The organism is Streptomyces sp. NPDC023481, assembly GCF_055560195.1.
The window spans coordinates 57179-168057 of the sequence record NZ_JBVHJE010000010.1 but is presented as its reverse complement, the minus strand read 5'-3'; the positions used below and the strand labels follow the sequence as shown (position 1 = coordinate 168057).

Here is a 110879-nt window from a genome sequence, read left to right as displayed (position 1 = left end):
GGCCGTGGGCATCGCCGGCACCGCCGGCCTGGCCGTGGAGATGGTCAAGCTCTTCCAGTTGGAGCTGGAGCACTTCGAGAAGGTCGAGGGTGCCCAGCTGTCCCTGGAGGGCAAGGCGAACCGGCTGTCGACGATGATCCGCTCCAACCTGGGCATGGCCATGCAGGGCCTGGCTGTCGTGCCGCTGTTCGCGGGGTACGACGTGGACCGTGACAAGGGCCGGATCTTCTCGTACGACGTGACGGGCGGCCGTTCCGAGGAGCACAACTTCGCGGCGACGGGTTCCGGCTCGATCTTCGCGCGGGGTGCGATGAAGAAGCTGTTCCGTGACGACCTGACCGAGGAGCAGGCGACCACACTGGTGGTGCAGGCTCTCTACGACGCGGCTGACGACGACTCGGCGACCGGCGGTCCCGATGTCGCCCGCCGGATCTACCCGATCATCACGGTGATCACCGAGGACGGCTTCCGCCGGCTCAGCGAGCAGGAGGCCTCGGAGTTGTCCCGTGCGGTGCTCCAGAGGCGCCTGGAGGAGCCGGACGGCCCCAAGGCCGCCCTGCTCTGAGCGCGGGCCCTGTTCTTACCAAGGTGATCCAGTGACCATGACAGAAAGGGACGGATAACCGGTGTCGACGCCGTTCTATGTCTCACCCCAGCAGGCCATGGCCGACCGGGCGGAGTACGCCCGCAAGGGCATCGCCCGCGGTCGCAGCCTGGTCGTGCTGCAGTATGCCGACGGCATCGTGTTCGTCGGCGAGAACCCGTCCCGTGCGCTGCACAAGTTCAGCGAGATCTACGACCGGATCGGCTTCGCCGCGGCCGGCAAGTACAACGAGTACGAGAACCTGCGCATCGGCGGTGTCCGCTACGCCGACCTGCGCGGCTACACCTACGACCGTGACGATGTCACCGCCCGTGGCCTGGCCAACGTGTACGCGCAGACGCTGGGCACGATCTTCTCCTCGGCGGCCGAGAAGCCATACGAGGTGGAGCTGGTGGTGGCCGAGGTGGGGGAGACCCCCGAGGGCGACCAGATCTATCGGCTGCCGCACGACGGTTCGATCGTGGACGAGCACGGCTCGGTGGCGGTGGGCGGCAACGCCGAGCAGATCAGCAGTTTCCTGGACCAGCGCCATCGCGACGGTATGAGTCTCGCGGAGGCCCTGAAGCTGGCCGTGCAGGCTCTGTCGCGGGACACCAACGGCAGCGAGCGGGAGATTCCCGCCGAGCGCCTGGAGGTGGCGGTGCTGGACCGTACGCGTCCGCAGAAGCGGAAGTTCAAGCGGATCGTCGGTCGTCAGCTGGGCCGTCTGCTGGCGGCGGACGGTGCGAGCACGGAGGCGGAGAGCGCGGAAGGCTCCGAGGACTCCGACGAGGAGTGACCCGCCCCTCGCAGGTGTCGCCGGGTGCCCCGGCCGGATCTCCGGCCGGGGCACCCGGCGTTCACAGGGACGCGCGTGGCGGCGCTGTGGAGCCTCGGACGACGAGTTGGACGGGGATGTCCCCGCCTTCCGGTTCCCGGCCCTCCAGGACGGCCAGCAGGGCCCGCATGCCCCGTTCTCCGAAGAGCTCGGCGTCCAGTCGTACGGTGGTCAGCTCGGGGTCGAGGGCGGTGGCCAGGGCCAGGTCGTCCAGGCCGGTGACGGAGACGTCGTCGGGGACGCGCAGGCCGAGGCGGCGCAGGGCCTTGTAGGCGCCGGCGGCGAGCTTGTCGTCGTCGCAGACGACCGCCGTGGGGCGGGGTCCGGGCGCGGTGAGGGCGGCTTCGGTGGCGGCCAGTGCGCCCTCGATGGAGATGGGGGCGCGGGCCGTGCGGATCTCGGTGCCGGGGACGGCGGCGAGGTGGGCGGCCAGTTCTCGTGCGCGTACGTCGAAGGTCCAGGAGGGCACGTCGGCGGCCAGGTGCAGGATCCGGCGGTGGCCGAGGCCGAGCAGGTGTCGGGCGACCTGGTGGACGCCGTCGGCGATGTCGAGGTTCACGGTGGCGGCGCCGAGGCTGCCGGCGGGGTCGCTGTCGAGCATGACCAGGGGGAGTTGGTCGCCGCGGATGGCGGTGAGGGCGTCGGCGGCCATGGAGGAGGCGAGGACGCCGTCGAGGGCGGCCTGGGCGGAGGCGAAGGGGTCGCGGGCGGGGCCGATGCCTTCGGGGGAAGGGTAGAGGACGACGCCGAAGCCGTGTTCGGCTGCTACGCGTGCGGCGCCGGTGTAGACGCCGGCGAAGAACTCGGTGGTCAGGGCGGGGACGACGAGGAGGACGGTGCGGGTGCGGCCGAGGCGGAGGTTGCGGGCGGCCAGGTTGGGCCGGTAGCCCAGGTCGCGGGCGGCTTCCCGGACGCGTTCGGCGGTGGTCTGGGAGACCCGGCCGCGCCATTTGTCGCCGAGGACGAGGGAGACGGCGGCCTGGGAGACACCGGCTGCCTGGGCGACGTCCCGGCTGGTCGGGCGTGTGCTGCTGCGGGACACCGCTTACTCCCGGTCGTCTGGACGTGCGAACAGCGCACATGGTACGGCCGCGAGGGCGCCGGCCGGCTGTGCCTGCCGCCCCCGGCACGCACGAAAATCACGGTGCGATGGCCGCCGTGGCGTTGGGCCGTCGGCCGACCGGGGTGCCGGTCGGCAGCCGCAGGGCGTGCCCCGCTTCGAGGATCTCCGGGTTCCCCGTGGCCGTGTCCCGCCCTTCCGGGGCTCGCCGGGACGCCTCGGCCCCGGGTCCAGTCGCCGGCGGCCGTCCCCGCCGCCCCGGCCGGCCGGTTTCTTTCCGCGCCCCCGGCGCAGGGGTGGCCGGGCGGGCTATCGGGTCGATGACCTGGTGAGCGGGGTCGTGGACTCGGTCGGCTCCGGGGTGCCCGCATGCCGGTCCGCCTCGATCCGCTTCTGCCCGGTCAGGAGGATGAGGATGCTGACCGCGAGGCCCAGCACGCCGCACGCCGCCGCCCAGCTCGGGCCGCCGTGCTCCAGGACCAGTCCGACGACGGTGGATCCGAGCGCCATACCCGAGGTCATCAGTGTGACGAGCCAGGCGAACGCCTCGGTGGTGGTGCCTGCCGGGGCGAGCTCTCCGACCAGGACGAAGGACACCGTCAGCACCGGCGCGAGGAACAGCCCGGTCAGCAGCATCAGGCAGGACATCAAGGGTGGCGCGGGCACCAGGCACAGGAACGCGTAACCGGGTGCCAGGCCGACGGTCAGCAGCAGGGCCCGCCGTGCGGGCCGCCCGGGCCGGCGGCGTACGGCGCCGTAGGCGAGACCGCCGATCAGGGCTCCGAGGGCGTTGAGAGCCAGGAGGGTCGGGGCGCCCCCGGGCAGTCGGTGATCCTCCGCGTACGCCACGACGACCACATTGAGCGTGCCGAGCGCCACGCCCACGCCGGTGAGGCTGACCAGCAGGACGACGAGGCCTCGGCTGCGCAGCGGGCCGAGCCAGTCAGGATGGCGGGCGGGCGCCCGCCAGACCCGCGCCGGCTCGGCGGTGGCGACCACGAGTGCACCCACGAGTCCCAGCAGCGCGGCGGCCCACAGGGCTTTGGCCGGTGTGGCGACGGAGACACAGCCGGCGACGATCAGCGGCCCGCCCACGAAGATGAGTTCCTGGGAGGCGGAGTCCAGGGCGTAGGCCGACTCCAGTTTCCGGGGGGAGACGACGGTCGGCCACAAGGCCCTCAAACAGGGTTCCAGCGGCGGCGTCGCCGCTCCCGCCACCACGGCTCCGGCGACGACAGCAGCCTGTTGCCCGGGGGCCGCCGCGATCAGGAGGAACCCGCAGCCCGCCAGCGCGGCCGCCGGCAGCAGTACCAGGGGCTGGCCGACGCGGTCGACCAGCCGGCCGAGCAGTGGTCCTCCCGCGGCCGTGGCAAGGGCGTACGCTCCGACGGCCAGTCCGACGAACCAGTACGTCGCGCCTGCGTTGCGCAGTGCCAGGGGGATCGCGACCGCGGCCATCCCGGTCGGCAGCCGTCCCACAAGGGTGCCCACCAGCAGGCGGGTCACGTGCGGGCTTCGCAGGAGATGGGCGTAACTCATCGGGTGCCTGCCCTGGCGAGGCAAACCGGCGTGCCTTCCCGGCCGGGGGTGAGCGGCACCCGAGGGGCTTCGCTGTGGGAAGCCCGGTCGGCACCTGGGCGGGTGGCGGTTCCGGCCGGGCTGAGGATCTTGGTCACTGGACGTCCCTGTCGGCGGAGAGTGGGCGGCGAGGTGTCGGCCGTGCAGTCAGGTTATACGTAACACTTGGCCGGGCGCACCCGGCGTACGCCATGGACGCGATCGCCCGGGAGGCCGCGTTCACCGTCGGTCCGCCGCCGGTGCCGGCCGGCTCGCGAGGGCCCGTCCGGCGGCCGGAGGACCAGCGACGACACGGCTCCGGCGGCCCCCGGCGGCGCGAAACCCCGCGGGGTGCCACCGGCCCGGACCTGCTCCCGCGCGGGGCGCGGTCGTTGCGGCTTCATCGGAACCTGATCCAAATCGTGCTGCCGAACCCCGTTTCAGCTCGGGGGATCGGGCGTAATGTTCCCTCATGGACCGCCGCATTTTCGGGCTGGAGAACGAGTACGGCGTCACGTGCACGTTCAGGGGACAGCGCCGCCTGTCGCCTGACGAGGTGGCGCGGTACCTCTTCCGCCGTGTCGTGTCATGGGGCCGCAGCAGCAACGTCTTTCTGCGAAACGGCGCCCGGCTCTATCTCGACGTGGGCTCACATCCGGAATACGCGACCCCCGAATGTGACAACGTGACCGAACTGGTCACCCACGACAAAGCCGGCGAGCGCATTCTCGAAGGACTCCTGGTGGACGCGGAACGACGCCTGCACGAGGAGGGAATCGCAGGCGACGTCTACCTCTTCAAGAACAACACCGACTCGGCGGGCAACTCCTACGGCTGCCACGAGAACTACCTGGTGGCGCGGCACGGGGAGTTCTCCCGGCTCGCGGACATCCTCATCCCCTTCCTGGTCACCCGGCAGCTGCTGTGCGGCGCCGGCAAGGTGCTGCAGACCCCGCGCGGCGCGGTGTACTGCGTCAGCCAGCGCGCGGAGCACATCTGGGAGGGCGTGTCCTCGGCGACGACGCGTTCCCGGCCCATCATCAACACCCGCGACGAGCCGCACGCGGACGCGGAGCGCTACCGCAGGCTGCACGTCATCGTCGGTGACTCCAACATGTCCGAGACGACGATGCTGCTCAAGGTCGGCGCCACCGACCTGGTGCTGCGCATGATCGAGGCGGGCACCGTGATGCGCGACCTCACCCTGGAGAACCCGATCCGGGCGATCCGCGAGGTGAGCCATGACATCACCGGCCGGCGCAAGGTGCGCCTGGCCAGCGGCCGGGAGGCCTCCGCGCTGGAGGTGCAGCGCGAGTACTTCGACAAGGCCCTGGACTTCTGCGACCGCCGGGGCATCCGCACCGGTACGGTCGCGCAGGTCCTGGAGCTGTGGGGCCGCACCCTGGAGGCGATCGAGAACGAGGAACTGGACCGCATCGGGACCGAGATCGACTGGGTCATGAAGTACAAGCTCATCGAGCGGTACCGGGCCAAGCACAACATGACGATGTCGCACCCGAGGGTCGCCCAGATAGACCTCGCCTACCACGACATCCACCGCCGTCGCGGCCTGTACTACCTGCTGGAGAAGAAGGGCCAAGCGACCCGGATCTGCAACGACTTGAAGATCTTCGAGGGTAAGTCGGTGCCCCCGCAGACCACTCGGGCCCGGTTGCGCGGTGACTTCATCCGGCGGGCGCAGGAGCAGCGCAGGGACTTCACGGTCGACTGGGTGCACCTCAAGCTCAACGACCAGGCGCAGCGCACCGTGTTGTGCAAGGACCCGTTCCGTTCGGTGGACGACCGGGTGGAGAAGCTGATCGCCGGAATGTAGGCCCGGTTCCACGGGCAGGGTGTTCGGGCCCCGATTCGCCGGAACGCCACACGGGCGCCGTACGTTTCCCGTACGGCGCCCTTCTCGGGTCGTAGAGTTGCGCGCACGCCATCCGCAAGATCGACCGATTACGAGGGCTCTTCCGTGCGCCGACGCTCACTCCTCCTGGCCGCCGTACCCGCGGGACTGGTCACAGTCGCCGGATGCGGTGACGACAAGTCCGACACCAGCAAGGCCGGCGCCTCGCCGTCGCCCTCGGCCTCCTCCGTGCCCCCGCCCAAGATCGTGGAGGGGCCGCTGCCGGCGGTCACGGCGGGCACGAAGTTCGGTGAGAAGCCGACCGTGGCCAAGGGGACGGGTGAGCCGTCGAAGAACCTCGCGGTGAAGACGCTGATCGCGGGCAGCGGCCGGGTGATCGCGGAGAACGACTTCGTCCGCGCCGACTACCTGGGCCAGGTCTGGAGCACCGGCAAGGTCTTCGACAACTCCTTCGACCGCAAGCGCCCGCTGGTCATCCAGCTCGCCCAGGGCAGCATCATCGACGGCTGGCGGTATGCGCTGGCGGGCAGGAAGACCGGCAGTCGTGTGGAGATCGCCGTCCCGCCCACCTGGGGCTACGGCAAGCAGGGCAACGCGCAGGCGGGTATCAAGGGCACCGACACCCTGGTCTTCGTCATCGACCTGATCGACTCGTTCAACTCGAAGAGCTCGGCCACGGGGCGGCAGGTCCCGCAGACCGACGCGGCCCTGCCGAAGGTGGGCACCAACACCGACGGCCAGGTGCCCAAGGTGACCGTTCCCAAGGCCGCCCCGCCGAAGAAGCTCGTGTCGCAGTACGTGCTGGAGGGCGACGGCCCCGCGCTGAAGCCGGACCAGACGATCCTGTGCCAGTTCCAGGGCCTGGTCTGGGACGGCGGGAAGACCTTCCAGCGGACCTACGGCTCCGGCCGGCTCAGCCAGTTCGGGCTGGAGCAGATGCAGCAGGCGGTCAAGGGCCTGGCCCAGGGCCTGACCGGGAAGAAGGTCGGCAGCCGGGTCCTGATCGTGGTGCCGCCGGACCTGGGGTACGGGAACAACCCGCCGAGCGGCGGCGTCATCAAGAAGGGGTCCACCCTCGTGTTCACCGTGGACATCCTCGCGGCGATGTGACGCGGGGGGTGCCCGGGGCGGGCGTGAAGCCCGTGGAGATGAAAGACTGTCCGCGTTTCGTGTCGTACACAAGCAGGAGCTTTTGACGTGAGCATCGACAAGCCCGAGATCGACTTCCCGGGCGGCGAGCCTCCGGCGGACCTTGAGATCAAGGACATCTGGGAGGGCGACGGCCCCGTCGCGCAGGCGGGCCAGACCGTCACCGTCCACTACGTGGGCGTGGCCTTCAGCACCGGCGAGGAGTTCGACGCCAGCTGGAACCGCGGCGCTCCGTTCCGCTTCCCGCTGGGCGCCGGCCGGGTCATCCAGGGCTGGGACAAGGGCGTGCAGGGCATGAAGGTCGGCGGCCGCCGCCAGCTGACCATCCCCGCCCACCTCGCCTACGGCAACCAGAGCCCGACCCCGGCGATCAAGCCCGGCGAGACCCTCATCTTCGTGGTGGACCTGCTCGGCGTCTGATCCATTCGTGATCCACTCCTGATCGGCCGGCCGGGTCCGACCGCATCCGATCAGCTGGGGCCCATGCCTGTTCGGGCATGGGCCCTCGGCTTTTGTCACCGCCCCGCGGAGCGGTACGGTCATCGCTCGGAAGCACCATAGGGAGGCGAAGGGCGTCGATGGCCATTGCCAAGGCCGAGCGGCTCATGAACCTCGCGCTGTGTCTGCTCGGCACCCGCCGGCCGCTCAGCAAGCGCGAGCTGCGGGAGTCGATCGAGGCCTATCTGGAAGCGGGCAACGACGACTCCTTCAATCGTATGTTCGAGCGGGACAAGGACGACCTGCGCGAACTGGGCCTGGTGATCGAGACCGTCGAGAGCATGGACGGCGAGGTGGGCTATCTCGCCCGCCGTGACAGCAACCGCCTGCCCCCCATCACCCTGGACGCCGAGGAGGCCGCCGCCCTGGGCCTCGCCGCCAAGGTCTGGCAGCAGGCCCGGCTGGCCGGAGCCGCCAGCGGCGCCCTGCAGAAGCTGCGCGCCGCCGGCCTGCCCGAGGACGTCGACCCGTACGAGGCGCACGGCGCCCTGGAACCGCGCATCCCGGTGCACGAGGCCGCGTTCGAGCCGCTGATGCTGGCCTGCCGCGACCGCCGCCCGGTGGTCTTCGAGTACCGCAAGGCGTCCGCCGCCCGCCCCGAGTCCCGGCACGTCGAGCCGTGGGCGCTGGAGTGCTGGCGGGGCCACTGGTACCTGGCCGGCTTCGACCGCGGCCGGGGTGCCGAGCGCGTCTTCCGGCTCTCCCGGATCACCGGGAAGGTCCGCTCCCGGGGTACGGGCTTCACCGCGCCCGTGCCCGACGTCGTCACCGTGCGCGAGACCGTCGCCGGCTGGGCCGGGGAGATAGCCGACCGCTCGGCGCTGATCCGGCTGCGTTCCGGCGCCGGTTACCCCCTTCGGGCGAAAGCCACCAAGGTCCGGGAACTCGGTGACGGCTGGGACGAGTTGGAGATTCCGTACGGGCACGGCCTGGACGCCTGGCTGGTGGAGTTCGGGCCGGACGTGGTGGTCCTGGAGCCGGCCGAGCTGCGGGCCGACGTGGTGGACCGGCTGCGTGCCGTGGCCAAGGGCTGAGGGGGAACCGTGGCAGTCAAACCGGTCAGGACCGTCAACGCCATCGACCAGACCCGGCGGATGCTCTCCCTGGTGACGTACCTGAGGGAGCGCCCCGGCGCCCGGATCGCCGATGTGGCGCGGGCCTTCGGCATCACCGAGGACGAGCTGGTCGCCGACCTCGACCTGCTGCCCATGTGCGGGACCAGTTTCCGCGGCGGCGACCTGCTGGACATCGACACCGACGGCGAGCGCATCTGGTGGCACAACCCGGCCGCGCTCGGCGAGGAGGCGGCCGAGCCGCTGCGGCTCGCCGCGGACGAGGCCACCGCCCTGCTGGTCGCCGCCCGAGCGGTGTCGACCCTGCCCGGCCTGCGGGAAGGCGACCGGCAGGCCCTGCTGCGGGCCACTGCCAAGGTCGAGGCCGCGGCCGGCGAGGCCGCCGGCGCCAGCTCCCGGCTGTCGGTGACCTTCGAGTCCGAGGGCGGTGTCTTCGCCGACGTCGACCGGGCGATCTCCGAGCGCCGCCGGCTGTGGATCCGCTACTACTCCCCGGCCCGTGACGAGGTCACCGAGCGCGAGATCGACCCCATCCGGCTGGTCAGCGTCGGCCACACCTATGTGGAGGCCTGGTGCCGCCGCTCCGAGGCCCGGCGCACCTTCCGGCTCGACCGGGTCGCCGAGATCAGGATCCTCGACGAGCCCTCGGCGCCGCCCGAGATAGAACTGCGCGACCTGTCCGAGGCGCTGGTCCAGCCGGCCGCCGAGGACCCGGAGGTCGTGGTCGAGGTCGGCCCCGGCGGCCGTTGGGTCGCCGAGTACTACCCGCACGACAGCGCCGACGAGCTGCCCGACGGCGGGCTGCGGATCACCCTGCGCACCCCCGAGCCGGCCTCCCTGCGCCGGCTCGCGCTGCGGCTCGGCGGCGACGGCCGGATCGTCTCTCCGCCGGAGCTGGCCGACAGCGCCCGGTCGGCGGCGGCGGAGGCGCTGGCGGCCTACGAGACGCAGCGGCCGGCGGTCTCCGGGCGGTGAGGCGCGCCCGGGGGAGCGCCGGGGACCGCGTGACCGGCCGCGACGGCGCCGCGGACGCGCGGGGGCGCCTCGTAGGGTTCCCGGCGGCGCGCCCGGCGAACGACCAGAAGAAGGAGCGAGGCCTGTGAGCGAGCGTGCGGGTGAGATGACGGCGGCGACCGCGTTCGCCGGCATGAGAAGAGCCGTCCCGGTGATGTTCAGGGCGGGCTGCCCCGACTGCCGGGGCCGCTTCGAGCTCGCCGCGGGCGCGCTGCGCCTCGCCATCGGCGCGACCAGCCGGACGACGTTCTACTCCTTCACCTGCCCCGACTGCGGCACCGCCGTCCGCAAGCCGGCGGGGGAGCGGATCGTGGAGCTGCTCACCGGCGGCGGGGTGCGGACCCTGCGGCTGCACTCCACGGTGTAGCCGGTCGCGGTGCGGGCCGGCGGACGGTCTAGTCTCGACGTCATGTTCTGGCCGATGTTCGCGGTAGCCATGGGTTTCCTGGGTCTCGCCGTCCTCGGGGTGCTCGCCGTGCGGGTGTTCCTTGAGGCGCGGCGCCTGGGGGAGCAGGTGGCGGACTCCGCGCGCCGTATCAACCGGGCCGCCGAGGATCTGGAGCGGGCGGCGGTGAGCACGGCCCGGGCCGCGGACGCGCTGTGAGCCGCGGCGGGCGGTGCCGGTGAGTGGGGCGGGGCGAGCGCTTTGCGTCACTTCGCCCTGTCATGCTGCCCTGTGGGAAAGGTACGCTGCTGGTCGTGGTGCGGAGAACGAGGCCCGCACCGTGGACCGGGAGTACGCACGGGGATTGCCTCACGTTTACCCCTGAGCGCTACGATCGCTGCCAGCACGACCATCGGACACATGTCCGACTGGCCGGACAGCACCCCACCCAGCCGCCTCGGTGAGAAGGTAAAGACTTATGTTCGGAAGGCTCGGAGCTCCCGAGATCATTCTCATCCTCGTCGTCATCATCCTGCTGTTCGGCGCGAAGAAGCTTCCGGACATGGCCCGCTCGCTCGGCAAGTCCGCGCGCATCCTCAAGAGCGAGGCCAAGGCGATGAAGGAAGAGGGCGGCTCCTCCGCCCAGACGCCCACCCAGGGCGAGCAGCCTCCGGCGCAGCGCACCATCCAGGCGTCCCCCGGCGACGTGACCAGCTCGCGCCCGGTCAACGAGCCGACGGACACCACCCAGCGCTGACGCAGGGCCGGAAAACCCCCGGCCTGCCGCACGAGATGAGGATGTGGGTTGCTCAAGCCTGCCCGCAAGAAGGAGAAGGACCCCGAGGGGCGGATGCCCCTCGCGGACCACCTTCGTGAGCTCCGCAACCGGCTCGCGAAGGCGATGCTGGCCGTCGTCGTCGTGACGGTGGTCGCCGCCTTCTTCTACAACGACATCATCAACTTCCTGACCCAGCCGATCCTCGACTCGGTCGGTTGCGGGAAGAGCTTCGCGGAACTGGCCCACTCGACTGCCAAGTCACAGCCGTGTGCGCAGATCACGATCAACGGCCTGCTCGCCCCCTTCACGCTGGCGCTGCAGGTCTCGCTGATGGCCGGTGTCGTGTTCGCGTCGCCGATCTGGCTCTACCAGCTGTGGGCCTTCGTGGCCCCGGGTCTGCACCGGCACGAGAAGAAGTACGCGTACGGCTTCGTCTTCACGGGCGCCCCCCTGTTCTTCGCCGGTGCCTTCTTCGCGTACAAGGTGCTGCCGACCACCGCGAAGGTGCTGCTCGGCTTCACCCCGGACGGCCGGATCGCCAACCTGCTGCCGCTCGACGACCTGCTCCAGCTGGTCACGCGCATGGTGATCGTCTTCGGTCTGTCCTTCGAGCTGCCGCTGCTGCTGGTCATGCTCAACCTCACCCGGGTGCTGTCCGGCAAGCGCATGCTCGGCTGGTGGCGGGGCATGATCCTGGGCATCACGATCTTCGCCGCCGTGGCCACCCCGAGCACCGACCCGCTGTCGATGCTGGCCCTGGCCGGGCCGATCTGGGTGCTGTACTTCGGCGCGGTCGGCTTCTCGCTGCTCAACGACAAGCGCCGGCGCCGCCGCGCCGCCGAGGGCCCCGACGATGACGAGGCGTCCGAGCTGGACCTCACGCCCGAGGACATCGGGGAGATCGAGCCCGTCCCGGCCGCCCGCGCCCTGCCCGAGCAGGCGCACACGGACCGCGTCAACGGCTACGACGACGTGACCTGACCGTTCCCGGCCCCGCCGGGCGATGCCCCCGTCCCCCAGGGACGGGGGCATCCGTCGTCTCCCCGGAGGCCGGGGATCCGGATAATGATCGTCCTGTTGTCAGCGGCGCCCGGTACGCTCGAACGTACGATGACAGAGGATCTCTCACCGGCCGAGCGGTACGCGGCAGCCCGCAGGCGGGCAGCCGAGCAGGCCACCGCCCTCGCCTCCTTCCGCGAGATGTACGACTTCGGCCTCGACCCCTTCCAGATCGAGGCCTGTCAGGCGCTCGAAGCGGGCAAGGGCGTGCTGGTGGCCGCTCCCACCGGCTCCGGCAAGACGATCGTGGGCGAGTTCGCCGTCCACCTCGCCCTGCGGCAGGGCAAGAAGTGCTTCTACACGACGCCCATCAAGGCGCTGTCGAACCAGAAGTACGCCGATCTGTGCCGGCGCTACGGCACGGAGAAGGTCGGCCTGCTCACCGGCGACAACAGCGTGAACTCCGACGCCCCGGTGGTCGTGATGACCACCGAGGTGCTGCGGAACATGCTGTACGCCGGCTCGCAGACCCTCCTCGGCCTCGGCTACGTGGTCATGGACGAGGTGCACTACCTCTCCGACCGCTTCCGCGGCGCCGTCTGGGAGGAGGTGATCATCCACCTGCCCGAGTCGGTGACCCTGGTCTCGCTGTCCGCCACCGTGTCCAACGCGGAGGAGTTCGGCGACTGGCTGGACACCGTCCGCGGCGACACCGAGGTGATCGTCTCCGAGCACCGGCCCGTCCCGTTGTTCCAGCACGTCCTCGCCGGGCGCCGGATGTACGACCTGTTCGAGGAGGGCGAGGGCCACAAGAAGGCCGTCAACCCCGACCTGGCCCGCCTGGCCCGCATGGAGGCCACCCGGCCGTCGTACCAGGACCGCAGGCGCGGCCGGGCGATGCGCGACGCCGACCGGGAGCGCGAGCGCAGGCAGCGTTCGCGCGTGTGGACCCCGGGCCGGCCGGAGGTCATCGAGCGGCTCGACTCCGAGGGCCTGCTGCCCGCCATCACCTTCATCTTCAGCCGCGCCGCCTGCGAGGCCGCCGTCCAGCAGTGCCTGTACGCGGGCCTCAGGCTCAACGACGAGGAGGCGCGTGAACAGGTCCGCGCCCTGGTCGAGGAGCGCACCGCCTCCATCCCGACCGAGGACCTGCACGTCCTCGGCTACTACGAGTGGCTGGAGGGTCTGGAGCGCGGGATCGCCGCCCACCACGCGGGCATGCTGCCGACCTTCAAGGAGGTCGTCGAGGAGCTGTTCGTCCGCGGCCTGGTCAAGGCCGTGTTCGCCACCGAGACCCTCGCGCTGGGCATCAACATGCCCGCCCGTTCGGTGGTGCTGGAGAAGCTCGTCAAGTGGAACGGCGAGCAGCACGCCGACATCACCCCGGGCGAGTACACGCAGCTGACCGGCCGGGCCGGCCGCCGCGGCATCGACGTCGAGGGCCATGCCGTGGTGCTCTGGCAGCGCGGTATGAGCCCCGAGCACCTCGCCGGTCTCGCGGGCACCCGCACCTATCCGCTGCGCTCCAGCTTCAAGCCGTCGTACAACATGGCGGTCAACCTGGTCGAGCAGTTCGGCCGGCACCGCTCGCGCGAGCTGCTGGAGACGTCCTTCGCGCAGTTCCAGGCCGACAAGTCGGTCGTCGGGATCTCCCGCCAGGTGCAGCGCAACGAGGAGGGCCTGGAGGGCTACAAGGCCTCGATGACCTGCCACCTCGGCGACTTCGAGGAGTACGCGCGGCTGCGCCGGGAGCTGAAGGACCGGGAGACCGAGCTGGCCCGGCAGGGCGCCGCCGAGCGCCGGGCCGAGGCCGCCGTCGCCCTGGAGAAGCTCAAGCCGGGCGACGTCATCCACGTACCGACGGGCAAGTACGCCGGGCTCGCCCTGGTTCTCGACCCGGGACTGCCCGCGGGCCGGACCGGCGGCCACCGGGGCTTCGACCACCACGACGGGCCGCGCCCGCTGGTGCTGACCGCCGAACGGCAGGTCAAGCGGCTGGCGTCGATGGACTTCCCGGTGCCGGTGGAGGCGCTGGACCGGATGCGGATCCCGAAGTCCTTCAATCCGCGCTCCCCGCAGTCCCGCCGGGACCTGGCCTCGGCGCTGCGGACCAAGGCGGGGCACATCCCGCCGGAGCGGGCGCGCAGGAAGCGGTCCCAGGCCGCCGACGACCGCGAGATCGCGCGGCTGCGGACGGCGATCCGCGCGCACCCCTGCCACGGGTGCGACGACCGGGAGGACCACGCCCGCTGGGCCGAGCGCTACCACCGGTTGCTGCGGGACACCTCGCAGCTGGAGCGGCGCATCGAGGGCCGTACCAACACGATCGCGCGGACCTTCGACCGGATCGTGGCCCTGCTGACCGAGCTGGACTATCTGCGCGGCGACGAGGTCACCGAGCACGGCAAGCGGCTCGCGCGGCTGTACGGCGAGCTGGACCTGCTGGCCAGCGAGTGTCTGCGCGAGCGGGTCTGGGAGGGCCTGGCCCCGGCCGAACTCGCCGCCTGCGTCTCCGCGTTGGTGTACGAGGCACGGGTCGGTGACGACGCCATGGCGCCGAAGCTGCCCTCCGGGAAGGCCAAGGCCGCGCTCGGTGAGATGGTCCGGATCTGGGGCCGGCTCGACGGGCTGGAGGAGGACTTCCGGATCAGCCAGACCGAGGGCGTCGGGCAGCGGGAGCCGGATCTCGGGTTCGCCTGGGCCGCGTACATGTGGGCGTCCGGCAAGGGCCTCGACGAGGTGCTGCGGGAGGCGGAGATGCCGGCCGGTGACTTCGTGCGCTGGTGCAAGCAGGTCATCGACGTGCTCGGGCAGATCTCCGCGGCGGCCCATGCGGAGGGCTCGACCGTGGGCAAGGCCGCGCGCAAGGCCGTGGACCAGTTGCTGCGGGGTGTGGTCGCCTACTCGTCCGTCGGCTGACCACGCCCGTCCTCGTCCGGAACGGCGACCGGGGCCGCCAGGGTGCGGCCCCGGTCGCCGTTTCACTCTTCACGGTGAGCAAGTCCCGCACGCCCGCCGTCCGTTACGTCTTGTGTTCGAACAAACGCCCTGCGTGTAAAAGGAGTTGAGGCTACTCCTCCTGCGGGGGCGATTTCAGGTGCTTGCCGAATATGACACGGCGATGATCCGGTCGGACTAAGCTCGCCCGCGACGCACCGAGTTGAGGCAATTCGCGCGTCTGTTCCCCCAATGAGCCGTACGTCCCGATCTCAGAAGGCATCCATGGTGAGTGTTCAGAAGCCTCCCGGTCGCCGCGAACGCCCCTATGCGCGTGTGCTCCTGCCGCCGGCCATAGTGATGGCCGCGGCGGCCGGAGCCGCCGTCGCTCTCGTACCGCCCGCGGCCCGGTTCGCCGTCGGCGCGTGCGGAGCGCTGGCCGTGCTGCTGGTCCTCGCCACCGCCGGGGAGGCCGCCCGCCGCGGCCGCCGGCTCCGCGAGGAGCAGGCCGAACACGCCCGCCACGCGGCCTACCTGGAGCAGCGGATCGCCGCGCACAACGAGCTGATGGAGCGCTTCGCCACCGAGGTCCTGCCCAACGGCTTCTACCGGCTGCGCCGCGGCCAGGTGCTGCGCAACGTCGTACGCGACGTCTTCGACACCGATCCCTACCTGCGTTCCCTGCCGCACGGCTACCGCGAACTGATCCGCATCGCGCTGCGCGGTGCCGACCAGGAGATCTCGATGCGGGACGCCACCGAGCGCTCCTTCGTGAGCGTCGCCCGCCGCGTCCAGGCCATCGTCCACCAACAGGCCGAGGAACTCAGGGAGATGGAGGAGGACCACGGGCGCAACCCCGAGGTCTTCGACGACCTGCTGCGCATCGACCACGGCACCTCGCTGATCGGCCGGCTCGCCGACACCATCTCCGTCCTCGGCGGCGGCCGGCCCGGCCGCCAGTGGCCCCAGCCGGTCTCCCTCTACAGCGTGCTGCGCGGTGCGATGTCGCGCATCCTGGAGTACCGCCGCATCAACCTCGCCTCGATCGTCAACATCAACATCAAGGGCACCTCGGTCGAGCCGGTCATCCACGCCGCCGCCGAACTCTTCGACAACGCCACGCGCTACTCGCCGCCCACCACCAAGGTGCACGTCACCGCCGTCGAGGTGCAGTCGGGCATCGTCATCGAGATCGAGGACTGCGGGGTCAGCCTGAGCGAGGAGTCCCGCGCCCGCATCGAGCGGATGATCGAGGACGCCAAGAACGGCGAGGACGCGCACAACCTCGGCGAGAACCCGCGGCTCGGCCTCGCCGTCGTCGGCCGCCTGTGCAAGCGGTTCGACATGGAGGTCTCGCTGCGCACCTCCGCCTACGGCGGGGTCCGCGCCATCCTCGTCGTCCCGCGCGTCATGACGACCACCGAGCCCGGGGTCGGCGCCGTACAGGCCCACGGCATCGGCGCCGCCGCCGCCCAGATCCCGACCGCGGACGCCGTCGAGGGCCCCAAGCGGCCGCCCAAGAAGCGCCGCCCCACCAGCCCCAAGCTCCCCGCCGGGATCTCCCTGGACGACGTCCCCGAGGTCACCGAGTGGACCGCGGGCGGCCTGCCGCAGCGCCGCAGCCGGATGCGGACCCCGCTCACCCAGCGGTACGCCGAGAAGGCCGAGGTCGAACGCGCCGAACGCGAGGGCCAACCGACGATCTGGTCGCAGAGGAAGCCGGAGCCGGAACCCGATCCCGAGCGGGAGGCCGAGCGCCAGAAGCTCAGGGAGCGGCCGCCGGGCCTGTGGATGGAGGACTTCTGGAACGGCCTGCGCAAGGGCATGCCGCCGGACACCCCCACCCACAAACTGACCGACTTCACACTCCACCCGACCGAGTACCTGCATCTGCTCAACGATTCGGCCGAGCACGCGGAGGGCGTCACCGAGGACGCAGCCGGGGCCGGCGAGGAGGGGGACCTCAAGTGATCCAGCAGCGAGGCAACCTGGACTGGATGCTCAAGCAGCTGAACGACGGCGTGCCGGGCATCGAGATGATCGTGGTCCTCTCCGCCGACGGACTGCGCATCGCCCGCTACGGCGGCGACCCCGACGCCGCCGACCGGGTGGCCGCCGCCTGCGCGGGCGTACAGAGCCTGGCCAGTGCCATCGTCCAGGAGATGCCCGAGGCCGGCGACATGAAGACCGTCGTCTTCGAGATCGACGGCGGCTACTTCTACCTCATGAACGCCGGCCCCGGCGCCTTCCTCGCCGTGCTCTCCGACGTGACCTGCGAGCCGGGGCGGATGAGCGGCATGATGCGTGACCTCGTCGTCCGGATCGGCGCCCACCTCACCAGTCCGCCCCGGCGGGACGGGCAGACCGTATGACCCCTCCACGACGCACGCGGCGCCGGCCGCAGCCCCCCGCCGCCAAGCCGCAGCCGGTTCCCCGGCCGGCACGGCCCGCGCCGCCGGACGCGGGCACCGGCCAGGGGCCGCGCCCGAACCCGGAACGGCTGTACTCCGTCACCGGCTCCGACGACGGCACCCGCGCCGAACTCGACCTGGTCACGCTGATCGTGGCGCGTTCGACGCCACCGGTCCTGGCCACCCCGGAGCAGGCGGCGGTGCTCCGCCTCTGCCAGGCCCCGCTGTCCGTGGCGGAACTCTCGGCCTACCTCAGGCTTCCGTTCAGCACGATGACCGTCCTGCTCACCGAGCTGATCACGGCCGAACTGGTGCACACCCGCGCGCCCGTCGTCCGCCAGGCCGTCCCCGACCGATCACTCCTCGAAGCGGTGATGCATGGACTTCAAAGGCTCTGACACCCTCCCCGGACCACGCACCGAGGACCACCTGCCGCACACGGCGCAGGCCGCGGTGAAGATCGTGATCGCGGGCGGTTTCGGCGTCGGCAAGACCACCATGGTCGGTTCGGTCAGCGACATCAGACCGCTGACCACCGAGGAGACCATGACCCAGGCCGGCATCGGGGTCGACGACGACTACGGCTCCGACTCCAAGACGGCCACCACCGTGGCCATGGACTTCGGCCGGATCGGCATCACCGAGAAGCTGGTGCTCTACCTCTTCGGAACTCCCGGCCAGGAGCGGTTCTGGTTCCTGTGGAACGGCCTGTTCGAAGGCGCGCTCGGCGCGGTCGTGCTGGTCGACACCCGGCGCCTGGAGGTCAGCTTCGATGTCATGGGCCGGCTGGAGGAGGGCGGTGTGCCCTTCGTCGTCGCCGTCAACTCCTTCCCGGACGCCCCCCGTTACCCCATCGAGGAACTGCGCACCGCGCTCGACCTGGGCCCGGACATCCCGATCATCGAGTGCGACGTACGCCGCCGCGCCTCCAGCAAGGACGTGCTGATGACCCTGATGCGCTTCCTGCACTCGCTCGCCCTGTCCGGCGCCCTCACCTGACCGGCAGCCACCCGCCCCCTCCTGCCCCCTTTCGTTCCGGAGCGACCACTGTGACGCCTGAACACCCCGCCCCGACCGGCACGCACGACACCCTCTCCGGCCCGCCGCCGGGCTGCCCCGCGCACGGCCTCGTCCCCGCGGGGCCGCGCCGGCTCTACGGCCCCGAGGCGGAGGACCTCGGCGAGCTGTACGAGCGCCTGCGCGAGGAGCACGGCCCCGTGGCACCCGTGCTCCTCCACGACGACGTCCCCATGTGGGTGGTCCTCGGCCACGCCGAGAACCTGCAACTGGTGCGCCAGGCATCCCAGTTCACCCGCGACAGCCGGATCTGGACCCCGCTGCGCGAGGGCGCGGTCAAGCCCGACCACCCGCTCATGCCGCACATCGCCTGGCAGCCCATCTGCTCCCACGCCGAGGGCGAGGAGCACAAGCGGCTGCGCGGCGCCGTCACCGCGGCCATGGAGACCATCGACCACCGCAGTGTGCGCCGCCACATCGGCCGCTACACCCAGATCCTGGTCAACGGCTTCTGCGAGCGGGGCCGGGCCGACCTGGTCTCCCAGTTCGCCGAGCACCTGCCGATGGCCGTGATGTGCGAGATCCTCGGCATGTCCGAGGAGTACAACGACCGGATGGTGCAGGCCGCCCGGGACGCCCTGAAGGGCACCGAGACCGCCATCCAGAGCCACACCTACGTCATGGAGGCGCTCAGCCGGCTCACCGCCCGGCGGCGCGCCGAGCCCGAGGACGACTTCACCAGCCACCTCATCACCCACCAGGCCGAGCTCACCGACGACGAGGTCCGCGAACACCTGCGGGTCGTGCTCTTCGCGGCCTACGAGGCCACGGCCAACCTCCTCGCCAACGCGCTGCGCATGGTGCTGACCGAGCCGGGGTTCCGCGCCCAGCTCAACGGCGGCCAGATGACGGTGCCGGAGGCGATCGAGCAGTCCCTGTGGGACGAGCCGCCGTTCAGCACCGTCTTCGCCTACTACGCCAAGCAGGACACCGAGCTGGGCGGCCGGCGGATCCGCGAGGGCGACGGGCTGCTCTTCGCGCCCGCCCCGGGCAACGTCGACCCGCGGGTACGGCCCGACCTGTCCGCGAGCATGCAGGGCAACCGCGCGCACCTCGCCTTCGGCGGCGGCCCGCACGAGTGCCCCGGCCAGGACATCGGCCGCGCCATCGCGGACGTCGGCGTCGACGCGCTGCTGACCCGGCTGTCCGACATCCAGCTCGACTGCGCCGAGGAGGACCTGCGCTGGCGGTCGTCCATCGCCTCCCGGCACCTGGTGGCCCTGCCGGTGCGCTTCGAACCGAAGCCGCAGCAGGACGTCGACCTGCCGCCGCAGGCCATGCCCGTCCCGCAGCAGAGGTCCCACTGGAAGGTGGGCACCCTGAGCACCGACCCGGCTCCGCCCGCCGAGCCCCGGCCGGTCGCCGTCCGCCCCGCCCCCGCCGAGCCCCCGGCCCCTGCGGAGACCCCGGCCCCTGCAAAGACCCCGCAGGCCGCCCGCCCCCGAGGTGTCTGGCGCCGGCTGCTGGCCTGGTGGCACGGCGAGTGAGCCCCGTACCCGCCGGGGCCGGGCTCAGGCGGCCCAGGTCTCGTACGACGTCCAGGCCTCGAGTTCGCGCGCGCTGGTGAAGGTGTGGTCCGCGCCCGTGACCGGATCGGTGAACTCCAGTGTCCGGGCCAGCAGTTGGAGCGGACGGTGGAAGGCGCCGGGCGGTTCGGGGGCGGCCACCCCGGGATAGAGCGGGTCGCCGAGGATGGGCACGCCCAGGCTGTTCAGGTGCACCCTCAGCTGGTGCGTCTGACCGGTCGTGGGGTGCAGCCGGTAGCGGCCGAGGCCGGCGCGGTGGCCGGCCAGTTCCACGCGGGTCCGCGCGTTCGGTTCGCCCGGGACCTCCCGGGCGGCCTGCACCCCCCGCTCCTTGACGATCCTGCTGTGCACGGTCCGGGGCAGCGTGAGCGCGGGGTCGTACGGCGCCACCGCCTCGTACTCCTTGCGCACCAGCCGGTCCCGGAACAGCGTCTGGTAGGCGCCGCGCTCCTCGGGCCGTACCGTGAACAGCACCAGCCCTGCGGTGAGCCGGTCCAGGCGGTGGGCCGCCGTCAGCGTCGGGACGCCCAGCTCGCGGCGGAGCCGGGCCAGCGCGGTCTGGGCGACGTGCGAGCCGCGTGGCGTCGTGGCCAGGAAGTGCGGCTTGTCGGCGACCACGATGTGCTCGTCCCGGTACACCACCTCCACCGGGAACGGCACCGGCACCTCGGCGGGCAGCTCGCGGTGGAACCAGACGTACATCCCCGGCCGGTACGGCGCGTCCGGCGCCACGGCCCGTCCGTCGGCCCCGACCACGAGACCCGCGGCGAACATCGACTCGATCATGCCGGGACCGGCCCCCGTCAGCCGCTCCACCAGATGCTCCCGCACGGTGGCCCACGCCCCGCCCGCGGGCAGCCGCAGCCGCACCGGGTCGACCCCTTCGCGCTGGGGGAGCGGGGCGGGCGGGGGCGGTGTACGGCGTCTCATCGGGGTCAAGGGTACGGGGGCACGGTCACCGGGACGCGGGCCGAAATCGGCTGCGCCCGGAGCCGCGCACTCGGCAGGATGTCGACCATGCCGTATCTCACCAGCCCGGTCGTGGCCCCCGGCGCCCTGGCCCGCGCCCCCCAGCCCACCCTGTCCGCCGGCGACGGCCTGGTCCTGCGCCCGTGGCGGGCCGAGGACGCGCCCGCGGTGCACGCCGCCTTCCAGGACCCGGTCCTGCGGCAGTGGCACATAAGGTCCTGCGACTCCGCCGAGGAGGCCGCCGACTGGATCACGCAGTGGCACCAGGGGTGGGCGGACGAGCGGGACGCGCAGTGGGCCGTCGTGACGGAGGCGACGGACGAGCTGCTGGGCCGGGCCGCGCTGCGCGCGATCCGGCTCGGGGACGGCGTCGCCGAGATGGCGTACTGGACGGTGGCGCGGGCGCGGGGCCGGGGTGTCGCCGTGCGCGCCACGACGGCCCTGGCCCACTGGTCCTTCGAGGAGGTGGGCCTGCACCGCCTGGAACTGACCCACGCCACCGCCAACGAGGCGTCCTGCCGGGTCGCCGGCAAGGCCGGGTTCGCCCTGGAGGGCACCAAGCGCAGTGCCCTGAACCACCCGGACGGCTGGCACGACATGCACCTGCACGCGCGCGTGCGCGGCGACTGAGCCGTACGGCACCCCCGGCGCGGGAAAGCGGCGGCACCCGACCCGGGTACCGCCGCTTCCCGCACGACCGCTCAGGCCGCCGCTGCCGCCGTTCTTCGTACGACCGCTCAGGCCGCCGCTGCCGCCGCGCCCTCCTGCTCGGCCTCGATCCGGGCGTTCCACTCCCGCTTGGAGGCCTGCCAGCCGTCCTCGTTGTGGCCCAGGCGCCAGTAGCCGGAGATCGACAGGTCCTCGCGCGGGATCTCCCGCTCGACCCGCAGCAGCCGGCGCAGCTCCTTCACGAAGGCCGCCTCGCCGTGCACGAAGGCGTGTACCCGGCCCGCGGGGAACTCGAGTGCGCGCACGGCCTCCACCAGGGCCTCGCCGACCGGCCGGTCCCCGCGGTGCAGCCAGACCACCGGCACCCTCGTGTCGATCCTCTGCTCCTCCTCGGGCCCGGACACCTCGACGAAGGCGTGCGCGCGGGCGCCGGCGGGCAGCGTCTCCAGGGCGCGGGCGATCGCGGGCAGCGCGCTCTCGTCACCGGCGAGCAGATGCCAGTCGGCCTCCGGGGCGGGCGCGTACGCACCGCCGGGGCCCAGGAACCGCACGGTGTCACCCGGCCGCGCCCGGACGGCCCAGGGTCCGGCCAGGCCCTCGTCGCCGTGGATCACGAAGTCCAGGGTCAGCTCGCGCCGGGCCGGGTCCCAGGCGCGCACGGTGTACGTCCGGGTCACCGGCCAGTGCTCGCGCGGGAACTCGGCGCGGATCCGCTCCAGGTCGAACGGCTCCGGATAGGTGACGCCGTCGGCACCGAACAGCAGCTTCACGTAGTGGTCGGTGCAGGTGTCCGCGGCGAATCCGGCCAGGCCCTCGCCGCCGAGCACCACGCGCTGCATGTGCGGGGTGAGCCGCTCGGTGCGCATCACCTGGGCGGTACGGGGCTTGCGCGGCTTTCGTCCCGGACGCTCTGCCATCACGGCCTCCTGCAAGATTAGTTAGGTTTACCTAAGTTAACATCCCGCTCGGTGAAGGTCACGACGAAGGTCACAACCAAGGCCACGACGCAGGTCATCGCGCGAGCGTCGTCAGCAGCCGCTGCAGCGAGCCGCCGAGACCCCACCGGTGCGCCAGCGCCTCGAGCGCCGCCGGGTCGCGCGGGGCCCGCGGCAGGGCCGTGTCGACGTCCGGCAGCGGCACGTCCCCGGCCACCCGCACCACCTTCGGCGCGACCGCCACGTACGGCCGGGCCTCGGCGAGCCGCTTGCGCTGCGACGGCGTGAGCCTGGCCCGCGGGTCGTCGACCGCCGCCATGATCCCGGCCAGGTCGCCGAACTCGGCGAGCAGCTTGGCGGCTGTCTTCTCGCCGATCCCGGCCACGCCCGGCAGGCCGTCGCTCGGGTCGCCGCGCAGCAGCGCCAGGTCCGCGTACCCCCGCCCGTCGACGCCATACTTCTCGCGCAGCACCGCCGCGTCCGTCAGCTGGAGCGTGCCGACGCCCTTCAGCGGATACAGCACCCGGACCGCCCGCTCGTCGTCCACCAGCTGGTAGAGGTCGCGGTCGCCGGTGACGATGTCGACCGGGCCGGCGGCCCGCGCGGTGAACGTGCCGATCACGTCGTCCGCCTCGTACCCCGCGACGCCGACGCGCGCGATCCCGATCGCGTCCAGCACCTCCTCGATCACCGGCACCTGCGGGGCGAGGGTGTCCGGCACCTCCTCCTCGTCCGGTGCGCCCTCGTGCTCCTCGGCGACCCGGTGCGCCTTGTAGGTGGGAATGAGGTCCACCCGCCACTGCGGGCGCCAGTCCGCGTCCATGCAGGCCACCAGGTGCTCCGGCCGGTGGTCCTTGACCAGCCGGTCGATGAAGTCCAGCAGCCCGCGGACCGCGTTGACGGGCGTGCCGTCCGGTGCCCGCACGGAGTCCGGGACGCCGAAATAGGCGCGGAAGTACAGCGAGGCGGTGTCGAGAAGCATCAGTCGTCCGGTCACCCACGCATCATCGCGCACCCCACCGACAGCGCCCGGTACCGCCCGGCCGCTCCCGCGCTCACCGCACGGATCAGGCCGATCACCCCGCGTCAGAAGCGTTGGCCCGGGCCGGGGTGCGCCGCCCGGCTGGTCGGCGGGTTCATCCTCCGGGGTGACCGGGTCCGGTACCGGTCACCGGGCCCCGATCGCTGGCGTGAACCGACAGGGTGCCCGGTCACGGGGATGTCAGGGATGTGGCGGGAGCGTGAAACGGTTTGCCGAACATGCGTAGGGTGCAGAGAAGTCATCGGAAGAGGTGTGCCCTGCAGCGGGCACTCGGACAGCGGCACCGACGGGTGCACGACGAGTGAGGGAGGGAGCCGGAGCGATGGGCGACCACAAGGAGCAGCAGCCCGTGCGGGTGGGCGCGGCCGTCCGGCGGCGCCGCCGCGCGCTGGAACTGACCCTCGCCGTCGTGGCCGAGCGCAGCGGCCTGTCGGTGCCCTTCCTCAGCCAGGTGGAGAACGACCGGGCCCGCCCGAGCCGTACCTCCCTGGAGAAGCTGGCCGACGCGCTGCGCACCACGGCCGTCGAACTCCTCGCCGCCGGCGACCCGGCCGCCAGCGTGGACGTCGTCCGCGCCGAGCACCTCCCCGACGGCGACTTCGCCCCGCGCACCCGCACCCTGGTGCGCGGCCACCACCAGCTGCACGCCTCCGAGTTCACCGGCGACCACGACGCCGGCCGCGAGTTCCAGCACCGCAACGACGAGCTGATGTACGTCGCCGACGGCGCGGTGGAGATCGAGGCCGAGGGGCGCGCGTACCGGCTCGGCCGCGGCGACACCCTGTACCTGACGGGCGGGGTACGGCACCGGTGGCGGGCCACCGTCCCGGACACCCGGATCATCGTCGTCGCGGTGGCCGAGCACATCGAGGCCTTCCAGGACAGGTCCCGCTGAGCGCCCGGGGCAGGTGCGGGGCATGACCGCCGGCCGTCCGGGGGCCCGCCGCGGCCGGTCGGGCGGTGCCCCGCGCTCCGCCGGGCCGCGGGTCGTCTCCCTGGTCCCGTCCCTCACCGAGGCCGTGGCCGTCACCCTGCCCGGCGCCCTGGTCGGCGCCACCGACTGGTGCACCCACCCGGCGGACCTGGAGGTGACCCGGATCGGCGGCACCAAGAACCCCCGGGTCGAGAGCGTCCTCGCGCTCGGCCCGGACCTGGTCGTCGCCAACGAGGAGGAGAACCGCGCCCCCGACCTCGACGCCCTGCGCGCGGCGGGCGTCGAGGTGCTGGTCACCGAGGTGCGCAGCGTGCCGCAGGCCTTCAGCGAGCTGGACCGGGTGCTCACCGCGTGCGGTGCGCCGGGCCGGCCCGGCTGGCTGGACGCGGCCGAGGCCGCCTGGACGGCGCCGCCCGAGCCGGAGCGGCGCAGGACGGCGGTCGTGCCCGTCTGGCGGCGGCCCTGGATGGTCCTCGGCCGGGACACCTTCGCGGGCGACGTCCTGGCCCGCCTGGGCGTGGACCACGCGTACGCCTCCCACCCCGAGCGCTATCCCCGCATCCCCCTGGACGAGCTGCGGGCGGCCCACCCGGACCTGGTGGTGCTGCCCGACGAGCCGTACCGCTTCACCGCGGACGACGGCCCCGAGGCCTTCCCCGGCCTGCCCTGCGCCCTGGTCAGCGGACGGCACCTGACCTGGTACGGCCCGTCGCTGGCGCAGGCGCCACGGGTGCTGGCCGGGGCGCTGCGAGCAGCTCACCGCTGAGCAGGCCGCGCACGGTGCCCCCGGCCGCCGCGAGCCAGGCGGCCACCAGGACGCCGTACAGGACGACGGCCAGGGCGTCGTACACCGCCAGACCGGTGTGCCGCGCGAGGGCGGCGGCGCCGGAGACACAGGTGCCCACCGGGAAGGTGAACGCCCACCAGGTCATGGCGAAACCCATGCCCCGGCGCCGGGCCCGCACCACGTGCGCGCCGGCCAGCGCCAGCCAGAGCAGCGCGAACCCCATGACCGGCACCCCGTACAGCACGGCGAACACGCCGAGACCGCGGGCGTAGGGGGCCGGTACGACGCCGGGGGCGGCCTCCGCGATCAGGGCGACGGCGGTGGTGGACTGGCCCAGCGGGCCGAGGACCAGGAACAGGGTCGGGGTGAGCGCGAGCGGCAGCGGCCCGGCGGTGAGCACACGGGCGAAGACCAGCGGCAGCATCGTCAGCACGGCCAGCAGGCTGAGCCCGAACAGCGCGAGGCAGGCCAGCAGCAGGGTCTCCCGGGGCTGTCCCGGCGGCAGATGCGGCACCAGCAGCGGGCCGAGCGCGGCCGACACCATGGGCGCGACCAGCGGCAGCAGCCACACCGGGGTGGCCTCGGCGGCCTCGACGCGATGCCGTACGGCCATCAGGTACGGCACGGCCACGGCGGCGCCGAGCCCGACCGCCGTCCCGGTGGTGAACAGCACGGTGTCCAGGGCCACGGCCGCCCGTGTGCCGATCAGTTCCCGGCCGGCCGTCAGGGCGCCGCCGCCCACCGCCAGCAGGGCCATCGACAGGCAGCCGTAGAAGGGGGCCACGGCCGGGTCGAGGAGGTGGGCGCGGGCCTGCTCGCGGTGGCGGCCCCAGTGCAGGGCCCGGGCGGCCAGCAGGGTCACCAGCAGGAGCAGTGAGAGCGTCCAGACGGCCGCGAGGACACCGCGCGGCCCGTGCGCGGACGCGGGCAGTACGGGCAGTGCGACGCCGGCCGAGCCGACGATGGCGGTGCCCATCACGCAGGCGTACCAGTTCGGGCCGAGGTGGCGGAGCCGGTCGGCGCGGGGGAGGGGCAGGGGCTGGGCAACGGTGACCATGTCCCCACGGTCCCGCGGCCGGTCGTCCCCGACCAGGGAGTTCCTCCCTATGAGGGCATAAGCTGGTCTTATGAGCGAGGCGGAGGAACAGCGCGAGCCGGCGGCGACCCTGGCGCACCGGGTGCCGGACCTCGCCGCGCTGGAGCTGCTGCTCGCGGTGGCGCGGCTGGGCAGTCTCGGCGCGGCGGCCCGCGAGGTCGGGATCACCCAGCCCGCCGCGAGCAGCCGGATCCGCTCCATGGAACGGCAGCTGGGCGTCGCCCTGGTCGACCGCTCGCCGCGCGGCTCCCGGCTCACCGACGCCGGCGCCCTGGTCACGGACTGGGCCCGGCGGGTGGTGGAGGCCGCGGCGGCCTTCGACGCGGGCGCGCGGGCGCTGCGGGACCGGCGGGACTCGCGGCTCAGGGTCGCGGCGAGCATGACCATCGCCGAGTACCTGCTGCCCGGCTGGCTCCTCGCGCTGCACGCCGAGCGGCCCGACACGGCCGTCTCGCTGCTCGCGGGCAACTCGACGAAGGTCGCGGAGCTGTTGCTGGCCGGGGAGGCGGACCTCGGCTTCGTGGAGGGACTCAACGTGCCCACGGGGCTGGACTCCGCGGTCATCGCCCACGACCGGCTGATCGTCGTCACCGCGCCGGCCCACCCCTGGGCGCGCCGCCGGCGGCCCGTGACGGCGGCGGAGCTGGCCGCCACCCCGCTCATCCTGCGCGAACGCGGCTCCGGCACCCGGCAGGTCCTCGACGCGGCCCTCGGCGGCCCGGCCCGCCCGCTGATCGAACTGTCCTCCACCACGGCGGTCAAGGCCTCGGCGGTCAGCGGCGCCGGCCCCTCCGTCCTCAGCGAACTCGCGGTGGGCGAGGAACTGTCGATGCGGCGCCTGGTCAGCATCCCGGTCGAGGGCATGACCCTCCACCGGGCCCTGAGAGCGGTCTGGCCCACCGGCCACCGCCCAACGGGCCCCGCCCGGGAACTCCTGTCCCTGACGCGGGGGTGAACCGACGGGGGAGCTGCGCTGCGGGCGGGGGTGCGGTGCCGGGCCGCTGCGGCGGGCTGCGGCTGCGGCCGGGGCGCGCGCAGGTGCCGAGGAAACGCGCCGGAGGGGCCGCCACCTGCGGCAGCCGCCCGCATGACCCCCGCCCCCCCGGCGAAAACCGCTGGTCAAGCTCCGCGGTGGACCGGCAGCATCATGGTCATGACCGTTACCGCCCCGCCCGCCACGGGTGTTCGAGCTCCCTGGGACGTGCTCCCGGCCGTCGTTCGTGATGCCGTCGGCAGCGTGCTCGGGGGGCCCGTGGTGGGGGCCGTCACGCAGCGGGGTGGGTTCTCGCCCGGCGTGGCCGCCCGGGTGCGGACGGCGGGGGGCCGTACCGGGTTCGTCAAGGCGGTCAGTGCCGAGGCGAACCCGCACAGCCCCGGCCTGCACCGCAGGGAGGCGCGGAACGCCGCCGCGCTGCCGGTCACCGTGCCGGCGCCCCGGCTGCTCGGGTCGTACGACGACGGCACCTGGGTGGCGCTGGTCTTCGAGGAGGTGGCGGGACGCCAGCCGCACGTGCCCTGGCGGCCTGCGGAACTGCGCCGGGTGCTCGACGCCGTGACCGTCCTCGCCCGTACCGGCACGCCGTCCCCGGTCGACGCCCCGCCCGTCGCCGAGGAGCTGGCCCGCGACTTCGCCGGCTGGCGCGCGCTGCGCGACGGCGAGGCCGGTGACGTGCGGGCCCCGCTCGGCGACTGGGCCGCCGACCACCTGGCCGAACTCGCCGCGCTGGAGGCCGGCTGGGCCGAGGGCGCGTCCGGGGACACCCTGGCCCACGCCGACCTGCGCGCGGACAACGTTCTGCTCACGGCCGACGGCGTCGTCTTCGTGGACTGGCCGCACGCCCTGCGCGCCGCGCCCTGGTTCGACCTGCTCGTCCTGCTCCCGTGCGTGCGGGCGCAGGGCGGCCCGGACCCGGAGGAGGTGTTCACCACGCACCCCCTCGGCAGGGCGGCCGACCCGGACGCCGTGACCGCGGCGCTGGCCGCCCTCACCGGCTACTTCCTGCGCGGTTCGCTGCGTCCGGCGCCGCCGGGCCTGCCCACCCTGCGGCCCTTCCAGCGCGCGCAGGGCGAGGCCGCCCTGGCCTGGCTCAGGAGGCGGCTGTGACCAGGGCCCGCATCACCCGGGGGTCGTCGCCCATCTCCGGATGCCACTGCACGCCCAGCGCCCACCCCCGGTCGGCCGGCAGTTCGACGGCCTCCACGGTGCCGTCCGCCGCGTAGGCCGACGGGACCAGCCCCTCGCCGAGCCGCTCCACCGCCTGGTGATGGTACGTGGGCACCGCCAGCTCCTCCGGGACGATGCCGGCGTACAGCGTGCCCGGCACCGGCCGCACCGGGTGCGCGCCGAACACGCCGACCAGCTCCGCGTGCCCGTCCAGGTGCTGGACGAGCGTGCCGCCGCAGGCGACGTTCAGCAGCTGCATGCCCCGGCAGATCCCGAGCAGCGGCACCCGCGCGGCCAGCGCCGCCCGGATCAGCGCCAGCTCCCAGGCGTCCCGCTCCGGCGCGGGCGGCCCCGTGCGCGGTGAGCGCTCGGCGCCGTACCGGGCCGGGTCGACGTCCGGGCCACCCGCGATGACCAGCCCGTCCAGCCGGGCCACCGCGGCCTCGGCGTGCTCCGGCGCGTCCGGCGGCAGCAGCGCGGCCAGCCCGCCGGTCCGCTGCACCAGCCGCGGGTAGCCGGCCGCCAGCAGCACCGCGTCCAGCTCCCACACCCCCCAGCGCACGCCGGACTCCAGATACGTGCTCACACCGATCAGCGGCCGTACGGTCATGCTGCCCTCCCTGGCATCGGCACACTGCCCACCCGCAAAGGTGCCCACTCATACCTTTGCAGACGCGGTTCAGGCCAGGAAGCCGCGCAGGAGGGCCGCGGTCCCCGCGCAGTGCTCGCGCATCATCTCCCGCGCCCCCTCCGCGTCCCCGTCCAGCACCGCCTCCACCAGCGCGGTGTGCTGGCGCTGCGAGTGCTCCAGGTTGCGCACCAGCAGCGGGATGCAGTCCAGCAGGTCGTTCACCGTGGCCCGGACCGCCGCGTACCGCGCGGTCAGCGACGGCGAACCGCACAGCTCGGCCAGCGTCAGGTGCAGCAGCGTGTCCGCCCGCCGGTAGTCGGTCAGCGGGGCCTCGTGGGTGCGCTCCAGCGCCTCCCGCAGCCGCCGCGCCTGCTCCCCGGTCAGTCCGTGCGCCGCGCACAGCCCGGCCGCCCCCACCTCCAGCACCTCGCGGAAGCGCAGCACGTCCTCGATGTCGACCCCGGCCACGCGGCGCCGCAGCTCGTCCTCGCCGCCCGCGTCCGCGCGGGGCAGCACGAACGTTCCGCCGTACCGGCCGCGCCGCGCCTGGACCAGACCCTGGTCCTGGAGCACCCTCAGCACCTCGCGCAGCGTCACCCGGCTGATCCCGAGCCGCTCCGCCAGCTCCCGCTCGGCCGGCAGCCGCTCGCCGCCCGGCACCAGACCCAGCCGGACGACCTGGAGGATCTGCTCCAGCGCCTCCTCGAAGCCGTTGCCCGCCCGCACCGGCCGCAGCACCGGAGCGAGCCGGTCCGCCGGCCCCACGGCCCCCCTGTCCCGCGACATCGGCCGTACCCCCTTCCCAACCAATGGTTCTCCGCAATACCTTATGGCTCCCGGCCCGGCCGAAAAAGCGCGATGGCGCCCAAGGAGGCTCTCCCGTGGCAGACCGCACACCCCCGCTCGGCGTCGAGGAACTGCACACCCTCGTCGCGGGCGGTGAGATCGACACTGTCGTCCTGGCCTTCCCCGACATGCAAGGGCGGCTCCAGGGCAAGCGGTTCGCCGCCCGCTTCTTCCTCGACGAGGTGCTGCACCACGGCACCGAGGGCTGCAACTACCTGCTCGCCGTCGACACCGAGATGAACACCGTCGACGGCTACGCGATGTCCTCCTGGGAGCGCGGCTACGGCGACTTCGCCATGCACCCCGACCTGTCCACCCTGCGCCGCATCCCCTGGCACCCCGGCACCGCGCTGCTCGTCGCCGACCTCGCCTGGAACGACGGCTCCCCGGTGGTCGCCGCCCCGCGCCAGATCCTGCGCCGCCAGCTGGAGCGGCTCGCCACGCTCGGCTACACCGCCCAGGTCGGCACCGAGCTGGAGTTCATCGTCTTCAAGGACAGCTACGAGCAAGCCTGGAACGCCGACTACCGCGATCTCACCCCGGCCAACCAGTACAACATCGACTACTCCATCCTCGGCACCGGCCGCATCGAGCCCCTGCTGCGCCGCCTGCGCAACGACATGGCCGGTGCCGGCCTCACCGTCGAGTCCGCCAAGGGCGAGTGCAATCCCGGCCAGCACGAGATCGCCTTCCGGTACGACGAGGCCCTGGTCACCTGCGACCAGCACGCCCTGTACAAGACCGGCGCCAAGGAGATCGCCGCCCAGGAGGGCGTCTCGATCACCTTCATGGCCAAGTACAACGAGCGCGAGGGCAACTCGTGCCACATCCACCTCTCCCTCGCCGACGCCGACGGCACCAACGCCATGGCCGGTCCCGACGGGATGTCCGACGTCATGCGGCACTTCCTCGCCGGTCAGCTCGCCGCCCTGCGCGACTTCTCGCTCCTCTACGCCCCCAACATCAACTCCTACAAGCGGTTCCAGCCCGGCTCCTTCGCGCCCACCGCCGTCGCCTGGGGCCACGACAACCGCACCTGTGCCCTCCGCGTGGTCGGCCACGGGCGCTCGCTGCGCTTCGAGAACCGGCTGCCGGGCGGCGACGTCAACCCCTACCTCGCCGTCGCCGGGCTGGTGGCCGCCGGCCTGCACGGCATCGAGCAGAAACTCGAACTCCCCGAACCCTGCCCCGGCAACGCCTACACGGCCGGTTTCCCGCACGTACCGACCACCCTCCGCGAGGCCGCCGACCTCTGGGCGAACAGCCCCATCGCCAAGGCCGCGTTCGGCGACGAGGTGGTCGCCCACTACCGGAACATGGCGCGCGTCGAGCTGGAGGCCTTCGACGCCGCCGTCACCGACTGGGAGCTGCGCCGCTCCTTCGAACGCCTGTGAGGCCACACGTGTCCCAGCCGAACCCCCAGCCAGACTCCCAGCCGAACCCCCAGCCGTCCTCCGAGCCGTACGCACTCGACGTCCTCAACCCCGCGACGGAGGAGGTCGTCGCGACCGTCCCCGGGGCCGGTGCGCAGGACGTGGACGCCGCCGTCCGCCGTGCCGCACGGGCGCAGCGGGTCTGGGCTGCCCTCGCACCCGCCGACCGGGCCCGGCTGCTGCGCCGCTTCGCCGTCGTCGTCGACGAGCACCGCGAGGAACTGGCCCGGCTGGAGGTCCGGGAGGCCGGCCACACCATCGGCAACGCCCGCTGGGAGGCGGGCAACGTCCGCGACCTGCTGGACTACGCGGCCGGCGGGGTGGAACGGCTCGCGGGCCGACAGATCCCGGTGCCGGGCGGCCTGGACGTCACGTTCCTCGACCCCCTCGGCGTCGTCGGCGTGATCGCCCCCTGGAACTTCCCCCTGCCCATCGCCGCCTGGGGGACGGCACCGGCACTCGCGGCGGGCAACGCCGTCGTCCTCAAGCCCGCCGAGACCACCCCGCTCACCTCCCTGCGGCTGGCCGAACTCGCGCGGGAGGCCGGGCTCCCGGAACACCTCTTCCAGGTCCTGCCGGGGCGCGGTGACATCGCGGGCGACTCGCTCGTACGGCACCCCGGCGTCGCCAAGATCGTCTTCACCGGTTCCACCGCCGTCGGGCAGCGCGTCATGGCCCTCTGCGCCGACCTGGTCAAACCCGTCACCCTCGAACTCGGCGGCAAGAGCCCCAACGTCGTCTTCGCCGACGCCGACCTGACGGCCGCCCTCGACCCCTTCTCCTTCCTGGACAACTCCGGCCAGGACTGCTGCGCCCGCACCCGGATCCTGGTCCAGGAGACCGTGCTGGACGAGGCCCGCGCCGTCCTCGCCGACGCCCTGGCCGCAGTCGTCGTGGGCGACCCGGCGGACGAGAAGACCCGGATGGGCCCGCTGATCAGCCGCCGGCAGCTGGACCGCGTGCGGTCCTACGTCCCCGACGACGCCCCCGCCCTGCGCGGCAGCGCCCCCGACGGCCCCGGCTTCTGGTTCCCGCCGACCGTCCTCACCGGGGAGCGGCCCGGCAGCCGGGCGGCCACGGAGGAGATCTTCGGCCCGGTCGCCGTCCTGCTCCCCTTCACCGACGAGGAGGACGCGGTCCGCCTCGCCAACGACACCCCCTACGGCCTCTCCGGCTCCATCTGGACCCGGGACGTGGGCCGCGCCCTGCGCGTGTCCCGGGCCGTCCGCGCGGGCAACCTGTCCGTCAACTCCCACTCCAGCGTCCGCTACTCGACCCCGTTCGGCGGCTTCAAGCAGTCCGGCCTCGGCCGCGAACTCGGCCCCGACGCCCTGACCGCCTTCACCGAGACCAAGAACGTCTTCATCAGTACGGAGGGCCCCGCACAGTGACCGCAGAACCTGTTTGCCGCCGTCTCGCCGGCCGTACCGCCGTCGTCACCGGAGCCGGCAGCGGCATCGGACTCGCCACCGTCCGCCGGCTCGCCTCCGAGGGCGCCCACGTCGTCTGCGCGGACGTCGACGAGGCCCGCGGCAAGGCCGCAGCCGACGAGGTCGGCGGGCTCTTCGTGAAGACCGACGTCACCGACCCCGAGCAGGTCGAGGCGCTGTTCAAGACGGCGTACGACACCTACGGCAGCGTCGACATCGCCTTCAACAACGCCGGCATCTCCCCGCCCGACGACGACTCCATCCTGGAGACCGGCCTGGAGGCCTGGAAACGCGTCCAGGACGTCAACCTCACCTCCGTCTACCTGTGTTGCAAGGCCGCCATCCCCTACATGCGCCGACAGGGCAAGGGCTCCATCATCAACACCGCGTCCTTCGTGGCCCGGATGGGCGCGGCCACCTCCCAGATCTCGTACACGGCGTCCAAGGGCGGAGTCCTCGCCATGTCCCGGGAGCTGGGCGTGCAGTTCGCCCGGGAGGGCATCCGCGTCAACGCCCTGTGCCCCGGCCCGGTCAACACGCCTCTGCTGCAGGAGCTGTTCGCGAAGGACCCCGAGCGGGCCGCGCGCCGCCTGGTGCACATCCCCGTCGGCCGGTTCGCCGAGGCCGAGGAGATCGCCGCCGCCGTCGCCTTCCTGGCCAGCGACGACTCCACCTTCGTCAACGCCACCGACTTCCTGGTGGACGGCGGCCTCACCGGCGCGTACGTCACGCCCCTGTAGGCCCGCGTCACAGGAAGGTGTGGCCCTCACCCCGATAGGTGGGCACGGTCGCCGTGACCGTGTCCCCCTCGACCAGGTGCAGCGCCTCGAACCGCTCGCACAGCTCGCCCGCCTTGGCGTGCCGGAACCACACCTTGTCGCCGACGAGCAGGTCGTCGGCGGGCGAGCCGAGCAGCGGGGTCTGCACCTCGCCGGGGCCCTCCTGCGGGTCGTACCGCAGCCCCTCCGGCAGGTACGGCACCGGCAGCCGGTCCGGGCCGGCCGCGCCCGAGGCCGGGTAGCCGCCGCCGAGCACGGTGACGACCCCGACACCCGGGCGCCGTACGACGGGCTGGGCGAAGAGGGCGGCCGGACGGCCGGTGAAGGACGTGTAGTTGTCGAAGAGCCGGGGCACGTACAGCCCCGAGCCGGCCGCGATCTCGGTCACCGCGTCCTCGGCGGCGGTGTGCTGCACGCTGCCGGTGCCGCCGCCGTTGACGAACTCCAGGTCCGGGGCGACCGCCCGCACCGCCCGCACCACGGCGGCCCGCCGCTCGGCCAGCTCCCGCCGGGCGGCGGCCTGCATCAACCGGACCGCCCGCGAGCGCAGCGGCCGCCCGGCCACCGCGTCCCCGACACCGGCGACGTGCCCCTCGTACGCCATGATCCCCACCAGCCGGAAACCCGGCCGCCGGACCACCGCCCTGGCCAGCTCGGCGAGTTGGGCGGGGGTACGCAGCGGGGAGCGCAGCGCGCCGACCCGTACCCGGCCGCCGAGCAGCCGCAGCGAGGTGTCCAACTCCAGGCACACGCGCACCTGTTCGCGCCCGCCGTCGCGGGAGGCGTCGATGAGGTCGAGCTGCGCCGGGTCGTCGATCATCACGGTGACGGCACCGGCCGGCTTCGGATCGGCGGCCAGCTCCGCGAAACCGGCGCGGTCGGCGGACGGGTAGGCCAGCAGGATGTCCTCGAACCCCGACCGGGCGAGCCACAGCGACTCGGCGAGGGTGAACGACATGATCCCCTGGAAGCCGTCCCTGGCCAGGACCCGTTCCAGCAGGGCCCGGCAGCGGACCGACTTGCTGGCGACCCGCACGGGCTTGCCCGCGGCGCGGCGGACCAGGTCGTCCGCGTTGGCGTCGAAGGCGTCCAGGTCCACGATCGCGAGGGGGGCGTCGAGTTGGGCGGTGGCCCGGTCGTAACGGGCCCTGTCGGCGGCGCGCGCAGTCATGCCGGAAGCCTGCCAGACAGGATTACCGCAGGGTAGAGGGACGTTCCGGGCAGATGCCCCGGCTCCGTGGACCGGTTCCGTCCCGGCCCCCGACAACCCGTAGAGTGACGCGCACGTACGGCACGCACGTGAACCGGGATGCCGGTCCGGCCGTACGGGTATGCGTGCCCGGGAGGAACGGTGCCCCGGGCGCGGCCGGCCAGCGTGACGGCCCGCGTACGAGCAGACGACCCGGGCACGAGGAAACGGGGGGTGCATGAGCCCACAACCACGACCCACCCCCACCTCGGCCTCCGGCGCCGGCACGGGTTCCCATACGGGCGGCGTGGATTCCGCGGGTCGGGGTGACGGTGTCGGACCCGGCGGCGACACGGGTTTCGCCTGGGGGAGCGACCGGGGCGACGCCGGGCGTGGCGGTGAGGCCGGCTCCGCCCACGACAGCGGTGGCGCCGGTCCGGCCGACCCCCTCGCCCGGTCGGGGGCGTCGAGCACGGGTTCCGGTGCGGCGCTCCGGCGGCCGTCGGTGCCCTCGGGCGACGACCTCGACGAGGAGCCCTCGGTGTTCGCCCCGCGCGGTGGACGACCGCAGGCCGCCCCGACCGCGCGTGCGCACCGGCCGCGTCCCTCGGCCGTACCCGAGGCCGCCGATCCCGTGAACCCACCCCCGCCGCCCGCCTCGGCCCGGTTCCCCGACGCGCCCCCGAGCACCGGGCGGGCGGCCCGCCGACCCGGCGGTACGCGCCCGCTTCCGGGGGCCGACAAGGCAGCTCCCGGGGCCTCGGCCGACCAAGGACCGTCGGGGGCCGGCGCCGGGGCGCCGGCCCGGCCGCGCGCCGGCAAGGCGTCCGCGCGGCAGGGTGCCCCGGCCGAAACCCCGGCGGAGACGACGGCCCGGCTGCGCCCGGTCCGCTCGGCGGCCCCGGCGTTCCCGCCCCAGTCCTCCCCAGCGCAGCGCACCTCGGCTCCGGGCCCCCGCCACCCGGCTCCCACACACCCCGCCCCCGGGCACCCGGCGTCGAAGCCCCCCGCTTCCGTGCGCCCCGCCCCCGGGCACCCGGCGTCCAAGCCCTCCACCGCGCCCGCGGCCCCTCCCGGCCCGCAGACCAGTCACTTTCCCGAAGGACGTGGTGCGGGCTGGAGCCCGATGGGAGCGGCCCCCGATCCGGCGTACTCCTGGGACGGGGGTACCGCCGGGCGACCCCCCGTGCCGTTCGCCGAACCCGTCACCCGGCCCCCGCGGGCGCGATCCCGGGGTGTCGCCGTCGCCGTGTGCCTCGTGCTCGGGATCGGGCTGGTCGGTGGTGCCGTGACCGGGAGTTGGCTCACCGGGGGAGGCGGGCCGGAGGGGGCCGTGAACGCGTTCGGTACCGCGCGGGCGCTGTGGCACAGCGTGCCCGTGGACGACCTGTTCCCGCCCACCGTGGCGGGCACCGGCGCCGGACCCGGCGGAGCCGACCGCACCTGGACCCGTATCGCCGTGGCCCCCGACGGCGGCTGCGCCCACGCCTTCGACCCGTTGCTGTACAAGGCCCTCGCCCCGGTCGGCTGTCAGCGGCTGCTGCGGGCCACCTACACCGACGCCACCCAGACCTACGTCACCACCGTCGGCCTGCTGTTCACCAAGGCCGACCCGGCCGCCATGTCCGCGCTCGCCGCCCGCTTCCGCGACGAACACCTGGACCAGCGCACCGACCTGATGCCCCGACCGTACGCCGCCGCGGGCACCGCCGCCGCCGCGTTCGGCGACCGGCAGCGGGCCTCCTGGACCCTCTCCGTACTGCCCGACGCGCCCGTCGTCGCCTACGCCGTGTCCGGCTGGGCCGACGGCCGTACCGTCGACGCCCCCCAGCCCGCCGCGGACGCCGTCCGGGCCGGCGCCACCACCGATCCGGCGCAGGCCGGCCTCGGCAACGAGGCCCAGGGCCTGGCCGACCGCGTCGAACGACACCTGCGCAAGACCGTCGGCACGGCCACGGAGAAGCCCGCATGAAGCCGGTCCCCTCGGCGGCGGTGAGCCTGCTGCTCGCCGGCTCCCTCGCCGTGCTGCCGGCCGCCACCGCGTACGCCGACGGCATCCGCGCCCAGCAGTGGGGCCTGTCCGCCCTCCACCTGGACGAGGTCTGGCGGACCACCAAGGGCCGCGGGGTCACCGTCGCCGTCCTGGACACCGGCGTCGAGGCCGACCACCCGGACCTCGCCGGCAACGTCCTGCCCGCCAAGGACATGATCGGCTTCGGCGCCGGGCCCGGCGACCGCACCTGGGCCCGGCACGGCACCGCCATGGCCGGGATCATCGCCGGACACGGCCACGGCACCGGCGGCACCGAGGGCGTCATGGGTGTCGCCCCGGAGGCGCGGATCCTGCCCGTCCGGGTGATCCTGGAGGACGGCGACCCCGCCCGCGCCAAGGCCCGTACCACCCGGGGCAACGCCCTCGCCGACGGCATCCGCTGGGCCGCCGACCACGGCGCCGACGTCATCAACCTCTCCCTCGGCGACGACTCCGACTCCGCGCACCCCGAGCCCAGCGAGGACGAGGCGGTGCAGTACGCCCTGAAGAAGGGCGTGGTCGTCGTCGCCTCCGCGGGCAACGGCGGCGACAAGGGCGACCACGTCTCCTACCCGGCCGCCTACCCGGGCGTCATCGCCGCGACCGCCGTCGACAAGTACGGCACCCGCGCCGCCTTCTCCACCCGCCGCTGGTACGCCGCCGTCAGCGCGCCCGGCGTCGACGTCGTCATCGCCGACCCGGACCACAAGTACTACGCCGGCTGGGGCACGAGCGCGGCCTCCGCCTTCGTCTCCGGCGCGGCCGCCCTGATCAGGTCGGCCCATCCCGACCTGGCCCCGGCCCAGATCAAGAAGCTGCTGGAGGACACCGCGCGGGACGCCCCGGTGGGCGGCCGGGACGACTCCCGGGGCTTCGGCATGATCGACCCGGCGGCCGCCCTGAAAGCCGCCGCCCGCCTGAAGCCGCGCGGGCTGCGCCCCGCGTCGTACGGCCGGGAGTACTTCGGCGCCGGCCCGGACACCCCCGGGGTCGGGAGCGGCCCCGCCGACTGGGCGGCCCCGCTCGCCGGCGGCGCGGGCGGGGTCCTCCTGGTGGCCGGGGTGGTCCTGTGGCGCGGCCGTCGGCGCTCGACCTGACCCCGCAGGCTCCCCGAACACCTTCCTGGAGCCGCACCAGTCGGTCCGCCGCGGTGGTCCGCGTCAGTCCGGAGCACCGCTCGCCACCTCCGGCCCGGCGGTCGACCGGGGCGCACTTCCGGGCGGGACCCCGCCGCGGGTTCCACCGATGCCCCCGTCGCGGGCCCTGACCGAGGAACCGGCCGAGTGTCCGCCGCCGACGACACGGCTGGGCTCCCCGAGCACGCCCGCGCCGTCTCCGTGGAAGCGGCGCCGCCGCCCGTTCCGGCCCCGCACGAGCCCGGCCGCCTGCCCCCTATAGGCTCGGTGACCGTGGCGAACAAGAACATTCCCGATCCCGGCTTCTCCGACGACGACGGCTCCGCCGACCCCGGGCTGAGCGCCGCGCTCGCCGCCTGGGCCGAGGACCGCACCGCTGTCGGACCGGTCCTCGAGGCGCTCAGGGGTGCCCGGCTGCTGGTCCCCGTCGTCGCCGTGCTCGGCGAGGTGGAGGAGGACGAGAAGGGGCTGCGCCGCGAGAAGACCAGCGACATGGCCGTACCCACCCTGAAGGCCGGCGGCCGTACCGCGCTGCCCGCCTTCACCTCCACCGACTCCCTGGCCCGCTGGGACCCGGCCGCCCGGCCCGTCGCCGTACCCCTGCACCAGGCGCTCCAGGCCGCCGCGCACGAGAACGCCGACACGGTCGTGCTCGACCTCGCCGGACCGGTGCCGTTCGAGCTGGCCGGCCCGGCGCTGCTCGCCCTCGCCGAGGGCCGCACCAGCACCGACCCGCTCGCCGACCCCGCCGTGGTCGCGGCCGTCCGTACGGCGGTGGCGGCGGAACCCGCCGTCCTGCGCGCCCACCTCGGGCCCGGACGGGCCGACGGGACCCTCGCCCTCGTCCTCGACCCGGCCGCGCAGCCCGCCGACGCCGCCCGCGCGGTCGCCGAGCGGCTCGCCGCCGACGAGACACTGAGGGCCCGCCTGGTGCGCGGCCTCGACCTGGCACTGCTGCCGGCCGGGACCACGCCTCCGGGCGAGCCCCTGTACCTCAAGGAACAAGTGGGACCGGGTCAGCCGTAGACGGGCCCGGTGTACTTCTCGCCCGGGCCCTGGCCCGGCTCGTCCGGGACGACGGACGCCTCGCGGAAGGCCAGCTGGAGCGACTTCAGGCCGTCGCGCAGCGGGGCCGCGTGGAAGGAGCTGATCTCGGTCGCGCTGGCGTCCAGCAGACCGGCGAGGCCGGTGATGAGCTTGCGGGCCTCGTCCAGGTCCTTGTACTTCTCGCCCTCCTCGCTCAGCCCGAGCTTCACGGCGGCGGCGCTCATCAGGTTGACGGCGACCGTCACGATCACCTCGACGGCGGGGACCTCGGCGATGTCCCGGGTCATCGCGTCGAAGTCGGGAGCCTCGGCGGACTCGGCAGGGGTGTCACTCATGCCCCACACCATAGGTGGTCGCGCCCGGCGCCCCTCAATTAGCCCTTGTCAAGCGATCCTGCTAATCTGAAGGACGACCGGCCGGGACGTTTGTGCCCGGCCCACAAGTGGAGGCTCCGATCTCCCACCCGACCATCCTCCGGGACGGCGGGTCACCCGGTCAGGCGGCCACCATCGTTCCGTACGGACGATGGAGTCGCCCGAAAGCGCGCCCCGCGGCATCGCGGCGGTGCTCCGGTAGTGCTTGGAGCCCCGCCTGTGATCGTCCGGGGCATTTTTTGTGCTTCGGCGCGGTTAGGTCTAACGAAAAGAGACGTTACGCGGCTGTCCGCCAGACCGCCGTGTGGTGCTACCGAGGAGGATCCATCAGCGCCGAGCCCCGCATCAACGACCGGATTCGCGTTCCCGAGGTGCGACTTGTCGGTCCCAGTGGCGAGCAGGTGGGCATCGTCCCGCTCGCTAAGGCACTGGAGCTTGCGCAGGAGTACGACCTGGACCTGGTCGAGGTCGCGGCGAACGCCCGTCCGCCCGTGTGCAAGCTCATGGACTACGGGAAGTTCAAGTACGAGTCGGCCATGAAGGCCCGTGAGGCGCGCAAGAACCAGGCGCACACGGTCATCAAGGAGATGAAGCTCCGGCCGAAGATCGACCCGCACGACTATGACACCAAGAAGGGTCACGTCGTCCGGTTCCTCAAGCAGGGCGACAAGGTCAAGATCACGATCATGTTCCGTGGCCGTGAGCAGTCGCGCCCCGAGCTGGGCTACCGACTGCTGCAGCGACTCGCGGAGGACGTCCAGGACCTCGGTTTCGTGGAGTCGAACCCGAAGCAGGACGGCCGAAACATGATCATGGTCCTCGGTCCGCACAAGAAGAAGACCGAGGCGATGGCCGAGGCCCGCCAGGCGCAGGAGGCCCGCAAGGCCGAAGCGAAGGCGAACCCCGGCAAGTCGCAGAACCCGGCTGAGGCCGAGGCCGAGGCGCCGTCCGAGGAGCCTGCCGAGGCGTGATCCCGGGGGACGTACGTCCCCGAGGATGTAACCGAAACAAGAGCGACGCTCCACCGTGCCCGGTTTTCCCGACCGGGCACCGGAGCGCCACCGACGAGGAGAGAACGGCGCTATGCCGAAGAACAAGTCGCACAGCGGTGCCAGCAAGCGCTTCAAGGTCACCGGCTCCGGCAAGGTGCTCCGCGAGCGCGCCGGCAAGCGCCACCTGCTCGAGCACAAGTCGTCCCGCGTCACGCGTCGCCTCACCGGCAACGCCGAGATGGCCCCGGGCGACGCCGCGAAGATCAAGAAGCTTCTCGGCAAGTGACGAGCGGCGCCACCTGAGCGCCGTACGTCTGGACCGGGACCGAATCGTTTCCGGGTCGTGTGAAGACCACCACGACCCCGCTACAAGGAGTTAACAAGTGGCACGCGTCAAGCGGGCAGTCAACGCCCACAAGAAGCGCCGGGCGATCCTCGAGCAGGCCTCCGGCTACCGCGGTCAGCGTTCGCGCCTGTACCGCAAGGCCAAGGAGCAGGTCACCCACTCGCTGGTCTACAACTACAACGACCGCAAGAAGCGCAAGGGCGACTTCCGTCAGCTGTGGATCCAGCGCATCAACGCCGCTGCCCGCGCCAACGGCATCACCTACAACCGCTTCATCCAGGGTCTGAAGGCCGCGAACGTCGAGGTCGACCGCAAGATCCTGGCCGAGCTGGCCGTCAACGACGCGAACGCCTTCGCGGCGCTCGTCGAGGTCGCGCAGAAGGCGCTGCCGTCGGACGTCAACGCCCCCAAGGCCGCCTGACGCTGCGCTGGCTCTGAGCCGACGTTCACCGGAGGACCCGCAAGCTCCAGGGCTTGCGGGTCCTGTCGTTGGGGTCGCCGTCGTCGTTCGGCCGCGGGTCCGTCGTGGTCGCTCGCGCAGTTCCCCGCGCCCCTTCGAGGGCGCCACAAGTCGCCGAAGGTAAGAGGATGCCCCCCGTCTCCCCCGAGCTGATCTCCCCTCGTTCCGCGCGTGTCTCCGCCGCCAGACGGCTCGCCAAACGGAACTTCCGGGGGAAGGACCGGCTGTTCCTGGCCGAGGGGCCGCAGGCCGTGCGGGAGGCCGCCGGGCACCGGGTGGACGGCACGCCGACGCTGGTCGAGGTGTTCGCCACGCTCGAGGCCGCGGAGCGGTACGCCGACATCATCGGCGCGGCCCGCACCGCCGGCGCCCGGGTGCACCTGGCCTCCGAGGAGGTCATCGCCGACATCTCCACCACCGTCACCCCGCAGGGGCTCGTCGGCGTCTGCCGGTTCCTGGACACCCCCTTCGAGGACGTCCTCGCCGCCCGGCCCCGGCTGGTCGCGGTGCTGGCGAACGTACGGGACCCCGGCAACGCCGGCACCGTGCTGCGCTGCGCCGACGCCGCCGGCGCCGAGGCCGTGGTGCTCACCGACGCCTCCGTGGACCTGTACAACCCCAAGGCCGTCCGGGCCTCCGTCGGCTCCCACTTCCACCTGCCCGTCGCCGTGGGCGTGCCCGTCGAGCGGGCCGTCGCCGGGCTCCAGGAGGCCGGGGTGCGCATCCTCGCCGCCGACGGGGCCGGCGACCGCGACCTGGACGAGGAGCTGGACAAGGGCACCATGGGCGGCCCCACCGCCTGGGTGTTCGGCAACGAGGCCTGGGGACTGCCCGAGGAGACCCGCGCCCTCGCCGACGCCGTCGTACGCGTCCCCATCCACGGGAAGGCCGAGAGCCTGAACCTCGCCACCGCCGCCGCCGTATGTCTCTACGCGTCGGCCCGTGCACAGCGCGCCTCCGGAGGGTGCCGTTCCGTCACCGAGAGCTAGTAGGGTGACCAGCGCGGGGCCCTGCGCCGTCGGAGAGGTGGGGTACGGGGATGAGTGTGGCCGGCACGAGTACCGCGCCGGAGGGACGGGACGCGCGGCGCGCACCCGCGCCCCGGCAGGCCGGTGACGGCCCCGGCGTCGATCCCGACCAGCTGCCCGACGGTCTCGTCATCGCCGACGAACACGGCCGGGTGACCTGCTTCAACGCCGCCGCCGCGCGGATCACCGCGGTACGGGCCGCCGACGCCCTCGGACAGCCCCTGGAGAAGGCGCTGCCCCTGGAGGACCTGGAGGGGCGCCGCTGGTGGCAGCTCACCGACCCCTACGGCGGCCTCGCCACCCGGGTCCGCCAGCCGGAGCGCAACCTGCTGCTGCCGGGCGGCCGTGAGGTGCTGGTCTGCGCCCGCTATGTGCGCGACGAGCCGCTGGGGCCGGTGCGCCGCGTGGTCGTCTCCCTGCGGGACACCGAGGCTCGCCGCCGCACCGAGCGCAGCCACGCCGAGCTGATCGCCACCGTCGCCCACGAGCTGCGCTCCCCGCTCACCTCCGTGAAGGGCTTCACCGCCACCCTGCTCGCCAAGTGGGAACGCTTCACCGACGACCAGAAGCGGCTCATGCTGGAGACCGTCGACGCCGACGCCGACCGCGTCACCCGCCTCATCGCCGAACTGCTGGACATCTCCCGGATCGACTCCGGGCGGCTGGAGGTGCGCCGCCAGCCCGTGGACATCGGGGCCGCCGTCTCCCGGCACATCCAGGCCTACGTGGCGGCCGGCCAGCGCGCCGACCGCTTCCTGCTCCGCATCGAACAGCCGCTGCCCGCGCTGTGGGCCGACCCCGACAAGATCGACCAGGTGCTCAGCAACCTCCTGGAAAACGCGGTGCGCCACGGCGAGGGAACCGTCACCATTGACGTCACGCCCACGCCGTCCCCGCGCGAGGGCGAGGAAACCGGCACGTCGGTCACGGTGAGCGACGAGGGGCCCGGCATCCCGGAGGAGTCCATGAACCGCGTCTTCACCCGCTTCTGGCGGGGCAGCAAACGTGGCGGCACGGGCCTCGGGCTGTACATCGTCAAGGGCATCGTGGAGGCCCACGGCGGCACCATCACCGTCGGCCGCGCCCCCGGGGGCGGCGCCGAGTTCCGCTTCACGCTGCCCGTGGCGGCACCGGCGTTCGCCTTCGAGCTGCCGCGTGGCGTCGTACCGGGCGGTGGCGGGTGACGGTGGGCCTGACGGCCCACGGGCGCATGCGCGTACCTCCACCCCGTTAGACTCGGCCTTTGGCACCTTTGTGTCCTTCACACGGCCCATCCATGGTCTCGGGGACCAGCAGCCAGCCAATCGGAAGCACGGGAAGAGATGTCGGCACCCAATAAGTCGTACGACCCTGTAGAGGTCGAGGCGTTGAAACCGGAAGAGATCGAGCGCATGCGGGACGAGGCGCTCGCCGCCTTCGCCGCCGCGGACTCCCTCGACGCGCTCCACGAGGCCAAGGTCGCCCACACCGGCCCCGCCTCCCCGCTGGCCCTCGCCAACCGGGAGATCGGCGCGCTGCCCCCGCACGCCAAGGCCGCCGCCGGCAAGCTGGTCGGCCAGGCCCGTGGCGCCGTGAACAAGGGCCTCGCCGCCCGCCAGGCCGAACTGGAGGCCGAGCGCGACGCCCGGGTGCTGGTCGAGGAGGCGGTGGACGTCACCCTGCCCTACGACCGTGTCCCGGCCGGTGCCCGGCACCCGCTGACCACGCTCTCCGAGCGCATCGAGGACATCTTCGTGGCCATGGGCTACGAGGTGGCCGAGGGCCCGCAGGTCGAGGCGGAGTGGTTCAACTTCGACGCGCTCAACATCGGGCCCGACCACCCGGCCCGCGGCGAGGCCGACACCTTCTTCGTGCAGGGCCCCGACGGCGGCACCGAGTCCGGGGTGGTGCTGCGCACCCACACCTCGCCCGTGCAGATCCGTTCGATGCTCGACCGCGAGCTGCCGGTCTACGTGATCTGCCCCGGTGTCGTCTACCGCACCGACGAGCTGGACGCCACGCACACCCCGGTCTTCCGCCAGGTCGAGCTGCTCGCCGTGGACGAGGGCCTGACCATGGCCGACCTCAAGGGCACCCTGGACCACATGGTCCAGTCCCTGTTCGGCGAGGGCATGAAGACCCGGCTGCGGCCCAACTTCTTCCCCTTCACCGAGCCGAGCGCCGAGATGGACATGCTCTGCTACGTGTGCAAGGGCGAGTCCGTCGGCAACCCCGACCGGCCCTGCCGCACCTGCTCCAGCGAGGGCTGGATCGAGCTGGGCGGCTGCGGCATGGTCAACCCGCGGGTCCTGACGGCCTGCGGCATCGACCCGGAGAAGTACAGCGGCTTCGCCTTCGGGTTCGGCATCGAGCGGATGCTGATGTTCCGCCACAACGTCGAGGACATGCGAGACATGGTCGAGGGTGACGTCCGGTTCACCCGGCCGTTCGGGATGGAGATCTGATGCGGGTCCCGCTTTCTTGGCTGCGGGAGTACGTCGACCTGCCGGCGACGGAGACCGGCCGCGACGTCCAGGCCAAGCTCATTTCGGCCGGCCTGGAGGTCGAGACCGTCGAACAGCTCGGCGCCGACCTCAAGGGCCCGCTGGTCGTCGGCCAGGTGCTGACCATCGAGGAGCTGGAGGGCTTCAAGAAGCCGATCCGCTTCTGCACGGTCGACGTCGGCCAGGCCAACGGCACCGGTGAGCCCCAGGAGATCGTCTGCGGCGCCCGCAACTTCTCCGTCGGCGACAAGGTCGTCGTGGTCCTCCCGGGTGCCACGCTGCCCGGCGGCTTCTCCATCTCCGCCCGCAAGACCTACGGCAAGACGTCCCACGGCATGATCTGCTCCGGCGACGAGCTGGGCATGGGCGACGACGGCTCCCACGGCATCATCGTGCTGCCGCCGGAGACCGAGGTCGGCAAGGACGCCATCGAGCTGCTCGAACTGGTCGACGAGGTCCTGGACATCGCCGTCACCGCCAACCGCGGCGACTGCCTGTCCATCCGCGGTGTCGCCCGCGAGACCGCCATCGCCTACGGCCTGCCGCTGCGCGATCCCGCCCTGCTGGACGTGCCCGCCCCGAACGCCTTCGGGTACCCGGTCCAGGTCGGCGACCCGTTCGGCTGCGACCGCTTCACCGCCCGCACGGTCACCGGTCTGAGCCCCGAGGCGCGCTCCCCGATCTGGCTCCAGCGCCGGCTGCAGAAGGTCGGCATGCGCCCGATCTCGCTCGCCGTCGACGTCACGAACTACGTGATGACGGAGCTGGGCCAGCCCCTGCACGCCTACGACCGGTCCCTGGTCCAGGGCACCATCGGGGTGCGCCGGGCCGAGGAGGGCGAGAAGCTCGTCACCCTCGACGGCGTCGAGCGCACGCTGCACGGCGAGGACCTGGTCATCACCGACGAGCGCGGCCCGATCGGCCTCGCCGGTGTCATGGGCGGCGCGAACACGGAGATCGCCGACCACGACGCCACCGGGAACGCCACGGCCGACGTCGTCATCGAGGCCGCCCACTTCGACGCCGTCTCGATCGCCCGTACGGCCCGCCGCCACAAGCTGCTGACGGAGGCGTCCCGCCGCTTCGAGCGGGGCGTCGACCCGCAGGCCGCCGCGGCCGCCGCGCAGCGCACCGTGGACCTGCTGGTGCTGCTCGCCGGGGGGACGGCGGAGGCCGGCGTCACCGAGATCATCGCGCCCTCGGCCCCGCACACCCTCACCATCCCGGCGGACCACCCCGACAAGGTGGCGGGCGTGGAGTACGGCCGGGAGACGGTCGTACGCCGCCTCCAGCAGGTCGGCTGCGACGTGTACGGGCAGGACGAGCTGATCGTCACCGTGCCGTCCTGGCGGCCCGACCTGGCGGACCCGAACGACCTCGCCGAGGAGGTCATCCGCCTGGAGGGCTACGAGAACCTGCCCTCCACGCTGCCCAAGCCGCCCTCGGGCCGCGGCCTCACGCACCGCCAGCGGCTGCACCGCCGGGTCGGCCGCGCCCTGGCCGGCGCGGGCTACGTCGAGGCGCCGAACTACCCGTTCCTCAGCGAGCAGGTCTTCGACCAGCTCGGCCTGGACGCCGACGACCCGGCCCGCCGTGTCGTCAAGTTGGTCAACCCGCTCAGCGACGAGGAGCCCGCGCTCCGCACGACGCTGCTGCCGGGTCTGCTCGGCGCGCTGCGGCGCAACGCCGGCCGGGGCGCGCACGACCTGGCGCTGTTCGAGACCGGGCTGGTGTTCCACCCGCGCGAGGAGCAGCGCGTCGCCACGCACCTGCCCGTCGACCGGCGGCCCACCGACGAGGAGATCGCCGCGCTGGACGCCGCGCTGCCCGACCAGCCGCGGCACGTGGCCGTCGTCCTCGCGGGCGCCCGCGAGCAGGCCGGCTGGTGGGGCAAGGGCCGTCCGGCGGACTGGGCCGACGCCGTCGAGGCGGCGCGTGCCGTCGCCCGCGAGGCCGGCGCCGAGCTGGTCGTGCGGAAGGGCCAGTACGGCCCCTGGCACCCCGGCCGCTGCGCCGAGCTGGTCGTCGTCGCCGACGGCACCGAGCGGGTCGTGGGCCACGCGGGAGAGCTGCACCCGCGTGTCGTCAAGGCCCTGGGCCTGCCGGAGCGGACCAGCGCCGCGGAGCTGGACCTGGACGCCGTGGAGGCGGTGGGCGACGGGGTCCCGCGGGCGCCCCGGATCTCCGCGTTCCCCGTCGCCACGCAGGATGTCGCCCTCGTGGTCGACCAGTTCGTGCCGCACGCCGAGGTGGAGGCCGCGCTGCGGGAGGGCGCGGGCGAGCTGCTGGAGTCCATCCGGCTGTTCGACGTGTACGAGAACGCCGAGCAGCTCGGGGACGGCCGGAAGTCGCTGGCGTACGCGCTGCGCTTCCGGGCCGCCGACCGCACGCTGACCGTGGACGAGGCCTCGGCCGCGCGGGACGCCGCGGTGGCCCTCGCGGGCGAGCGGACCGGCGCGGTGCTGAGGGGCTAGCTCCTTTCTTTCGGATCAGGTCGGCGACGCCGGCAGGATCCGAAAGAGGGCCTGGTCGGCCGCGCGAAGCCGCATAAATGCGGGCCGGTTCACCGGGGCTCACTCATTCGGGTGGCAACCAGGGGCGAACCGGCCCGCCCGGGTCATGCCGTCGACAGAATCGGACCGGCCTTTCGGGGTCGGTCCGTCTCTTTGTCGGGGCCCACATGGGGGACCAGAGGCATGATCCGCATCAAGGCACGGGCGCCCACCGGGCGGGCATTCGTCCTGCCCACCGCGTGGGGAGCCGTCGCGGTCGGCTACAAGTTCGGCTGCCCGCTCGCCCAGCAGGACGGGGTCGGGGCGCGCATCGTCACCAGCGCGGTGTTCTTCGCCGTGGGCACCGGCCTGATATTCCAGGTGCGCCGCGGCCTGCTGCGGGAGCTGCGGCTCGCCCGGCGGGCGGCGCGCGCCGCGCAGAACGTCGTCCTGCGTCCGCTGCCGCCGCGGCTCGACGGGATCGACGTCGCCGCCGCCCAGCTGTCCGCCGACCGGGGCGCGAGCGTCGGCGGCGATCTGTACGAGGCCATCGCCACCGAGCACGGGGTGCGGGTGGTCATGGGGGACGTGCGCGGGCACGGTCTGGCCGCCCTCGGCACCGTCGCCGCCCTCCTCGGCAGCTTCCGCGAGGCCGTGCACGACGAGCCCGGGCTGGACCGGGTGCTCCGCAGACTCGACCGGGCCCTCGCCCGCCACCTGCGCGAACGCGCCCGCTCCGAGCATCCCGCGAACGGCCTCGCCGACCCCGACAACCCGGTCGCCGAGGAGTTCGTCACCGTCCTGCTGCTGGAGGTCGACCGGGACGGCGACCTGCGGGTCCTGAACTGCGGGCACCCGTGGCCGTACGTGCTGACCGACACCCGGGTCGAGCAGTTGTCCGGCGGGGACCCCCTGCCGCCGTTGGGGCCGTTCCCGCTGCCGGCGGAGCTGGAGCCGCTGCCCTGCGGCTCCCTGCTCCCGGGGGAGTCGCTGGTCCTGTTCACGGACGGGGCGGAGGACGCCCGTGACACACACGGCCGGTTCTTCTCGCTGCCCGCGGCGCTGCGCGACGCCGTACGCGACCAGCCGGTGTCACCGCAGGCGGTGCTGCGCACCCTCTTCAGGGCCCTGCTGCACCACACGGGCGGCAGACCGGCGGACGACGTGGCCCTGCTGGTCCTGCGCAACGGCCGCACCCGGGGCAAGCCGTCCTACCCGGGAACCCGGGCGTGCTCGGCCCCCACCCGCCCGGCGCCGTCGACGCGGCGGTAGTCCCATGATCGCCCCGGCCAAGCCACCGTCGTTCGAGGGGGAGCCGGCGGCTTGGCCGGCCTCTTGCGAGGCACCTCAGTCAACCGAACCGGCACGCTCCGCGACAGCGTGCACACGGCCCGGATCCACGCACTCGGTTCACACCCCGTGTGAACGCCCGCGCACTACGCTGTCGGCACCAGGCCACTCGGGGGGCATCCCATGCAGCCCAACACCCTGCTCGACGCCATCCTGGACGAGGCGGGCATCTCGCACGCCGGTCTCGCCGCCCACGTCAACCAGGCGGGCCGCCGACGCGGACTCGCCCTGCGGTACGAACACACCGCCGTGGCACGCTGGTTGAAGGGCCAGCGGCCGCGCGGCCAGGTCCCCGACCTGATCTGCGAGGTGCTGGCGGCCCGGCTCCAGCGGCCCGTCACGCTCGACGACATCGGGCTCGGCGTGCCCGGCGAGCCGAGCACGCCGCACGCCGGTTCGCTGGGCGGGTTCGTGGAGCGGGCCACCGCCCTGTGGCGGTCGGACGAGCAGCAGCGGCCCCATGTGCTGGGCGCGCCGGCCGTCACCGGAACGCCCGCCGTCATGCCGGTGTGGGAGTGGGAGAACCCGCCCGAGGACGTGGACGTCTCCCGGGGCGGCCGGCACCCGGTCACCGCGGCCGACATCGAGATGCTGCGGGCCGCCCGGACGCACTACGAGCAGATGTACCGCAAGGCCGGCGGTATCGCGACCCGGACGCGGATCGTCGGGTTCCTCAACACCGAGGCCGCGCCGCTGCTGCGCGGCGGCTACACCGACGCCACCGGCCGCCAACTGCACCGGGCCACCGGCGGGTTGGTGGCGATCGCCGGCATCTGCGCCTACGACTCCGACGCGCACGGGCTCGCCCAGCGCTACTTCCACCAGGCGCTGCGGCTGGCGAAGGCGAGCGGGGACCGGGGGTTGGGCGCGTACGTCATCGCGCTGCTGGTCAACCAGTCGCTGTTCATGCGGGAGTACCGGCAGTCCGTCGCCTTCGCCGAGGCCGCGCTGCGCGCCGCCGGCCGGCACATCACCCCGGCGCTCGCCTCCGACCTGTACGCGATGCAGGCCAAGGCGTACGCGCACCTCGGGGACAGCGGCAGCGCGCTGTCCTGCATCCGGCGGGCGGAGACGGCCGCCGACCGGATCCGGCGCGGCTACGAGCCCGACGAGACCGGGTACGTCCAGCCGGGCCTGGTCAATGTGCAGGTGGCCGAGGCGTTGCTCAGTCTCGGTGAACTCGCCGCGGCCCGGGAGCACGCGGCGGCGGCCGTCGGTAACCCCGCCCACGACCGCGGCCGGGTGCACCGGCTGGCCATGCTCAGCACCATCGAGCTGCGCCAGGGCAACGCCGAGAAGGCCGTGGTCACCGCGGTGCAGATGGCGGAACAGGCGCGCGGAATGGAGTCCCAGCGGCTGCGCGACAGACTGCGCGCGGTGCGCGAGCATCTGGTGCGCTGCGGCTCGGCCGGCACCGCCGAGGCCGCCGAACTCATCGACGGCGCGCTGCGCGTACCGCTGTAGGCCCACTGTAGGCACACCGTCCCTGCTGCGATATTGCCCCTTACTCGGCGGAAGGTGGCAGAACCGTGCAGTGGACGAAACAGAACGAACAAACCGTGTATGAAAACCGCTGGTTCAGCGTCAATCTGGCGGATGTCGAGCTGCCGGACGGCCGGCACCTCGACCACTTCCTCATCCGGATGCGCCCGGTCGCCGTCGCCACGGTGGTCAACGAGGCCAACGAGGTGCTGCTGCTGTGGCGGCACCGCTTCATCACCGACAGCTGGGGCTGGGAGCTGGCCGCGGGCGTGGTCGAGGACGGCGAGGACATCGCGAGCGCGGCGGCCAGGGAACTGGAGGAGGAGACCGGCTGGCGGCCGGGGCCCCTGCACCACCTGATGAGCGTGGAGCCGTCCAACGGCCTCACCGACGCCCGGCACCACGTCTACTGGTCCGACCGGGGTGAGTACGTCGGGCATCCCGTGGACGACTTCGAGTCGGACCGGCGGGAATGGGTCCCTCTCAAACTCGTCCCCGACCTGATCGCCCGTGGGGAGGTCCCGGCCGCCAACATGGCGGCCGCGTTACTCCTGCTGCACCACCTCAGGCTCGCCGAAGGCTAGAGAGCCGACGGCTGCCGAGCCGGGCGCGAGCCGGCGGTTAGGTCCTTTCTTCCGGATCAGGTCGGCCTGGGGCGACGGTGCCTTTCGGCTGACCCGTGCGTGCCAGACCCCGTGACGCCGGCAAGATCCGAAAGAGAGGGCCTAATGGGCTCCCAGCGCCTGCCAGACCGTCACGACGAGCGCGCCAAGCGCGGTCAGCGCGGCGAGCGAGGGCAGCGGCCAGCGTGCGTGTTCCAGTGAGGTCATCCGCGAGTTCAGCTCGTCCAGTTCCTTGGCGGACTCCTCGGTGCGGTGCCGCAGCAGTGCCAGCCCTCCCTCGACACGGGCGTAGGCCACGTCGAGGCGGCGCCGTAACTCTGCGAGTTCTCCCTGGACCACGGGATGCTCCGGATCGGCGGTCACGGATCCGCTCCTTTCGGTAGTAGGTATGGATGGTTCCGCATCCCTTGCATGCGCATGAAGAGTCAACTCGCCTGGTGGGCGCATGGGGAGCGTGTGTGGCAGGCATATGCGTGCCCGGCGCGCACACGGTGTGTGAAACGAACGGACCCGGCACCGAAATCCGGTGCCGGGCCCGCGGGGCGTAGCTCTTCGTAGTCAGGCGTACGTGTAGAACCCCGACCCCGTCTTCCGCCCCAGCCGGCCCGCCTCGACCATGCGCTGGAGCAGCGGGGGAGCGGCGTACAGCGGCTCCTTGTACTCGGCGTACATGCTGTTGGCGATGGAGACGATGGTGTCCAGGCCGATCAGGTCGGACAGCTTCAGCGGGCCCATCGGGTGGGCGCAGCCCATCTCCATCCCGTTGTCGATGTCCTCGCGGCTCGCGATGCCCGACTCGAACATCCGGATCGCGGACAGCAGGTAGGGCACGAGCAGCGCGTTCACCACGAAGCCGGAGCGGTCCTGGGCGCGGATGGCGTGCTTGCCGAGCACCTTCTCGGCGAAGACCTGGGCGCGGCTGAGGGTGCCCTCGGAGGTGGTGAGCGCCGGGATCAGCTCGACCAGCTTCTGCACCGGGGCCGGGTTGAAGAAGTGGATGCCGACGACGTGGTCCGGGCGGCCGGTGGCGACCGCCAGCTTCACCAGCGGGATCGAGGAGGTGTTGGAGGCCAGGATGGCGTCCGGCCGGGTCACCACCTGGTCGAGCACCTGGAAGATCTCGGTCTTGACCTGCTCGTTCTCGACGACGGCCTCGATCACCAGGTCCCGGTCGGCGAACTCGCCGAGGTCGGTGGTGAAGCTCAGCCGCGCCTGCGCGTCGTCCCGCTCGGCCTCGCTGATCTTGCCCCGCTCGGCGGCCTTGGACAGGGAGTTGAACAGCCGGGTGCGGCCGATCTCCAGGGCCTCGCCGGTGGTCTCGGCGACCTTCACGTCCAGTCCCGCGCGGGCGCACACCTCGGCGATGCCCGCGCCCATCTGGCCGCAGCCCACGATCCCGATGCGCTCGATGTCGGTCACATCGTCCCCTTCGCTGAAGATTCCGGCTCGCTGGCAGACCTCCGGGTTCGGCGCCTGCTCCGATCGTGCACGTTACCGCCAAGTATCGATGATCGATCGTCCGGGTGGGGGCATCCTGAACCGCGAAACGATCCGTGACGGAACGGATCCGGAGCGTAAGGGGTTGTGTGAATGGGGCGCATGTCTCGGCGGGCCTTCGCGCTGGGCGCGCTGTCCACCCTGGCCACCGCCCCAATCGCGACCCCGGCCGGGGAGCCGCCCGCCCCGGCTCCGGGCGCGGCGGCCGGCACCGGGCGGGGTGCGGCGGCCGAGCTGCGGGGCGTGTGGATCGCGACGGTGGAGAACCGGGACTGGCCCTCGCGGCCCGGTCTCCCGGCGAGAGCCCAGCGCGCGGAGCTGGTCGCCCACCTCGACCGGGCGGTCCGCGATCGGCTCACCACGGTGATCCTCCAGGTGCGGCCCACCGCCGACGCGCTGTGGCCGTCGCCGTACGAGCCCTGGTGCGCGTACCTCACCGGCACCCAGGGCCGCCACCCCGGCTGGGACCCGCTCGGCACGGCCGTCGCCGAGGCCCACGCCCGGGGCCTGGAGCTGCACGCCTGGTGCAACCCGTACCGGATCGCCAACCACACCGACCCCGGTCGGCTGGCCGCCTCGCACCCGGCGCGCGCGCACCCCGACTGGGTGGTGCGCTACGACGGCCGGCTGTACTACAACCCCGGTCTGCCCGAGGTCCGCGCCTTCGTGCAGCGGGCGATCCTCGACGCGGTCGCCCGGTACCCGCTCGACGCCGTCCACTTCGACGACTACTTCTACCCCTACCCGGCCGCCGGCCAGACCTTCGACGACGACGAGGCGTACGACCGCCACGGCGGCGCCTTCGCGAACCGGGCCGCCTGGCGGCGGGACAACATCGACCGGCTGGTGGCCGAGACGGCCGCCGGCATCCGGCGGGTCCGGCCCGGCACCCGGTTCGGGATCAGCCCGTTCGGCGTGTGGCGCAACGCGTCGACCGACGCACGCGGCTCCGACACGCAGGCGGGCGTCGAGACGTACGACGATCTGTACGCGGACACCCGCAAGTGGGTCCGCGAGCAGTGGATCGACTACGTCGTCCCGCAGCTGTACTGGCACATCGGTGACCCCGACGCCGACTACGCCCGGCTCGTGGCCTGGTGGGCGCGGGTCGCGCAGGGGACGAGGACACGGCTGTACGTCGGGGAGGCGCTGTACCGGGCGGGCGCCGCCGGGCAGCCCGCGGCCTGGCAGGACCCGGCCGAGCTGTCCCGCCACCTGACCCTCGCCGCCCGGTACCCGCAGGTGCGCGGGCACGTGTTCTTCGGCGCCAAGGACCTGGCCGACGACCCGATCGGGGCCATGGCCCGGGTGGTCGCCGACCACTACCGGGGGCCGGCGACACCCCCGCGGTGACTACCTCTGGTGCTCCTCCCCGTGCCTGACCTGGCAGTCGGGGCCCGGGGACATGATCGCCTCACGGCCGTCGTCGAAGCGGACGCGGTAGGGCGGGTTGCCGTTCTCGCCCATCACCTCGACGACCTCGGTGACCTGGTCGTGCTGGCCCACCACCCTGCCGTGCTGGACAAGCTTGTCGCCCTTGGATGCGCGCATCTGCCGGCCCTCCTCACGCTCACGACCGCTGGGTGACGGCGATGCACACGAGCACGGCCACGGCGGTCAGGGGAGCGGCCACCGTGAAGTGCTCGCCCAGCAGCAGCGCCGACCACACCAGTGTGAGCAGGGGCTGGGCCAACTGCAACTGGCTGGCCCGGGGGATGCCGATGGCCGCCATGCCCCGGTACCAGACGAGCAGCCCGAGGAACGTCGAACCGAGCGCCACCCACACCAGACCCACCACCCCGTGGACGCTCGGGTGCACCGGCTCGTACGACAGCGCCAGCGCCGCGGCCGGCGCGGTCAGCGGCAGACACAGCACCAGCGCCCAGCCGATGACCTGCCAGCCCGGCATGACCCGGGCCAGCCGGCCGCCCTCGGTGTACCCGGCCGCGCACACCACCAGCGCCCCGAACAGGAAGCCGTCGGCCGCGGTGAGGGCGCCGCCGCTCTGGGCGACGGTGAAGGCGAGTACGGCCACCGCGCCCGCCACGGCCGCCAGCCAGAACCGGCGGGAGGGCCGGGCCCCCGTGCGCAGCGCCGAGAACACGGCCGTGGTCAGCGGCAGCAGCCCCACCACGACGGCCGCGTGGGCGGTGGTGGACGTCCGCAGGGCGAGCGTGGTCAGCAGCGGGAAGCCCAGCACCACTCCGGCGGCGACCACGGCGAGGCCGGCGAGGTGGCGCCGCGCCGGAAGCGGTACCCGCAGGGCGAGCAGGCAGCCGCCGGCGACCAGGGCGGCGAGCACACCGCGCACCGCCACCAGCGACCACGGGCCGAAACTCTCCAGGCCCCAGGCGGTCGACGGGAAGGTCAGCGAGAAGGCGACCACGCCGAGGGCGGCCTGCGCGGTGCCGAGGCCCCGCGGCTCCCGGGGAGCGGGGACTGCTATCGGACTGACGGTAGTAGCGCTACTCTGTGTTCTCATGCAACAGCGTAGCAGTGTGGGTGACCTGGCAGAACGGCTCCGCAGGGAGCTGAATTGCTACTCTCCCGGTGGAAAGCTCCCGTCGAGCCGGGCCTTGGTCGAACGGTTCCGGGTGAGCCCGGTGACCGTCTCCCGGGCGCTCGCCCAGCTCGCCGCCGAGGGTCTGGTGGTCACCCGGCCGGGCGCCGGCGCCTTCCGGGCCCGGCCGGGCACCCCGGGGCCACCCGCCGGGGACACCTCCTGGCAGGAGGTCGCGCTCAGCGCCGACGGCACCGCCGACCTCGTACCGCGCACGGTGGACGCCTCCGGCGTCACGGTCTCGCTGGCCGCGCCGCCGCCCGGGGTGCTGGAGTTCAACGGCGGCTACCCGCATCCCTCGCTCCAGCCGGAGCGGGCCATGGCGGCGGCGCTGGCCCGGGCCGGGCGGCGGCCCGGCGCCTGGGGGAGACCGCCGCTGGAGGGCCTGCCCGAGCTGCGGGAGTGGTTCGCGCGCGGCATCGGCGGCGCCGTCACCGCGGCCGAGGTGCTGGTCGCGGCGGGCGGCCAGGCCGCGCTGGCCACCGCCCTGCGCGCGCTCGCCCCGCCCGGCGCCCCCGTGCTCGTGGAGTCGCCCACCTACCCGGGCATGCTGGCCCTCGCCCGCGCGGCCGGCCTGCGGCCCGTCCCGGTGCCCGTGGACCCCGACGGGGTACGGCCCGACCTGCTCGCCGACGCCTTCCACGCCACCGGTGCCCGGGTCTTCGTCTGCCAGCCGCTCTTCCAGAACCCCACCGGTGCCGTGCTCGCGCCGGCCCGGCGTGCCGAGGTGCTGCGCATCGCCCGCGAGGCCGGCGCGTTCGTGGTCGAGGACGACTTCGTCCGCCGGCTGGTGCACGCCGACGCGGGCCCGCTGCCCCGCCCGCTGGCCGCCGACGACCCGGACGGCGTCGTCGTCCACGTCGGCTCGCTGACCAAGGCGACCTCGCCCAGCTTCCGGGTGAGCGCCCTGGCCGCGCACGGGCCGGTGCTGGAACGGCTGCGCGCCATCCAGGTCGTGGACAGCTTCTTCGTCCCGCGGCCGCTCCAGGAGGCCGCCCTGGAACTCGTCGGCTCCCCGGCCTGGCCGCGCCATCTGCGGGCGCTGTCGGCCGAGCTGAAGACCCGCCGGGACGCGATGACGGGCGCGCTCGCCGGGCAGCTGCCCGAACTCGCCCTGCCGCACGTCCCGTCCGGCGGCTACCACCTGTGGCTGCGGCTGCCCGAGGGCACGGACGAGGGCGAGCTGACCGCGGCGGCCCTGCGCGCCGGTGTCGCCCTCACCCCCGGCCGCCCCTACTTCAGCGCCGAACCCCCCGCCGCCCACCTGCGCCTGAGCTTCGCGGCGGTGGCCGGCACCGGGGAGATCGCGGAGGGCGTCCGGCGGCTGCGGGCGGCCTGCGACGAGGTCATGGGAAATCCGCTCGCCCGGTGACGGCGGGGCCTGTGATGATCCGGGTCATGAGCGATACACCGGTTCTCCCCGACGGATACGAGTTCTCCGCCGACACCGCCCGCGTCGACGTCGGCCGGGTGCACGGCTGGCTGTCCCAGGACGCGTACTGGGCACTCGGCCGCCCGCGCGAGCAGCACGAGCGGGCGATGGCGCACTCGCTGAACTTCGGGGTGTACGACACGGCCTCGGGCGAGCAGGTGGCGTACGCGCGCGTGGTCACCGACCAGGCGCTGTTCGCCTGGCTCGCGGACGTGTACGTCGACCCGTCGGTGCGCGGCAAGGGCGTCGGCACGGCGTTCGTCGGCCGCATCCGCGACCACGTGAAGGCCCTCGGGGTGCGCCGCGTCCTGCTCTCCACGCACGACGCGCACGGGGTGTACGCCAGGTTCGGCTTCCGGCCGCTGGACCGGCCCGACCAGTGGATGCTGCACACACCCAACGGGTAAGCGCGCGCATACCTCGGGTAATCAGGCGGTAACGGCCCTTGACCCGCACCGCCGGGCGGCTCACCATCACCGCATGCCACTGAGGGTGACGTTCGTCGCCGCCGCGCGCGGTGCCCCGCTGCCCGGGGAGCGCTTCGAGGACGACCGGCCGCTGGACCAGGCCGGCTGGGACGAGGTGCAGCGCGCCGCCGGGGACCTGCTGCCGCTGGCGGCGGCCGAGCTGCGCTACTGCTCGCCGACCCCGTGCAGCCGGGCCACGGGCGACGCCCTGGGGTACGCCCCGCTGGTCCAGCTCGCCCTGCGGGACTGCGACATGGGCCGCTGGCGGGGGCTGACGCTGGGGGAGGCGATGGCCCGGGAGCCGGAGGCGGTGGACTCCTGGCTCGCCGATCCGCGCGCCACCCCGCACGGCGGCGAGTCCCTGCTGGCGTTCATCTCCCGGGTCGGCGGCTGGCTGGACACCCGGCCGGGGGACGACGGCGGCCGGATCGTCGCCGTGGCCGAGCCGGCCGTGATCCGGGCGGCCCTGGTCTACGCCCTGAAGGCGCCGCCCTCCAGCTACTGGAACATCGACGTCCGCCCGCTGTCCGCGACCACGGTGACCGGCCGCTCCGGCCGCTGGAACCTCCGCGTCGACGGGATCCCGGCTCAGCGCTCGCGCACGTAGTCGGTGGTCAGGACGAGGTCCTTGGCGGGGCCGCCGACCCGCCACACCGTGCGCCAGCGGTCGGCGTCCCGGACGGTGAACTCGCCCCGGTAGAGGTCGGCCGAGCAGGGGTGGTCGGCGACGTACCGCCCGGTGGACAGGTCCAGCTCGTGGAAGGGCCGCCCGTCGGCGAACCGCACGTCCGCCCGGCCCGGCGTGGGCCCCGGCAGGAACCGCAGCGTCCGGGTGGCCGGCCGGGCCGTCCCCCGCCAGGTGAAGGTGCCGGACTCCTCGTGCAGCAGCCCGCCGCCCTCCAGCGCGCCGAAGACGGTGGTCCCGGTGAAGTGCCCCTCGGCGCCGCTCGCCAGATCCCGCACCGCGCGCTCGACCCGCCAGCGTCCGGCGAGGTGGGCCAGGACGTCGGGGACCGGCCAGAACCCGGCTGCGTCACGGTGCGCCATGGGACGAGCTTACGGGGTCCGCGGTGCGGCGCGTTCACCTCGGAAACACCTTGCGGAAAGCCGTCGTTTTCCCGAACACCCCGGAATTCACGTGCTGTTTCATATGCCGGGAGAAACTCACCCCGTTTTCCGGTGAGCGCACAACCATGCGGAAAGGAGCCCCGTCTAAGTCGGCGAAATCGCGGAAAAGGAATGCGCTGGGGGCCTGCCGACACATGGACCGCTCGATCCCGCCGAATGCGCCGCGCCGGGCCGCCGCCCTGCTCGCCGCGGTCGTCACGATCACCGCCTTCTGCGCCGGTGACATCCTCGCCCGCGGCTACCCCTTCGGCCCCCGCACCCGCAGCGTCAACGACCTCGGCAACCAGTACGTGCCCTTCCACGCCCACCTGTGGGACCTGCTGCACGGAAGGGCCGAGGGCGGCCTGCTCGTCAACTGGCAGTCCGGTTACGGCACGAGCTTCCTGCCCGACCTCGGCACCTACCTCGGCAGCCCGTTCGCCCTGCTCGTCGGGGTCTTCCCCCGCGACCGGATCGACCTCGCCGTCTACGCCGTCACCGTGCTGAAGACCGCCTCCGCCGCCGCGGCCATGGCCTGGCTTCTGCTCACCCTGCGCCCCGGCCGCTGGTGGGCGGCGGGGCTGCTCGGCGCCTCGTACGCGCTGTGCGGCTGGAGCCTGGCCGACGCCTCCTACAACCCGATGTGGCTCGACGGCCTGATCGCCCTGCCGGTGCTGTGCCTGGTCGGCGAACGGGCGCTCGCAGGACGCCGGATCCTGCCCGGCGTCCTGCTCGTCGCCCTCGCCTGGACCGCCAACTTCTACACCGCCTACATGGCCACCCTCGGCGCCGCCCTGGTCCTGCTGCTGCGCCTGCTGCTCGCCCGCCCGCCGCGCCGCCGGGCGCTCGGAAGGGCCGGCCGGGCCGCCCTCACCACCGCCCTCGGGGTGGGCCTCGCCGCCCCGCTGGTCGCCGTCGTCTACTTCGGCACCCGGCACGCCTACCCGGGCCGGGTACGCCAGTTCACCCCGGTGCCCGCCGAGGACGTCGCCGCCCGGCTGCTGCCCGCGACCTACGGCTTCGGCTCCCCGGCCCTCTACGTCGGCCTCACCGCCCTGCTCCTCGCCCTCGCGCTGCCCTTCCACCGGGCGGTCCCGGTCCCGGTCCGCACCGGCTGGACGGCGCTCGTGCTCGCGGTGGCCCTGTCCCTCCAGTGGGGTCCCACCCATCTGGTCTGGCACGCCTTCGCCACCCCGCAGGGCAGCGCCTACCGGCAGGCGTTCGTGCTGTGCGGCCTGCTGGTGATCGCCGCCTGGCACGCCCTGGCGTACGGCGTCCCCGACCGGCGCGCGCTCGGCGCGGCGACCGCGCTGCTGGCGCTGGTCGTCGCCGTCGCCGGCCGCAGCACACTGGTCGGCTGGTACACCTGGCCGGTCCTGGTGGCCGCCTTCGCGGGCGCCCTCGGGGGGCTGGTCCTGCTGGCCCGCGCCGGGCGGCGCACCCGGCTCGCCGTGCCGGCCGTCGCCCTCCTGCTCGCCGTGCAGACCGGCGAGAGCGCCGCCACCGCCGCCCTGGCCGACCGGCTGCGTCTTGCGCACCTGGACGACTACGCGCCCTGGGGTGAGCGGCAGGAGACCCAGGCGGCGGCGATCGCCCGGGCCGACGGCTGGCCCCGCTACCGCACCGACCCCGGCCGCGAGCAGACCGTCGGCAACGACCCGCTGCTGGTGGGCGGCGAGGGCGCCCAGTACTACAGCAGCCTGACCCCGGACGTGCTCAGCCGCACCCTCACCGCGCTGGGCGACGGCTGGACCTCGCGCGGCCGGAGCGTGCAGAGCCTGGACAACGCCGTCACGGACGTCGTCTTCTCGGTCGGCGCCCGGGTGCACTCCCCGCCCGACCCGCACCAGAAGCACGTGCCCCCGGGCGGCGGACCGGTCACGGTCACCCGACGGGACGTGCCGCCCCTGGTCACCGTGCGGCCCGCGGCCGACCGGCGCCCCTTCGGGCCGTCGCCGTACCGCAACCAGGAACTGCTGCTCGGCAGCCGCGTCTACACCGTGCCCCGCGTCGGCGTGTACGACGACGCCGGGCGACCGGTCCCGAGCCGCCGCGTCGGCACCGCAAACGCCCTGGCCCGGCCGACGCTCACCGCCCGCTGCCCGGCCGGCACCCAAGTCCACCTGTGGGCCCCGCACTTCTCCGGCACCGCGCGGCTCGCCGGCACCGGCGGATCCGCCCGGTTCCGGTACGCGCCCCCGCGCAACCGCGCCGCCATGGAGCCGCTCGGCACGGCCCCCGCCTCCGGGCGGCTGCGCATCGAGCTGACTCCGGACCGGCCCGGCCGCGTCCCGTCCGGCGCCGTCGGCTGTCTGGACACCGCCCGGCTGGACACCGCGGCCGCCCGGCTGAAGGCGACCGGCGCCACCGCGGTGACCGTCTCCGACGGCACCCTGCGGGCCCGGCTGCCCGCCGCCGGCAAGGGCGTCGCGGTCGTCGCGGCGCCCCGGATCGCCGGCTGGCGCTGCGCCACCGGGGACGGCCCCGAGCGTCCCGCAGGCGACTTCCACGGCCTGGTCGCCGTCCCCCTGGACGCCAGGGCGACCACGCTGACCTGCACTTTCCATCCACCCGGCCTGCGGCTGGGCACGACCGTCGGGGCCGCCTCGCTGCTCACCCTGGTCCTGCTCACGGCCGCCGGTGCCGTCCGCCGCCGGCGCGTCCCGGCGCCACACACGACCACATCACCGCGCGAGCGCGTGACCACCGCTTCCTGACCGCGCCCAGGGGGGATCCCGCATGCTGATATCGATCGTCGCGCCCTGCTACAACGAGGAAGACGTCCTCGCCCGCTTCCACCAGGAGGTCCAGAAGGTCGCCGAGGAACTGCTGCCCCTCGGCCACGACATGGAGTTCGTGTACGTGGACGACGGCAGCCGGGACCGTACGCTCGCCGTCCTGGAGGACCTGGCGGACCTCGACTCCCGGGTCCGCTACGTCTCCTTCAGCCGCAACTTCGGCAAGGAGGCGGCCCTGCTCGCCGGTCTGCGGCACGCCTCGGGCGACTCGGTGATCGTCATGGACGCCGACCTCCAGCACCCCCCGGCGCTGATCAAGCGCATGGTCGAACTGCGCGAGCAGGGCCACGACCAGGTCATCGCCCGGCGCAGCCGCACCGGCGACCGGCTCACCCGGACCGTCACCGCGCGCCTGTACTACCGGCTCGTCAACCGCCTGGTCGACGTCGAACTCGCCGACGGCGTCGGGGACTTCCGGCTGCTGTCGCGGCGGGTGGTGGACGCGGTGCTGGCCCTGACCGAGTACAACCGCTTCTCCAAGGGCCTGTTCGCCTGGGTCGGTTTCCCGAGCACCACCTTCGCCTACCAGAACGCCGTGCGCGAGGCCGGCCGCAGCTCCTGGAGCCTGCGCGGGCTGCTCAACTACGGCCTCGACGGCCTGCTGTCCTTCAACAACCGCCCGCTGCGGGCAGCACTCTGGCTCGGTGTGGGCCTGCTGCTGTGCGCGGGCCTTTACACCGCCTGGATCGTGGGCGCCGCACTCGTCAACGGCGTCCAGACGCCCGGCTATGTGACCATCATCACCGCCGTCACCGCCCTCGCGGGCGTCCAGATGGTCATGCTGGGAGTCATCGGGGAGTACACCGGCCGCATCTACTACGAGGTGAAGGGGCGCCCGCACTTCCTGGTGAAGGCGACCAACGTGGAACGGACGAAAGATCTCATTCCCTGATGCGGCAGATTCTGACCTTCGTGGCGGTGGGTGTCGTCAACACGGCGACCTACTACTGCCTCTACCTCCTCTTTCTGGCTTTCCTTCCCTATCTCGCGGCACACGCGCTGGCCTTTCTGCTCAGCATGGTCGGATCGTTTTTCCTGAACGCGCGCTACACCTACCGGATCCGGCCCACCTGGCGGAAATTCCTGCTGTTCCCGCTGACGAACGTCACCAACTTCGTGATCACCACGGCCGGGGTGTACGTGATCGTGGACGTGCTGCACGCCGGCAGCCGCTTCGCCCCGCTGCTCGCCTCGGCCGTGGCCGTCCCGGTCACCTACCTCGTCTCCCGCCGGGTCATGCTCCCCGGGTCGATTGCATAAAAGTGCAGCGATACGTATAGTCATGCCATCCAGAGGAGGGTGGACATGGCAGTACGTGTGGCGGTGGCCGGAGCGAGCGGATACGCGGGCGGAGAGGCCCTGCGCCTGCTCCTTGCGCACCCCGAGGTCGAGATCGGTGCCCTGACCGGCAACTCCAACGCCGGCCAGCGGCTCGGCGCGCTCCAACCGCACCTGCTGCCCCTGGCGGACCGGGTGCTCGCCGAGACCACGCCGGAGGTGCTCGCCGGGCACGACGTCGTCTTCCTCGCGCTGCCGCACGGACAGTCCGCCGCCGTCGCCGAACAGCTCGGCCCCGACGTCCTCGTGATCGACATGGGCGCCGACTTCCGGCTGAAGGACCCCGCCGACTGGGAGAGCTTCTACGGCTCCCCGCACGCCGGCACCTGGCCCTACGGCCTCCCCGAACTGCCGGGCGCCCGCGCCGCGCTGGAGGGGTCCAGGCGCATCGCGGTGCCCGGTTGCTACCCGACCGCCGTCTCCCTCGCCCTGTACCCGGCCTACGCGGCCCACCTCGCCGAACCCGAGGCCGTGGTCGTCGCCGCCTCCGGCACCTCCGGCGCGGGCAAGGCACCCAAGCCGCACCTGCTGGGCAGCGAGGTCATGGGCTCCATGACGCCGTACGGCGTCGGCGGCGGCCACCGGCACACCCCCGAGATGATCCAGAACCTGAGCGCGGTGGCGGGCGAGCGGATCGCGGTCTCCTTCACGCCGACCCTCGCGCCGATGCCCCGCGGCATCCTCGCCACGTGCAGTGCCAAGGCCGTACCGGGGGTGACGGCGGACTCCGTCCGCGCCGCCTACGCCAAGGCCTACGCCGACGAGCCCTTCGTCCACCTGCTCCCCGAGGGCCGGTGGCCCGCCACGGGGTCCGTCCAGGGTTCCAACGCCGTTCAGGTGCAGGTCGCGTACGACGCCGCCGTCGGCCGCGTCATCGCGATCAGTGCCATCGACAACCTCACCAAGGGCACCGCGGGCGGTGCCATCCAGAGCATGAACCTCGCCCTGGGTCTCGACGAGACCACGGGTCTTCCCACGATCGGAGTCGCACCGTGAGCGTCACGGCAGCCAAGGGATTCACGGCGGCGGGCATCGCCGCCGGGATCAAGGAGAACGGCAACCCCGACCTGGCCCTCGTGGTCAACAACGGGCCCCGCCGTGCCGCCGCGGGCGTCTTCACCTCCAACCGTGTGAAGGCCGCGCCGGTGCTCTGGTCCGAGCAGGTCCTCGGCGCCGGCCAGGTCTCGGCGGTCGTCCTCAACTCCGGCGGCGCCAACGCCTGCACGGGCCCCCAGGGCTTCCAGGACACCCACGCCACCGCCGAGAAGGCGGCCGAGGTGCTCGGCCGCGGCGCCATCGAGGTCGCCGTCTGCTCCACCGGCCTGATCGGTGTGCCGCTGCCCATGGACAAGCTGCTCCCGGGCGTCGAGGCGGCCGCCGCCCAGCTGTCCGAGCACGGCGGCGAGAAGGCCGCCATCGCGATCAAGACCACCGACACCGTCCACAAGACGTCCGTGGTCACCCGGGACGGCTGGACCGTCGGCGGCATGGCCAAGGGCGCCGGCATGCTCGCCCCCGGCCTCGCCACCATGCTCGTCGTCCTCACCACCGACGCCGACCTCGGCGACGAGGACCTGGACAAGGCCCTGCGCGCGGCCACCAGGGTCACCTTCGACCGGGTCGACTCCGACGGCTGCATGTCCACCAACGACACCGTCCTGCTGCTCGCCTCCGGCGCCTCCGGCACCACCCCCGGGTACGACGAGTTCGCCGAGGCCGTACGGCAGGTCTGCGCCGACCTCGGCCGGCAGCTCATCGGCGACGCCGAGGGCGCCAGCAAGGACATCAAGGTCGAGGTGGTCAACGCGGCGAGCGAGGAGGACGCCGTCGAGGTGGGCCGCTCCATCGCCCGCAACAACCTCCTCAAGTGCGCCCTCCACGGTGAGGACCCCAACTGGGGCCGGGTGCTCTCCGCCATCGGCACCACCCGGGCCGCCTTCGAGCCGGACCGGCTGAACGTCGCCATCAACGGCGTCTGGGTGTGCAAAAACGGTTCCGTCGGCGAGGACAGGGAACTGGTCGACATGCGCTACCGCGAGGTGCACATCGTGGCCGACCTCGCGGCCGGCACGGAGACCGCCACCATCTGGACCAACGACCTGACCGCCGACTACGTCCACGAGAACAGCGCCTACTCGTCATGAGCACTCGCAAGCACACGGCCCTGCCGAAAGCCCAGATCCTCATCGAGGCCCTGCCCTGGCTGGTCAGACACAACGGCCGGACGGTCGTCATCAAGTTCGGCGGCAACGCCATGATCGACGAGGACCTGAAGGCCGCGTTCGCCCAGGACGTCGTGTTCCTGCACCACGCCGGCCTCAAACCGGTCGTCGTGCACGGCGGCGGCCCGCAGATCAGCGCCGCCCTGGACAAGCACGGCATCGTCAGCGAGTTCAAGGCGGGCCTGCGCGTCACCACCGAGGACGCCATGGACGTCGTACGGATGGTGCTCGCCGGGCAGGTGCAGCGCGAGCTGGTCGGCCTGCTCAACCGGCACGGACCGCTCGCCGTCGGCCTCACCGGCGAGGACGCGCACACCATCACCGCGACCAAGCACCTGCCCGAGATCGACGGCGAACCGGTCGACATCGGCCGGGTCGGCGAGATCACCGCGATCGACACCGGAGCCATCGAGGCACTGCTCGCCGACGGCCGCATCCCGGTGGTCTCCTCGATCGCCCGCTCCGAGGACGACGGACATGTCTACAACGTCAATGCTGATACGGCGGCTGCGGCACTCGCTGCGGCACTGGGCGCCGAGACCCTCATGGTCCTCACCGACGTCGAGGGCCTCTACGAGGACTGGCCGCACAGCGACGAGGTGATCAGCCGCCTCACCGCCTCCCAACTGGCGAAACTCCTGCCGGAGTTGAGCTCCGGCATGGTGCCGAAGATGGAGGGCTGCCTGCACGCCGTGCGCAACGGCGTGACGACCGCCCGCGTCATCGACGGCCGGGTCCAGCACTCGATCCTGCTGGAGATCTTCACCGATGAAGGCATCGGCACCATGGTCGTGCCGGACGAACAGGGGGAGTCATGAGCAACCAGGAGCTGGCCGCGCGGTGGCAGGGCGCGCTCATGGACACCTACGGCACCCCGCGCCTGCCCCTCGTGCGCGGCGAGGGCACCCGGGTGTGGGACGCCGAGGGACGTGAGTACCTGGACTTCGTCGGCGGCATCGCCACCAACGCGCTCGGCCACGCCCACCCCGCGGTCGTGGCGGCCGTGAGCGGGCAGATCGCCTCCCTCGGCCACATCTCCAACTTCTTCATGGCCGAGCCCACCGTCGCCCTCGCCGAACGCCTGCTGTCGCTCTTCGGCCGGGACGGCCGGGTCTTCTTCTGCAACTCCGGCGCCGAGGCCAACGAGGCCGCGTTCAAGATCGGCCGGCTCACCGGGCGCACCCACATGGTCGCCGCAGACGGCGGCTTCCACGGCCGGACGATGGGCGCCCTCGCGCTCACCGGCCAGCCCGCCAAGCGCGAGCCCTTCCTGCCCCTGCCCGGCGAGGTCACCCACGTCCCCTACGGCGACGCCCAGGCGCTGGCCGCCGCGGTGACGCAGGAGACGGCCCTCGTCGTCATCGAGCCCGTCCAGGGCGAGAACGGTGTCGTCGTGCCCCCGGCCGGCTACCTCAAGGCGGCCCGCGCGATCACCGCCGCCACCGGCGCCCTGCTGGTCCTGGACGAGGTGCAGACCGGCATCGGCCGGACCGGCACCTGGTTCGAGTACCAGGCCCACGAGGGCGTGCTGCCCGACGTCGTCACCCTCGCCAAGCAGCTCGGCGGCGGACTTCCGCTCGGCGCGACCGTGGCCTTCGGCCGGGCCGCCGAACTGCTCCGGCCCGGCCACCACGGCACCACCTTCGGCGGCAACCCGGTCGCCTGCGCCGCCGGACTCGCCGTGCTCGACACGATCGCCGGCGAGGACCTGCTCGACAACGTCAAGCGGCAGGGCGAGCGGCTGCGGGACGGAATCGAGGCGCTGGACCACCCGTTGATCGACCATGTCCGGGGCGCGGGCCTGCTCCTGGGTATCGTGCTCACCGGGCCGCACGCACCGCGGGTGCAGCAGGCGGCCCAGGAGGCCGGGTTCCTGGTGAACGCGCCCGCCCCCGACGTCGTACGGCTCATGCCGCCGCTCAATCTCCGCGACGACGAGGCGGGTGCGCTGCTCCGGGCGCTCCCCGGCATCCTCGACGCAGCTGGCCCTGTGGATGGGGACGGACGATCCGGAGAATGAGACGACGATGAGCCAGGCGCAGGACCACGAGGCGGCCGGTGCCGGGCCCGCCGTGCCGCAGACCCGCACCGCACGGCACCGCCGGATCGTGGACATCCTCAACCGGCAGCCGGTGCGGTCGCAGAGCCAGCTGGCCAAGCTGCTCTCCGACGACGGGCTGAGCGTCACCCAGGCGACGCTCAGCCGGGATCTCGACGAGCTGAACGCGGTGAAGATCCGCAACACCGACGGCGACCTGATCTACGCGGTGCCGAGCGAGGGCGGTTTCCGCACCCCGCGCGCCCCGCTCGGGGAGTCGGCCAAGGAGGAGCGGATGCGGCGGCTCTCCCAGGAGCTGCTGATCTCCGCGGAGGCCTCGGCGAACCTGGTGGTCCTGCGCACTCCGCCGGGTGCCGCGCAGTTCCTGGCCTCCGCCATCGACCAGGCGGAGCTGCACGACATCCTGGGCACCATCGCCGGCGACGACACGCTGCTGCTGATCAGCCGGGAGCCCACCGGGGGCCAGGCGCTGGCGGACCATCTGCTGCGGCTGGCGCAGAACGGCAACTGACGGCATGCGGGGGCCGCCCGGCCGACGCAGAATGGGCATGTGATCTCCCGCGGCGAGCGGGCCGGGAGACGGGCAATCCGCTGGCGGCCGTCGAACGTATACAGAGGTGTGTCGGGAAACCGGTTCCCCGTCGGCCGCCTCCCGGACGAGGCTCTGCTGTCCGGGCTGGCCGCCGGGGATCCGGAACTGGCCGTGCTCTTCGTACGGAGGTTCCAGCATCGGGTCTTCGGGGTGGCCGTGGCGGTCACCGGAGACCAGCAGATCGCCGAGGACGTCGCCCAGCAGACGTTCGAGCGCGCGTGGCGCCACGCGCAGATCTACGACTCGCGTCGCGGGTCGGTCATGACCTGGCTGACGAGCATCGCGCACAACCTGGCCATCGACGCCGTCCGTGCCCGGCGGACCGAGCCGATGGCGCCCGAGGATCTCGAGGACCTGCTGGGCGCCGTCACCGAGACCCCCGAGCGGTGGGCGCTGGCCGACGAGGCCTCCGCCCAGGTCCGGGCCGCCCTGGCAGGGCTGCCACGGGAGCAGGCCAGGGCGCTGTTGATGGCCGGAATCTACGGCATGACGGCCCGGCAGGTCGCCGACGCGGAACGGATCCCGCTGGGCACCGCCAAGACGCGGATCAGGACGGCGATGGCGAAACTGCGCGCCACCGTCGCGTCTGCGAGACGAGGCGACCATGTCCAGTGACGTGGACTGCGAGAAGCTGCGGGAGATCGGCGCCGAGCTCGCGCTGGGCGTGCTGCCCGGCCGGGAGCGGGCCGAGGCGGTCGCCCACCTGGACCGGTGCGCCACCTGCCGGGAGTACGTACGGCAACTGACCCAGGTCGGTGACCGGCTGGTCGGGCTGCTGCCGGACCGCGAGCCGCCGCCCGGGTTCGAGACCCGTGTGGCGCGCGTCCTCGCCGGGCAGGCGACGGCGCCCGAGGGGCAGCGGCGCGCCTCCGCCCGCGCCCGTCCGGCCTCGTACGGGGGTGCCCGGCGGGCCCGGCTGCGGGTCGCGGCGGTCGGGGCCACGCTCGCCGTCGCCGTCGGATTCGCCGGCTGGGCGGTCGGCACCGCCGTCGAGGACATCGTCGCCTCACCGCCCGCCACGGTCGGCTCCGAGCCGGTGATGGTCGGGGACATGACCCCGGCCGGGCGGGACGGGGCGCCGGTGGGGGAGGTCTACGCCCACCCGGGCCCGCCCGGCTGGGTCTTCGTGTCCGTCGCCCTCACCCGCCCCGGCACCCGGTACTCCGGCACGGTCGCCTGTCTCCTCGACCGCCCCGACGGCACGAGCCTGCACGTCGGCGACTTCGCCCTGCGCGACGGCTACGGCAACTGGGGCGTGGCGGTGCCAGGCGACCTCACCGGCTACTCCGGCGTCCGCCTGACCTCCCCGGACGGTACCGTCCTCGCCACCGCCCAGCTGCAGAAGGGGCAGGTCACGACTCCGGAGGCGTGAACGGCGCGGCTCAGTGGGCCTGGCGCGGGGCGGGGCGCGGGCGGTTGTCGACGGCGACCGGCGGCACCGGTGTCCGCCTGACCTCCCCGGACGGTACCGTCCTCGCCACCCGCCCAGTTGCCGACTCCGGAGGCGTGAACGGCACGGCTCAGTGGGCCCGGCGCGGTACGGGCAGGACGGTCTCCAGGGCGGTGGCCAGGGAGGCGACGGTGGGGCGTGCCGCGGGGTCGGGGCGCAGGCAGCTGTCGATGGCGGCGGCGAGCGCGGGCGGCAGCCGCCGCCGGGACCCGATCGGCGGGGCGGCCTGCTCCAGCTGCGGATACCAGTCGTCCGGCTCCCCCGTGCCGGTCCCGGCGGACGGCCGCTCGGCCGTTCCACCGGCCGTGGGCCGCGCGAACGGCAGTTCGCCGCAGGCGGCCTCGAACAGGGTGACGCCGATGCCCCACACGTCGGCGGCGGCCGTGAGCGGCCCGCCGCGGGCCTGCTCCGGGGCGAGGTAGCCGCAGGTGCCCACGCCCGCCGGGGCGGGCCCCGGAGCCCGGGCGACGCTCAGGTCCAGCACCTTCGCCAGCCCCCGGTCCACCACCACGTTGGACGGCTTGAGGTCCAGGTGCAGCAGACCCCGGCCGTGCAGGTAGTGGACGGCGGAGCACAGCTGCACCCCGAGCAGGGCCACGTCGGCCGTGGACGGCCGGCGCCGCAGCCGGTGCAGCAGGTGGGACAGCGTCTCACCGGGCAGTGTCTCCAGCACGACGAGCGGCTCGGGCTCCGTGCGGACGTCGTAGCCGCGGACCAGGTGGGGATGGGTGAACTCGCGCAGCCACCGCCCCTCGCGCAGCAACCGCTCGGCCAGCCGCCGCTCGCCGCGCCGGTCGGGGCGCACCATCTTGAGCACGCACCGGCAGTCCCGTTCGGCGCTCCAGGCGTCGTAGACGTCCAGCCAGCCGGTGCGGGCCAGGCCCGCCAGGATCTCGTACCCCGGGACCGGTCGCGTACCGGGCGCCAGGGGCGGGGTACCGGGCTCGGCGATGACGCTCATGACAGCAGCGCTCCCGTGTGCAGCCGGTGCAGCCGGGCGTAGGTGCCGTCGTGCCCGAGCAGGTCGTCGTGGGCGCCGTGCTCCACGACCCGGCCGTGGTCGAGGACGACGATGCGCGTGGCGTCGCGGACGGTCAGCAGGTTGTGGGAGATGACGACCGTGGTCCGCCCGGCCATGAGCCGGCGCAGCGGGTCCATGATCCGCCGGCCCGACCGGACGTCGAGCCCGGCCGTCGGCTCGTCCAGGAGCAGCACCGGCGCGTCCCGGATCATCGCGCGGGCGATCGCCAGCCGCTGGCACTGGCCGCCGGACAGGGTGCGGCCGCGCTGGCCGACCAGGGTGTCGTAGCCCTCCGGGAGCAGCTCGATGAACTCGTGCGCGTCCGCGGCCCGCGCCGCCGCGACGATGTCGGCGTCCGTGGCCCCCGGCCGGCCGTAGGCGATGTTGTCCCGGACGGTGCCGTGGAAGACGAGCGTCTCCTGGAGCACCACCGCCACGCTCTCGCGCACGTCGGACAGGCGCAGCTGCCGCAGATCGGTCCCGTCCAGGCGGACCGCGCCCCGGTCGGGGTCGTAGAAGCGCAGCTGGAGCTTGGCGACGGTCGACTTGCCCGCCCCGCTGGCCCCGACCAGTGCGAGCGTCTCCCCGGGCGCCACACGGAAGGACACGTCCGACAGCGCCCAGGACGGGCCGCCGGGATAACGGAACCACACCCCGTCGAACTCCAGCTCGCCCCGCGCGCGGCCGGTCCGCCGGGCGCCGGGGGCCTCGGTGACCTGGGGGCGCTGGTCCAGCAGCTCGATGATCCGTTCCGCCGAGGCGGAGGCCGCGTAGAAGGTGGTGCCGAGGTGGGACAGTCCGTGGACCGGGCCGTACAGCTTGCCGATCAGGGCGAGGAAGACCAGCAGTCCGCCGAGCGTGAGCTGGCCCTGGGACAGCTTCCAGGTGCCCAGGCCCAGCACCGTGAGACCGCCGGCCACCTCGATGACCTCCACGACGGGGCCGTAGACGGCACGGATGCGGGCCGAGGCCATCACCGCCCGGAACCGGCCGAGGTTCTCCCGTTCGAACCGGCGCTCCTCCCAGCCCTGCCGGTTGTACGCCTGCACCAGCACGACGTTGCCCAGCGACTCCTCGGCGACGGCGCTGAGCGAGCCGCTGCGCCGCCTGCGCTCCCGGGACGCCTCCTTGACCAGCCGCGAGAAGTGCCGTGCGGCCCCCCAGAACAGGGGGACGACGGCCAGGGCGAGCAGGGTCAGGTCCCAGCGCAGGTAGCAGAGCAGGCCGAGGAAGACGCCGAGGCGGACCACGTAGTAGAGGGCGTCCGCCACGCCGGAGAGCAGGAAGGTCTCCACGGCGTCGACGTCGCCCGTGACCCGGGACAGCACGTCCCCGAGCCGCCGGCGCTCGAAGAAGCCGAGCGACAGCCCCTGGACGTGCCGGAAGACGTCGGCGCGCAAGGAGAGCAGGAAGCGCTCGCCGACCCAGGTGGAGGTGACGTCGTCGGCGAAGCCCAGGACGCCGGAGCAGACCACCAGGCCCAGGAAGGCCGGCGCGATCCACAGGAAGGGGTGCAGGTCGCGGGGGACGAGGACGTCGTCCACGACGAGTTTGAAGAGCCACAGCTCGGCCGCGTCGATCAGCGGGCCGGTCAGGCTGAACAGGACGACGGGCACGAGCCAGCGCCGGCCGCCGCGGGTGTACGGCCAGAACCGGCGGAACACCTCGCGCGGTGGCAGCGGGGGAGCGGCCGCCACCACGTCGTCGGAGGTCTCAGCCGGTGCGAGCAGACGCCGCAGGAGATGGGCCATGGCGTGCGTACCTCGGGGACAGACGGAGCGGACCGGGTCCTCCGGTCTCCGGTCCGCTCAGCCGCGTGGGCGATCAGTAGTTGCCGTGGCCGTTGCCGTGGCCGTGGTCGTTGCCGTGGCGGTTGCCGTGGCCGTTGTCGTGACCGAAGTGGTCATCGTGGCCGTGGCCGTGGCCGTGCCGTTCCCCGTGCCCCGAGCTGTCGAACCGCGACGTGTCCCCGCCGCGGTCCCGCATCGCGGGCAGCAGGCTGCTGAAGATGGCCATGTCGTTTCCTCCCGGAACTAGTCTCACAAGGAATACGTCCCAAGGCGGACGGCGGATGGCGTTCCGGCGAAAAAGATGGTTTTTCAGGAGGAAAAGACGAAATCCACTGTCGGGGCGGATCAGCCCAGTCGCGCCGCGAGCCCCCCGGTGCACCGCACCTCGTCACCCCCGGTGATCAGCAGGGCCTCCACGTCCGGCAGGGACTCCAGCCAGGCCAGGGCCGCCCGGGAGCCCATCGCGAACGCGGCCGTGGCCCAGCAGTCCACCCAGGTCAGCCGGGGTCCGACCACCGTCACCGCCACCAGGTCCGTGACCGCGGAGCGGCCGGTGCGCGGATCCACGATGTGCGCCCCCCGCTCCGCCGTGCCCGAGGTGGCCACCGCCAGTTCCGCCGTGCCCGCCGCCGAGATCACCGCCGCGAGACCGCCGGGCCGCAACGGATCGGCCACGCCGACCCGCCAGGCGCGCTGCGGCTCCGGCGCGCCGAGCAGCTGTACGTCCCCGCCCCCGTTGACGCTCACCCCGCGCACCCCGGCGACCGCGGCCAGGATCCGGGCCGCCCGCTCGGCCGCCCAGCCCTTGACGATGCCGGTGGGGTCCAGCGAGCCCTGGTAGCGCGGGCTGAACCAGCCCTCGCTCACCCGCTCCGCCTCGGCCGCCAGCTCCAGCACCTCGGCCACCTCGGGGGCACACCCCGAGACGGCCAGCTCGCCCCGGGCCAGCCGCGACACCTCGCTGTCCTCGCGGTAGGTGCTGAACACGGCGTCCGCCCGGTGCAGTCCGGCGACGGCCTCGGCGAGCGCCGCCCGCACCGCGTCCGGTTCACCGCCGCGGACGTCGAAGGAGAAGACCGTCCCCATGACCTCCTCCGCGTGACGCACCGCGGCGGGCGCCTCGGCCGGCTCGGCCACCGTGTCAGCCACCGGCCTGGTCCAGCGCCGACTGGAGGGACTGCCGGTAGCCGGTGCTGGTGTAGGTCGCCCCGGAGACGGCGTCGATGTCGGCGGTGCCCGCGGCCACCGCCTCCTGGTTGAGCCGGGGTACGGCGAGCCGGGTCTTCTGGTCGCTCAGGCCGCCCTTGGGTGCCTGGACCGCCTCGGCCTGGGTGATCCTGCGGCCGCTGACCGTGATCCGGACCTGGACCGGCCCGTACTGGGTCTGCACGACCTTGCCGGTGACCGTCTTGGCCTGCGCCTGCCCCGAGCCGCCCGCGCCCGAGCCGGCCGCGCCCGAGCCGGCCGGCGACGCCTGCTTCATCCTGTCCAGCGCCGACTGCAGCGACTTCCTGTAGCCCTCGCTGGTGTAGGTCGCCCCGGAGACGGCGTCGATGTCGGCGGTGCCCGCGGCCACCGCCTCCTGGTTGAGCCGGGGCACGGCGAGCTGGGTCTTCTGGTCGCTCAGGCCGCCCTTGGGCGCCTGGACCGCCTCCGCCTTGGTGATCTTCCCGCCGTTGACGGTGAGCCGTACCTGTACGGCCCCGTACTGGGTCTGCGCCGCGTCACCGGTCACCGTGCCGGAGCCGGCCTGGACACCGCCCTGCGTCCCGCCCTGCGGGGACTGCTGACCGGCCGCCGTCTGCTGCGGGGCCGCGCCCGCCGCCGACGCGGCGGCCGGGTCCGACGCCGGCTTCAGCGACAGCAGCAGCACGACACCGGACACGGTCGCGGCGGTGGCCAGCACGACCCGCCGCACGGGGTGGCTCTTCCTCATCGCTTTCGCAGCTCCGCTCACATCTCGAACGACTCGTGGTGGATACGGCGGGCGGGCACTCCCGCCTCCCGCAGGGCCTCGTACACCGACTGCGCGAACCCGGGCGGACCGCACATGAAGACGTCGTGCGTCCCGATGTCCGGGATCTTCCGCTGGAGGGTCTCCGCGGAGATGTCCGGCCGCTCGCCCTCGGGGCTGTTCACCGCGTACATCAGCCGGGCGCCCCGCTCCTCGGCGATCACCGCCAGCTCGTCCCACAGTGCCAGGTCCTGGGTGGTGTTGGCCCGGTACAGCAGTGTGATGTCCCCGGCGGCCCCGGGCAGCGTCTCGAACAGCGCCCGCATCGGCGTGATGCCGACCCCGCCCGCGACCAGCAGCACCTTGCCCCGGCTGCGACGCTGCGCGGTGAGCGCGCCGTAGGGGCCCTCCGCCCACACCCTGGTGCCGGGCGTCAGCTCGCGCAGCCGGGCACTGTGGTCGCCGATCGCCTTCACCGTGATCCGCAGCAGGTCGGGGCGCGGGGCGGCGGACAGGGAGTACGGGTGCGAGCTGAACCGCATGCCGGGAGCGAGGAACCGCCAGCGGAAGAACTGGCCCGCCTCCGCGCCCATCCGGTGCAGCCTGCGCCCGCCGATCAGCACCGACACGATGCCGGGCGTCTCCTCGATGACCGCCTCCACCCGCATGCGGTGCCGGAGGTTCAGCCGGACCGGGGTGAGGATCCGGTACCAGAGCACCAGCGCGGTGACCGCGCCGTACAGGCCGTACCAGAAGGTCTTGGCGGCGGGCTCCACCGCGAAGTCGTTGCCGGTGGTGATCTGGTGCCAGAACGTCAGGAACACCGCCGCGTACGTCAGCAGGTGGACGTGGTACCAGGCGTCGTACGGCAGCCGGCGGCGGACCGGGCCGACCGACGTCAGCCCGATGACCACGAGCAGGCCCATGCCGATGGCCGCCTTGCCCATGTCCGGCAGCTGCTCGACGGAGTCGACGGTCTGCTGCACGATGTCGCCGAGAGACCTGCCGGCCTGGAGCGCGTACCCCCACATGGTGAGGAAGACGTGCGCGACGATCAGGCACAGCGTGTACCGGCCGCTCATCGCGTGCCAGCGGGCCACCCGGTCCGAGCCGACCCGGCGCTCCAACGCCGGGACGCGTGCCATCTGGAGCACGACCAGCGCCATCAGATAGCCGGCCAGCAGACCGGTGATCCGGCCCGCGTTGAGGACCCGGCCCGTGGTGTCGGCGACGGCGGGCGTGTTGTGCCACCAGAGCCACAGCACGGCCGCCGCGCCCGCCCAGAGGGCGAGGAGCAGCGGGACGGCCGGGGAGCGGCGCGGACGGATGCGGCGCATCGTCTGTCGGCGGGCGGCACGTCCGCCTGCGAGCGTGGTGGTCACGGTTCCTCCGTGGGGACTTGACCCTTGGCCCACGGATACGTGCCGCGCGCGCCGGGTGTTCAGAGGTCGGCCGAGTCCAGTGCGGACTGCAGCGACTGCCGGTACCCGTCGCTGGTGTACGTCGCCCCGGAGACGGAGTCGATGCGCGCGCTCTGCGCCGCCAGCGCCTCCCGCCGCAGCTGGGGCAGCGCGTAGCCGTTGATCTCCTGGTCGCGCGGATTGTCCTCGGGGTAGGCGACGGCCGTGACGTCGGTCAGCCGGCCGTCCTGCACCGTCACCCGCACCCGGACCGGACCCCAGCGGGTCTGGACGGTGTCCCCGGTGGCCGTCCTGGTCCCGGTGGCCGGGCGCGACGCCGGACCACTGGACGCGGCCGGTGACCTGGTGCCCGCGGACGCCAGCCGGGGAGCGGCGTGCGGCTTGAGCGCCAGCAGCAGCACCATCCCGGAGACGGTCGCGGCACTCGCCAGCACGATCCGGCGCAGCGGACGGCTCTTGTTCAACGCGTGCATGTCCAGGCCTCTCTCGCCTCGTGGTGCGTCACAGCTCGAACGACTCGTGGTGGATGCGGCGGTCGGGCACCCCGGCCGCCCGCAGCGCCCGGTACACGTCCTGCGCGAACCCGTGCGGGCCGCAGACGAAGACGTCGTGGGCCGCCAGGCCGGGCACGGACGCGCGCAGCGCTTCCGCGGTCAGCGGTGGGCGCTGCCCGTCGGGCCCGTTGAGCGCGTACAGCACCCGGGCTCCCCGCCGGCGGGCGATCGCCTCCAGCTCGCCGCCCAGGGCGAGGTCCTCGGCACCGCGCGCCCGGTACAGCAGGGTGACCTCGCCGGGCAGCGTCTCGAACAACGCCCGCAGCGGGGTGATGCCGACACCGGCCGCGATCAGCAGGGTCTGCCGGCCGGCGGCCCGGCCGGCGGTCAGGGCGCCGTACGGGCCCTCCGCCCACACCCGGGTGCCCGGGCGCAGCAGGGCCACGGCCGCGCTGTGGTCGCCGAGCGCCTTGACGGTGATGCGCAGCAGGTCGGGGCGCGGGGGAGCCGACAGCGAGTACGGCGTCGACGTCCAGGCCATACCCTCGGTGAGGAACCGCCAGCGGAAGAACTGCCCCGGCCGCACGGCCAGTTCGTCCAGCCGCTGCCCGCGTACGACCACCGAGTACACCCCCGGCGCCTCCCGGTGGACCGCCTCCACGGTCAGCCGGTGGCGCAGGTTGAGCCGGACCGGGGCGAGGATCCGGAACCACAGCACCAGGGCGGCCACGCCCAGGTACAGCGCGTACCAGGCCGCGGTCGCCACCGCGTCCCCGTTGAACTGTTCGCCGAGCGCCAGCTGGTGCCCGAACGCCAGGAACACGGCCGCGTAGGTGAGCACATGGACGTAGAACCAGAACTCGTGCCCGGTGCGGCGGCGTACGGCCCGGACCGAGGTGACGCCGACGGCGCACAGGATCACCGTGCCGGCGGTGGCCTTCAGCATCTCCGGATAGTCGAGGACGACGGTGACCGCCTCGTGCAGGAGAGAGGCCCGGTCCTGGGCCGCGTAGCCGGCCAGGACCAGTACGACGTGCACCGGGAGCAGGCAGAGCGTGTACCGGCCGGCCTGCGCGTGCCAGCGCGCCACCCGGTCCGAGCCGACCCGGTTCTCCAGCACCGGCACCCGTGCCATCAGGCCTACCAGCACCGCGCAGGCGTACCCGCACAGCAGCCCGGCGATCCGCCCGGCCCCGGTCAGCCAGCCGGCCGCCCCCACCACGGAACCGGTGTCCGCCCACCACAGCGCGAGGACGGCCGCCGCCCCCGCCCACAGCAGGGCCGGTATCCATCCCGCGAGGGTGCGCCGGCCGGTCTCGGGCAGCGGCGGGGCGGGAGCCGCCCGTCGTGCGTCCACGGTGGTCATCGGTGTGCGCCGTCCCTTCGTCCGTCGGCCCGGCCACTGTGCGCGGCGAACCTCTGAGGCAGCTCTGAGCGGCCGCCCCGCAGGGCGCACTCACAGCGAACTCAGAGGGACCCGGGGCGCAGGGAGCGTCCCGGACCGGCGATGCTGGTAGGGCCATGAACACCACCCGCTCCGGCCGTCCCGCCCTCACCCGCCCCGACGGCACCCCGCTGCGCGTCCTCGTCGTCGACGACGACCCCGACCTCGCCGAGGTGCTCACCGGCGCCCTGCGCTACGAGGGCTGGCAGGTGCGCGCCGCCGGCGACGGCGCCGCCGCCCTCGCCGCCGCGCGTGAGCTGCTGCCCGACGCCGTCGTGCTGGACGTGATGCTCCCCGACACCGACGGCTTCGCGGTGCTGCGCCGGCTGCACGCCGTGCAGCCCGACGTGTGCGTGCTGTTCCTCACCGCCCGGGACGCGGTCGAGGACCGGATCGCCGGGATCACCGCGGGCGGCGACGACTACGTGACCAAGCCCTTCAGCCTGGAGGAGGTCGTCGCCCGGCTGCGCGGCCTGCTGCGCCGCGCCGGCATGGCCCGCGTCCAGGACGAGGGCCCGCGGCTGATCGTCGGCGACCTGGTGATGGACGAGGACGCCCGCGAGGTGACCCGGGCCGGCGAGCTGGTCGAACTCTCGCCGACCGAGTTCGAACTCCTGCGCTTCCTCATGCGCAACCCGCGCCGTGTGCTCAGCAAGGCACAGATCCTCGACCGGGTGTGGTCGTACGACTTCGGCGGCCGGGCCCATGTGGTGGAGCTGTACATCTCCTACCTGCGCAAGAAGGTCGACGCCGGCCGCGAGCCCATGATCCACACGGTGCGCGGCTCCGGGTACGTGCTCAAGCCGGTGACCCGGTGAGGCTGCCGCGCCCGCGCACCCTGCGCGCCCGGATCACCGTCGGGCTGGTGACCCTGCTGGCGGTGAGCTGTGCGGCCGTCGGCCTGGCCGCGGTCGTCGAGCTGAACGGCTTCCTCACCCAGCGCCTGGACGAACAGCTCTCCCAGGTCGGCACCCGGTTCCCGGAGAGCCTGGAGCACGCGGGCCGGCTGCCCGCCGGCCGCGACGACCACGACGGCGACGAGTACGCCGACACCCGCCGCACGGCCACCGGCACCTTCGGCGCCCGCCTGCTGCACGGCACGGTCACCCACAAGGGGCTGATCCGCTCCGGCGACCCCACCGCCGACCTGGACGTGGCCCTGACCGCGCGGGACGCGCGCCTGCTGGCCCGGGTACCGGTCGACGCCCGGCCGCACACCGTCGCCCTGTCCGCCCTGCACGACTACCGGGTCGTCGCCTCGCCCGGCCGGGACGGGGACGTGCTGGTCGTCGGCCTCCCGCTGGAGCCGGTGGAGGCCACCGTGCACCGGCTGGAACTGGTGGCCGGCGTCGTCTTCGGCCTCGCCCTGGTGGTCACCGGCGTGGCCGGCGCCTGCTGGGTGCGCTGGTCGCTCAGGCCGCTCAGCCGGGTCGCCGCCACCGCCCGCCGGGTCAGCGAGCTGCCGCTGGCCAGCGGCGAGGTCGCGCTGCCGCCGCGGGCCCCGGACACCGACCCGCACGGCGAGGTCGGTCAGGTGGCGGCCGCCTTCAACCGCATGCTGGGCCATGTCGAGGACGCCCTGACCAGGCGCCACGCCGGCGAGGAGCGGCTGCGCCGCTTCGCCGCCGACGCCAGCCACGAACTGCGCACGCCGGTCGCCTCGGTGCGCGGCCACGCCGAACTGGCCCTGCTGCACCCGGGCCCGGTGCCGCCGGAGGTGACCCGCGCCCTGCACCGCATCACCGCCGAGTCCGCCCGCATGGGCGAGATGGTCGACGACCTGCTCCTGCTCGCCCGGCTGGACGCGGGCCGCCCGCTGGAGCGCCGCCCAGTGGACCTGACCCGCCTGGTCCTGGACGCGGTGACCGACGCCCGGGCCGCCGGCCCCGGCCACCGCTGGACGCTGGACCTGCCGGAGGAGCCGGTGACCGTGCCGGGGGACGCGCACCGCCTCCACCAGGTGGTCGCCAACCTGCTGGCCAACGCCCGTGTGCACACCCCCGCGGGCACCCAGGTGACGGTCACCCTGGACACCGGCACGGACGAGGCGTGCCTGACCGTCCACGACGACGGCCCCGGCGTCCCCGACGACATCCGGCCGACCGTCTTCGAGCGCTTCACCCGCGCCGAACACCGTCGGCTGGCCGACGCCCCCGGCGGCGGAGCGGGCCTGGGCCTGTCGATCGTGGCGGCGGTGGCCGAGGCGCACGGGGGCGGCGTGTCCCTGGACAGCGAACCGGGATCCACCGGCTTCACGGTGCGCCTGCCCGCCCGGGAGAGCGTGCCCGGCGCCGTCAGTACCGGGTGACCGCCGTGTCCCCGCCGACCGTGCCGATGGCCATGTGCGGCCTGGCCGCCGGGTCGGTCCAGGCCAGGATCCGCCGCATGTCGTCCTCCGGCACCGACACGCAACCGGCCGTCGCCGCCTGCCCGTTGACGTGCAGGAAGATCCCGGCGCCCCGCCCGCGCACGGGCCGGTCGTAGTTGAAGCCGATGACCAGGGCGTACCCGTACTGCCCCTGGTAGTCGGCCAGGTGCTCGGACTCGGCGGCGCGGCAGTCGGCGGGCAGCGGGTCGGTCCAGCGGTTGTAGGAGGCGGAGTCGTTGTCCTGGCACCACCAGGAACTCGCGCGCACCGCCCGGTACTCGACCTTCGTACCGGCCGGCGCGGCCCTGGTCCCGAAGCCGAACGGGAGGTCGTACAGCCCGGTCGGCGTCGTGCTGGTGCCCTGCCGGCGGGCGCCGCCCTCCACCAGTCCGCCCGACCCGAACCGGGCCGGTGCGGAGCCCGCCTGCGTCCACTGCCCGTCCCGCAGGTCCCACCAGCTCACCGTGCCCGCCGTGGCACCGGTGTCCGGGGCCTGGGCCACGATCAGCTGGCCACCCCCGCCCGTGTCGGCCATGGTCGCGGGCAGCGGCGCCGTGCCGGAGCCTGGCGCCGCGCCCAGCAGGGCGAGACAGGAGGCGGAGACGAGGGCGAGGACCACACCGGGGCGCATGGCTCAGACGGTAGACGGCGGCAGGGGCAGCGGCAGGCCGGGCAGCCCGTCCAGGCTGGTCGCGATGTGCTCCTTCCTGGTGAAGTAGGCGTCCAGGGAGGCGTCGTCCTCGCGGGCGAAGCGCCTGGCGTGCAGATCGCGGTCCGCCTCGTAGGCCATGTAGGGGATGGCGTAGCCGCAGGTGTCCCGGACCAGTTCGGCGTGGACGACGATGACCGCGCGCAGCCCGTGCGGACCCGGGTCGATGTCCGGGAAGCGGGTGAGCAGGTCGGGGAAGCGCGGGTCGTCGCGGAAGACCGGCTCGCCCCGGCCGTGCACCCGCACGATGGTCGGCGGGCCCTGGAAGGCGCACCACATCAGCGTGATCCGCCCGTTCTCCCTGAGGTGGGCGATGGTCTCCGCGTTGGACCCGGCGAAGTCCAGGTACGCCACGGTGTGCTCGTCCAGCACGGCGAAGGAGCCCTTGAGGCCCTTGGGGGAGAGGTTGACGGTGCCGTCGGCGGAGAGCGGGGCGGTGGCGGTGAAGAAGAGGGGCTGTTCCTCGATGAACCTGCGTAGTCGGCCGTCTATGCGCTCATAGGTTTTTCCCATGACTGACGATTATCCGCGGAGACTCCCCCGCTCGTCCCAGTAGTCGACGGATCGGGGCGGCCCGCGGGTGCCGTGGCCGCCCCCGAACCTGCGCGTCCCCGGGGGCGGCCACGGCGGTGTGTCACCTCACTTCGTGAGGGTGCAGGCGGCCAGCGAGCCGAGGCCCGTCGGCTTGGCCGCGGCGCGGCCGATGGAGATGGCGATGCGGTCGATGGTCGAGGCGCGCTTGTCCTTCAGCGGGCCGAGGATGGCGTTGTTGACGAAGTTGGGGCCGCCCTGCCCGACCGTGTCCTTCAGTCGCTTGTTCGCCTCCTGGATCTGGGTCTGGAGCAGGGTGAGGTTGCGGTCGACCTCGGCCTTCGCGGACGCGGGCACGGCCGGCAGCCTGGAGGCGACGTCCGGGCAGCTGATCGTGCCCGCCCCGGTGTTCCCGCCCGCCGTCGTACCGGCGCCCGTCTGCTGGTTCGCCGCGCCGCCCTTGCCGGACGTGGCCGGCGCCTGGCCGCCGCCCGCGTTCGCGCCCCCGGTCGCACCCCCGTTGAGGGCGCAGGGCGCCAGTGCGTCCAGCCCGGTCGGCTTGGCCGCCGTACGCCCGATCGCCGTGGCGATGCGGTTGACGGTGGCCACGCGCTTGTCCTTCAGCGGGCCGAGGATGGCGTTGTTGACGAAGTTGGGGCCGCCCTGCCCGACCGTGTCCCTCAGTCGCTTGTTCGCCTCCTGGATCTGGGTCTGGAGCAGGGCGAGGTTGCGGTCGACCTCGGCCTTCGCGGACGCGGGCACGGCCGGCAGCCGGGAGGCGACGTCCGGGCAGGTGATCGTCCCGGGGCTCGCCAGCGTGCGGGCGCCGGTCACGTTGTCGCTCTTGGCCGGGGTGCCGGCGAGGGCGGAGCCGGCGATCACCGCGCCGGACAGCACCACGGCGGCGGCACCGCCGATGACGGCCACGCGACGCTGGTTGTACTTCGGAAGAGCCCTGGACATGCGGATGCCTCACTTGGGTCAGGAGCGGGTCTGGTCGACCCCGGCAGCGGGGTCTGGGCAACGCGGCGCCTGCGTTCGGGGAGGAGTACGCGAAAGCGGTTTCCCGTGTTCAGCCCCGCCGTGAAATTTCGCGCCCGCCGAGGCTGATTGACGAATCATGCAGAACCCTGCATACTCATGCATGTCAGCGAATGCACTGTGAGGAGAAACCCGTGACCGAGCGCGTCGTACTCGCCTACTCAGGCGGTCTGGACACCTCCGTCGCCATCGGCTGGATCGCCGAGGAGACGGGCGCCGAGGTCATCGCCGTTGCGGTCGACGTCGGCCAGGGCGGCGAGGACCTGGACGTCATCCGCAAGCGCGCCCTCGCGTGCGGGGCCGTCGAGGCCGAGGTCGCCGACGCCAAGGACGAGTTCGCCGACGAGTACTGCCTCCCGGCGATCAAGGCCAACGCCCTCTACATGGACCGCTACCCGCTGGTCTCCGCCCTGTCCCGGCCGACGATCGTCAAGCACCTCGTCGCCGCCGCCAAGAAGCACGGCGCCACCACGGTCGCCCACGGCTGCACCGGCAAGGGCAACGACCAGGTCCGCTTCGAGGCCGGCATCGTCGCCCTCGCCCCCGACCTCAAGTGCATCGCCCCGGTCCGCGACTACGCGATGACCCGGGACAAGGCGATCGCCTTCTGCGAGGCCAAGCAGCTCCCGATCGCCACCACGAAGAAGTCCCCGTACTCCATCGACCAGAACGTCTTCGGGCGCGCGGTCGAGACGGGCTTCCTGGAGGACATCTGGAACGCCCCGATCGAGGACATCTACGAGTACACCTCCAACCCGGCCGTCCCCCGCGAGGCCGACGAGGTCGTCATCTCCTTCAAGGAGGGCGTCCCGGTCGCCGTCGACGGCAAGCCCGTCACCGTCCTGCAGGCCATCCAGCAGCTCAACGAGCGCGCCGGCGCCCAGGGCATCGGCCGGATCGACATGGTCGAGGACCGCCTGGTCGGCATCAAGTCCCGCGAGGTCTACGAGGCCCCCGGCGCGATCGCCCTGATCACCGCCCACCAGGAGCTGGAGAACGTCACCGTCGAGCGCGAGCTGGCCCGCTACAAGCGGCAGGTCGAGCAGCGCTGGGGCGAGCTGGTCTACGACGGCCAGTGGTTCTCCCCGCTCAAGCGCGCCCTGGAGGGGTTCGTCAACGAGGCCAACCAGCACGTCACCGGGGACATCCGGATGACCCTGCACGGCGGCCGCGCCGTCGTCACCGGCCGGCGCTCGACGGAGTCGCTGTACGACTTCAACCTCGCCACCTACGACACGGGCGACACCTTCGACCAGTCGGCGGCCAAGGGCTTCATCGACATCTACAGCCTGTCGTCGAAGATCGCCGCCAAGCGGGACCTGGCGTAACGCCCCCGGGTCACCTCCCACGCATCAGCTGACAGCCGCCTCCTCACCTGGAAGGGTGGGGAGGCGGCCGCACACAGCCATCTTCCGAGGAGCAACGCAAGTGAGCAGCAACAGCGGTGACGTACGGCTCTGGGGCGGCCGTTTCGCCGACGGTCCCGCCGAGGCCCTGGCGAAGCTGTCCGCCTCCGTCCACTTCGACTGGCGGCTCGCGCCCTACGACATCGCCGGCTCGCGTGCCCACGCGCGCGTCCTGCACAAGGCGGGCCTGCTCACCGAGGACGAGCTGACGCGCATGCTCGCCGGTCTCGACCGGCTGGAGGCCGACGTCGCCGACGGCTCCTTCGTCGGCACGATCGCCGACGAGGACGTCCACACCGCCCTGGAGCGCGGCCTGCTGGAGCGCCTCGGCCCCGACCTCGGCGGCAAGCTCCGGGCCGGCCGGTCCCGCAACGACCAGGTCGCCACCCTGTTCCGGATGTACCTGCGCGACCACGCCCGGATCGTCGGCGGTCTGCTCGCCGACCTCCAGGACGCCCTGATCGGCCTGGCCGAGGCCCACCCGGACGTGGCGATGCCCGGCCGCACCCACCTCCAGCACGCCCAGCCGGTGCTCTTCGCCCACCACGTCCTCGCGCACGTCCAGTCCCTGTCCCGGGACGCGGAGCGCCTGCGCCAGTGGGACGACCGCACGGCCGTCTCCCCGTACGGCTCGGGCGCCCTGGCCGGCTCCTCCCTGGGCCTGGACCCGGAGGCCGTGGCCGAGGACCTCGGCTTCGAGCACGGCAGCGTCGGCAACTCCATCGACGGCACCGCCTCCCGGGACTTCGTCGCCGAGTTCGCCTTCATCACGGCGATGATCGGCGTGAACCTCTCCCGGATCGCCGAGGAGATCATCATCTGGAACACGAAGGAGTTCTCCTTCGTCACCCTGCACGACGCGTTCTCCACGGGCTCGTCGATCATGCCGCAGAAGAAGAACCCGGACATCGCCGAGCTGGCCCGGGGCAAGAGCGGGCGGCTCATCGGCAACCTCACCGGCCTGCTCGCCACCCTCAAGGCCCTGCCGCTCGCCTACAACCGCGACCTCCAGGAGGACAAGGAGCCGGTCTTCGACTCCTGCGACCAGCTGGAAGTGCTGCTGCCCGCCTTCACCGGCATGATCGCCACCCTCACCGTCCACCGCGAGCGCATGGAGGAACTGGCCCCGGCCGGCTTCTCGCTCGCCACCGACATCGCCGAGTGGCTGGTCAGGCAGGGTGTGCCGTTCCGCGTGGCGCACGAGGTCGCGGGGGAGTGCGTCAAGGTCGCCGAGGCCGAGGGCAAGGAGCTGGACGACCTCACGGACGAGCAGTTCGCGAAGATCTCCGCCCACCTCACGCCCGAGGTCCGCTCCGTCCTCAACGTCCCGGGCGCCCTCGCCTCCCGCAACGGGCGCGGCGGTACGGCCCCGAGCGCGGTCGCGGCCCAGCTGGCGGAGGTCAGGGCGGACGTGGCGGACCAGCACGCCTGGGCGACGGCCCGGCGGTAGAGGGACGCGGCGCACCCGAAGGTCATCGCGGGTTACGTTGGTCGGGAGCCGAACCGGAGCCGACCCGACGGAGCCCGTGATGCCCTTCGCCCGACTGGCAACAGCAACCACGCCCACCTGCCACATCGGCCTGGGCCTCGCCGCCGTCGGCCGCCCCGGCTACATCAACCTCGGCCGGGACGAGGACCTCGGCGCGGACCGCAGCGCGGACGCGTTGCGGGCCCGTACCCACGAACTCCTCGACGCGGCCTACGCGCAGGGCGTCCGCTACTTCGACGTCGCCCGCTCCTACGGCCGCTCCGAGGAGTTCCTCGCCGACTGGCTGGCCGCCCGCCCCGACATCACCGACGCGGTGGTCGGCAGCAAGTGGGGCTACACCTACACCGCCGGCTGGTCGGCGCACGCGGAGACACACGAGGTCAAGGACCACGGCCTCGCCACCTACGAACGGCAGCGCGCCGAGACCGACGCCCTGCTCGGCGACCGGCTCGACCTCTACCAGATCCACTCGGTGACCCCGGACAGCCCCGCCCTCACCGACAAGGACCTGCACGCCCGGCTGGCGGAGGCCGCCGCCGGGGGCCTCACCGTCGGCTTCTCCACCAGCGGCCCCGCCCAGGCCGACGCCATCCGCGCCGCCCTCGCCGTCACGGTCGACGGCGAGCCCCTCTTCCGTACCGTCCAGTCGACCTACAACGTCCTGGAGCCCTCCGCAGGCCCCGCGCTCGCCGAGGCGCACGACGCCGGGCTCACCGTGATCGTCAAGGAGGGCATGGCCAACGGCCGGCTGGCCGCACCGCACGCCCCGGACGCGCTGCGGGCCGTGGCCGCCGCGACCGGGCTCGGCTGCGACGCGGTCGCCCTCGCCTGGATCCTGTCCCGGCCCTGGGCCGGGGTCGTCCTCTCCGGCGCCGCGACCGTCCCCCAGCTCCTCTCCAACCTCCACGCCCCCGCCGTGGACCTCGACGCGGACCAGCTGACCCGCCTCGCCGCGCTCGCCGAGGAGCCGCGCGCCTACTGGGAGCGGCGCGGACAGCTGCCCTGGCACTGACGCCTCACCCGCCCGACCAGCGGACATGATGCACGCATGCCTTCCTTGAGACATGAATGTCTCATGTGGGCTATGCTTGTCTCATGCCCCTCGACCGTGACCACGTGCTGCGCAGCGCGGCCGCCCTGCTGACCCGCAGATCCACCGCGACCATGGACGAGGTCGCCAAGGCCGCCGGGATCAGCCGGGCCACACTGCACCGGCACTTCGCCGGCCGCGACGCGCTCGTCCGGGCGCTGGAGCAGCTCGGCATCGCGGAGTGCGAGGGCGCGCTGGACCGGGCCCGGCCGGAAGAGGGCCCCGCCGCCGAGGCCGTACGCCGGCTGGTGCGCGAGATCCAGCCGGCCGCCGGCCTGCTCGCGTTCCTCTACGGCGAGAACCAGCTGTGGGAGACCGACCGGCAGCACGAGGGCTGGCAGCGCCTGGACACCCGCATCGGCGCCCTGTTCCAGCGGGGCCAGCGCGACGGCGCGTTCCGCATCGACCTCAGCCCCGTCTGGCTCACCGAGGCCCTGTACGGGCTGATCGCCTCGTGCGCCTGGGCCACCCTGGACGGCCGCGTGGCCTCCCGGGACTTCCCCACCATGATCGCCGAGCTGCTGCTCGGCGGCGCTCTGCGAAGAGAGGAACCATGACCAGCACCGTGCGGCCGGCACAGGCGACCGAGGCGGTGAAGCGCCCGGGCCGCTGGCTCGCGCTGTCCGTCCTCGTCCTGGCCGTGCTGCTGGTGGCCGTCGACGCCACCGTCCTCGGCCTGGCGACCCCCTACATCAGCGAAGACCTCCACCCCTCCGGCACCCAGCTGCTGTGGATCGGCGACGTCTACTCCTTCGTCATCGCCGGTCTCCTCGTCTCCATGGGCAGCCTCGGCGACCGCATCGGCCGCAAGCGCATCCTGCTGAGCGGCGCCACGGCGTTCGGCGCGCTGTCCGTGCTCAACGCCTACGCGACGACCCCCGAACTGATGATCCTGGCCCGGGCGCTGCTCGGCGTCGCCGGCGCCACCCTGATGCCGGCCACCCTGGCCCTGATCCGCAACATCTTCCACGACGCGCGCGAGCGCAGCCTCGCCGTCGGCATCTGGGGCGCCACCGCCTCCGCCGGCACGGCCGTCGGCCCGATCACCGGCGGGTTCCTCCTGGAGCACTTCTGGTGGGGCTCGGTCTTCCTGATCAACCTGCCGGTGATGGCCGTCCTGGTCCTGGTCGGCATCCGCACCCTGCCCGAGTCCCGCAACCCCCGCCCGGGTCCGTGGGACCTGAGCAGCGTCCTGCTGTCCCTGGTCGGCATGATCGCCCTGGTCTACGCCGTCAAGGAGGCCGCCACCCACGGCGTCACCGGGACGAGTCTGGGCACCGGCCTGCTGGGCGCGGCCGCCCTCGTCGGCTTCGTCCACCGCCAGCTCACCATGCCGGTCCCGCTGCTGGACATGCGGCTGTTCCGGTGCCGGGGCTTCAGCGGGGCGGTCCTCGCCGACCTGCTCACCGTCCTCGGCATGTCCGGCCTGGTGTTCTTCCTCTCCCAGTACCTGCAACTCGTCCAGGGCCGGCGCCCGTTCGAGGCGGGCCTCGCCGAACTGCCCGCGGCGGTGGGCGCGGTCGCGGCCGGCCTGGTCGCGGGCCGCACCGCCCGCCGGTTCTCGGTCCGTGCGGTGGTCTCGGGCGGCCTGGCCGCCGTGGGCATCGCCCTGGCGGCCCTGACCACGCTCGGCCAGTCCACCGGCTACCCGGTCCTCGGCGCCGCCCTGCTGGTCGTGGGCGTCGGCGCGGGCTTCTCCTTCACGGTGACCGCCGACGTCATCCTCTCCAGCGTCCCCAGGGACCAGGCGGGCGCGGCCTCGGCGGTCTCCGAGACGGCGTACGAACTGGGCGCCGCCCTGGGCATCGCCCTCCTCGGCTCCATCGTGACGGGCGTCTACCGCGGCTTCACGGGCCCGGCCGGCACCCCGGCCGGCGCCCACGAGTCGCTGGGCGCGGCGGTGGAGACCGCGGCGGACCTGCCCGCGCACCAGGCCGAGGCCCTGCTCGCCGCGGCCCGCGACTCCTTCGTCCACGGCCTCCACCTGGCCTCGGCGGCGGGCGCGGCGGTCCTCCTGGCGGCGGCGGCGGTGGCCTGGCTCCTGCTGAAGGACCAGAAACTGGACAGCGCGGGCTGAGACGGGCCCGGCGAAGGGCGCGGGGAACCGCGCGGGGAACCACCGCCCCGCACCCGCGCCCGGGCCGCGCCCGACCTCAGCGCTTGTAGCCCAGCACCGTCATCATCCCGCTCTCCGAGTGGTACTGGTTGTGGCAGTGCAGCATCCACAGCCCCGGGTTGTCCGCGTCGAAGTCGAGTACCAGCTTCCGGTGCGGCAGCACCAGCGCGGTGTCCTTGCGCGCCCCCACCGAGTCGAGACCGGCGAGCGAGAACGTGTGTCCGTGCAGATGCATCGGATGCCACATGTCCGTGGCGTTGATGAGCGTCAGCCGCACCCGCTCACCCGCGTGGACCGGGTGCCGCTGGGCCACGGAGTACGCCTTGTGGTCGAACCCCCAGTCGAACTTCGCCATGGTCCCGGTGATCCTGATGCGCATCTCGCGGTCGGGGTGACGGTCCGCCAGGGCCACGGACTCGTCGGGCAGGAGACGGCGCGCGGGGACGGTGTTGCCGTCCAGCTCGTCCGGGTGGACATCGGCCGGGGGCAGCCTCTTGCCCGTCTTGGCGGTGCTCAGCACGGCCAGGGCCCTGCCCTGCTTGCCCTCGGGCAGCGCGACCAGCGGGAAGACGCCGTCCTTGACGGTGACGAGGACGTCGTAGCGTTCCGCCATGCCGATGAGCAGGGCGTCGGTCTGCTTGTGCTTCACCGGGTAGCCGTCGGTGTGGGTGACGGTCATCGTGTGGTCGCCCAGCGCGACCCGGAAGGCGGTCTCGGAACCGGCGTTGATGATGCGCAGCCGCACCCGGTCGCCGGGACGGCAGCGGAACACCGACGGGTTGCCGGGCAGCCGGCCGTTGACCAGGTAGTGCGGGTAGGCGACGCTGCCGCCGTCCCCGTGGAGCATGCGGCTGTGCGAGTCGCGCAGCACCCGGTCGGGCCCCGCCCACTTGTGGTGCGGTGACGGGTGCGCGCTCGCCTTGTGGCCGGGGCTCGCACTGCCGTGGCCGGGCCCCATGGCCATCTTCCCCATGCCGCCCATGTCCATGGCGCCGCCGGGCTTGAGCTGCTCCAGGACGCCGTCGGGGGTGGAGCCCTGCACGCCGTCCAGCCAGTCGTCGATGACGACGACCCACTCCTTGTCGTAGGAGAGGCGCTCCTTGGGGTCTTCCACGACGAGCGGTGCGTACAGGGCCCGGTCGGGCTGCATCCCCACGTGGGAGTGGAGCAGGTAGGTGCCCGGGTGCTTCGCGACGAAGTGGTAGCGGAAGTCGTCCCCGGAGGCGATGGCCCGCTGGGTCAGGTCCGGCACGCCGTCCATGTCGCAGCGCAGCCGCACCCCGTGGGAGTGCAGCGTGGTGCTGGCGGGCAGCCGGTTGGCGAGCGTGAGGTCGAGTACGTCACCGGCCGTCACCCGCACCAGCGGGCCCGGCACCTCCTCGTTGTACGCCCAGGTGCGGACCGTCCGGCCGCCCAGATCCAGCTTGTTTTCGGCGGCGGTGAACCGGAAGGTGCGGACGTGGCCCGCGCCCCGTTTCCGCTCGGCCGCCAGGACCTCCGGGTCCGACGGGTTGACGTACCCCCGGGGCCCGGGTGGGACGAACTTCCCCCCGTCGCCCGCGTGTTGGGGCCCGGAACCGGGCTCGGACCCGGAGCCGGTGCAGGCCGCCAGGAGTCCCGCGCCGGCGGCGGCGATCGGGGTACGGAGCAGAGTACGCCGAGAAGGTTTGTGCATGTCTGCATCAGACATGTTGTGTGGTGATACAGCCGCCTTCATACGGCCGAATGCCCGATGTGTCGGTGCAGATTCCACCGGCAGGCGGACGGACACCCGTACGGCACCGCCCCGTCGGACCGATCTAGGCGGCCTTCGCCTTCGTGGCGTACATGTCGACGTACTCCTGGCCCGACAGGCGCATGACCTCGGCCATGACGGAGTCCGTCACCGCGCGCAGCACATAGCGGTCCCGGTCCATGCCCTCGTACCGCGAGAACTCCATCGGCTCGCCGAAGCGGACGGTGACCCGGCCCGGCCGCGGGATGCCCCGGCCGCCCGGCTGCAGCTTGTCCGTGCCGATCATCGCGAACGGCACCACCGGCGCGCCGGTCATCAGGGTCAGGCGGGCGATACCGGTACGGCCCCGGTACAGCCGGCCGTCGGGGGAGCGGGTGCCCTCGGGGTAGATGCCGAAGACCCGGCCCTCCTCCAGGATCCGACGCCCGGTCATGAGGGCGGCGACACCGCCGTTCGCGCCGTCGCGGTCCACCGGGATCATGCCGACGCCGGTGAAGAACCAGGCCATCAGCCGGCCCTTGACGCCCTTGCCGGTGACGTACTCGTCCTTGCCGATGAAGCACACCTGCCGCTTGGTGACCACCGGCAGCACGATGGAGTCGATGAACGTGAGGTGATTACCGGCCAGAATCACCGGGCCGTCCCCCGGGATGTTCTCCGCGCCCTCCACCTGTGGGCGGAACATCAGGCGCATGATCGGTCCGAGCACTGCCTTGATGAGCGCGAAGCGGGACAACGGGTCCTCCGATGTCAAGGGGGGCGATATGAGTCTGTGCAGGTGAGGACATTACTCGCGGCGCCGGGCCGCGCGCACATCGGGGAGGCCCGGTTCACCGATGCCTTACGAAGTGTTGACACGGGTTTACCTGCGGTGGCGTGCGCAGGACGGCGCGTAACCGCCTTGCGGGATGTGACGGACATCGCGCGGACCGGACGCCCGGACCCGACGAACCGTCACCTTCCGCCGTTCGCAGGACACCCGACCGCATCCTGGTGTTCGAACCGTGGCCTCCCGTCGGCCATGTGGACGACCCTACGATCGGGCCGCACCGACGAACGAAAGCGGCAGGAGGGCGCTCATGGACAGCGACCAGGGGAACGGGCAGGGCCAGGCGACGGGACGGCGGGCGCTGCTCGGCGCCGCGGTGCTCGGCGCGGGCGGAGCGGTCCTCGGACTGCCCGGCGCGGCCCGCGCCGCCGGGACCCGGCCGGCCGGACACGGCGGGCGCGGGCTCAGGAGCCTGCCGGTGCCGACGGTCATCGGCCACCGCGGCGCCAGCGGCTACCGCCCCGAGCACACCTTCGGCTCCTACGAGCTGGCCCTGGACCTCGGCGCCGACGTGGTCGAGGCGGGCGACCTGGTGCCCACCAGGGACGGCCACCTGGTCTGCCGGCACGAGCCGGAGATCGGCGGCACCACGGACGTCGCCTCCCACCCGGAGTTCGCCGACCGCAGGACCACCAAGGTGCTGGACGGCGTCTCCACCACCGGCTGGTTCACCGAGGACTTCACGCTCGCCGAGCTGAAGACGCTGCGCGCCGTGGAGCGCATCCCGGCCAACCGGCCGCACAACACCCTCTACAACGGCCGCTGGGAGATCCCCACCTTCGAGGAGGTCCTCAGGTGGCAGGACGAGCAGGCGCGCAAGCGCGGCCGGGACGTCTGGATATACCCCGAGACCAAGCACCCCACGTACTTCCGCAAGCTGGGCCTCGGCCTGGAGGAGCGGGTGGCGAAGCTGCTGCGCAAGTACGGCAAGGACGGCCGCGACTCCCCGGTCATCCTGCAGTCCTTCGAGCCCACCAGCATCCAGCGGCTGAACCGGCTCGTCGACAACCCGCTCGTCGTCCTGCTCTCCACGGCCGACAGCCGCCCCTACGACTTCGTCGAGGCCGGCGACCCGCGGACGGTCGCCGACCTCATCACGCCCAAGGGCCTGCGCGAGATCGCCGGCTACGCCCAGGGCATCGGCCCCACCCTGGACCTGGTCATCCCGAAGAACGCGGACGGCACCCTGGCCGAGCCGACCACACTCGTCGCCGACGCGCACAGGGTCGGCCTCGTCCTGCACCCGTACACCATGCGCAACGAGAACCCCTTCCTGCCGGCCGAGTACCGCAAGGGCGGCGCGGCCGACGCCTACGGTGACGCCTTCGGCGCCTTCAAGCGGTACTTCGCCACCGGGATCGACGGCGTCTTCACCGACAACGCCGACACCGGGGTGCTCGCCCGCGCCGACTTCCTGAAGGACTGACCCCGGCAGGGGCCGACCGCGTCAACCACCGCACCGACCCGCACCCCGTTCGGGGTGACTGTGCGCCGCCCCGGCAACCCGCCGCCGGGGCGGCTCGTCGTTCCGCATATGACGCCCGACCTGGTAGCCGCCCTGCACCCCCTGCTCACCGCCGAGGCCTCCGCCGAGGCATATGCCGCCGGAGGCGAGCCCGGCGATCTGGAGCAGGCCGTCTGGGTGCGGCTGCTGGAACGGCTGGCGACCGACGGGCCACCGCTGGACCCCCCGGGCTGGCTGCGCCGGGCCGTCCGCGCCGAGGCCCGCCGCAGCCGCCGCACCACCCGCCTGGAACGGCCGTACGAGGGGGAGCCGGCCGACGACCGCGGCCCCGGGCCCGAACAGCACGCCCTGACCGCCGCCCGGTACCGCGCGCTGCGGGACGCGGTCCGCCGGCTGCCCGGCCGCTGCCCCCGCCTTCTGGAGGCGCTGCTCTCACCGAAGGACCTGACATACCGGGAGATCGCGGGGGAGTTGGGTATCTCACAGGGCAGTCTCGGCCCGGAACGCTCCAGATGTCTGGGATGTCTGCGCCGATTGCTCACCCCGGAGGTTGCGGCCTGCGAAGCGCGGGGATAGGAGTAGGCGACGACCGATGATCAGGTGAGCGGGAGGCGTGCGCACATGGGCATGAGCGTGACCATCTCGGTGGCGACCGAGCAGGACGCGGAGCAGATCTTCCGTCTCCAGTACCTGTGCTTCCAGAGCGAGGCGGCGCTGTACGGCAACTACCGCATCGACCCGCTCGTGCAGACCCTGGACTCCGTCCGTCAGGAGGTCGCCTCCGACTGCGTCTTCGTCGCCCGGCTCGGCGAGGAGGTGGTGGGCTCGGTGCGCGGCAAGCTCACCGAGGACGGCGCGGCGGCCATCGGCAAGCTCTGCGTCCACCCCCGCCTCCAGGGCCACGGCATCGGCGCGCGGCTGCTGCGGGCGGCGGAGTCGGCACTCGCCCAGGAGCGCGGCGCGACCCGGTTCCGCCTGTTCACCGGCCACCGCAGCGAGGGCAACCTGCGCCTGTACCGCCGCTCCGGCTACGAGACGGTGGGCAGGTCCAAGGGCGCGGACGGAGTGGACCTGATCATCCTGGAGAAACCGGCGGGAACGTACGCCACCACGGCGTGAGGCGGCGCACCGCGTCTGCCGGGCGTGCTTCAGGCCTGCCGCCCGGCAGGCGCCTTCCGCAGCCAGTACATCGCGGACAGCGGCAGCAGCACCGGGATGAAGACGTAACCCATCCCGTACTGGGACCACACGGTCGCGTCCGGGAAGGCGGACGGCTCCACCAGGGTCCACGTGCCGACCACGAGGACGCCCACCAGTTCGGCCGCGCAGCAGACGAACGCGGCCCGGCGCGCCGTCTCCCCGCCGCGCACCAGCGTGTACGTGATGAACCCGTACACCAGCCCCGCCACCGCTGACAGGGAGTAGGCGAGCGGCGCCCGGTGGAACTCCGTGGCGATCTGGTAGGCCGAGCGCGACACCGCGCCGACCACCATCACGCCGTAGAACCAGACCAGCAGCATGCCCGGCCCGCTGATCAGCCGGGTCGGCTTCTCCTGCACTGCGGTCACCTCAGCCTCCCCAGATGTCGTAGAGCCGTACTTCCAGGACGGCCAGCACCACTCCGCCGGCCGCGACCGTCACCGAGCCCCAGCGGGTCCGCTCGGCCAGCGACATCAGGCCCGCCGCCGGTACGCACGCGAACGCGCCCAGCAGATACGCCACGAAGATCGTCGTACCCTGCTCCGGCTTCTCGCCCCGCGCCAGCTGCACGATCCCGATCACCAGCTGGACGACGGCCAGCAGCGACACCACGGCCATGCCGATGAAGTGCCAGTCCTTCGTCGGCTGGTCACGGTACGCGGCCCAGCCGCACCACGCGGCGAGCAACAGCGCGGCGACCCCGGTCACCAGCGTCAGGACGTTGAGCATGCCGTGACCTTATTACGGCGCAAACGGGCGCGAGCCGCCGCCCCCGCCCCGGGGCCCCGGACGGGGACCCCCGTCCGCGGCCGGCGCGGCCACCGTGGCGTTGGCCACAACCCGGCGGGCACGGGAGCGGGACGCCCGCCCGGGGACGCGGGCCGGTCGGCCTTGTCGGCACTGGTCACCGACGGGGCGGCGCGGAGCGCCGTCCGCGGCGGGACACCCGGCCGTCCCTGTCCGCGACTGTCCAGCATGCGGACGGCGGCGGCCGGTCAGGACCGTCCTTCTGGTTTACTGATCGCATGACCACGACGAGCTGCCGCACCCTTGCGACCGAGGCGACCATGACGCCCGGTGCTCGTTGTATGTGTCGCCTGATGTGTCGAATGCGCGCCTTCTAGAGGGCCCCCGCATCAGCTGAGCCTCGCGCCCCGAAGCGAGAGTCGTGGCACGTCCGTGCGCCGCAGGCCGTACGCGACGAAGAACCACCCTCCATGCCGGAACCGCATGCACCCGTGCCCGGGCACACCCACGCCCGTGCACTCGACAGTGACGGAAACCCACGTGATCACCACCTCGGGCCTGACCAAGGTCTACCGCTCCCGCGGCCGTGAGGTCACCGCCCTCGACGGCGTCGATCTCCACGTCCGCGAAGGCGAGGTCTACGGCGTCATCGGCCAGTCCGGCGCCGGCAAGTCCTCCCTCATCCGCTGCGTCAACCTGCTGGAGCGCCCCACCTCCGGCACCGTGACCGTCGCCGGGCAGGACCTCACCGCCCTGGCCGGCCGCGGCCCGCGCGCCGGCAGGGAACTGCGCCGGGCGCGCAGCCGGATCGGCATGGTCTTCCAGCACTTCAACCTGCTCGCCTCGCGGACCGTGCAGGACAACGTCGAACTGCCGCTGGAGATCCTCGGCCAGAGCGGCAGGGCCCGCTCCCGCAAGGCGCTGGAACTGCTCGACCTGGTCGGCCTCGCCGACAAGGCCAAGGCCTACCCCGCCCAGCTCTCCGGCGGCCAGAAGCAGCGCGTCGGCATCGCCCGCGCCCTCGCCGGCGACCCCAAGGTGCTGCTCTCCGACGAGGCCACCAGCGCCCTCGACCCCGAGACCACCCGCTCCATCCTCCAGCTGCTGCGCGACCTGAACCGGCAGCTGGGCCTGACCGTCCTGCTCATCACCCACGAGATGGACGTCGTGAAGTCGGTCTGCGACTCGGCCGCCCTGATGGAGCGCGGCCGGATCGTGGAGTCCGGCACGGTCAGCGAACTGCTCGCCACCCCCGGCTCCGAGCTGGCCGCCGCGCTGTTCCCGGTGAGCGGCGAGCGCACCGGCGCCGACCGGACCGTCCTCGACATCACCTTCCAGGGCGAGGCCGCCACCCAGCCGGTCATCTCCCAGCTGTCGCGCACCTACAACATCGACATCTCGATCCTCGGCGCCGCCATCGACACCGTCGGCGGCCTCCAGATCGGCCGCATGCGCATCGAACTGCCCGGCCGGTACGAGGACAACGTGGTGCCGGTCGGCTTCCTGCGCGAACAGGGCCTGCAGATCGACGTCGTGGGCCAGGAGAGCCTGCTGGTGAAGGAAGGTGCCAAGTGACCTGGTCGGAGATGCAGCCGCTGCTGTCCCAGGCGTGTTCCGAGACGCTCACCATGGTGCTCTGGTCCACCCTGATCGCCGTCGTCGTGGGCCTCCCGCTCGGCATCCTGCTCATTCTCACCGAGCGTGGCGGCCTGCTCCAGAACGTCGTCGCCAACAAGGTCATCGGCCAGATCGTGAACATCGGCCGGTCCATGCCGTTCATCATCCTGATGGTCGCGCTGATGAGTTTCACCCGCTGGGTCACCGGCACCACCATCGGTACGACCGCGGCGATCGTGCCGCTCGCCGTCGGCGGCATCCCCTTCTTCGCGCGCCTGGTCGAGACGGCCGTCCGCGAGGTGGACCACGGCCTGGTCGAGGCCGTGCAGTCCATGGGCGGCAACTCCTGGACGATCGTCCGCAAGGTCCTGATCCCGGAGGCGCTGCCCTCGCTGATCGCCTCCACCACGACCACGATCATCGCGCTCATCGGCTACTCCGCCATGGCCGGCACGGTCGGTGGCGGTGGCCTCGGCGACCTCGCCGTCCGCTACGGCTACCAGCGCTTCGAGACCCAGCTGATGTGGATCACCGTGGCGGTGCTCGCCGTCGCCATCTCGCTCATCCAGTTCGCCGGCGACTTCGCCGCCCGCCTGCTGCACAGCAGGGGCGGCCGGTCCGGCCCCGCGCCCAAGCTCCGCCTGCTGAAGGCCAAGGAGCCCGCGGCGGCCGACGTCAGCAAGGTCGCGTAAGACACCCCCAGGCTCCCCGTTCACCCGTACACGGGGTCGCACCACCCTGAAGGAAAGGCACTTTTCGTGCGTAACACCGCCAAGCTCACCACCGCCGTCCTCGCCGCCGGAGCCCTCACCCTCGGGCTGACCGCCTGCGGCTCCGGCAAGGACTCCGGCTCCTCCGGCACCGGCCCCCTGGTCGTCGCCGCGAGCCCGACCCCCCACGCCGAGATCCTGGACTTCGTCAAGGACAAGCTGGCGAAGAAGGCCGGCCTCGACCTGCAGGTCAAGGAGTTCACCGACTACATCACGCCGAACACGGCGACCGAGGACGGCTCGGTGGACGCCAACTACTTCCAGAACCAGCCGTACCTGGACGACTTCAACCAGAAGCACGGCACCCACATCGTGCCCGTCGTCACGGTGCACCTGGAGCCGCTCGGCCTCTACTCCCACAAGGTCAAGAAGGCCGACGCCCTCAAGAGCGGTGCGACCATCGCCGTCCCGAACGACGCCGTCAACGAGGCCCGCGCCCTGAAGCTGCTCGCCGCCCACGGGCTCATCGCCCTCAAGGACGGCGTCGGCAACGAGGCCACCCCGCAGGACATCACCAAGAACCCCAGGAACCTCAAGTTCAAGGAGGTCGAGGCGGCCCAGACCGCGCGCTCCCTGGACGACGTGGACGCGGCCGTGATCAACGGCAACTACGCCATCTCGGCCGGCATCAAGCCTGCCAAGGAGGCGCTGGTCCTGGAGTCCCCGAAGAACAGCCCCTACGGCAACTTCCTCGCCGTGAAGAAGGGCAACGAGTCGGACCCGCGGATCAAGAAGCTCGCCAAGCTCCTCACCTCGCCCGAGGTGAAGAAGTTCATCGAGGACAAGTACCAGGGCTCCGTCATCCCGTCGTTCTGATCCGCCAGGGGGACCGAAGCGATGCGCACGCCCTTCGTCGCCGTCGCCGCGGCGGCCCTGGCCCTCGGCCTCACCGCCTGCGGTTCCGGCACGGACTCCGGCGAGGGCGGTGGCAAGGACGGCACCCTCGTCGTCGGCGCCACCGCCGTCCCGGCCGGCGAGGTGCTCACCTATGTCAGGGACCACCTCGCCGCCAAGGCCGGCCTGAAGCTGGAGATCAAGGAGTTCACGGACTACGTCCTGCCGAACACCGCCCTCCAGGAGGGCGAGCTGGACGCGAACCTCTACCAGAACCAGCCCTACCTGGACGACTTCAACAAGTCCAAGGGCACCGACCTGGTCTCGGTCGTCAAGCCCTACCTGCCGCCCATGGGCGTCTACTCCCACAAGGTCGGCAAGGTCACCCGGCTCGCCGACGGAGCCACCGTCGCCGTGCCCGGCGACACGACCAACGAGGGCCGCGCCCTGAAGCTGCTGGCCGCCGGCGGACTCATCGGACTCCGGGCCGGCGCCGGCACCGACGCGACTCCCGCGGACGTCACCACCAACCCCCGGCACCTCAGGTTCCGGGAACTGGAAGCCGCCCAGCTGCCCCGCTCGCTGGACGACGTCGACGCCGCGGTCATCAACAACAACTACGCCCAGGACGCGGGCCTGAGCCCCACCAAGGACGCGATCCTCCTGGAGTCGGCGAAGGACAACCCCTACGCCAACCTCCTCGCCGTCAAACGCGGCAACGAGGACGACCCGCGGGTCAGGAAGCTCGCCGCGCTGCTCGTCTCGCCCGAGGTACGGACGTTCATCAAGGACAGGTACCACGGCTCCGTCCTGCCGGTGACCGGCGGCTGACGGCACGCGCACGGCGTTCGGCCACGCACGGGGTCCGCTCCCTCACCGGGTGTGGACCCCGTCGTGCGGTTCGGTGGTTTCATGCTGCATGCTGGGCAGTTCAGCAGGCCTGACGGCCCGTACGGTCTGTCGAGGAATTTCCGAAGGTTACGGAGCGGCGCATGACGAGCACCTTCCCCAACATCTCCATCAGCACGGAGCGGTTGGTGCTGCGTCCCCTGGACGAGGACGACGTGCCCGCCCTGGCCGAGATGATGAACGACGAGCAGGTCGTCGCCTGGACCACCGTCGCCCACCCCTACACCGAGGCCGACGCCCGCGAGTGGATCACCCGGCGGGCCCCCGGGGAGCGCACCGCGGGCCGCGGCATCGTCCTCGCCGTCACCGAGTTCCTCACCCAGCGGCTCGTCGGCATCGTCCACCTCAGGAACACCGACTGGCGCGTCCGGGCCAGCGAGATCGCCTACGTCGTCGCCCCCTGGGCCCGCGGCGAGGGCTACGCCTGTGAAGCCGTCCTCGCCACCGCCCAGTGGCTGTTCCACGACCGCGGGTTCGAGCGGCTCGAACTGCGCACCCCCGCCGACAACACCGCCTCCCAGCAGGTCGCCCAGAAGATCGGCTGCATCAGCGAGGGCGTCCTGCGCAACGCCTGGATAGCCCGGACCCGGACCGAGGACGGCGGCTGGACCGACGTGCGCACCGACGTCATCGTCTGGAGCCTGCTGCCCGAGGACCTCGCCGGCGCCGGTGAGCAGCTCGCCGACACGGGCGGCTTCACCTCCTACTCGGACTGGGACTGAGCCCGCCCCGGCTCCACCAGGTACCCTCACGGAGCCCGCCCCGGGCTTCCTCTTCCCGAAGACCCGCGCAGAACCCCTGGAGACTGACGACGATGGCCGACCGGGTCACGGTGATCGGCTGGGACGGCTCGCCGCTGACCACCGCGGCACGCGCCGCCCTCGGCGCCGCCACCCTCGTGGCCGGTGCCGCCCACCACCTGGCGCTGCCCGAGGTGCCGCCCGCCGCCGAACGCGTACGCCTCGGCAGCCTCGCCCTCGCCGCCCGCCGTATCGCCGCCCACCGCGGCACCGCCGTGGTGCTCGCGGACGGCGACCCCGGCTTCTTCGGGGTCGTACGCACCCTGCGCGCACCGGAGTTCGGCCTGGAGGTGGAGGTCGTACCCGGCGTCTCCTCGGTCGCCGCTGCCTTCGCCCGCACCGGCATGCCCTGGGACGACGCCCAGATCGTCGTCGCCCACCCGCGCACCCTGCGCCGGGCCGTGAACGTCTGCCGCGCCCACACCAAGGTCGCCGTCCTCACCTCCCCGGGCGCGGGCCCCGCCGAACTCGGCCTGCTGCTGGAGGGCGTGCACCGCACCTTCGTCATCTGCGAGGAACTGGGCACCGAGCGCGAACAGGTCAGCATCGTCACCTCCGACAAGGCCGCCGACCACACCTGGCGCGATCCCAACATCGTCATCGTCATCGGCGGGCCCGTCGGCGCCGGCGAGAGCGGCGGCTGGATCGCCGGCCGCGACCCGGGCACCGGCCCGCGCGGCTGGGTGCAGCCCGACGAGAGCTACGGCGCCGGACCGGGTGGCGGACCGGACTCCGGGCCCGGTGCCGGTCTGGGCGAGGGCGAGACGGAACTGCTGCGCGCCGCCCAGCTGGCCCGCCTCGGGCCGCGGATCGGCGACCTCGTGTGGGACATCGGCTGCGGCAGCGGGGCGTTCGCCGCCGAGGCCGCGCGCGCCGGCGCCGCCGTCATCGCCGTCGACCACGACCCCGCCGCCTGCGCCCGCACCGACGCCGCCGCACGCCGGTTCGGGGTCCAGCTCCAGCTCGTCAACGGCAGTGCCCCGCACGTCCTGGAGAGCCTGCCCGAGCCGGACGTCGTACGGGTCGGCGGCGGGGGGCCGGCCGTCGTCTCCGCGGTCGCCGACCGGCGCCCGCAGCGCATCGTCACGCACGCCGCGACCCGCGACGCCGCCGAACGCGTCGGCCGCGACCTGACCGAGCACGGGTACCGGGTCGAGTGCGCCCTGCTCCAGTCCGTCGCCCTCGACACCCGGGCCTGGACGGAGACCGAGCGGAACGTGGCGTTCCTGCTCAGCGGGGTACTGCCGGATCGTGCCCGGTGATCGGGTTGTCGTACCACGCGCTGTAGGCTGGCCGATCGTTGTACCGCACCGGTGGCCCGAACTTCGTTCGCCAATGTCCGGAACGCACGCCCGTTTTGGGGTGGGTGCGGTACTGCGGAACCGGAGGACGCGCAACGTGGCGCAGTCCACAGCGGGCTGTCGCGGATCACGCTGTCGCGATGGTGGCACGACCGGGACAATGCCACTGAATGGCTTTGTCGCCTTTTCCGGCGGGTCGTTCGTGCCGCTGGGCAAGGACGCTCGTTCTTCACTGCGGGGCGGTCGGTGCGCCGTTCCGGGTGAGCTGGTCGTAGGAGCACAAACCGATGGGCGAGGGGTACGCATGACCGACACCGGCCAGGTCCCGGGCGAGGGGCAGCCGGAGAGCGCAGGCATGGTGGAGCAGCCGGGCGTCCCCGCGCACGGTGCGTACACCTACCTCTCCGAGGCCCCCGCCGAGGACGAAGACCTGCTGCTGCCGGGTGCCCAGGGCGCGTGGGGCAACGAGGTGCCGCCACCCGCCCCGCAGCCGGTGGTGGAGGCCGTCCACGAGCCGGGCCCGCACGAGACCGCCGGCCGCGACAGCGGCTCGGTCGACCTGAACGGTGTCCGGCTGCCCGACTCGGGCCCCGTCTCCGCCACCCCGTCGCCCATCCTCTCGGCACCGCACGACCCGGCGGCCGCCCCGCAGCCGCCGCGCCGGCCGCTGCACCTCGGCCCGCCGATCCCCGACACCTCCGCGAGCCCGGTCCGCTCCCTCGCCGACCGCGGCCCCGCCGGAGCGCCGGTACGGCAGCCCGGACCCGAGTACCTCGACGCCCAGCCGCTGCGCGAGATGGCTCCGCAGAACGCGGCCCCCTGGGGCGCGGCCCCGGCGCAGACCGTGGCACCGGCTGCGGAAACGGTTGGTCCGGCCGAGCAGACGATGGCCCGCCTCGCGACCCAGGCGGCGGCCCCGGCCCCGGCCGACACCGCCCGGGCACCCGTCGTGCACAGCCACGACGGGGTCCAGCCGGTCCACGCCCATGACGGCGTGTACACGGCGGAGACGCCTTCGGCGGGGCCGGTCGCCGAGGGTGCCCCGGTCGCCGTGGAGGTTCCCGTTGCCGCGGGTTCCGGTGCCGGTACGGCTGCCGTGGCGGAGTCGGCCGTACCGGTTGCCGAGGGTGCCGTAGCCGCCCCCGAGGAGGCGCAGGTCGCCGAGGCGCGGGTGCCGGGCGACGGACAGGCCCAGCCCATGCCGCAGTCGCCGGTGGCGGACTCGCCGGAGCAGGCCGTTCCGGTCGAGGCACCGGAGAGCGCGGTGGCCGGTCCGGCGCCGGCCGGGACGCCCGTCGCCGACGCGGCTCAGCCCGCCGAGCCGGAGGGCACGCCGACCGAAGCGGTGCAGCCCGAGCAGGCGCAGGCTGCCGCTGCCGCGCCGGTGCAGGTGCCGGATGCCGTGCAGCCCGAGGAAGTCGTTCAGCCCGTCGAAGAGCCGCAGGGCGCCGCGGCCGTGCAGGCCCCGGATGCCGTGCAGCCCGCGGAAGCCGCCCAGTTGGTCGAAGAGCCGCAGGTCGCTGCCGTGCAGCCCAGCGACGTGGCTGAACCGGTTGCCGCCCCGCAGGCCGCCGCGGCCGTGCAGGCCCCGGATGCCGTGCAGCCCGCGGAAGCCGCCCAGTTGGTCGAAGAGCCGCAGGTCGCCGTCGTCGTGCAGCCCGCCGACGTGGCTGAACCTGTTGCCGCTCCGCAGGCCGCCGCCCCGGTGCAGGTCCCGGACGCCGTGCAGCCCACGGAAGCCGCCCAGCCCGCCGAAGCACCGCAGGCCGCCGAGGCCGAGCCGGTCGCGGCCGCCGAGCCGGTCGCCGACGCCCCGCAGCCCGCCGCCGTAACGCCGCCGCAGGTGCCCGTCGCCCTCCAGGACACGCCCGAGGTGGCCGACGTGCCCACCGTCCAGAGCGCGCCCCTGCCCGCCGAGGCAGCGGTTGCCGTCCAGGCCCCGGCCGCGGAGCCCGTCGCCCCCGAGGCCACGGCCCAGCCGGCCCCCGACGCCGTCCCGGAGCCCGCCCCGGCCGCCCCCCACGCCGACGCGCAGCAGCCCGTTGCCGCGGAGGCGGCCGAGTCGGCCGTGTTCCACACCGCCCAGGGACCGCAGCTCGCCGAGGGTGCCCCGTACGACGCCCCGGCCGCACCGGAGGCCGCCGTGGCGCCCGCGGAGGGTGCGGAGCAGCGGCTGCCGTCCGGCCTGCCGGAGCAGCCGTTCGGGCAGTTCGTGCCGGTGGAGGGCCAGGTCCCCACCACCCCGCACCTCGCGCCCACCCCGCCGCAGCCCCTGGTGCTGCCCGCACAGGACCCGCAGGGCCCGCGGGAAGTGCCGGAGCAGCCCGACCAGACGGAACAGCCCCAGCAGGCGGAACCGCAGGAACTGCAGGAACCGCAGGAACAGGCTGAGCAGCCGGAACTGACCGAGCAGCCGGAACTGACCGAGCAGCCGGAGCAGCCGGAGGCGGTCGCCACGGTGCCCGCGCCGCGCGAGGGCGACTCGGACGTCGTACCGGCCGCACCCGAAGCCGAGCAGCCCGCCCCCGAGGTCGTACAGGACGCGGAGGACCTGCGGACCGCTGCCGCGGAGCAGGAAGAGGGCACGGCCGCCGGGGTGGAGGCACGTCGGTCCGCCGGTCCGGCCGCGCCCGGTTACGCCGACGCCGAGCGCCAGGCCGTACTGAAGGTCATGCGCGAGCGCCGTGACATCCGCAACGGCTTCCGCAGCGACCCCATCCCGCACGAGGTGCTGCTGAGAGTCCTGGAGGCCGCGCACACCGCGCCGTCCGTGGGCCACTCGCAGCCCTGGGACTTCGTCGTCATCCGGTCCGCCGAGACCCGGCGGACGATGCACGAACTGGCGATGCGGCAGCGCGAGGCGTACGCCAAGTCGTTGCCGAAGGGCCGGGCGAAGCAGTTCAAGGAACTGAAGATCGAGGCCATCCTCGACACCCCGGTCAACATCGTCGTCACCGCCGACCCCACCCGCGGCGGCCGGCACACCCTCGGCCGCTACACCCAGCCGCAGATGGCGCCCTACTCCTCGGCGCTCGCGGTGGAGAACCTCTGGCTCGCCGCCCGCGCCGAAGGCCTCGGCGTCGGCTGGGTCAGTTTCTTCGACGAGCGGGAGATGGTCCGCGCGCTCGGCCTGCCCGAGCACCTGGAGGTCGTCGCCTACCTGTGCGTCGGGTACGTCGACGAGTTCCCGGACGAGCCGGAGCTGATCCAGGCCGGCTGGTCCAAGCGGCGCCCCCTGTCCTGGGTGGTGCACGAGGAGACGTACGGCCGCCGTGCCCTGCCCGGAGAGGAACCCCACGACCTGCTCGCCGAGACCGTCGCACAGATCCGCCCGCTCGACGCCAAGGCGCTCGGCGAGGCGTGGGAGCGCCAGAAGCGCATGACCAAGCCGGCCGGCGCGCTCGGCATGCTGGAGATCATCTCCGCGCAGCTGTCCGGGCTGTCCCGGCAGTGCCCGCCGCCGATCCCGGAGCCCGCCGCCGTCGCCATCTTCGCCGGCGACCACGGTGTGCACGCCCAGGGCGTCACCCCCTGGCCGCAGGAGGTGACCGCCCAGATGGTGGCCAACTTCCTCGGCGGGGGAGCCGTCTGCAACGCCTTCGCCGCCCAGGTCGGCGCCGAGCTGTGCGTCGTGGACGTGGGCGTGGCCGCCGACCTGCCGGCCACGCCGGGCCTGCTGCCGCGCAAGATCCGCGGGGGCACGTCCGACATGACCACCGGCCCCGCCATGACCCGCGAGGAGGCCAAGGCGGCCATCGAGGTCGGCATCGAGACCGCCCGCGACCTGGTGGCGGCCGGCAACAAGGCGCTGCTCACCGGCGAGATGGGCATCGCCAACACCACCGCGTCCGCCGCGCTGATCTCCGTCTTCACCGGCGCCGACCCGGCCGAGGTGACCGGGCGCGGCACCGGTATCAACGACGAGACGCTGGCCCGCAAGACCGAGGTGGTCCGCCGCGCGCTGGAACTCCACCAGCCGGACCCGGCCGACCCGATCGGCGTCCTCGCGGCGGTCGGCGGCTTCGAGCACGCGGCCATCGTCGGCCTGCTGCTCGGCGGCGCCTCGCTGCGTACGCCGGTGATCCTGGACGGCGTCAGCGCCGGTGCCGCGGCCCTGGTCGCCCGCGCCATCGCGCCCGAGGTGCTCGCGGCCTGCATCGCCGGGCACCGCAGCGCCGAGCCCGGCCACGTCGCCGCCCTCAACAAGCTGGGCCTGCGCCCCCTGGTCGACCTCGACCTGCGCCTCGGCGAGGGCACGGGCGCCCTGCTCGCCCTGCCTCTGGTGCAGAGCACCGCGCGGGCGATGCACGAGGTGGCCACGTTCGATTCGGCGGGGGTCACCGAGAAGTAGGCCCACGGGGGAGGGGTGGTCCGGTGTTCAGCTGTCGGACCACCCGTGTCCCGTGGCCTGCCCACCGCTTAAAATCTGCACGTCAGGGCCGCTCCGAAGGTGCAGCGCGCCCATCGCACAGCTGCACGAGGAGCCGCCCCTCATGGCCGAACACCCCGCCTACCCCGTAGGTCTCCGCCTCTCCGGCCGCCGCGTGGTCGTCCTCGGCGGCGGCCAGGTCGCCCAGCGCCGCCTCCCGGCGCTGATCGCGGCCGGTGCGGACCTCGTCCTCGTCTCCCCGCACGCGACGCCCTCGGTCGAGGCCATGGCGGACGCGGGGGAGATCACCTGGGTGCGGCGCGCCTACCAGGACGGCGACCTCGCCGAGGCCTGGTACGCCCTCATCGCCACCAGCGACCCCGAGGCCAACGCCGCCGCCTCCGCGGAGGCGGAGCGCCGGCGCGTGTGGTGCGTCCGCTCCGACGACGCCGACCAGGCGACCGCCTGGACCCCGGCGACCGGCCACAGCGAGGGCGTCACCGTCGCCGTGCTCACCACGCACGCGCGGGGCCGTGACCCCCGGCACACCGCCGCCATCCGGGACGCGGTCGTGGAGGGCCTGCGCGACGGCACCCTCGTCGCCCCGCACCACCGCACCCGCACCCCCGGCGTTGCCCTGGTCGGGGGCGGTCCCGGTGACCCCGATCTGATCACGGTCCGCGGCCGGCGGCTGCTCGCCGAGGCGGACGTCGTCATCGCCGACCGGCTCGGCCCGCGCGACCTGCTCGCCGAACTCCCGCCGCACGTCGAGGTGATCGACGCGGCGAAGATCCCGTACGGCCGTTACATGGCCCAGGAGGCCATCAACAACGCGCTCGTCGAGCACGCCAAGCAGGGCAAGGCGGTGGTCCGGCTCAAGGGCGGCGACCCGTTCGTCTTCGGCCGGGGCATGGAGGAGGTCCAGGCGCTCGCCGAGGCCGGCATCCCGTGCACGGTGGTGCCGGGGATCTCCAGCTCGATCTCGGTGCCGGGCGCGGCCGGCATCCCGGTCACGCACCGGGGCGTCGCCCACGAGTTCACGGTCGTCAGCGGCCATGTCGCCCCGGACGACGAGCGCTCGCTGGTGGACTGGCCGTCCCTGGCGAAGCTGACCGGGACGCTGGTGATCCTGATGGGCGTCGACAAGATCGGGAAGATCGCCGAGACCCTCGTCGCGCACGGCAGGTCGCCGCTGACGCCGGTCGCGCTGGTGCAGGAGGGTACGACGGCCGCGCAGCGGCGCGTGGACGCCACCCTGGCCACGGTCGCCGAGACGGTACGGTCCGAGGACGTGAAGCCCCCGGCGGTCATCGTCGTCGGCGAGGTCGTCCGGGTCGGCCCGAAGACCCCGGCGTGAGACCCCGTACCGTCTCCGCGCGACAGCCGACGACCTTGGCTTGATCACGCGTAACCCGGGGTAACCCACCCCTTCCCAGCCGTTGGCACCACACCCAGGACAAGGCAGTATCACCCTGTGGCCGATCTCATCACCGTCGAGGATCCCGACGACCCGCGCCTGGCCGACTACACGGGCCTGACCGACGTCGAGCTGCGCCGCAAGCGCGAGCCCGCCGAGGGCCTGTTCATCGCCGAGGGCGAGAAGGTCATCCGCAGGGCCAAGGAAGCCGGTTACGAGATGCGGTCGATGCTGCTCTCGGCCAAGTGGATCGACGTCATGCGGGACGTCATCGACGAACTCCCGGCTCCGGTGTACGCCGTCAGCCCGGACCTCGCCGAACGCGTCACCGGGTACCACGTGCACCGCGGTGCCCTCGCCTCCATGCAGCGCAAGCCGCTGCCGACGGCCGGTGAGCTGCTGCAGACCGCCCGCCGGGTCGTGATCATGGAATCCGTAAATGATCATACGAACATCGGGGCCATCTTCCGGTCGGCGGCCGCCCTCGGCATGGACGCGGTCCTGCTGTCGCCCGACTGCGCCGACCCGCTGTACCGACGGAGCGTCAAGGTGTCCATGGGCGCGGTGTTCTCGGTGCCGTACGCCCGTCTGGAGACCTGGCCCAAGGGCCTGGAACTGGTCCGCGAGGCCGGGTTCACCCTGCTCGCGCTCACCCCGGACGAGAAGGCCCGCACCCTGGACGAGGCGGCCCCCCACCGCATGGACCGGGTGGCCCTCATGCTCGGCGCCGAGGGCGACGGCCTGTCCACCCAGGCCCTGGTCGCGGCCGACGAATGGGTCCGCATCCCCATGTCCCACGGAGTCGACTCCCTCAACGTCGGCGCAGCCGCAGCGGTCGCCTTCTACGCGGTGGCAACGGGGCGCCCGGGGGTGTGAGCGGCCGGCGCCTGACCGATGGGCGAGCCCGGCCGACAGGGGTGCCTGCCCGACCGCGAGCCTGACGGCCCGGGGTGACCGATCCGGAGTCCGAGTGGCCGGGTCTCCGGCCGACCGGGACCTGACCGACCGAGAGTCCGTTCGCCCCGGGACCTGACCCCGACTCCCCGAGTCCCACTGCCCCCGAGTCCCACCGCCCCCGAGCCTGACGGCCCGCGGTCTCAGTTCCCCGCGTCGTGGCTGACCGCCGACCCGTGCTGGTCGGAGGCGACCCTGCCGTAGACCGGCGGTGGGTAGCTCGGCTGGGTGTGGCGCTGCCGCAGGACCCCGTCGTTCCCGAGGCCGCGTGCCGGGCCCTGGCAGCCCTGGGCCACCGCGATGCCGAGGGCGACCAGCAGCGTCACCACCACGAACACGAACAACCGCTGCCGCAGCAGCCGGGGGTTGGCCGGCCGCGGGACGATCCGCGCCGGCCGCCCGCCCGGCCGCCCGGAACCGCCGCGCGGAGCGGGACGGCCGTTGCCGGAGCGCGGGCGCGGCGCCGGCGTCGGGCGCGCCGCACCCGGCCGGGAGACGGCGGCACCGCCACCGCGCGAGGCGACCCCGCCCCGCGGGGGCATCCCGCCCCTGCCCGGCACCTCACCGCGGCCGCCCGACCCACCGCGCGAGGGCACGCCGCCCCGGGCCGGGGTTCCACCGCGCGGCAGCGGCGTACCGGGGGAGGAACGCCGCTGGGCGCGCTGCTGCTCGGGGTAGGTGTCGACGAGCCGTCCGGTGGGCCGGTCCGCCTCGGCGGCGCGCGGCGCGGGCGGTCGTACGCCGTCCAGGCCCTGCGCCTCCCGCGCGGCGATCTCCTTGAGCCGCAGCGACAGCTGCAGCGTGCTGGGCCGCTCTTCGGGGTCCTTCGCCAGACAGGCCCGGATCAGCGGAGCCAGCGCGTCCGGTACGCCCTGCAGCTGCGGCTCCTCGTGCACCACCCGGTACAGCATCACCTCGGAACTGCCCTGCCCGAACGGCGAGTCGCCGGTCGAGGCGTACGCCAGGGTCGCGCCCAGGGAGAACACGTCGGTGGCCGGCGTGACCGCGGCCCCCCGCACCTGCTCCGGAGCCAGGAAGCCCGGGGAGCCGACCGCCGTGCCCACGTGGGTGAGCGTGGACGCGCCGGTGGCCCAGGCGATGCCGAAGTCGATGATCCGCGGCCCCTTGGGGGACAGCAGGATGTTGGAGGGCTTCAGATCCCGGTGGACGACCCCGGCCTCGTGCACCGCGACCAGCCCCTCCGACAGGGCCGCGCCGACCGCCGCGGTGTCCGCCGCGCCCAGGGCCCCCTCGTCGGCGACCTTGTCGTGCAGGGAAGGCCCGGGCACGTACTGGGTGGCGAACCAGGGCCGCTCGGCCTCCAGGTCCGCGGCGACCAGCCGGGCCGTGCAGCCCCCGCGGATACGCCGGGCCGCCGACACCTCGCGCGCGAACCGCGACCGGAACTCCTGGTCCTCCGCCAGATCGGGCCGGATCACCTTCAGGGCGACCCGCTGCCCCTTCTTGTCGGAGCCGAGATAGACCACGCCCATCCCGCCCGCGCCGAGCCGTCGGTGAAGCCTGAACGAGCCGACGACGCGCGGGTCCTCGCGCCTCAGGCGCATCATCGCCATGTTCATCCCCGCTGCCCGGTCCCTGTGACGTGGCACAGCTTACGTTTCCACGGCCGCCTGCGCGCAGAGGCCGCGCCCTCTCGGGCGGACGGATTGTGTAGGCCGTCCGGGGGAGGTGAAACGCGGTCAGCATCCCCCGGCCCACGGCGACTTCCGGCCACCGATACGGTCAACCGGCCAGCGGAACAGGGTGGTTGGGCCCACCGGATGACCGGCGGCGCGGGGCCGTACGCCCGTCGCCCGACGGTCGGCGGCCGCCCGCGGCCCCGGCCGTCCTCGGGACCGCGATCCGCCCACGACCCCCCTCCCGGCCCCGGGTGCAGTGATCGAAGTCACTCAACCCGACACCTCGGACCCTTCCGAAATGACCGGACAGAGCGGACGACCCCTCAGGGAAGACCCTGAGACCCCGGTGCGCGTCTCCACCCAGGGGAGTACTTCCCAGGTCACGGCTCATCCTCGGGGAGGCCCGCCAATCGGTACGAGGGCATGACGCCCGGTCTGCGCCGCACGCCTAGATTTGAGGTCAAGCGGCGGGTGCGGCACTCGTCCCCCGAGGTCAGGCACCCGCCGCTGCCGACGACAACCGAACAATCAGGAGAGGGACCATGGCCTACACGGCACCGCGACGCCCGGCGTTCGCCACCCGCCGGACAGGCCGTCGCCACCCCTTGGTGGCGACGCTGATGGCCCTTCCCCTGGCGGCCCTGCTCCTGCTCGTCTTCGACGGCTGGGAGACGGTGGCCACACAGGCGTCGTCCGTGGGTGCGATGCTGGGGCGCTGAGCGGCGACCCCAGGCCCGGAAGAGCGGTCCGGGCGGGGACATCCATCCATGAAACCCCGTGGGGACGGGGGTGCGGCGGACGGCACAGATGCCGGCGCAGCTGGGGAGCTGCGCCGGCATTGGCCGTTTCCACCGGCGCCCGGGCATCCCGCAGCTTCCCCGCGCCGACCCGGTCCGCCCAGTCCCACGGCTTCCCCGCCCCGGCCTGCGGCTTCCCCGCGCCGGTATCCCGCCGACCGTCCCGCGCCGGCACCCCGCCGACCGCCCTGCGCCGGCACCCCGCCGATCCGACGGCGAAGGCACTCCGCCGACCCTTCCGCGAGGTCATCCCCCGGCCGACCGCCTGCGACGGCATCCCCGGACCGCCCCGCGATGACCGCCCCGCACCGGCACCCCCCCGGACCGCCCGGGACCGCCCCGCGATGGCCCCCGGACGGCACCCCGGACCGTCCCGGGCTGGTGCTCCACCGATCCGCCTGCGAGGGCATCCCCGGACCGCTCCGCGACGGCACCCCCCGGACCGCTCCGCGACGGCCCCCGGACGGAACCCCGGACCGTCCCGGGCTGGGGCTCCACCGAGTCGCCTGTGACGGCACTCGGCCGACCCGCCTGCGAGGGCCCCCGCCGACCACCCTGCGCCGGCACCCCCTGACCGTCCCGGGCTGGGGCTCCACCGATCCACCCGCGAGGGCACCCCCCGACTACCGCCCCCAGACCGCCCCGCGATACCCCCCGACGGCCCCGGACTCGCCCCCCGCCGCCCCCGCCAACCACCCCCCGATACCCTCGCCCCAAACCCCACCCCCTCCGAGGCAGTCTTGACCGCAGACACCGGTACCGGCGCGGGCGCGGAGACCCCGGCCCGCTCCCTCGTATCCGCCCTCGCCGCCGAAGCCAGGGCCGCCGCACACCCCCGTACCCGTACCGCCGCCCCCTGCGGCTGCGCCGGCACCACCCTCGCCGACCGGGAGGACGCCACCGTGGTCCGGCATGCCGGCATGGTCGCCAAGGCCCACGCCCCGGACACCGATCCCGCCGCGCTGGCGCTCCGCACGGCGACGGCCGCCCGCCTCCCCGACGCGCTCCTGCCCCCGCTGACCCCCGCCCCGGCCCCCCTGCACGGCCGCCTGGTGACCTTCTGGCCGTACGGCCTCCCCGTGGACCCGGACGACCCGGACGCCGCCCCCTGGGAGGCCGCCGCCACCCTCCTGGCCCGGCTGCACCGCACCCCCGTCCCCGCCGGCCTCCCCCCGATGCGCGGCCCCGCGAAGGCCGCCCGTGCCCTCGCCCGGCTCCGCACCGCCCTCGGCGGCACGACCCACGCGGCGGCCCGCCCGGTGCTGGACGCCTGGTCCGGCCTGCCCGCCTGGGCCCGGTCGGAGGCGCCGATGCCCGGCCCGCCGGCCCTCTGCCACGGCGACCTGCACCTGGGCCAGCTCGTCCGGCACCCCGCGCCGGACGGCCCGTGGAAGCTGATCGACGTGGACGACCTCGGGGCCGGCGTCCCGGCCTGGGACCTCGCCCGCCCCGCCGCCTGGTACGCCTGCGGGCTCCTCCCGCCCGACGAGTGGATCCGGTTCCTGACCGCCTACCGGGAGGCCGGCGGCCCGGCCGTACCCGCCGACGACGACCCCTGGGCCGCCCTGGACGTCCCGGCCCGCGCGCTCACCGTGCAGACGGCCGCGCTGGCGCTCACCAAGGCGCTCGCCGGGCACCGCCCGCTGGACGAGGTGGAGCAGGCCGTGGTCGACGCCTGCGCGCGGATGCCGTCCGTGCCGCCCCAGACCCCTCGCCCGCCTCGGCCCGTACCCGAAAGCCCCGACCAGGCCCTCCCGGGCCGACCTGATCCGAAAGGGAGGGCCTAGGCTGCAACCGCCCGGGCCCGGACGGAGTCTGTCCTGGGGAAACACCAAGCAGGACCGAACGGCGAGGAGTTGAGCCGACCATGCAGTGTCCGAAGTGCCATGCGCCGATGCACACCTACAACCGCAACGGCGTCCAGATCGAGCAGTGCAGCGGCTGCCGCGGCATCTTCCTCGACTACGGCGAGCTGGAGGCGCTGACCCGCCTGGAGTCCCAGTGGTCGCAGCCGGCCCCGCCGCCCCCGCCCGCGGCCCCGCAGGCCTACCCGGCGCCGTCCGCGCCCGCCTGGGGCGCCCCGCACGGCGGCCACGGCCACGGTCACGGGCACTACGGCCACCACCGCCACAAGAGCTTCGGCCACATGCTGTTCTCCAGCTGAGACACGCGGAAGCCCCCGGCCGTCGAGACGGCCGGGGGCTTCCTGCTGTGTGGACGATACTGGGATTGAACCAGTGACCTCTTCCGTGTCAGGGAAGCGCTCTCCCGCTGAGCTAATCGTCCGCGCACCGTGACGCGCGGGTCACAGGCAGTGCGCGATACTGGGATTGAACCAGTGACCTCTTCCGTGTCAGGGAAGCGCTCTCCCGCTGAGCTAATCGCGCGGGGGATCTACGAGGAGACCCAGGATCCGGGGATCCAGTGGACGATACTGGGATTGAACCAGTGACCTCTTCCGTGTCAGGGAAGCGCTCTCCCGCTGAGCTAATCGTCCTTGGAGGTGGAGACGGGATTTGAACCCGTGTAGACGGCTTTGCAGGCCGTTGCCTCGCCTCTCGGCCACTCCACCAGGAGTGTAGGGGATCGGGA

Annotated in this window: 105 protein-coding genes and 4 tRNA genes (1 of these 109 cut by a window edge); 74 read left to right on the top strand and 35 right to left on the bottom strand. The window is 73.3% G+C overall.

The features are described from left to right. Positions 1–565, top strand: partial view of a proteasome subunit beta gene (prcB, locus tag ACZ3ZD_RS20900; protein ID WP_467399356.1) — the 3' portion only. 281 nt of this gene lie to the left of the window's left edge; the window shows 565 of its 846 coding nt (coding positions 282–846); its start codon lies beyond the left edge, outside the window; its stop codon occupies positions 563–565. 61 nt (positions 566–626) lie between these two features. Next, positions 627–1382 carry a proteasome subunit alpha gene (gene prcA, locus ACZ3ZD_RS20895; RefSeq protein ID WP_467399354.1) on the top strand — a complete coding sequence of 252 codons (756 nt, stop codon included), beginning with the start codon at positions 627–629 and terminating at the stop codon, positions 1380–1382. Between the two features lie 61 nt (positions 1383–1443). Here the strand turns inward: prcA and ACZ3ZD_RS20890 are convergent, their stop codons facing one another. Both ACZ3ZD_RS20890 and ACZ3ZD_RS20885 read right to left on the bottom strand, forming a co-directional pair. Then, the gene (locus tag ACZ3ZD_RS20890) at positions 1444–2463 is read right to left on the bottom strand and encodes a LacI family DNA-binding transcriptional regulator (protein ID WP_467399352.1); all 1020 of its coding nucleotides are present in this window, start codon (positions 2461–2463) and stop codon (positions 1444–1446) included. Between the two features lie 327 nt (positions 2464–2790). Beyond that, complete coding sequence (locus ACZ3ZD_RS20885; protein WP_467399349.1) at positions 2791–4020, bottom strand: MFS transporter; 1230 nt, start codon at positions 4018–4020, stop codon at positions 2791–2793. Between the two features lie 490 nt (positions 4021–4510). On the opposite strand from ACZ3ZD_RS20885, the gene pafA reads away from it, so the two are divergent. From pafA to ACZ3ZD_RS20810, 15 genes are all read left to right on the top strand, one after another. After that, positions 4511–5872, top strand: a complete 1362-nt coding sequence (pafA, locus tag ACZ3ZD_RS20880) for a Pup--protein ligase (RefSeq protein WP_467399347.1) — start codon at positions 4511–4513, stop codon at positions 5870–5872. A 144-nt stretch (positions 5873–6016) separates the two neighbouring features. After that, positions 6017–7021 carry an FKBP-type peptidyl-prolyl cis-trans isomerase gene (locus tag ACZ3ZD_RS20875; RefSeq protein ID WP_467399346.1) on the top strand — a complete coding sequence of 335 codons (1005 nt, stop codon included), beginning with the start codon at positions 6017–6019 and terminating at the stop codon, positions 7019–7021. 87 nt (positions 7022–7108) lie between these two features. Further along, positions 7109–7480, top strand: a complete 372-nt coding sequence (locus ACZ3ZD_RS20870) for an FKBP-type peptidyl-prolyl cis-trans isomerase (protein WP_467399343.1) — start codon at positions 7109–7111, stop codon at positions 7478–7480. Between the two features lie 158 nt (positions 7481–7638). Continuing rightward, positions 7639–8592 carry a helix-turn-helix transcriptional regulator gene (locus tag ACZ3ZD_RS20865; RefSeq protein ID WP_467399341.1) on the top strand — a complete coding sequence of 318 codons (954 nt, stop codon included), beginning with the start codon at positions 7639–7641 and terminating at the stop codon, positions 8590–8592. Between the two features lie 9 nt (positions 8593–8601). Continuing rightward, positions 8602–9606: a helix-turn-helix transcriptional regulator gene (locus tag ACZ3ZD_RS20860; RefSeq protein WP_467399338.1), complete on the top strand. Its 1005-nt coding sequence runs from the start codon at positions 8602–8604 to the stop codon at positions 9604–9606. 145 nt (positions 9607–9751) lie between these two features. Beyond that, positions 9752–10012: a hypothetical protein gene (locus tag ACZ3ZD_RS20855; RefSeq protein WP_467399621.1), complete on the top strand. Its 261-nt coding sequence runs from the start codon at positions 9752–9754 to the stop codon at positions 10010–10012. A gap of 42 nt (positions 10013–10054) precedes the next feature. After that, a complete protein-coding gene (locus tag ACZ3ZD_RS20850) occupies positions 10055–10249 on the top strand; it encodes a hypothetical protein (protein WP_189986644.1) in 195 nt (64 codons plus the stop codon). A 259-nt stretch (positions 10250–10508) separates the two neighbouring features. Next, positions 10509–10787, top strand: coding sequence for a Sec-independent protein translocase subunit TatA (gene tatA / locus ACZ3ZD_RS20845; protein WP_467399336.1), 279 nt, complete (start codon positions 10509–10511; stop codon positions 10785–10787). Positions 10788–10835: 48 nt separating this feature from the next. Next, positions 10836–11789, top strand: coding sequence for a twin-arginine translocase subunit TatC (gene tatC / locus ACZ3ZD_RS20840; RefSeq protein ID WP_467399333.1), 954 nt, complete (start codon positions 10836–10838; stop codon positions 11787–11789). Positions 11790–11873: 84 nt separating this feature from the next. Next, complete coding sequence (locus ACZ3ZD_RS20835) at positions 11874–14726, top strand: DEAD/DEAH box helicase (RefSeq protein ID WP_467399331.1); 2853 nt, start codon at positions 11874–11876, stop codon at positions 14724–14726. Positions 14727–15029: 303 nt separating this feature from the next. Beyond that, positions 15030–16715: a sensor histidine kinase gene (locus ACZ3ZD_RS20830; RefSeq protein WP_467399329.1), complete on the top strand. Its 1686-nt coding sequence runs from the start codon at positions 15030–15032 to the stop codon at positions 16713–16715. Then, positions 16712–17116 (top strand): roadblock/LC7 domain-containing protein, encoded by a 405-nt coding sequence (locus ACZ3ZD_RS20825; protein ID WP_467399326.1) that lies wholly within the window; start codon positions 16712–16714, stop codon positions 17114–17116. The genes ACZ3ZD_RS20830 and ACZ3ZD_RS20825 overlap by 4 nt, the downstream gene beginning before the upstream one ends. Next, the gene (locus ACZ3ZD_RS20820) at positions 17113–17553 is read left to right on the top strand and encodes a DUF742 domain-containing protein (RefSeq protein ID WP_467399324.1); all 441 of its coding nucleotides are present in this window, start codon (positions 17113–17115) and stop codon (positions 17551–17553) included. The genes ACZ3ZD_RS20825 and ACZ3ZD_RS20820 overlap by 4 nt, the downstream gene beginning before the upstream one ends. Beyond that, positions 17534–18154 carry a GTP-binding protein gene (locus ACZ3ZD_RS20815; protein ID WP_467399321.1) on the top strand — a complete coding sequence of 207 codons (621 nt, stop codon included), beginning with the start codon at positions 17534–17536 and terminating at the stop codon, positions 18152–18154. The genes ACZ3ZD_RS20820 and ACZ3ZD_RS20815 overlap by 20 nt, the downstream gene beginning before the upstream one ends. A gap of 50 nt (positions 18155–18204) precedes the next feature. Then, positions 18205–19719 (top strand): cytochrome P450, encoded by a 1515-nt coding sequence (locus ACZ3ZD_RS20810; protein WP_467399319.1) that lies wholly within the window; start codon positions 18205–18207, stop codon positions 19717–19719. 24 nt (positions 19720–19743) lie between these two features. On the opposite strand, the gene ACZ3ZD_RS20805 is transcribed toward ACZ3ZD_RS20810, so the two are convergent. Continuing rightward, a complete protein-coding gene (locus tag ACZ3ZD_RS20805) occupies positions 19744–20688 on the bottom strand; it encodes a pseudouridine synthase (protein WP_467399317.1) in 945 nt (314 codons plus the stop codon). Positions 20689–20775: 87 nt separating this feature from the next. On the opposite strand from ACZ3ZD_RS20805, the gene ACZ3ZD_RS20800 reads away from it, so the two are divergent. Further along, complete coding sequence (locus ACZ3ZD_RS20800; protein ID WP_467399314.1) at positions 20776–21357, top strand: GNAT family N-acetyltransferase; 582 nt, start codon at positions 20776–20778, stop codon at positions 21355–21357. Between the two features lie 107 nt (positions 21358–21464). Here ACZ3ZD_RS20800 and ACZ3ZD_RS20795 read toward each other — a convergent pair whose 3' ends face one another. Together ACZ3ZD_RS20795 and ACZ3ZD_RS20790 are read right to left on the bottom strand one after the other, a co-directional pair. Continuing rightward, a complete protein-coding gene (locus ACZ3ZD_RS20795; protein WP_467399312.1) occupies positions 21465–22313 on the bottom strand; it encodes a siderophore-interacting protein in 849 nt (282 codons plus the stop codon). Between the two features lie 94 nt (positions 22314–22407). After that, positions 22408–23328, bottom strand: a complete 921-nt coding sequence (locus ACZ3ZD_RS20790) for a 5'-3' exonuclease (RefSeq protein WP_467399310.1) — start codon at positions 23326–23328, stop codon at positions 22408–22410. Between the two features lie 367 nt (positions 23329–23695). Here ACZ3ZD_RS20790 and ACZ3ZD_RS20785 point away from each other — a divergent pair, with 367 nt between their 5' ends. Beyond that, positions 23696–24268 carry a helix-turn-helix domain-containing protein gene (locus ACZ3ZD_RS20785; protein ID WP_467399307.1) on the top strand — a complete coding sequence of 191 codons (573 nt, stop codon included), beginning with the start codon at positions 23696–23698 and terminating at the stop codon, positions 24266–24268. Positions 24269–24290: 22 nt separating this feature from the next. Next, positions 24291–25073, top strand: coding sequence for a helical backbone metal receptor (locus ACZ3ZD_RS20780; protein ID WP_467399304.1), 783 nt, complete (start codon positions 24291–24293; stop codon positions 25071–25073). On the opposite strand, the gene ACZ3ZD_RS20775 is transcribed toward ACZ3ZD_RS20780, so the two are convergent. Then, a complete protein-coding gene (locus ACZ3ZD_RS20775; protein ID WP_467399302.1) occupies positions 24985–26151 on the bottom strand; it encodes a TDT family transporter in 1167 nt (388 codons plus the stop codon). The genes ACZ3ZD_RS20780 and ACZ3ZD_RS20775 overlap by 89 nt on opposite strands. Before the next feature lie 70 nt (positions 26152–26221). Here ACZ3ZD_RS20775 and ACZ3ZD_RS20770 point away from each other — a divergent pair, with 70 nt between their 5' ends. After that, a complete protein-coding gene (locus ACZ3ZD_RS20770; protein WP_467399299.1) occupies positions 26222–27145 on the top strand; it encodes a LysR family transcriptional regulator in 924 nt (307 codons plus the stop codon). Between the two features lie 198 nt (positions 27146–27343). Further along, a complete protein-coding gene (locus tag ACZ3ZD_RS20765) occupies positions 27344–28294 on the top strand; it encodes an aminoglycoside phosphotransferase family protein (RefSeq protein WP_467399297.1) in 951 nt (316 codons plus the stop codon). Here the strand turns inward: ACZ3ZD_RS20765 and ACZ3ZD_RS20760 are convergent. After that, positions 28278–28964, bottom strand: a complete 687-nt coding sequence (locus ACZ3ZD_RS20760; protein WP_467399295.1) for a gamma-glutamyl-gamma-aminobutyrate hydrolase family protein — start codon at positions 28962–28964, stop codon at positions 28278–28280. The two genes, ACZ3ZD_RS20765 and ACZ3ZD_RS20760, sit on opposite strands and share 17 nt — an antisense overlap. A gap of 69 nt (positions 28965–29033) precedes the next feature. Further along, positions 29034–29771 carry a FadR/GntR family transcriptional regulator gene (locus ACZ3ZD_RS20755; RefSeq protein WP_467399292.1) on the bottom strand — a complete coding sequence of 246 codons (738 nt, stop codon included), beginning with the start codon at positions 29769–29771 and terminating at the stop codon, positions 29034–29036. A 95-nt stretch (positions 29772–29866) separates the two neighbouring features. On the opposite strand from ACZ3ZD_RS20755, the gene ACZ3ZD_RS20750 reads away from it, so the two are divergent. From ACZ3ZD_RS20750 to ACZ3ZD_RS20740, 3 genes are read left to right on the top strand one after another with little or no spacing between them, the layout of a single operon-like run. After that, positions 29867–31225, top strand: a complete 1359-nt coding sequence (locus tag ACZ3ZD_RS20750) for a glutamine synthetase family protein (protein ID WP_467399290.1) — start codon at positions 29867–29869, stop codon at positions 31223–31225. 8 nt (positions 31226–31233) lie between these two features. Then, positions 31234–32655: an aldehyde dehydrogenase family protein gene (locus ACZ3ZD_RS20745; protein ID WP_467399287.1), complete on the top strand. Its 1422-nt coding sequence runs from the start codon at positions 31234–31236 to the stop codon at positions 32653–32655. Further along, positions 32652–33434 (top strand): 3-oxoacyl-ACP reductase, encoded by a 783-nt coding sequence (locus ACZ3ZD_RS20740; RefSeq protein WP_467399285.1) that lies wholly within the window; start codon positions 32652–32654, stop codon positions 33432–33434. The genes ACZ3ZD_RS20745 and ACZ3ZD_RS20740 overlap by 4 nt, the downstream gene beginning before the upstream one ends. A gap of 7 nt (positions 33435–33441) precedes the next feature. On the opposite strand, the gene ACZ3ZD_RS20735 is transcribed toward ACZ3ZD_RS20740, so the two are convergent. Next, positions 33442–34644, bottom strand: coding sequence for an amino acid deaminase/aldolase (locus ACZ3ZD_RS20735; RefSeq protein WP_467399282.1), 1203 nt, complete (start codon positions 34642–34644; stop codon positions 33442–33444). A 1351-nt stretch (positions 34645–35995) separates the two neighbouring features. Between ACZ3ZD_RS20735 and ACZ3ZD_RS20730 the strand changes: the two genes are divergently transcribed. The 3 genes from ACZ3ZD_RS20730 to ACZ3ZD_RS20720 all read left to right on the top strand — a co-directional run bounded on the left by ACZ3ZD_RS20730 (position 35996) and on the right by ACZ3ZD_RS20720 (position 38856). Further along, positions 35996–36634 carry a hypothetical protein gene (locus ACZ3ZD_RS20730; protein ID WP_467399280.1) on the top strand — a complete coding sequence of 213 codons (639 nt, stop codon included), beginning with the start codon at positions 35996–35998 and terminating at the stop codon, positions 36632–36634. Continuing rightward, on the top strand, positions 36631–37791 hold the full coding sequence (mycP, locus tag ACZ3ZD_RS20725; protein WP_467399278.1) for a type VII secretion-associated serine protease mycosin: 1161 nt from the start codon (positions 36631–36633) through the stop codon (positions 37789–37791). The genes ACZ3ZD_RS20730 and mycP overlap by 4 nt, the downstream gene beginning before the upstream one ends. Before the next feature lie 312 nt (positions 37792–38103). Then, complete coding sequence (locus tag ACZ3ZD_RS20720) at positions 38104–38856, top strand: SseB family protein (RefSeq protein WP_467399618.1); 753 nt, start codon at positions 38104–38106, stop codon at positions 38854–38856. Here ACZ3ZD_RS20720 and ACZ3ZD_RS20715 read toward each other — a convergent pair. Beyond that, complete coding sequence (locus ACZ3ZD_RS20715; protein WP_467399277.1) at positions 38847–39212, bottom strand: DUF1844 domain-containing protein; 366 nt, start codon at positions 39210–39212, stop codon at positions 38847–38849. The two genes, ACZ3ZD_RS20720 and ACZ3ZD_RS20715, sit on opposite strands and share 10 nt — an antisense overlap. A 341-nt stretch (positions 39213–39553) precedes the next feature. Here ACZ3ZD_RS20715 and infC point away from each other — a divergent pair, with 341 nt between their 5' ends. From infC to ACZ3ZD_RS20665, 10 genes are all read left to right on the top strand, one after another. Next, positions 39554–40222: a translation initiation factor IF-3 gene (gene infC / locus ACZ3ZD_RS20710; RefSeq protein WP_467399275.1), complete on the top strand. Its 669-nt coding sequence runs from the start codon at positions 39554–39556 to the stop codon at positions 40220–40222. Positions 40223–40334: 112 nt separating this feature from the next. Next, complete coding sequence (gene rpmI, locus ACZ3ZD_RS20705; RefSeq protein ID WP_004933563.1) at positions 40335–40529, top strand: 50S ribosomal protein L35; 195 nt, start codon at positions 40335–40337, stop codon at positions 40527–40529. A gap of 97 nt (positions 40530–40626) precedes the next feature. Next, entirely contained in the window at positions 40627–41010 is a 384-nt protein-coding gene (gene rplT, locus ACZ3ZD_RS20700) for a 50S ribosomal protein L20 (protein ID WP_006141703.1), read from the top strand. A gap of 167 nt (positions 41011–41177) precedes the next feature. Then, positions 41178–42038 (top strand): TrmH family RNA methyltransferase, encoded by an 861-nt coding sequence (locus ACZ3ZD_RS20695; RefSeq protein ID WP_467399271.1) that lies wholly within the window; start codon positions 41178–41180, stop codon positions 42036–42038. Positions 42039–42088: 50 nt separating this feature from the next. Next, entirely contained in the window at positions 42089–43261 is a 1173-nt protein-coding gene (locus ACZ3ZD_RS20690; protein ID WP_467399269.1) for a sensor histidine kinase, read from the top strand. 138 nt (positions 43262–43399) lie between these two features. Continuing rightward, positions 43400–44521 carry a phenylalanine--tRNA ligase subunit alpha gene (gene pheS / locus ACZ3ZD_RS20685; RefSeq protein ID WP_467399266.1) on the top strand — a complete coding sequence of 374 codons (1122 nt, stop codon included), beginning with the start codon at positions 43400–43402 and terminating at the stop codon, positions 44519–44521. Then, the gene (gene pheT, locus ACZ3ZD_RS20680; protein WP_467399264.1) at positions 44521–47034 is read left to right on the top strand and encodes a phenylalanine--tRNA ligase subunit beta; all 2514 of its coding nucleotides are present in this window, start codon (positions 44521–44523) and stop codon (positions 47032–47034) included. The genes pheS and pheT overlap by 1 nt, the downstream gene beginning before the upstream one ends. 222 nt (positions 47035–47256) lie before the next feature. Further along, positions 47257–48324 (top strand): PP2C family protein-serine/threonine phosphatase, encoded by a 1068-nt coding sequence (locus ACZ3ZD_RS20675; protein WP_467399263.1) that lies wholly within the window; start codon positions 47257–47259, stop codon positions 48322–48324. Positions 48325–48525: 201 nt separating this feature from the next. Next, positions 48526–49866, top strand: a complete 1341-nt coding sequence (locus tag ACZ3ZD_RS20670; protein WP_467399260.1) for a transcriptional regulator — start codon at positions 48526–48528, stop codon at positions 49864–49866. A 65-nt stretch (positions 49867–49931) separates the two neighbouring features. Further along, positions 49932–50468 (top strand): NUDIX hydrolase, encoded by a 537-nt coding sequence (locus ACZ3ZD_RS20665; protein ID WP_467399258.1) that lies wholly within the window; start codon positions 49932–49934, stop codon positions 50466–50468. 141 nt (positions 50469–50609) lie between these two features. Here the strand turns inward: ACZ3ZD_RS20665 and ACZ3ZD_RS20660 are convergent, their stop codons facing one another. Together ACZ3ZD_RS20660 and ACZ3ZD_RS20655 are read right to left on the bottom strand one after the other, a co-directional pair. Then, positions 50610–50870, bottom strand: a complete 261-nt coding sequence (locus ACZ3ZD_RS20660) for a hypothetical protein (protein WP_467399256.1) — start codon at positions 50868–50870, stop codon at positions 50610–50612. Positions 50871–51065: 195 nt separating this feature from the next. Then, positions 51066–51926 carry a 3-hydroxybutyryl-CoA dehydrogenase gene (locus ACZ3ZD_RS20655; RefSeq protein ID WP_467399253.1) on the bottom strand — a complete coding sequence of 287 codons (861 nt, stop codon included), beginning with the start codon at positions 51924–51926 and terminating at the stop codon, positions 51066–51068. 171 nt (positions 51927–52097) lie between these two features. Between ACZ3ZD_RS20655 and ACZ3ZD_RS20650 the strand changes: the two genes are divergently transcribed. Beyond that, positions 52098–53357, top strand: coding sequence for a glycoside hydrolase family 10-like protein (locus ACZ3ZD_RS20650; RefSeq protein ID WP_467399252.1), 1260 nt, complete (start codon positions 52098–52100; stop codon positions 53355–53357). On the opposite strand, the gene ACZ3ZD_RS20645 is transcribed toward ACZ3ZD_RS20650, so the two are convergent. After that, positions 53358–53555 (bottom strand): DUF1918 domain-containing protein, encoded by a 198-nt coding sequence (locus ACZ3ZD_RS20645; RefSeq protein WP_467399249.1) that lies wholly within the window; start codon positions 53553–53555, stop codon positions 53358–53360. 19 nt (positions 53556–53574) lie between these two features. Continuing rightward, positions 53575–54486: a DMT family transporter gene (locus ACZ3ZD_RS20640; protein ID WP_467399247.1), complete on the bottom strand. Its 912-nt coding sequence runs from the start codon at positions 54484–54486 to the stop codon at positions 53575–53577. Here ACZ3ZD_RS20640 and ACZ3ZD_RS20635 point away from each other — a divergent pair. From ACZ3ZD_RS20635 to ACZ3ZD_RS20625, 3 genes are all read left to right on the top strand, one after another. Continuing rightward, positions 54485–55936: an aminotransferase-like domain-containing protein gene (locus tag ACZ3ZD_RS20635; RefSeq protein WP_467399245.1), complete on the top strand. Its 1452-nt coding sequence runs from the start codon at positions 54485–54487 to the stop codon at positions 55934–55936. The two genes, ACZ3ZD_RS20640 and ACZ3ZD_RS20635, sit on opposite strands and share 2 nt — an antisense overlap. Positions 55937–55962: 26 nt before the next feature. Then, positions 55963–56403 carry a GNAT family N-acetyltransferase gene (locus ACZ3ZD_RS20630; protein WP_467399242.1) on the top strand — a complete coding sequence of 147 codons (441 nt, stop codon included), beginning with the start codon at positions 55963–55965 and terminating at the stop codon, positions 56401–56403. Positions 56404–56476: 73 nt separating this feature from the next. After that, the gene (locus ACZ3ZD_RS20625; protein WP_467399240.1) at positions 56477–57070 is read left to right on the top strand and encodes a histidine phosphatase family protein; all 594 of its coding nucleotides are present in this window, start codon (positions 56477–56479) and stop codon (positions 57068–57070) included. On the opposite strand, the gene ACZ3ZD_RS20620 is transcribed toward ACZ3ZD_RS20625, so the two are convergent. Beyond that, positions 57052–57510: a DUF6314 family protein gene (locus tag ACZ3ZD_RS20620; protein ID WP_467399238.1), complete on the bottom strand. Its 459-nt coding sequence runs from the start codon at positions 57508–57510 to the stop codon at positions 57052–57054. The genes ACZ3ZD_RS20625 and ACZ3ZD_RS20620 overlap by 19 nt on opposite strands. A 215-nt stretch (positions 57511–57725) precedes the next feature. Between ACZ3ZD_RS20620 and ACZ3ZD_RS20615 the strand changes: the two genes are divergently transcribed. The 10 genes from ACZ3ZD_RS20615 to ACZ3ZD_RS20570 all read left to right on the top strand — a co-directional run bounded on the left by ACZ3ZD_RS20615 (position 57726) and on the right by ACZ3ZD_RS20570 (position 67951). Continuing rightward, positions 57726–60287 (top strand): YfhO family protein, encoded by a 2562-nt coding sequence (locus ACZ3ZD_RS20615; RefSeq protein WP_467399235.1) that lies wholly within the window; start codon positions 57726–57728, stop codon positions 60285–60287. Between the two features lie 22 nt (positions 60288–60309). Next, the gene (locus ACZ3ZD_RS20610) at positions 60310–61260 is read left to right on the top strand and encodes a glycosyltransferase family 2 protein (protein ID WP_467399233.1); all 951 of its coding nucleotides are present in this window, start codon (positions 60310–60312) and stop codon (positions 61258–61260) included. Continuing rightward, on the top strand, positions 61260–61628 hold the full coding sequence (locus ACZ3ZD_RS20605) for a GtrA family protein (RefSeq protein WP_467399230.1): 369 nt from the start codon (positions 61260–61262) through the stop codon (positions 61626–61628). Before ACZ3ZD_RS20610 ends, ACZ3ZD_RS20605 begins: the two co-directional genes overlap by 1 nt. A gap of 45 nt (positions 61629–61673) precedes the next feature. Beyond that, on the top strand, positions 61674–62702 hold the full coding sequence (gene argC, locus ACZ3ZD_RS20600; RefSeq protein ID WP_467399228.1) for an N-acetyl-gamma-glutamyl-phosphate reductase: 1029 nt from the start codon (positions 61674–61676) through the stop codon (positions 62700–62702). Next, positions 62699–63850, top strand: coding sequence for a bifunctional glutamate N-acetyltransferase/amino-acid acetyltransferase ArgJ (gene argJ / locus ACZ3ZD_RS20595; protein WP_467399225.1), 1152 nt, complete (start codon positions 62699–62701; stop codon positions 63848–63850). The genes argC and argJ overlap by 4 nt, the downstream gene beginning before the upstream one ends. After that, a complete protein-coding gene (argB, locus tag ACZ3ZD_RS20590) occupies positions 63847–64746 on the top strand; it encodes an acetylglutamate kinase (RefSeq protein WP_467399224.1) in 900 nt (299 codons plus the stop codon). The genes argJ and argB overlap by 4 nt, the downstream gene beginning before the upstream one ends. Further along, a complete protein-coding gene (locus ACZ3ZD_RS20585; protein WP_467399221.1) occupies positions 64743–65948 on the top strand; it encodes an acetylornithine transaminase in 1206 nt (401 codons plus the stop codon). The genes argB and ACZ3ZD_RS20585 overlap by 4 nt, the downstream gene beginning before the upstream one ends. A 7-nt stretch (positions 65949–65955) precedes the next feature. Beyond that, complete coding sequence (locus tag ACZ3ZD_RS20580; protein WP_467399219.1) at positions 65956–66498, top strand: arginine repressor; 543 nt, start codon at positions 65956–65958, stop codon at positions 66496–66498. A 108-nt stretch (positions 66499–66606) separates the two neighbouring features. Further along, positions 66607–67194, top strand: a complete 588-nt coding sequence (locus ACZ3ZD_RS20575; RefSeq protein WP_467399217.1) for an RNA polymerase sigma factor — start codon at positions 66607–66609, stop codon at positions 67192–67194. Next, complete coding sequence (locus tag ACZ3ZD_RS20570; protein WP_467399214.1) at positions 67184–67951, top strand: hypothetical protein; 768 nt, start codon at positions 67184–67186, stop codon at positions 67949–67951. The genes ACZ3ZD_RS20575 and ACZ3ZD_RS20570 overlap by 11 nt, the downstream gene beginning before the upstream one ends. A gap of 148 nt (positions 67952–68099) precedes the next feature. Here the strand turns inward: ACZ3ZD_RS20570 and ACZ3ZD_RS20565 are convergent, their stop codons facing one another. The 8 genes from ACZ3ZD_RS20565 to ACZ3ZD_RS20530 all read right to left on the bottom strand — a co-directional run bounded on the left by ACZ3ZD_RS20565 (position 68100) and on the right by ACZ3ZD_RS20530 (position 76075). Beyond that, positions 68100–68990, bottom strand: coding sequence for a serine/threonine-protein kinase (locus tag ACZ3ZD_RS20565; RefSeq protein WP_467399212.1), 891 nt, complete (start codon positions 68988–68990; stop codon positions 68100–68102). Next, on the bottom strand, positions 68987–70801 hold the full coding sequence (locus ACZ3ZD_RS20560; protein ID WP_467399210.1) for an ABC transporter ATP-binding protein: 1815 nt from the start codon (positions 70799–70801) through the stop codon (positions 68987–68989). The genes ACZ3ZD_RS20565 and ACZ3ZD_RS20560 overlap by 4 nt, the downstream gene beginning before the upstream one ends. Before the next feature lie 73 nt (positions 70802–70874). After that, entirely contained in the window at positions 70875–71066 is a 192-nt protein-coding gene (locus tag ACZ3ZD_RS20555) for a hypothetical protein (protein ID WP_467399208.1), read from the bottom strand. Positions 71067–71185: 119 nt separating this feature from the next. Continuing rightward, entirely contained in the window at positions 71186–71977 is a 792-nt protein-coding gene (locus tag ACZ3ZD_RS20550; RefSeq protein ID WP_467399616.1) for an FAD:protein FMN transferase, read from the bottom strand. A 4-nt stretch (positions 71978–71981) separates the two neighbouring features. After that, the gene (locus ACZ3ZD_RS20545) at positions 71982–72776 is read right to left on the bottom strand and encodes an FMN-binding protein (protein WP_467399205.1); all 795 of its coding nucleotides are present in this window, start codon (positions 72774–72776) and stop codon (positions 71982–71984) included. A gap of 17 nt (positions 72777–72793) precedes the next feature. Further along, positions 72794–74176, bottom strand: coding sequence for a ferredoxin reductase family protein (locus ACZ3ZD_RS20540; protein ID WP_467399203.1), 1383 nt, complete (start codon positions 74174–74176; stop codon positions 72794–72796). Between the two features lie 59 nt (positions 74177–74235). Continuing rightward, positions 74236–74688 carry an FMN-binding protein gene (locus tag ACZ3ZD_RS20535; RefSeq protein WP_467399200.1) on the bottom strand — a complete coding sequence of 151 codons (453 nt, stop codon included), beginning with the start codon at positions 74686–74688 and terminating at the stop codon, positions 74236–74238. 28 nt (positions 74689–74716) lie between these two features. Beyond that, a complete protein-coding gene (locus ACZ3ZD_RS20530; protein ID WP_467399198.1) occupies positions 74717–76075 on the bottom strand; it encodes a ferredoxin reductase family protein in 1359 nt (452 codons plus the stop codon). A gap of 155 nt (positions 76076–76230) precedes the next feature. Between ACZ3ZD_RS20530 and ACZ3ZD_RS20525 the strand changes: the two genes are divergently transcribed. Together ACZ3ZD_RS20525 and ACZ3ZD_RS20520 are read left to right on the top strand one after the other, a co-directional pair. Further along, a complete protein-coding gene (locus ACZ3ZD_RS20525) occupies positions 76231–76971 on the top strand; it encodes a response regulator transcription factor (protein WP_467399195.1) in 741 nt (246 codons plus the stop codon). Further along, positions 76968–78461 (top strand): sensor histidine kinase, encoded by a 1494-nt coding sequence (locus tag ACZ3ZD_RS20520; protein WP_467399193.1) that lies wholly within the window; start codon positions 76968–76970, stop codon positions 78459–78461. The genes ACZ3ZD_RS20525 and ACZ3ZD_RS20520 overlap by 4 nt, the downstream gene beginning before the upstream one ends. On the opposite strand, the gene ACZ3ZD_RS20515 is transcribed toward ACZ3ZD_RS20520, so the two are convergent. The 3 genes from ACZ3ZD_RS20515 to ACZ3ZD_RS20505 all read right to left on the bottom strand — a co-directional run bounded on the left by ACZ3ZD_RS20515 (position 78448) and on the right by ACZ3ZD_RS20505 (position 80724). Beyond that, positions 78448–79152 carry a L,D-transpeptidase family protein gene (locus ACZ3ZD_RS20515; protein WP_467399190.1) on the bottom strand — a complete coding sequence of 235 codons (705 nt, stop codon included), beginning with the start codon at positions 79150–79152 and terminating at the stop codon, positions 78448–78450. The two genes, ACZ3ZD_RS20520 and ACZ3ZD_RS20515, sit on opposite strands and share 14 nt — an antisense overlap. A gap of 3 nt (positions 79153–79155) precedes the next feature. After that, positions 79156–79743: a pyridoxamine 5'-phosphate oxidase family protein gene (locus ACZ3ZD_RS20510; RefSeq protein ID WP_467399188.1), complete on the bottom strand. Its 588-nt coding sequence runs from the start codon at positions 79741–79743 to the stop codon at positions 79156–79158. Positions 79744–79869: 126 nt separating this feature from the next. Then, a complete protein-coding gene (locus tag ACZ3ZD_RS20505) occupies positions 79870–80724 on the bottom strand; it encodes a hypothetical protein (RefSeq protein ID WP_467399186.1) in 855 nt (284 codons plus the stop codon). 212 nt (positions 80725–80936) lie between these two features. On the opposite strand from ACZ3ZD_RS20505, the gene ACZ3ZD_RS20500 reads away from it, so the two are divergent. The 5 genes from ACZ3ZD_RS20500 to ACZ3ZD_RS20480 all read left to right on the top strand — a co-directional run bounded on the left by ACZ3ZD_RS20500 (position 80937) and on the right by ACZ3ZD_RS20480 (position 86864). Further along, entirely contained in the window at positions 80937–82130 is a 1194-nt protein-coding gene (locus tag ACZ3ZD_RS20500) for an argininosuccinate synthase (RefSeq protein WP_467399183.1), read from the top strand. A 100-nt stretch (positions 82131–82230) separates the two neighbouring features. Beyond that, positions 82231–83658: an argininosuccinate lyase gene (argH, locus tag ACZ3ZD_RS20495; protein WP_467399181.1), complete on the top strand. Its 1428-nt coding sequence runs from the start codon at positions 82231–82233 to the stop codon at positions 83656–83658. Positions 83659–83737: 79 nt separating this feature from the next. Beyond that, entirely contained in the window at positions 83738–84709 is a 972-nt protein-coding gene (locus tag ACZ3ZD_RS20490) for an aldo/keto reductase (protein ID WP_467399180.1), read from the top strand. 83 nt (positions 84710–84792) lie between these two features. Further along, positions 84793–85344 carry a TetR/AcrR family transcriptional regulator gene (locus ACZ3ZD_RS20485; RefSeq protein WP_467399177.1) on the top strand — a complete coding sequence of 184 codons (552 nt, stop codon included), beginning with the start codon at positions 84793–84795 and terminating at the stop codon, positions 85342–85344. After that, positions 85341–86864, top strand: a complete 1524-nt coding sequence (locus ACZ3ZD_RS20480; protein WP_467399176.1) for an MFS transporter — start codon at positions 85341–85343, stop codon at positions 86862–86864. The genes ACZ3ZD_RS20485 and ACZ3ZD_RS20480 overlap by 4 nt, the downstream gene beginning before the upstream one ends. Positions 86865–86940: 76 nt before the next feature. On the opposite strand, the gene ACZ3ZD_RS20475 is transcribed toward ACZ3ZD_RS20480, so the two are convergent. Next, a complete protein-coding gene (locus tag ACZ3ZD_RS20475) occupies positions 86941–88578 on the bottom strand; it encodes a multicopper oxidase family protein (protein WP_467399173.1) in 1638 nt (545 codons plus the stop codon). 124 nt (positions 88579–88702) lie between these two features. Then, the gene (locus ACZ3ZD_RS20470) at positions 88703–89332 is read right to left on the bottom strand and encodes a lysophospholipid acyltransferase family protein (protein ID WP_467399613.1); all 630 of its coding nucleotides are present in this window, start codon (positions 89330–89332) and stop codon (positions 88703–88705) included. 385 nt (positions 89333–89717) lie between these two features. Between ACZ3ZD_RS20470 and ACZ3ZD_RS20465 the strand changes: the two genes are divergently transcribed. From ACZ3ZD_RS20465 to ACZ3ZD_RS20455, 3 genes are all read left to right on the top strand, one after another. Further along, entirely contained in the window at positions 89718–90893 is a 1176-nt protein-coding gene (locus ACZ3ZD_RS20465; RefSeq protein WP_467399171.1) for a glycerophosphodiester phosphodiesterase, read from the top strand. A gap of 108 nt (positions 90894–91001) precedes the next feature. Next, positions 91002–91508 carry a sigma-70 family RNA polymerase sigma factor gene (locus tag ACZ3ZD_RS20460; protein WP_467399169.1) on the top strand — a complete coding sequence of 169 codons (507 nt, stop codon included), beginning with the start codon at positions 91002–91004 and terminating at the stop codon, positions 91506–91508. A gap of 45 nt (positions 91509–91553) precedes the next feature. Then, complete coding sequence (locus tag ACZ3ZD_RS20455; RefSeq protein WP_467399166.1) at positions 91554–92051, top strand: GNAT family N-acetyltransferase; 498 nt, start codon at positions 91554–91556, stop codon at positions 92049–92051. Between the two features lie 29 nt (positions 92052–92080). Here the strand turns inward: ACZ3ZD_RS20455 and ACZ3ZD_RS20450 are convergent, their stop codons facing one another. Both ACZ3ZD_RS20450 and ACZ3ZD_RS20445 read right to left on the bottom strand, forming a co-directional pair. Next, the gene (locus ACZ3ZD_RS20450) at positions 92081–92500 is read right to left on the bottom strand and encodes a hypothetical protein (protein ID WP_467399165.1); all 420 of its coding nucleotides are present in this window, start codon (positions 92498–92500) and stop codon (positions 92081–92083) included. A gap of 1 nt (position 92501) precedes the next feature. Then, positions 92502–92861 carry a hypothetical protein gene (locus ACZ3ZD_RS20445; RefSeq protein WP_030343961.1) on the bottom strand — a complete coding sequence of 120 codons (360 nt, stop codon included), beginning with the start codon at positions 92859–92861 and terminating at the stop codon, positions 92502–92504. Between the two features lie 501 nt (positions 92862–93362). Between ACZ3ZD_RS20445 and ACZ3ZD_RS20440 the strand changes: the two genes are divergently transcribed. From ACZ3ZD_RS20440 to ACZ3ZD_RS20400, 9 genes are all read left to right on the top strand, one after another. Then, positions 93363–94454: a methionine ABC transporter ATP-binding protein gene (locus ACZ3ZD_RS20440; RefSeq protein ID WP_467399163.1), complete on the top strand. Its 1092-nt coding sequence runs from the start codon at positions 93363–93365 to the stop codon at positions 94452–94454. Continuing rightward, the gene (locus ACZ3ZD_RS20435) at positions 94451–95188 is read left to right on the top strand and encodes a methionine ABC transporter permease (RefSeq protein ID WP_467399160.1); all 738 of its coding nucleotides are present in this window, start codon (positions 94451–94453) and stop codon (positions 95186–95188) included. Before ACZ3ZD_RS20440 ends, ACZ3ZD_RS20435 begins: the two co-directional genes overlap by 4 nt. Positions 95189–95254: 66 nt before the next feature. Beyond that, positions 95255–96082, top strand: coding sequence for a MetQ/NlpA family ABC transporter substrate-binding protein (locus tag ACZ3ZD_RS20430; RefSeq protein ID WP_467399158.1), 828 nt, complete (start codon positions 95255–95257; stop codon positions 96080–96082). Positions 96083–96103: 21 nt separating this feature from the next. Further along, complete coding sequence (locus ACZ3ZD_RS20425; protein ID WP_467399155.1) at positions 96104–96931, top strand: MetQ/NlpA family ABC transporter substrate-binding protein; 828 nt, start codon at positions 96104–96106, stop codon at positions 96929–96931. A gap of 161 nt (positions 96932–97092) precedes the next feature. Beyond that, complete coding sequence (locus tag ACZ3ZD_RS20420; protein ID WP_467399153.1) at positions 97093–97731, top strand: GNAT family N-acetyltransferase; 639 nt, start codon at positions 97093–97095, stop codon at positions 97729–97731. 92 nt (positions 97732–97823) lie between these two features. Next, positions 97824–99071 (top strand): precorrin-6y C5,15-methyltransferase (decarboxylating) subunit CbiE, encoded by a 1248-nt coding sequence (cbiE, locus tag ACZ3ZD_RS20415; protein ID WP_467399150.1) that lies wholly within the window; start codon positions 97824–97826, stop codon positions 99069–99071. 343 nt (positions 99072–99414) lie between these two features. Beyond that, positions 99415–103461, top strand: a complete 4047-nt coding sequence (gene cobT, locus ACZ3ZD_RS20410; RefSeq protein ID WP_467399148.1) for a nicotinate-nucleotide--dimethylbenzimidazole phosphoribosyltransferase — start codon at positions 99415–99417, stop codon at positions 103459–103461. 142 nt (positions 103462–103603) lie between these two features. Next, complete coding sequence (gene cobA, locus ACZ3ZD_RS20405) at positions 103604–104836, top strand: uroporphyrinogen-III C-methyltransferase (protein ID WP_467399145.1); 1233 nt, start codon at positions 103604–103606, stop codon at positions 104834–104836. Between the two features lie 117 nt (positions 104837–104953). After that, complete coding sequence (locus ACZ3ZD_RS20400) at positions 104954–105772, top strand: TrmH family RNA methyltransferase (RefSeq protein ID WP_467399143.1); 819 nt, start codon at positions 104954–104956, stop codon at positions 105770–105772. A gap of 221 nt (positions 105773–105993) precedes the next feature. Here the strand turns inward: ACZ3ZD_RS20400 and ACZ3ZD_RS20395 are convergent, their stop codons facing one another. Next, entirely contained in the window at positions 105994–107430 is a 1437-nt protein-coding gene (locus ACZ3ZD_RS20395) for a serine/threonine-protein kinase (RefSeq protein ID WP_467399140.1), read from the bottom strand. A gap of 602 nt (positions 107431–108032) precedes the next feature. Here ACZ3ZD_RS20395 and ACZ3ZD_RS20390 point away from each other — a divergent pair. The 3 genes from ACZ3ZD_RS20390 to ACZ3ZD_RS20380 all read left to right on the top strand — a co-directional run bounded on the left by ACZ3ZD_RS20390 (position 108033) and on the right by ACZ3ZD_RS20380 (position 110451). After that, on the top strand, positions 108033–108209 hold the full coding sequence (locus ACZ3ZD_RS20390; protein WP_467399139.1) for a hypothetical protein: 177 nt from the start codon (positions 108033–108035) through the stop codon (positions 108207–108209). Positions 108210–109027: 818 nt separating this feature from the next. After that, entirely contained in the window at positions 109028–110074 is a 1047-nt protein-coding gene (locus ACZ3ZD_RS20385; RefSeq protein ID WP_467399136.1) for a phosphotransferase family protein, read from the top strand. 80 nt (positions 110075–110154) lie between these two features. After that, entirely contained in the window at positions 110155–110451 is a 297-nt protein-coding gene (locus ACZ3ZD_RS20380; RefSeq protein WP_467399134.1) for a TFIIB-type zinc ribbon-containing protein, read from the top strand. Between the two features lie 50 nt (positions 110452–110501). Here ACZ3ZD_RS20380 and ACZ3ZD_RS20375 read toward each other — a convergent pair. The 4 genes from ACZ3ZD_RS20375 to ACZ3ZD_RS20360 all read right to left on the bottom strand — a co-directional run bounded on the left by ACZ3ZD_RS20375 (position 110502) and on the right by ACZ3ZD_RS20360 (position 110859). Next, a tRNA-Val gene (locus ACZ3ZD_RS20375) sits at positions 110502–110573 on the bottom strand. Between the two features lie 29 nt (positions 110574–110602). Next, a tRNA-Val gene (locus tag ACZ3ZD_RS20370) sits at positions 110603–110674 on the bottom strand. Between the two features lie 38 nt (positions 110675–110712). Next, positions 110713–110784: transfer RNA gene (locus tag ACZ3ZD_RS20365), tRNA-Val, on the bottom strand. A 1-nt stretch (position 110785) separates the two neighbouring features. Beyond that, positions 110786–110859: transfer RNA gene (locus tag ACZ3ZD_RS20360), tRNA-Cys, on the bottom strand. Positions 110860–110879: the final 20 nt, after the last annotated feature.

What these genes read in the sequence shown, in the direction of transcription:
- ACZ3ZD_RS20610 (WP_467399233.1), top strand. Translation starts at nt 60,310, where the DNA reads ATGCTGATATCGATCGTCGCGCCCTGCTACAACGAGGAAGACGTCCTC.
- ACZ3ZD_RS20560 (WP_467399210.1), bottom strand. Translation starts at nt 70,801, where the DNA reads ATGGCCCATCTCCTGCGGCGTCTGCTCGCACCGGCTGAGACCTCCGAC.
- ACZ3ZD_RS20565 (WP_467399212.1), bottom strand. Translation starts at nt 68,990, where the DNA reads ATGAGCGTCATCGCCGAGCCCGGTACCCCGCCCCTGGCGCCCGGTACG.
- ACZ3ZD_RS20465 (WP_467399171.1), top strand. Translation starts at nt 89,718, where the DNA reads ATGGACAGCGACCAGGGGAACGGGCAGGGCCAGGCGACGGGACGGCGG.
- ACZ3ZD_RS20865 (WP_467399341.1), top strand. Translation starts at nt 7,639, where the DNA reads ATGGCCATTGCCAAGGCCGAGCGGCTCATGAACCTCGCGCTGTGTCTG.
- ACZ3ZD_RS20585 (WP_467399221.1), top strand. Translation starts at nt 64,743, where the DNA reads ATGAGCAACCAGGAGCTGGCCGCGCGGTGGCAGGGCGCGCTCATGGAC.
- ACZ3ZD_RS20480 (WP_467399176.1), top strand. Translation starts at nt 85,341, where the DNA reads ATGACCAGCACCGTGCGGCCGGCACAGGCGACCGAGGCGGTGAAGCGC.
- ACZ3ZD_RS20515 (WP_467399190.1), bottom strand. Translation starts at nt 79,152, where the DNA reads ATGCGCCCCGGTGTGGTCCTCGCCCTCGTCTCCGCCTCCTGTCTCGCC.
- ACZ3ZD_RS20555 (WP_467399208.1), bottom strand. Translation starts at nt 71,066, where the DNA reads ATGGCCATCTTCAGCAGCCTGCTGCCCGCGATGCGGGACCGCGGCGGG.
- ACZ3ZD_RS20885 (WP_467399349.1), bottom strand. Translation starts at nt 4,020, where the DNA reads ATGAGTTACGCCCATCTCCTGCGAAGCCCGCACGTGACCCGCCTGCTG.
- ACZ3ZD_RS20775 (WP_467399302.1), bottom strand. Translation starts at nt 26,151, where the DNA reads ATGGTCACCGTTGCCCAGCCCCTGCCCCTCCCCCGCGCCGACCGGCTC.
- ACZ3ZD_RS20805 (WP_467399317.1), bottom strand. Translation starts at nt 20,688, where the DNA reads ATGAGACGCCGTACACCGCCCCCGCCCGCCCCGCTCCCCCAGCGCGAA.
- ACZ3ZD_RS20815 (WP_467399321.1), top strand. Translation starts at nt 17,534, where the DNA reads ATGGACTTCAAAGGCTCTGACACCCTCCCCGGACCACGCACCGAGGAC.
- cobA (WP_467399145.1), top strand. Translation starts at nt 103,604, where the DNA reads ATGGCCGAACACCCCGCCTACCCCGTAGGTCTCCGCCTCTCCGGCCGC.
- ACZ3ZD_RS20510 (WP_467399188.1), bottom strand. Translation starts at nt 79,743, where the DNA reads ATGGGAAAAACCTATGAGCGCATAGACGGCCGACTACGCAGGTTCATC.
- ACZ3ZD_RS20830 (WP_467399329.1), top strand. Translation starts at nt 15,030, where the DNA reads ATGGTGAGTGTTCAGAAGCCTCCCGGTCGCCGCGAACGCCCCTATGCG.
- ACZ3ZD_RS20395 (WP_467399140.1), bottom strand. Translation starts at nt 107,430, where the DNA reads ATGAACATGGCGATGATGCGCCTGAGGCGCGAGGACCCGCGCGTCGTC.
- ACZ3ZD_RS20780 (WP_467399304.1), top strand. Translation starts at nt 24,291, where the DNA reads ATGACCGCCGGCCGTCCGGGGGCCCGCCGCGGCCGGTCGGGCGGTGCC.
- ACZ3ZD_RS20755 (WP_467399292.1), bottom strand. Translation starts at nt 29,771, where the DNA reads ATGTCGCGGGACAGGGGGGCCGTGGGGCCGGCGGACCGGCTCGCTCCG.
- pafA (WP_467399347.1), top strand. Translation starts at nt 4,511, where the DNA reads ATGGACCGCCGCATTTTCGGGCTGGAGAACGAGTACGGCGTCACGTGC.
- ACZ3ZD_RS20635 (WP_467399245.1), top strand. Translation starts at nt 54,485, where the DNA reads ATGCAACAGCGTAGCAGTGTGGGTGACCTGGCAGAACGGCTCCGCAGG.
- ACZ3ZD_RS20420 (WP_467399153.1), top strand. Translation starts at nt 97,093, where the DNA reads ATGACGAGCACCTTCCCCAACATCTCCATCAGCACGGAGCGGTTGGTG.
- ACZ3ZD_RS20545 (WP_467399205.1), bottom strand. Translation starts at nt 72,776, where the DNA reads ATGAGGAAGAGCCACCCCGTGCGGCGGGTCGTGCTGGCCACCGCCGCG.
- ACZ3ZD_RS20690 (WP_467399269.1), top strand. Translation starts at nt 42,089, where the DNA reads ATGAGTGTGGCCGGCACGAGTACCGCGCCGGAGGGACGGGACGCGCGG.
- ACZ3ZD_RS20460 (WP_467399169.1), top strand. Translation starts at nt 91,002, where the DNA reads ATGACGCCCGACCTGGTAGCCGCCCTGCACCCCCTGCTCACCGCCGAG.
- ACZ3ZD_RS20530 (WP_467399198.1), bottom strand. Translation starts at nt 76,075, where the DNA reads ATGACCACCGTGGACGCACGACGGGCGGCTCCCGCCCCGCCGCTGCCC.
- ACZ3ZD_RS20580 (WP_467399219.1), top strand. Translation starts at nt 65,956, where the DNA reads ATGAGCCAGGCGCAGGACCACGAGGCGGCCGGTGCCGGGCCCGCCGTG.
- ACZ3ZD_RS20850 (WP_189986644.1), top strand. Translation starts at nt 10,055, where the DNA reads ATGTTCTGGCCGATGTTCGCGGTAGCCATGGGTTTCCTGGGTCTCGCC.
- ACZ3ZD_RS20695 (WP_467399271.1), top strand. Translation starts at nt 41,178, where the DNA reads ATGCCCCCCGTCTCCCCCGAGCTGATCTCCCCTCGTTCCGCGCGTGTC.
- ACZ3ZD_RS20835 (WP_467399331.1), top strand. Translation starts at nt 11,874, where the DNA reads ATGATCGTCCTGTTGTCAGCGGCGCCCGGTACGCTCGAACGTACGATG.
- ACZ3ZD_RS20855 (WP_467399621.1), top strand. Translation starts at nt 9,752, where the DNA reads ATGACGGCGGCGACCGCGTTCGCCGGCATGAGAAGAGCCGTCCCGGTG.
- argC (WP_467399228.1), top strand. Translation starts at nt 61,674, where the DNA reads ATGGCAGTACGTGTGGCGGTGGCCGGAGCGAGCGGATACGCGGGCGGA.
- ACZ3ZD_RS20820 (WP_467399324.1), top strand. Translation starts at nt 17,113, where the DNA reads ATGACCCCTCCACGACGCACGCGGCGCCGGCCGCAGCCCCCCGCCGCC.
- pheS (WP_467399266.1), top strand. Translation starts at nt 43,400, where the DNA reads ATGTCGGCACCCAATAAGTCGTACGACCCTGTAGAGGTCGAGGCGTTG.
- ACZ3ZD_RS20445 (WP_030343961.1), bottom strand. Translation starts at nt 92,861, where the DNA reads ATGCTCAACGTCCTGACGCTGGTGACCGGGGTCGCCGCGCTGTTGCTC.
- ACZ3ZD_RS20490 (WP_467399180.1), top strand. Translation starts at nt 83,738, where the DNA reads ATGCCCTTCGCCCGACTGGCAACAGCAACCACGCCCACCTGCCACATC.
- ACZ3ZD_RS20425 (WP_467399155.1), top strand. Translation starts at nt 96,104, where the DNA reads ATGCGCACGCCCTTCGTCGCCGTCGCCGCGGCGGCCCTGGCCCTCGGC.
- ACZ3ZD_RS20440 (WP_467399163.1), top strand. Translation starts at nt 93,363, where the DNA reads ATGCACCCGTGCCCGGGCACACCCACGCCCGTGCACTCGACAGTGACG.
- ACZ3ZD_RS20475 (WP_467399173.1), bottom strand. Translation starts at nt 88,578, where the DNA reads ATGCACAAACCTTCTCGGCGTACTCTGCTCCGTACCCCGATCGCCGCC.
- ACZ3ZD_RS20765 (WP_467399297.1), top strand. Translation starts at nt 27,344, where the DNA reads ATGACCGTTACCGCCCCGCCCGCCACGGGTGTTCGAGCTCCCTGGGAC.
- ACZ3ZD_RS20675 (WP_467399263.1), top strand. Translation starts at nt 47,257, where the DNA reads ATGATCCGCATCAAGGCACGGGCGCCCACCGGGCGGGCATTCGTCCTG.
- cobT (WP_467399148.1), top strand. Translation starts at nt 99,415, where the DNA reads ATGACCGACACCGGCCAGGTCCCGGGCGAGGGGCAGCCGGAGAGCGCA.
- ACZ3ZD_RS20570 (WP_467399214.1), top strand. Translation starts at nt 67,184, where the DNA reads ATGTCCAGTGACGTGGACTGCGAGAAGCTGCGGGAGATCGGCGCCGAG.
- ACZ3ZD_RS20505 (WP_467399186.1), bottom strand. Translation starts at nt 80,724, where the DNA reads ATGTCCAGGGCTCTTCCGAAGTACAACCAGCGTCGCGTGGCCGTCATC.
- argB (WP_467399224.1), top strand. Translation starts at nt 63,847, where the DNA reads ATGAGCACTCGCAAGCACACGGCCCTGCCGAAAGCCCAGATCCTCATC.
- ACZ3ZD_RS20390 (WP_467399139.1), top strand. Translation starts at nt 108,033, where the DNA reads ATGGCCTACACGGCACCGCGACGCCCGGCGTTCGCCACCCGCCGGACA.
- ACZ3ZD_RS20715 (WP_467399277.1), bottom strand. Translation starts at nt 39,212, where the DNA reads ATGAGTGACACCCCTGCCGAGTCCGCCGAGGCTCCCGACTTCGACGCG.
- ACZ3ZD_RS20760 (WP_467399295.1), bottom strand. Translation starts at nt 28,964, where the DNA reads ATGACCGTACGGCCGCTGATCGGTGTGAGCACGTATCTGGAGTCCGGC.
- ACZ3ZD_RS20670 (WP_467399260.1), top strand. Translation starts at nt 48,526, where the DNA reads ATGCAGCCCAACACCCTGCTCGACGCCATCCTGGACGAGGCGGGCATC.
- ACZ3ZD_RS20795 (WP_467399312.1), bottom strand. Translation starts at nt 22,313, where the DNA reads ATGGCAGAGCGTCCGGGACGAAAGCCGCGCAAGCCCCGTACCGCCCAG.
- ACZ3ZD_RS20645 (WP_467399249.1), bottom strand. Translation starts at nt 53,555, where the DNA reads ATGCGCGCATCCAAGGGCGACAAGCTTGTCCAGCACGGCAGGGTGGTG.
- ACZ3ZD_RS20630 (WP_467399242.1), top strand. Translation starts at nt 55,963, where the DNA reads ATGAGCGATACACCGGTTCTCCCCGACGGATACGAGTTCTCCGCCGAC.
- ACZ3ZD_RS20735 (WP_467399282.1), bottom strand. Translation starts at nt 34,644, where the DNA reads ATGACTGCGCGCGCCGCCGACAGGGCCCGTTACGACCGGGCCACCGCC.
- cbiE (WP_467399150.1), top strand. Translation starts at nt 97,824, where the DNA reads ATGGCCGACCGGGTCACGGTGATCGGCTGGGACGGCTCGCCGCTGACC.
- pheT (WP_467399264.1), top strand. Translation starts at nt 44,521, where the DNA reads ATGCGGGTCCCGCTTTCTTGGCTGCGGGAGTACGTCGACCTGCCGGCG.
- ACZ3ZD_RS20785 (WP_467399307.1), top strand. Translation starts at nt 23,696, where the DNA reads ATGGGCGACCACAAGGAGCAGCAGCCCGTGCGGGTGGGCGCGGCCGTC.
- ACZ3ZD_RS20625 (WP_467399240.1), top strand. Translation starts at nt 56,477, where the DNA reads ATGCCACTGAGGGTGACGTTCGTCGCCGCCGCGCGCGGTGCCCCGCTG.
- ACZ3ZD_RS20455 (WP_467399166.1), top strand. Translation starts at nt 91,554, where the DNA reads ATGGGCATGAGCGTGACCATCTCGGTGGCGACCGAGCAGGACGCGGAG.
- ACZ3ZD_RS20605 (WP_467399230.1), top strand. Translation starts at nt 61,260, where the DNA reads ATGCGGCAGATTCTGACCTTCGTGGCGGTGGGTGTCGTCAACACGGCG.
- mycP (WP_467399278.1), top strand. Translation starts at nt 36,631, where the DNA reads ATGAAGCCGGTCCCCTCGGCGGCGGTGAGCCTGCTGCTCGCCGGCTCC.
- ACZ3ZD_RS20485 (WP_467399177.1), top strand. Translation starts at nt 84,793, where the DNA reads ATGCCCCTCGACCGTGACCACGTGCTGCGCAGCGCGGCCGCCCTGCTG.
- rpmI (WP_004933563.1), top strand. Translation starts at nt 40,335, where the DNA reads ATGCCGAAGAACAAGTCGCACAGCGGTGCCAGCAAGCGCTTCAAGGTC.
- ACZ3ZD_RS20640 (WP_467399247.1), bottom strand. Translation starts at nt 54,486, where the DNA reads ATGAGAACACAGAGTAGCGCTACTACCGTCAGTCCGATAGCAGTCCCC.
- ACZ3ZD_RS20650 (WP_467399252.1), top strand. Translation starts at nt 52,098, where the DNA reads ATGGGGCGCATGTCTCGGCGGGCCTTCGCGCTGGGCGCGCTGTCCACC.
- ACZ3ZD_RS20525 (WP_467399195.1), top strand. Translation starts at nt 76,231, where the DNA reads ATGAACACCACCCGCTCCGGCCGTCCCGCCCTCACCCGCCCCGACGGC.
- ACZ3ZD_RS20620 (WP_467399238.1), bottom strand. Translation starts at nt 57,510, where the DNA reads ATGGCGCACCGTGACGCAGCCGGGTTCTGGCCGGTCCCCGACGTCCTG.
- ACZ3ZD_RS20615 (WP_467399235.1), top strand. Translation starts at nt 57,726, where the DNA reads ATGGACCGCTCGATCCCGCCGAATGCGCCGCGCCGGGCCGCCGCCCTG.
- tatA (WP_467399336.1), top strand. Translation starts at nt 10,509, where the DNA reads ATGTTCGGAAGGCTCGGAGCTCCCGAGATCATTCTCATCCTCGTCGTC.
- ACZ3ZD_RS20380 (WP_467399134.1), top strand. Translation starts at nt 110,155, where the DNA reads ATGCAGTGTCCGAAGTGCCATGCGCCGATGCACACCTACAACCGCAAC.
- ACZ3ZD_RS20770 (WP_467399299.1), top strand. Translation starts at nt 26,222, where the DNA reads ATGAGCGAGGCGGAGGAACAGCGCGAGCCGGCGGCGACCCTGGCGCAC.
- ACZ3ZD_RS20535 (WP_467399200.1), bottom strand. Translation starts at nt 74,688, where the DNA reads ATGCACGCGTTGAACAAGAGCCGTCCGCTGCGCCGGATCGTGCTGGCG.
- ACZ3ZD_RS20800 (WP_467399314.1), top strand. Translation starts at nt 20,776, where the DNA reads ATGCCGTATCTCACCAGCCCGGTCGTGGCCCCCGGCGCCCTGGCCCGC.
- ACZ3ZD_RS20470 (WP_467399613.1), bottom strand. Translation starts at nt 89,332, where the DNA reads ATGCGCCTGATGTTCCGCCCACAGGTGGAGGGCGCGGAGAACATCCCG.